General features: G+C 52.0%; 110 protein-coding genes, 2 tRNA genes, 3 other RNA genes and 3 pseudogenes (1 of these 118 cut by a window edge). 55 read left to right on the forward strand and 63 right to left on the reverse strand.

Translation table 11 applies throughout. The features are described 5' to 3' along the window. Positions 1–231 precede the first annotated feature (231 nt). Positions 232–651, forward strand: a complete 420-nt coding sequence (uspC, locus tag PMPD1_RS13085; RefSeq protein WP_173634459.1) for a universal stress protein UspC — start codon at positions 232–234, stop codon at positions 649–651. A gap of 45 nt (positions 652–696) precedes the next feature. Here uspC and otsA read toward each other — a convergent pair whose 3' ends face one another. From otsA to PMPD1_RS13100, 3 genes and pseudogenes are all read right to left on the reverse strand, one after another. After that, the gene (gene otsA / locus PMPD1_RS13090) at positions 697–2,136 is read right to left on the reverse strand and encodes an alpha,alpha-trehalose-phosphate synthase (RefSeq protein ID WP_173634460.1); all 1,440 of its coding nucleotides are present in this window, start codon (positions 2,134–2,136) and stop codon (positions 697–699) included. Further along, positions 2,133–2,926, reverse strand: a pseudogene (gene otsB, locus PMPD1_RS13095) (trehalose-phosphatase). Before otsB ends, otsA begins: the two are co-directional and overlap by 4 nt. Before the next feature lie 458 nt (positions 2,927–3,384). Next, positions 3,385–4,113: a GntR family transcriptional regulator gene (locus PMPD1_RS13100; protein ID WP_173634462.1), complete on the reverse strand. Its 729-nt coding sequence runs from the start codon at positions 4,111–4,113 to the stop codon at positions 3,385–3,387. 220 nt (positions 4,114–4,333) lie between these two features. On the opposite strand from PMPD1_RS13100, the gene PMPD1_RS13105 reads away from it, so the two are divergent. Next, positions 4,334–5,398 (forward strand): glycoside hydrolase family 88 protein, encoded by a 1,065-nt coding sequence (locus tag PMPD1_RS13105; protein WP_173634463.1) that lies wholly within the window; start codon positions 4,334–4,336, stop codon positions 5,396–5,398. Positions 5,399–5,449: 51 nt separating this feature from the next. On the opposite strand, the gene PMPD1_RS13110 is transcribed toward PMPD1_RS13105, so the two are convergent. The 3 genes from PMPD1_RS13110 to PMPD1_RS13120 all read right to left on the reverse strand — a co-directional run bounded on the left by PMPD1_RS13110 (position 5,450) and on the right by PMPD1_RS13120 (position 9,128). After that, positions 5,450–6,730, reverse strand: a complete 1,281-nt coding sequence (locus tag PMPD1_RS13110) for an MFS transporter (RefSeq protein WP_173634464.1) — start codon at positions 6,728–6,730, stop codon at positions 5,450–5,452. An 80-nt stretch (positions 6,731–6,810) separates the two neighbouring features. After that, the gene (locus tag PMPD1_RS13115) at positions 6,811–7,566 is read right to left on the reverse strand and encodes an enoyl-CoA hydratase/isomerase family protein (RefSeq protein WP_173634465.1); all 756 of its coding nucleotides are present in this window, start codon (positions 7,564–7,566) and stop codon (positions 6,811–6,813) included. Further along, entirely contained in the window at positions 7,563–9,128 is a 1,566-nt protein-coding gene (locus PMPD1_RS13120) for an acyl CoA:acetate/3-ketoacid CoA transferase (RefSeq protein ID WP_173634466.1), read from the reverse strand. Before PMPD1_RS13120 ends, PMPD1_RS13115 begins: the two co-directional genes overlap by 4 nt. Before the next feature lie 274 nt (positions 9,129–9,402). Here PMPD1_RS13120 and umuD point away from each other — a divergent pair, with 274 nt between their 5' ends. Together umuD and umuC are read left to right on the forward strand one after the other, a co-directional pair. After that, on the forward strand, positions 9,403–9,756 hold the full coding sequence (gene umuD, locus PMPD1_RS13125) for a translesion error-prone DNA polymerase V autoproteolytic subunit (RefSeq protein ID WP_354292612.1): 354 nt from the start codon (positions 9,403–9,405) through the stop codon (positions 9,754–9,756). A gap of 2 nt (positions 9,757–9,758) precedes the next feature. Continuing rightward, positions 9,759–11,030 carry a translesion error-prone DNA polymerase V subunit UmuC gene (umuC, locus tag PMPD1_RS13130; RefSeq protein ID WP_173636220.1) on the forward strand — a complete coding sequence of 424 codons (1,272 nt, stop codon included), beginning with the start codon at positions 9,759–9,761 and terminating at the stop codon, positions 11,028–11,030. A 24-nt stretch (positions 11,031–11,054) separates the two neighbouring features. On the opposite strand, the gene PMPD1_RS13135 is transcribed toward umuC, so the two are convergent. Continuing rightward, complete coding sequence (locus tag PMPD1_RS13135) at positions 11,055–12,005, reverse strand: LysR family transcriptional regulator (protein WP_173634468.1); 951 nt, start codon at positions 12,003–12,005, stop codon at positions 11,055–11,057. A gap of 93 nt (positions 12,006–12,098) precedes the next feature. Between PMPD1_RS13135 and PMPD1_RS13140 the strand changes: the two genes are divergently transcribed. The 9 genes from PMPD1_RS13140 to PMPD1_RS13180 all read left to right on the forward strand — a co-directional run bounded on the left by PMPD1_RS13140 (position 12,099) and on the right by PMPD1_RS13180 (position 17,176). After that, positions 12,099–13,310: an MFS transporter gene (locus PMPD1_RS13140; protein ID WP_173634469.1), complete on the forward strand. Its 1,212-nt coding sequence runs from the start codon at positions 12,099–12,101 to the stop codon at positions 13,308–13,310. A gap of 117 nt (positions 13,311–13,427) precedes the next feature. After that, positions 13,428–14,369: an extracellular solute-binding protein gene (locus PMPD1_RS13145; protein WP_173634470.1), complete on the forward strand. Its 942-nt coding sequence runs from the start codon at positions 13,428–13,430 to the stop codon at positions 14,367–14,369. Further along, a complete protein-coding gene (locus PMPD1_RS13150) occupies positions 14,370–15,122 on the forward strand; it encodes a molybdate ABC transporter permease subunit (protein ID WP_173634471.1) in 753 nt (250 codons plus the stop codon). A gap of 40 nt (positions 15,123–15,162) precedes the next feature. Continuing rightward, positions 15,163–15,729: a flavin reductase family protein gene (locus PMPD1_RS13155; protein ID WP_173634472.1), complete on the forward strand. Its 567-nt coding sequence runs from the start codon at positions 15,163–15,165 to the stop codon at positions 15,727–15,729. Positions 15,730–15,852: 123 nt separating this feature from the next. Next, positions 15,853–16,386 (forward strand): peptide-methionine (S)-S-oxide reductase MsrA, encoded by a 534-nt coding sequence (msrA, locus tag PMPD1_RS13160; protein ID WP_173634473.1) that lies wholly within the window; start codon positions 15,853–15,855, stop codon positions 16,384–16,386. Between the two features lie 174 nt (positions 16,387–16,560). Next, a tRNA-Ser gene (locus PMPD1_RS13165) sits at positions 16,561–16,648 on the forward strand. A gap of 45 nt (positions 16,649–16,693) precedes the next feature. Further along, positions 16,694–16,824, forward strand: a non-coding RNA gene (locus PMPD1_RS13170) — RtT sRNA. Positions 16,825–16,869: 45 nt separating this feature from the next. Continuing rightward, positions 16,870–17,000, forward strand: a non-coding RNA gene (locus PMPD1_RS13175) — RtT sRNA. A 45-nt stretch (positions 17,001–17,045) separates the two neighbouring features. Further along, positions 17,046–17,176, forward strand: a non-coding RNA gene (locus tag PMPD1_RS13180) — RtT sRNA. Between the two features lie 256 nt (positions 17,177–17,432). On the opposite strand, the gene PMPD1_RS13185 is transcribed toward PMPD1_RS13180, so the two are convergent. From PMPD1_RS13185 to PMPD1_RS13200, 4 genes are all read right to left on the reverse strand, one after another. After that, the gene (locus tag PMPD1_RS13185) at positions 17,433–17,795 is read right to left on the reverse strand and encodes a cupin domain-containing protein (RefSeq protein WP_173634474.1); all 363 of its coding nucleotides are present in this window, start codon (positions 17,793–17,795) and stop codon (positions 17,433–17,435) included. Between the two features lie 145 nt (positions 17,796–17,940). Further along, positions 17,941–18,507, reverse strand: coding sequence for an alanyl-tRNA editing protein (locus PMPD1_RS13190; RefSeq protein WP_354292617.1), 567 nt, complete (start codon positions 18,505–18,507; stop codon positions 17,941–17,943). Positions 18,508–19,036: 529 nt separating this feature from the next. Beyond that, the gene (locus PMPD1_RS13195; RefSeq protein ID WP_173634476.1) at positions 19,037–19,621 is read right to left on the reverse strand and encodes an XRE family transcriptional regulator; all 585 of its coding nucleotides are present in this window, start codon (positions 19,619–19,621) and stop codon (positions 19,037–19,039) included. 392 nt (positions 19,622–20,013) lie between these two features. Then, complete coding sequence (locus PMPD1_RS13200) at positions 20,014–20,298, reverse strand: SDR family NAD(P)-dependent oxidoreductase (protein ID WP_354292619.1); 285 nt, start codon at positions 20,296–20,298, stop codon at positions 20,014–20,016. Here PMPD1_RS13200 and PMPD1_RS22750 point away from each other — a divergent pair. Beyond that, the gene (locus PMPD1_RS22750) at positions 20,210–20,620 is read left to right on the forward strand and encodes a winged helix-turn-helix transcriptional regulator (protein WP_354292910.1); all 411 of its coding nucleotides are present in this window, start codon (positions 20,210–20,212) and stop codon (positions 20,618–20,620) included. The two genes, PMPD1_RS13200 and PMPD1_RS22750, sit on opposite strands and share 89 nt — an antisense overlap. Before the next feature lie 143 nt (positions 20,621–20,763). On the opposite strand, the gene phoH is transcribed toward PMPD1_RS22750, so the two are convergent. The 5 genes from phoH to putP form a co-directional block, all read right to left on the reverse strand. Further along, the gene (phoH, locus tag PMPD1_RS13205) at positions 20,764–21,552 is read right to left on the reverse strand and encodes a phosphate starvation-inducible protein PhoH (RefSeq protein WP_173634478.1); all 789 of its coding nucleotides are present in this window, start codon (positions 21,550–21,552) and stop codon (positions 20,764–20,766) included. A 588-nt stretch (positions 21,553–22,140) separates the two neighbouring features. Next, positions 22,141–23,421, reverse strand: coding sequence for an iron uptake transporter deferrochelatase/peroxidase subunit (gene efeB, locus PMPD1_RS13210; RefSeq protein ID WP_173634479.1), 1,281 nt, complete (start codon positions 23,419–23,421; stop codon positions 22,141–22,143). Positions 23,422–23,426: 5 nt separating this feature from the next. Continuing rightward, complete coding sequence (efeO, locus tag PMPD1_RS13215) at positions 23,427–24,560, reverse strand: iron uptake system protein EfeO (protein ID WP_173634480.1); 1,134 nt, start codon at positions 24,558–24,560, stop codon at positions 23,427–23,429. A gap of 37 nt (positions 24,561–24,597) precedes the next feature. Continuing rightward, positions 24,598–25,452, reverse strand: coding sequence for an iron uptake transporter permease EfeU (gene efeU, locus PMPD1_RS13220; protein ID WP_173634481.1), 855 nt, complete (start codon positions 25,450–25,452; stop codon positions 24,598–24,600). Between the two features lie 195 nt (positions 25,453–25,647). Next, complete coding sequence (putP, locus tag PMPD1_RS13225; RefSeq protein WP_173634482.1) at positions 25,648–27,132, reverse strand: sodium/proline symporter PutP; 1,485 nt, start codon at positions 27,130–27,132, stop codon at positions 25,648–25,650. Between the two features lie 434 nt (positions 27,133–27,566). Here putP and putA point away from each other — a divergent pair, with 434 nt between their 5' ends. Next, positions 27,567–31,511, forward strand: a complete 3,945-nt coding sequence (gene putA / locus PMPD1_RS13230; RefSeq protein ID WP_173634483.1) for a trifunctional transcriptional regulator/proline dehydrogenase/L-glutamate gamma-semialdehyde dehydrogenase — start codon at positions 27,567–27,569, stop codon at positions 31,509–31,511. 45 nt (positions 31,512–31,556) lie between these two features. Here the strand turns inward: putA and tcyN are convergent, their stop codons facing one another. From tcyN to PMPD1_RS13270, 8 genes are all read right to left on the reverse strand, one after another. Next, positions 31,557–32,309, reverse strand: coding sequence for an L-cystine ABC transporter ATP-binding protein TcyN (tcyN, locus tag PMPD1_RS13235; RefSeq protein ID WP_173634484.1), 753 nt, complete (start codon positions 32,307–32,309; stop codon positions 31,557–31,559). Further along, entirely contained in the window at positions 32,306–32,974 is a 669-nt protein-coding gene (tcyL, locus tag PMPD1_RS13240) for a cystine ABC transporter permease (protein ID WP_173634485.1), read from the reverse strand. Before tcyL ends, tcyN begins: the two co-directional genes overlap by 4 nt. Next, positions 32,974–33,774 carry a cystine ABC transporter substrate-binding protein gene (gene tcyJ / locus PMPD1_RS13245; RefSeq protein ID WP_173634486.1) on the reverse strand — a complete coding sequence of 267 codons (801 nt, stop codon included), beginning with the start codon at positions 33,772–33,774 and terminating at the stop codon, positions 32,974–32,976. Before tcyJ ends, tcyL begins: the two co-directional genes overlap by 1 nt. Before the next feature lie 130 nt (positions 33,775–33,904). Continuing rightward, a complete protein-coding gene (locus PMPD1_RS13250; RefSeq protein ID WP_173634487.1) occupies positions 33,905–34,897 on the reverse strand; it encodes a D-cysteine desulfhydrase in 993 nt (330 codons plus the stop codon). A 199-nt stretch (positions 34,898–35,096) separates the two neighbouring features. Further along, positions 35,097–35,600 (reverse strand): flagella biosynthesis regulatory protein FliZ, encoded by a 504-nt coding sequence (gene fliZ, locus PMPD1_RS13255; protein ID WP_173634488.1) that lies wholly within the window; start codon positions 35,598–35,600, stop codon positions 35,097–35,099. Positions 35,601–35,644: 44 nt separating this feature from the next. Further along, positions 35,645–36,367: an RNA polymerase sigma factor FliA gene (locus PMPD1_RS13260; protein ID WP_173634489.1), complete on the reverse strand. Its 723-nt coding sequence runs from the start codon at positions 36,365–36,367 to the stop codon at positions 35,645–35,647. 90 nt (positions 36,368–36,457) lie between these two features. After that, on the reverse strand, positions 36,458–37,438 hold the full coding sequence (locus tag PMPD1_RS13265; protein WP_173634490.1) for an HNH endonuclease signature motif containing protein: 981 nt from the start codon (positions 37,436–37,438) through the stop codon (positions 36,458–36,460). A 181-nt stretch (positions 37,439–37,619) separates the two neighbouring features. Then, positions 37,620–39,398: a FliC/FljB family flagellin gene (locus tag PMPD1_RS13270; RefSeq protein WP_173634491.1), complete on the reverse strand. Its 1,779-nt coding sequence runs from the start codon at positions 39,396–39,398 to the stop codon at positions 37,620–37,622. 259 nt (positions 39,399–39,657) lie between these two features. Here PMPD1_RS13270 and fliD point away from each other — a divergent pair, with 259 nt between their 5' ends. From fliD to amyA, 4 genes are all read left to right on the forward strand, one after another. Continuing rightward, complete coding sequence (gene fliD / locus PMPD1_RS13275) at positions 39,658–41,076, forward strand: flagellar filament capping protein FliD (protein ID WP_173634492.1); 1,419 nt, start codon at positions 39,658–39,660, stop codon at positions 41,074–41,076. Between the two features lie 16 nt (positions 41,077–41,092). After that, entirely contained in the window at positions 41,093–41,494 is a 402-nt protein-coding gene (gene fliS, locus PMPD1_RS13280) for a flagellar export chaperone FliS (protein ID WP_173634493.1), read from the forward strand. Positions 41,495–41,506: 12 nt separating this feature from the next. Further along, positions 41,507–41,866, forward strand: a complete 360-nt coding sequence (gene fliT, locus PMPD1_RS13285) for a flagella biosynthesis regulatory protein FliT (RefSeq protein ID WP_173634494.1) — start codon at positions 41,507–41,509, stop codon at positions 41,864–41,866. A 127-nt stretch (positions 41,867–41,993) separates the two neighbouring features. Further along, on the forward strand, positions 41,994–43,478 hold the full coding sequence (gene amyA, locus PMPD1_RS13290) for an alpha-amylase (protein ID WP_173634495.1): 1,485 nt from the start codon (positions 41,994–41,996) through the stop codon (positions 43,476–43,478). Positions 43,479–43,542: 64 nt separating this feature from the next. Here the strand turns inward: amyA and yedD are convergent, their stop codons facing one another. Beyond that, complete coding sequence (yedD, locus tag PMPD1_RS13295) at positions 43,543–44,067, reverse strand: lipoprotein YedD (protein ID WP_173634496.1); 525 nt, start codon at positions 44,065–44,067, stop codon at positions 43,543–43,545. A gap of 109 nt (positions 44,068–44,176) precedes the next feature. Here yedD and PMPD1_RS13300 point away from each other — a divergent pair, with 109 nt between their 5' ends. Then, positions 44,177–44,500: a DUF6388 family protein gene (locus PMPD1_RS13300; protein ID WP_173634497.1), complete on the forward strand. Its 324-nt coding sequence runs from the start codon at positions 44,177–44,179 to the stop codon at positions 44,498–44,500. 139 nt (positions 44,501–44,639) lie between these two features. Beyond that, on the forward strand, positions 44,640–44,888 hold the full coding sequence (locus PMPD1_RS13305; RefSeq protein WP_173634498.1) for a CsbD family protein: 249 nt from the start codon (positions 44,640–44,642) through the stop codon (positions 44,886–44,888). Between the two features lie 43 nt (positions 44,889–44,931). Here PMPD1_RS13305 and iraP read toward each other — a convergent pair whose 3' ends face one another. Then, positions 44,932–45,222, reverse strand: a complete 291-nt coding sequence (gene iraP, locus PMPD1_RS13310) for an anti-adapter protein IraP (RefSeq protein WP_173634499.1) — start codon at positions 45,220–45,222, stop codon at positions 44,932–44,934. 193 nt (positions 45,223–45,415) lie between these two features. Here iraP and PMPD1_RS13315 point away from each other — a divergent pair, with 193 nt between their 5' ends. After that, positions 45,416–45,655, forward strand: a complete 240-nt coding sequence (locus PMPD1_RS13315) for a DinI-like family protein (protein WP_173634500.1) — start codon at positions 45,416–45,418, stop codon at positions 45,653–45,655. A gap of 53 nt (positions 45,656–45,708) precedes the next feature. On the opposite strand, the gene PMPD1_RS13320 is transcribed toward PMPD1_RS13315, so the two are convergent. The 6 genes and pseudogenes from PMPD1_RS13320 to yrbL form a co-directional block, all read right to left on the reverse strand. After that, positions 45,709–47,103, reverse strand: a complete 1,395-nt coding sequence (locus tag PMPD1_RS13320) for a glycoside hydrolase family 1 protein (protein WP_173636221.1) — start codon at positions 47,101–47,103, stop codon at positions 45,709–45,711. A gap of 83 nt (positions 47,104–47,186) precedes the next feature. Then, positions 47,187–48,548, reverse strand: a pseudogene (locus tag PMPD1_RS13325) (PTS transporter subunit EIIC); the annotation flags it as partial. Positions 48,549–48,690: 142 nt separating this feature from the next. Further along, a complete protein-coding gene (gene surE, locus PMPD1_RS13330) occupies positions 48,691–49,569 on the reverse strand; it encodes a 5'/3'-nucleotidase SurE (protein WP_173634502.1) in 879 nt (292 codons plus the stop codon). A gap of 35 nt (positions 49,570–49,604) precedes the next feature. Further along, entirely contained in the window at positions 49,605–50,942 is a 1,338-nt protein-coding gene (locus PMPD1_RS13335; protein WP_354292621.1) for an OprD family outer membrane porin, read from the reverse strand. Between the two features lie 440 nt (positions 50,943–51,382). Next, complete coding sequence (locus PMPD1_RS13340; protein ID WP_173634503.1) at positions 51,383–52,009, reverse strand: hypothetical protein; 627 nt, start codon at positions 52,007–52,009, stop codon at positions 51,383–51,385. Positions 52,010–52,183: 174 nt separating this feature from the next. Further along, the gene (gene yrbL / locus PMPD1_RS13345) at positions 52,184–52,774 is read right to left on the reverse strand and encodes a PhoP regulatory network protein YrbL (RefSeq protein ID WP_173634504.1); all 591 of its coding nucleotides are present in this window, start codon (positions 52,772–52,774) and stop codon (positions 52,184–52,186) included. A gap of 276 nt (positions 52,775–53,050) precedes the next feature. On the opposite strand from yrbL, the gene PMPD1_RS13350 reads away from it, so the two are divergent. Next, positions 53,051–53,467, forward strand: a complete 417-nt coding sequence (locus PMPD1_RS13350; RefSeq protein ID WP_173634505.1) for a DUF2000 family protein — start codon at positions 53,051–53,053, stop codon at positions 53,465–53,467. A gap of 406 nt (positions 53,468–53,873) precedes the next feature. On the opposite strand, the gene fliE is transcribed toward PMPD1_RS13350, so the two are convergent. Next, positions 53,874–54,185 carry a flagellar hook-basal body complex protein FliE gene (fliE, locus tag PMPD1_RS13355; RefSeq protein ID WP_173634506.1) on the reverse strand — a complete coding sequence of 104 codons (312 nt, stop codon included), beginning with the start codon at positions 54,183–54,185 and terminating at the stop codon, positions 53,874–53,876. 228 nt (positions 54,186–54,413) lie between these two features. Here fliE and fliF point away from each other — a divergent pair, with 228 nt between their 5' ends. The 15 genes from fliF (at position 54,414) to PMPD1_RS13430 (ending at position 68,348) form a co-directional block, all read left to right on the forward strand. Continuing rightward, entirely contained in the window at positions 54,414–56,144 is a 1,731-nt protein-coding gene (gene fliF, locus PMPD1_RS13360; protein ID WP_173634507.1) for a flagellar basal-body MS-ring/collar protein FliF, read from the forward strand. Next, complete coding sequence (gene fliG, locus PMPD1_RS13365; RefSeq protein WP_173634508.1) at positions 56,141–57,133, forward strand: flagellar motor switch protein FliG; 993 nt, start codon at positions 56,141–56,143, stop codon at positions 57,131–57,133. Before fliF ends, fliG begins: the two co-directional genes overlap by 4 nt. Next, positions 57,126–57,818 (forward strand): flagellar assembly protein FliH, encoded by a 693-nt coding sequence (fliH, locus tag PMPD1_RS13370; RefSeq protein ID WP_173634509.1) that lies wholly within the window; start codon positions 57,126–57,128, stop codon positions 57,816–57,818. The genes fliG and fliH overlap by 8 nt, the downstream gene beginning before the upstream one ends. Then, positions 57,818–59,179 carry a flagellar protein export ATPase FliI gene (gene fliI, locus PMPD1_RS13375; RefSeq protein ID WP_173634510.1) on the forward strand — a complete coding sequence of 454 codons (1,362 nt, stop codon included), beginning with the start codon at positions 57,818–57,820 and terminating at the stop codon, positions 59,177–59,179. The genes fliH and fliI overlap by 1 nt, the downstream gene beginning before the upstream one ends. Before the next feature lie 34 nt (positions 59,180–59,213). Beyond that, positions 59,214–59,660 carry a flagellar export protein FliJ gene (gene fliJ / locus PMPD1_RS13380; protein WP_173634511.1) on the forward strand — a complete coding sequence of 149 codons (447 nt, stop codon included), beginning with the start codon at positions 59,214–59,216 and terminating at the stop codon, positions 59,658–59,660. Continuing rightward, positions 59,657–60,907 carry a flagellar hook-length control protein FliK gene (locus PMPD1_RS13385; protein WP_173634512.1) on the forward strand — a complete coding sequence of 417 codons (1,251 nt, stop codon included), beginning with the start codon at positions 59,657–59,659 and terminating at the stop codon, positions 60,905–60,907. The genes fliJ and PMPD1_RS13385 overlap by 4 nt, the downstream gene beginning before the upstream one ends. A gap of 130 nt (positions 60,908–61,037) precedes the next feature. Further along, a complete protein-coding gene (gene fliL / locus PMPD1_RS13390; RefSeq protein ID WP_173634513.1) occupies positions 61,038–61,520 on the forward strand; it encodes a flagellar basal body-associated protein FliL in 483 nt (160 codons plus the stop codon). A 4-nt stretch (positions 61,521–61,524) separates the two neighbouring features. After that, on the forward strand, positions 61,525–62,532 hold the full coding sequence (gene fliM / locus PMPD1_RS13395; RefSeq protein WP_173634514.1) for a flagellar motor switch protein FliM: 1,008 nt from the start codon (positions 61,525–61,527) through the stop codon (positions 62,530–62,532). After that, positions 62,525–62,932, forward strand: a complete 408-nt coding sequence (fliN, locus tag PMPD1_RS13400) for a flagellar motor switch protein FliN (RefSeq protein WP_173634515.1) — start codon at positions 62,525–62,527, stop codon at positions 62,930–62,932. The genes fliM and fliN overlap by 8 nt, the downstream gene beginning before the upstream one ends. A 3-nt stretch (positions 62,933–62,935) precedes the next feature. Further along, entirely contained in the window at positions 62,936–63,334 is a 399-nt protein-coding gene (fliO, locus tag PMPD1_RS13405) for a flagellar biosynthetic protein FliO (RefSeq protein ID WP_173634516.1), read from the forward strand. Then, positions 63,331–64,065, forward strand: a complete 735-nt coding sequence (gene fliP, locus PMPD1_RS13410) for a flagellar type III secretion system pore protein FliP (protein WP_494338252.1) — start codon at positions 63,331–63,333, stop codon at positions 64,063–64,065. Before fliO ends, fliP begins: the two co-directional genes overlap by 4 nt. 56 nt (positions 64,066–64,121) lie before the next feature. Beyond that, the gene (gene fliQ / locus PMPD1_RS13415) at positions 64,122–64,391 is read left to right on the forward strand and encodes a flagellar biosynthesis protein FliQ (RefSeq protein ID WP_173634517.1); all 270 of its coding nucleotides are present in this window, start codon (positions 64,122–64,124) and stop codon (positions 64,389–64,391) included. After that, positions 64,391–65,176 carry a flagellar biosynthetic protein FliR gene (fliR, locus tag PMPD1_RS13420; RefSeq protein ID WP_173634518.1) on the forward strand — a complete coding sequence of 262 codons (786 nt, stop codon included), beginning with the start codon at positions 64,391–64,393 and terminating at the stop codon, positions 65,174–65,176. Before fliQ ends, fliR begins: the two co-directional genes overlap by 1 nt. A 663-nt stretch (positions 65,177–65,839) precedes the next feature. After that, complete coding sequence (gene rcsA / locus PMPD1_RS13425) at positions 65,840–66,475, forward strand: transcriptional regulator RcsA (RefSeq protein ID WP_173634519.1); 636 nt, start codon at positions 65,840–65,842, stop codon at positions 66,473–66,475. Positions 66,476–66,641: 166 nt separating this feature from the next. After that, positions 66,642–68,348: a methyl-accepting chemotaxis protein gene (locus tag PMPD1_RS13430; protein ID WP_173634520.1), complete on the forward strand. Its 1,707-nt coding sequence runs from the start codon at positions 66,642–66,644 to the stop codon at positions 68,346–68,348. A 62-nt stretch (positions 68,349–68,410) separates the two neighbouring features. On the opposite strand, the gene dsrB is transcribed toward PMPD1_RS13430, so the two are convergent. Further along, positions 68,411–68,608 carry a protein DsrB gene (gene dsrB / locus PMPD1_RS13435; protein ID WP_173634521.1) on the reverse strand — a complete coding sequence of 66 codons (198 nt, stop codon included), beginning with the start codon at positions 68,606–68,608 and terminating at the stop codon, positions 68,411–68,413. Beyond that, positions 68,605–68,727 (reverse strand): hypothetical protein, encoded by a 123-nt coding sequence (locus PMPD1_RS22755; protein WP_354292623.1) that lies wholly within the window; start codon positions 68,725–68,727, stop codon positions 68,605–68,607. Before PMPD1_RS22755 ends, dsrB begins: the two co-directional genes overlap by 4 nt. A 23-nt stretch (positions 68,728–68,750) precedes the next feature. Here PMPD1_RS22755 and yodD point away from each other — a divergent pair, with 23 nt between their 5' ends. The 3 genes from yodD to PMPD1_RS13450 all read left to right on the forward strand — a co-directional run bounded on the left by yodD (position 68,751) and on the right by PMPD1_RS13450 (position 71,401). Next, complete coding sequence (gene yodD, locus PMPD1_RS13440; protein ID WP_173634522.1) at positions 68,751–68,984, forward strand: YodD family peroxide/acid resistance protein; 234 nt, start codon at positions 68,751–68,753, stop codon at positions 68,982–68,984. Between the two features lie 349 nt (positions 68,985–69,333). Then, positions 69,334–70,134 (forward strand): mannosyl-3-phosphoglycerate phosphatase-related protein, encoded by an 801-nt coding sequence (locus tag PMPD1_RS13445; RefSeq protein WP_173634523.1) that lies wholly within the window; start codon positions 69,334–69,336, stop codon positions 70,132–70,134. 46 nt (positions 70,135–70,180) lie between these two features. Then, positions 70,181–71,401, forward strand: coding sequence for a glycosyltransferase family protein (locus PMPD1_RS13450; RefSeq protein ID WP_173634524.1), 1,221 nt, complete (start codon positions 70,181–70,183; stop codon positions 71,399–71,401). A 64-nt stretch (positions 71,402–71,465) separates the two neighbouring features. On the opposite strand, the gene PMPD1_RS13455 is transcribed toward PMPD1_RS13450, so the two are convergent. The 4 genes from PMPD1_RS13455 to PMPD1_RS13465 all read right to left on the reverse strand — a co-directional run bounded on the left by PMPD1_RS13455 (position 71,466) and on the right by PMPD1_RS13465 (position 73,280). Next, a complete protein-coding gene (locus PMPD1_RS13455) occupies positions 71,466–71,645 on the reverse strand; it encodes a YodC family protein (protein ID WP_173634525.1) in 180 nt (59 codons plus the stop codon). A gap of 264 nt (positions 71,646–71,909) precedes the next feature. Beyond that, on the reverse strand, positions 71,910–72,041 hold the full coding sequence (locus tag PMPD1_RS22760; RefSeq protein ID WP_354292625.1) for a hypothetical protein: 132 nt from the start codon (positions 72,039–72,041) through the stop codon (positions 71,910–71,912). Positions 72,042–72,074: 33 nt separating this feature from the next. Next, positions 72,075–72,986, reverse strand: coding sequence for a DUF808 family protein (locus PMPD1_RS13460; RefSeq protein ID WP_173634526.1), 912 nt, complete (start codon positions 72,984–72,986; stop codon positions 72,075–72,077). Positions 72,987–73,016: 30 nt separating this feature from the next. Further along, positions 73,017–73,280: a hypothetical protein gene (locus tag PMPD1_RS13465; protein ID WP_173634527.1), complete on the reverse strand. Its 264-nt coding sequence runs from the start codon at positions 73,278–73,280 to the stop codon at positions 73,017–73,019. A gap of 181 nt (positions 73,281–73,461) precedes the next feature. Here PMPD1_RS13465 and yedA point away from each other — a divergent pair, with 181 nt between their 5' ends. After that, positions 73,462–74,367, forward strand: coding sequence for a drug/metabolite exporter YedA (gene yedA / locus PMPD1_RS13470; protein ID WP_173634528.1), 906 nt, complete (start codon positions 73,462–73,464; stop codon positions 74,365–74,367). Between the two features lie 4 nt (positions 74,368–74,371). Here the strand turns inward: yedA and PMPD1_RS13475 are convergent, their stop codons facing one another. Further along, entirely contained in the window at positions 74,372–74,866 is a 495-nt protein-coding gene (locus PMPD1_RS13475) for a very short patch repair endonuclease (RefSeq protein WP_173634529.1), read from the reverse strand. Positions 74,867–74,933: 67 nt separating this feature from the next. Next, entirely contained in the window at positions 74,934–76,355 is a 1,422-nt protein-coding gene (locus PMPD1_RS13480; protein ID WP_173634530.1) for a DNA cytosine methyltransferase, read from the reverse strand. 204 nt (positions 76,356–76,559) lie between these two features. On the opposite strand from PMPD1_RS13480, the gene PMPD1_RS13485 reads away from it, so the two are divergent. Next, entirely contained in the window at positions 76,560–77,231 is a 672-nt protein-coding gene (locus PMPD1_RS13485; protein WP_173634531.1) for an epoxyqueuosine reductase QueH, read from the forward strand. Positions 77,232–77,247: 16 nt separating this feature from the next. Here the strand turns inward: PMPD1_RS13485 and PMPD1_RS13490 are convergent, their stop codons facing one another. Continuing rightward, positions 77,248–77,496 carry a hypothetical protein gene (locus tag PMPD1_RS13490; protein WP_173634532.1) on the reverse strand — a complete coding sequence of 83 codons (249 nt, stop codon included), beginning with the start codon at positions 77,494–77,496 and terminating at the stop codon, positions 77,248–77,250. A gap of 67 nt (positions 77,497–77,563) precedes the next feature. Further along, positions 77,564–78,268, reverse strand: coding sequence for a phosphohydrolase (locus PMPD1_RS13495; RefSeq protein WP_173634533.1), 705 nt, complete (start codon positions 78,266–78,268; stop codon positions 77,564–77,566). A 587-nt stretch (positions 78,269–78,855) separates the two neighbouring features. Between PMPD1_RS13495 and PMPD1_RS13500 the strand changes: the two genes are divergently transcribed. From PMPD1_RS13500 to PMPD1_RS13515, 4 genes and pseudogenes are all read left to right on the forward strand, one after another. Further along, positions 78,856–79,518: an ASCH domain-containing protein gene (locus tag PMPD1_RS13500; RefSeq protein WP_173634534.1), complete on the forward strand. Its 663-nt coding sequence runs from the start codon at positions 78,856–78,858 to the stop codon at positions 79,516–79,518. Between the two features lie 252 nt (positions 79,519–79,770). Continuing rightward, complete coding sequence (mtfA, locus tag PMPD1_RS13505) at positions 79,771–80,565, forward strand: DgsA anti-repressor MtfA (RefSeq protein ID WP_173636224.1); 795 nt, start codon at positions 79,771–79,773, stop codon at positions 80,563–80,565. Positions 80,566–80,665: 100 nt separating this feature from the next. After that, positions 80,666–80,741 (forward strand) — tRNA-Asn (locus PMPD1_RS13510). A 197-nt stretch (positions 80,742–80,938) separates the two neighbouring features. After that, positions 80,939–81,283: pseudogene (locus PMPD1_RS13515) on the forward strand (Arm DNA-binding domain-containing protein); the annotation flags it as partial. A gap of 36 nt (positions 81,284–81,319) precedes the next feature. On the opposite strand, the gene PMPD1_RS13520 reads toward PMPD1_RS13515, so the two are convergent. Both PMPD1_RS13520 and PMPD1_RS13525 read right to left on the reverse strand, forming a co-directional pair. Next, positions 81,320–82,042: a sulfite exporter TauE/SafE family protein gene (locus PMPD1_RS13520; RefSeq protein ID WP_173636225.1), complete on the reverse strand. Its 723-nt coding sequence runs from the start codon at positions 82,040–82,042 to the stop codon at positions 81,320–81,322. 10 nt (positions 82,043–82,052) lie between these two features. Continuing rightward, complete coding sequence (locus PMPD1_RS13525; RefSeq protein WP_173634535.1) at positions 82,053–82,949, reverse strand: oxidoreductase; 897 nt, start codon at positions 82,947–82,949, stop codon at positions 82,053–82,055. Positions 82,950–83,025: 76 nt separating this feature from the next. On the opposite strand from PMPD1_RS13525, the gene PMPD1_RS13530 reads away from it, so the two are divergent. Both PMPD1_RS13530 and PMPD1_RS13535 read left to right on the forward strand, forming a co-directional pair. Then, positions 83,026–83,910: a MurR/RpiR family transcriptional regulator gene (locus PMPD1_RS13530; RefSeq protein WP_173634536.1), complete on the forward strand. Its 885-nt coding sequence runs from the start codon at positions 83,026–83,028 to the stop codon at positions 83,908–83,910. Further along, entirely contained in the window at positions 83,910–84,767 is an 858-nt protein-coding gene (locus tag PMPD1_RS13535; RefSeq protein ID WP_173634537.1) for a DMT family transporter, read from the forward strand. The genes PMPD1_RS13530 and PMPD1_RS13535 overlap by 1 nt, the downstream gene beginning before the upstream one ends. A 355-nt stretch (positions 84,768–85,122) precedes the next feature. Here PMPD1_RS13535 and proR read toward each other — a convergent pair whose 3' ends face one another. From proR to PMPD1_RS13550, 3 genes are all read right to left on the reverse strand, one after another. Next, positions 85,123–85,425: a transcriptional regulator ProR gene (proR, locus tag PMPD1_RS13540; RefSeq protein ID WP_173634538.1), complete on the reverse strand. Its 303-nt coding sequence runs from the start codon at positions 85,423–85,425 to the stop codon at positions 85,123–85,125. A 16-nt stretch (positions 85,426–85,441) separates the two neighbouring features. Beyond that, entirely contained in the window at positions 85,442–85,783 is a 342-nt protein-coding gene (locus PMPD1_RS13545; RefSeq protein ID WP_173634539.1) for a type II toxin-antitoxin system RelE/ParE family toxin, read from the reverse strand. A 283-nt stretch (positions 85,784–86,066) separates the two neighbouring features. Continuing rightward, positions 86,067–87,026, reverse strand: a complete 960-nt coding sequence (locus PMPD1_RS13550) for a LysR family transcriptional regulator (RefSeq protein ID WP_173634540.1) — start codon at positions 87,024–87,026, stop codon at positions 86,067–86,069. A 199-nt stretch (positions 87,027–87,225) separates the two neighbouring features. On the opposite strand from PMPD1_RS13550, the gene PMPD1_RS13555 reads away from it, so the two are divergent. From PMPD1_RS13555 to hisD, 3 genes are all read left to right on the forward strand, one after another. Then, positions 87,226–88,539 carry an MFS transporter gene (locus PMPD1_RS13555; RefSeq protein ID WP_173634541.1) on the forward strand — a complete coding sequence of 438 codons (1,314 nt, stop codon included), beginning with the start codon at positions 87,226–87,228 and terminating at the stop codon, positions 88,537–88,539. A 30-nt stretch (positions 88,540–88,569) separates the two neighbouring features. Beyond that, complete coding sequence (locus PMPD1_RS13560; protein WP_173634542.1) at positions 88,570–90,051, forward strand: M81 family metallopeptidase; 1,482 nt, start codon at positions 88,570–88,572, stop codon at positions 90,049–90,051. Between the two features lie 209 nt (positions 90,052–90,260). Further along, positions 90,261–91,568, forward strand: coding sequence for a histidinol dehydrogenase (gene hisD, locus PMPD1_RS13565; RefSeq protein WP_173634543.1), 1,308 nt, complete (start codon positions 90,261–90,263; stop codon positions 91,566–91,568). A gap of 204 nt (positions 91,569–91,772) precedes the next feature. On the opposite strand, the gene PMPD1_RS13570 is transcribed toward hisD, so the two are convergent. The 7 genes from PMPD1_RS13570 to PMPD1_RS13600 all read right to left on the reverse strand — a co-directional run bounded on the left by PMPD1_RS13570 (position 91,773) and on the right by PMPD1_RS13600 (position 100,248). After that, positions 91,773–92,348, reverse strand: a complete 576-nt coding sequence (locus PMPD1_RS13570; protein ID WP_173634544.1) for a DUF1349 domain-containing protein — start codon at positions 92,346–92,348, stop codon at positions 91,773–91,775. 120 nt (positions 92,349–92,468) lie between these two features. Continuing rightward, positions 92,469–93,653, reverse strand: coding sequence for a type III PLP-dependent enzyme (locus PMPD1_RS13575; protein WP_173634545.1), 1,185 nt, complete (start codon positions 93,651–93,653; stop codon positions 92,469–92,471). After that, entirely contained in the window at positions 93,650–95,422 is a 1,773-nt protein-coding gene (locus tag PMPD1_RS13580) for an IucA/IucC family protein (RefSeq protein ID WP_173634546.1), read from the reverse strand. Before PMPD1_RS13580 ends, PMPD1_RS13575 begins: the two co-directional genes overlap by 4 nt. Further along, positions 95,397–96,554: an MFS transporter gene (locus tag PMPD1_RS13585; protein ID WP_173634547.1), complete on the reverse strand. Its 1,158-nt coding sequence runs from the start codon at positions 96,552–96,554 to the stop codon at positions 95,397–95,399. The genes PMPD1_RS13580 and PMPD1_RS13585 overlap by 26 nt, the downstream gene beginning before the upstream one ends. After that, positions 96,554–98,266: an IucA/IucC family protein gene (locus tag PMPD1_RS13590; RefSeq protein ID WP_173634548.1), complete on the reverse strand. Its 1,713-nt coding sequence runs from the start codon at positions 98,264–98,266 to the stop codon at positions 96,554–96,556. Before PMPD1_RS13590 ends, PMPD1_RS13585 begins: the two co-directional genes overlap by 1 nt. Further along, a complete protein-coding gene (locus PMPD1_RS13595; protein ID WP_173634549.1) occupies positions 98,266–99,432 on the reverse strand; it encodes an ATP-grasp domain-containing protein in 1,167 nt (388 codons plus the stop codon). The genes PMPD1_RS13590 and PMPD1_RS13595 overlap by 1 nt, the downstream gene beginning before the upstream one ends. A 39-nt stretch (positions 99,433–99,471) precedes the next feature. Beyond that, on the reverse strand, positions 99,472–100,248 hold the full coding sequence (locus tag PMPD1_RS13600; RefSeq protein WP_173634550.1) for an HpcH/HpaI aldolase family protein: 777 nt from the start codon (positions 100,246–100,248) through the stop codon (positions 99,472–99,474). Between the two features lie 283 nt (positions 100,249–100,531). Here PMPD1_RS13600 and PMPD1_RS13605 point away from each other — a divergent pair, with 283 nt between their 5' ends. Beyond that, positions 100,532–101,647, forward strand: a complete 1,116-nt coding sequence (locus PMPD1_RS13605; RefSeq protein ID WP_173634551.1) for an ABC transporter substrate-binding protein — start codon at positions 100,532–100,534, stop codon at positions 101,645–101,647. 43 nt (positions 101,648–101,690) lie between these two features. On the opposite strand, the gene PMPD1_RS13610 is transcribed toward PMPD1_RS13605, so the two are convergent. Continuing rightward, entirely contained in the window at positions 101,691–103,757 is a 2,067-nt protein-coding gene (locus PMPD1_RS13610; RefSeq protein ID WP_173634552.1) for a TonB-dependent receptor family protein, read from the reverse strand. 357 nt (positions 103,758–104,114) lie between these two features. Then, a complete protein-coding gene (locus PMPD1_RS13615) occupies positions 104,115–104,561 on the reverse strand; it encodes a MarR family winged helix-turn-helix transcriptional regulator (RefSeq protein ID WP_173634553.1) in 447 nt (148 codons plus the stop codon). Between the two features lie 166 nt (positions 104,562–104,727). On the opposite strand from PMPD1_RS13615, the gene PMPD1_RS13620 reads away from it, so the two are divergent. Continuing rightward, entirely contained in the window at positions 104,728–105,486 is a 759-nt protein-coding gene (locus tag PMPD1_RS13620) for an alpha/beta hydrolase (RefSeq protein ID WP_173634554.1), read from the forward strand. Between the two features lie 542 nt (positions 105,487–106,028). Here the strand turns inward: PMPD1_RS13620 and PMPD1_RS13625 are convergent. After that, a complete protein-coding gene (locus PMPD1_RS13625; RefSeq protein ID WP_173634555.1) occupies positions 106,029–106,619 on the reverse strand; it encodes an FMN-dependent NADH-azoreductase in 591 nt (196 codons plus the stop codon). Positions 106,620–106,631: 12 nt separating this feature from the next. Then, a complete protein-coding gene (locus PMPD1_RS13630; RefSeq protein WP_173634556.1) occupies positions 106,632–107,057 on the reverse strand; it encodes a GNAT family N-acetyltransferase in 426 nt (141 codons plus the stop codon). Between the two features lie 304 nt (positions 107,058–107,361). Here PMPD1_RS13630 and PMPD1_RS13635 point away from each other — a divergent pair, with 304 nt between their 5' ends. Beyond that, a complete protein-coding gene (locus tag PMPD1_RS13635; RefSeq protein WP_173634557.1) occupies positions 107,362–108,684 on the forward strand; it encodes an MFS transporter in 1,323 nt (440 codons plus the stop codon). Between the two features lie 2 nt (positions 108,685–108,686). On the opposite strand, the gene PMPD1_RS13640 is transcribed toward PMPD1_RS13635, so the two are convergent. The 4 genes from PMPD1_RS13640 to PMPD1_RS13655 all read right to left on the reverse strand — a co-directional run. After that, positions 108,687–109,910 carry an MFS transporter gene (locus PMPD1_RS13640; protein WP_173634558.1) on the reverse strand — a complete coding sequence of 408 codons (1,224 nt, stop codon included), beginning with the start codon at positions 109,908–109,910 and terminating at the stop codon, positions 108,687–108,689. A 45-nt stretch (positions 109,911–109,955) separates the two neighbouring features. Then, complete coding sequence (locus PMPD1_RS13645) at positions 109,956–111,365, reverse strand: EmmdR/YeeO family multidrug/toxin efflux MATE transporter (RefSeq protein ID WP_435529738.1); 1,410 nt, start codon at positions 111,363–111,365, stop codon at positions 109,956–109,958. Positions 111,366–111,541: 176 nt separating this feature from the next. After that, complete coding sequence (locus PMPD1_RS13650) at positions 111,542–114,658, reverse strand: efflux RND transporter permease subunit (RefSeq protein ID WP_173634560.1); 3,117 nt, start codon at positions 114,656–114,658, stop codon at positions 111,542–111,544. Next, on the reverse strand, positions 114,655–115,343 hold the 3' portion of the coding sequence (locus PMPD1_RS13655; protein WP_435529693.1) for an efflux RND transporter periplasmic adaptor subunit. The gene runs 619 nt beyond the window's last position; the window shows 689 of its 1,308 coding nt (coding positions 620–1,308); its start codon lies beyond the right edge, outside the window; its stop codon occupies positions 114,655–114,657. The genes PMPD1_RS13650 and PMPD1_RS13655 overlap by 4 nt, the downstream gene beginning before the upstream one ends.

Genomic DNA, 115,343 nt, shown 5'->3' on the forward strand with positions numbered 1-115,343 from the left:
CTTGATTACATTAGAAATGCGAATGTTTTTGTGCAGGTTTTAGATTAGCGACACTGAATATCGGCGCTTTCAATAATAGCTTTAATGTTTTTTCGCTTTTTCTGGTGATTAGGCGATCAAACACGCACTTTTTAACCAACGCGGCGTATAACCGGTCATTACGCTCTTTTCTATACTTAAGCGAGTCGCAGTTTTTTATTCGGTTTCTTTTTCGTCAATCAGGAGGACGTCATGTCTTGGCACCATGTACTCGTTGCCGTCGCAATGACACCAGAAAGTCATCTGCTGGTAGAGAAAGCCGTTTCTGTGGTACGTCCGAACGCCGGTAAAGTGAGTTTGATTACGCTGGCGTCCGACCCGGAGTTGTATAACAGCTTCGCCGCGCCCATGTTGGAGAACATGCGCGAATTAATGCAGGAGGAGATCACACTGTTTCTTGAGGAGTTGAAAGCGCGCGCCAACTACCCGATAGAGAAAACCCATATCGTGTATGGCGAACTCAGTGAACACGTTTGTGCGCATTGTAAACATCAGCATATTGATTTAGTGGTGTGCGGTAACCACAGTCAGGCCTTTTTTAATACCCTGATAGGTTCCGCACGGCGCGTGATCGATCGCAGTGATGTGGATGTGTTGATTGTGCCGTTATAACGCGCTATCGGGCAGGCAACGCGCTGTTGCCTGCCGATTAGCGTTTTATGCTAGCCGCGGAAAGGTCGCAACTTTACTGGCCGTCGCATGATCATCGCCACGCGGTGTAATCGCGCGTAGATCTTTCAGAAAACTTTCACGCCAATGCGAAATATCATTTTTTCGCAACACTGCCATCATATCGTTATAGCGCGAGATACGTTCTGTTCGCGGCATGGTCAGCGCCTTATCCAGCGCGGCAGCCACTTCATCCCGATCGTATGGGTTGACGATTAATGCCGACGTCATTTCGTTGGCCGCACCGGCAAAACGTGACAACACCAGCACGCCCGGATCATCAGGATCCTGTGCCGCAACGTACTCTTTCGCCACTAAATTCATGCCGTCACGTAGCGGTGTGACTAACCCGACGTCAGTGAGACGGAAAATCTTCATCAGTAAGCGCCGGTCAAAATGCTGGTTAAGGTAATAGAGCGGCGTCCAGCCCAGCGTGCCATATTTACCGTTAATGCGCCCGGCTTCGGTTTCCAATTGATGGCGTATATCCTGGTACGCTTGCACGTCGCCACGCGACGTCGGGGCAATCTGTGAATAACGAATATTGCCGCGATGCTGCGGGAAGTTTTCCAATAACGCTTCGTAAGCCAAAAAGCGCTCTGGCAACCCTTTCGAGTAATCCAGCCGTTCACAGGCGATAATGTTTTTCGCATCGCCCAGCTCACGTTTCATTGCCGCCATCTTCGGTGGCAACGGTCCTTCCGCCATCTCTTTAATACTGTCTGGTTCAATCCCTATTGGGTACACTTCGGTCGCAAAACGATTGCCAAAGGCACGATGCTGCTTGGCGCCGGAGTTCTGAACCTGAGTTAATAAAGAGAGGCTCTCCAGAAACGCTACGCGATCGCTCTCGGTCTGGAATCCGAGCAAATCATACTCACACAACATCTCTAACAGTTCTTTATGCGGCGGCAGCGCGTTGAAAATTTCCGGCGTTGGGAACGGAATATGCAGGAAAAAACCGATACGGTTGTTTACGCCTAATTTACGCAGCGCGGCGGCAAAAGGCAGTAAATGATAATCATGGATCCACAGGATATCATCCGGCTTAATCAGCGGCTGCAAACGTTTTGCCAGCAGCTCATTAACGCTGCAATAGCCTTCCCATGCTTCGCGCTGGAACTGCACCAGATCCAGCCGGTAATGAAAGGCGGGCCAAACCACGGTATTGGAGAATTGACAGTAGTAGAGGTCATAATCATTCTGACTCAGCGGAAAAGAGGCATAGGTAATTCCCTCTTTTTCTACGCTCGCGACCTTCTCACTCTCCTCTTCCTCTCCTATAGTGCTGATCTCTCCATTCCAGCCGAACCATAATCCTCCTCCCGTCGTTTTTAGCGCATCTAAAATACCGACAGCCAAACCACCGGCACCGCCGGAACCATCGGGAATAGCGATACGGTTAGATACGACCACTAAGCGACTCATAACCTTGACTCCTTACCGACGTTGTTTTGTCTTGCTCTAATTGTAATTTCATCTGTTCAAGCCATGCGTACACGTCATTCACCCCTTTCAGGCGATAACGCGCATAACTGGAACCTTCACCTACTTTGACCGAAATACCCTGTAGGGCGTTTACCACGAGGAATCCGGCCTCATCGGTCAAATCGTCACCAATAAATACCGGAATTCGTCCGGTAAACGGCGCTTCGTCCATAAAAGCGTTGATTGCCGCACCTTTATCAATCCCTTGCGGCTTGATCTCCACCACGCATTTCCCCGGCTGCAAAGCCAGCTCAGGAAACCGTGCAACGACCGACTCCGCTAATTGCAGAATCTGTTCTTCATATTCCATCGCCTGGCGATAATGCAGCGCGAATGCCATTCCCTTGGTTTCTAATTGCGCGCCCGGCCAGCGCGCCATGCTCTCGGTGAGCATTTCATTTAATGTCGCTTCCATCTCATTCGGTAGCGTAATACGGTGTAGTTCGCCCGCCGCATCGCGCCGTTCAGCGCCGTGTACGCCAGCCGATGGCGCATGCAATGGCGCGCTCAGAGCATCAAGCTCCTGAATCGGGCGGCCCGAGACCAGCGCCAGCGCTCCATTACTCAGTGTGGATAACGCCACCAGCGTATCGCGCACCGTTTGCGGAATCGATACCTCCTCCGGGCGTGGGCAAATAGCCGCCAGCGTGCCATCTACATCAAAGAAAAATGCATATAGGCCGCCGCTCGGCGCCGGTAATGTGTCCTGTGCGCTTGCTACCTTTGTCACTCATTTTCCTCCTGTTTCAATGGGTAGAACACACTATGCGACCGGGCAAATAGCAGCCAGAAGCGTAGGGTTCATGTCGGGCACATATCAGGTTAGCCGCCTGAATCGCCATCGCGTGAGGAAATTGTTGAATGTTGCGAAAGGAAGTCATCATCATACGTGAGCCTGTAGCAGGTTGGCAGCACGCCTGACAGAGATGAATACGGTACTATTTTTATCATTATGACGACGGAAAATCTCCTCAGTTTCTGCTTTTTCCTGACCGGATTTCTCTCCCCGGCTTCATCTCGCGACAACGCTTCTGCGGACACCTACCCAATCAGTATAGACAGGGATTTGTCATTCGCCAGGCACAATGGCGCTTTCTCGCAGGTTAAGCGGCAATATCAGCGTAATGCGTAAACCTCGCGCTGATGAGCACGCGGTTATAAGGCTGACGGATTAGAGCCAGTTACGATTTAATCTTCCGCGTATACGGTCATTGAGAATTGGTAGAACTTAGGGTTCATGGTGGCAATAAAATACTCTGCCGCCTGGCCATTCTCCATGTAAGCAACACGTTTGATTAAAATCACCGCAGAACCGACAGGTAACTCCAGATGTAATGCCTCATCGAGAGTCGCATTCCTTACCAAAAGCTGCTGTTCTCCTCGGTGGATGGGGCTGGGCAACGCCTGGTCAAAAATCGCCATCAACGATTTCGACAAATCATAGGTTTCCAACTGGGGTAGCAAACTGACCGGAATGTAAGATAACTGATGAGCAACAGGTTGTTCAGCCGCATAATGCAACCGTTCGACACAGAAACACTCTGCATCGGCGGGCAAGTGAAGTGAAGCATTGACGCGCTCATTGATGGTTCGGTTAAAAGAGAGCGTTTTCGTCGAGGGTTGGATACCGGCAGCCAGTAGGTCATCGGTAAAAAAACCCCTTAGGCGATTAAGCCGTTGAACCGGCGAAGTGCGCCTTAAACGAAGCCGACCACGTGACTTTGGCCGCATAACAATGTCTTCATTAATCAGCGCATCAAGCGCCCGCCGCACCGTAATCCGGCTGACGCCAAACCTCTCGGTAATCTCTTTTTCAGTGGGAAGATCATCATCAAGAGTAAATGCCTGATGAAACCAAAGATCGAGAAGATCACGTAACTGGTGAAAAAGAGGCACTGGACTATTTGCATCCAGCAAAGAATAATTTCCTTTCCTTTCATTTATTACCGTCACCGTACCACCTCAGATTACCCGTTTGATGCGTTAAAGTTATATGTATAACACATTCTTATTCCCGTTAAATCCTTTTGCACTTCAAGCAGTTCAGATCACAGTTTTACTTCGCCATTTTGACTCAATGTAATAACAATAATACATTTAATGTGAAGTAATTTCTCCATCGTTAAATGAGGCCACAATGACTTGGTTAGAAAACGCGATCGCGAAGTGTGTGAAAAAAACGCAGCAGAATGCGAGGATGTTTAACGATTTCCCGCACGTTACCGAACAGGGCAAATACGGTTTTACGCCCGATGGTGTCTGGACCGGAGGATTCTGGGCTGGCGTACTTTGGTTGAGTTGGCATCACAGTAAGGATCATGCCCTACTGGAACGCGCAACGCATTTTACTGAGCGACTACTGCCCCGCGCCAATGACATCCGTAATCATGATTTGGGGTTTATGTTCTATCCTGCCGCCCTTACCGGCTGGCGTCTCACAGGCAATGAAACCTGGAAAAAGGCGGCAATAACAGCAGCGCACAGTTTGGGTAAACAGTTTAATCCCCAGGGCGGCTTTATTCCGGGCTGGGGATTCTTCGGTGGGCAGGAATGGTCAAACAGCGTACTTATCGACACGTTGATGAACTTACCGTTGTTAGTTTGGGCCGTCAAACAGGGAGCCGATCGGACGTTGTTACATGTAGTGCATACCCATACGGAAAAAGCGCTCGCCCATCACCTGCGTGAGGATGGCTCGGTTTATCACGTTTACCATTTCGATGAACAGGGTAAAGGTCTACGCGGCGATACTTACCAGGGGATGGGAGCCGAGAGCCGTTGGGCTCGAGGGCAAGCCTGGGCCGTAACCGGTCTGGCGATACTGGCGCACCAGCTAAACAATGACACCTATCTTGCCGCGGCAGAAAAAGTTGCGGCGTTCATTATTAACCATTTACCCGCAGATACTCTTCCACAGTGGGACTACGATGCTGATGCCCATTCCCCTAAAGATGCCTCTGCGGGTGCTATCAGCGCATATGGTCTGCTTCGCCTATATAGGCTGACCGGCAAAAAGCAGTACCTCATGGTGGCGGAATCCCTGCTAAAAGCACTGAGCAATCACTGTATTCTTGTCGATAATGAGGGCTTACTGGCTCACGCTACCGCTGATCTTCCGCATGGATTAGGAATTGACCAGGCCACAGGATATGGTGATTATTATTTTCTTAAGGCGTTGACGGAACTGCAAACTATTCGCTAATCGATTGATCCCCAAAAGCCTGCATATGCAGGCTTTTTTGTTGCCATTGTCTCATTGCATCACGGGAGGGCCTGACTCTCTCACATTACCCGTGTGATGAACCTTTATGGATTTACCAAGCAGCGAACATCCCAGTAAACATGCAGCCATCAGAACGTAGGATGAGGTCGTCGATGCCGTCATAGCGTTCAGGAAACCCACCAGATAGGCCCCCAAAAAAGCGCCCAGAGACCCACAGCAATTGATCATCCCGGTAGCCCCTCCAACCATTGAGCCTGGCAGAACATCGGCAATCGAAGCAAAAAACGAACCAAACGGTACGTACATGCCGATACCTGCTAGCGTCAACAAGGTATAAGAAAACCAAAAATGCTCGGTTCCGGCTACCGATAACAGCATAAAGCACAGAGCGGCAAGTGCGATTGGCCAAACAATAAAGAGGGTTCGGTTCTGCAACTTATCGCTAAGCCAACCGGCTATCAGCATAAAAATAACCGCCAGACCATACGGCAACGAAGCAAGCCACCCCGTATGAGACATTGAACTGGAAGAGGCACGGATAATAGAGGGTAACCACATCAAAAAGCCGTAGTAGCCAATACTCTGCAAAAACAGCCAACCCGACAGTTTTAGTACATTGGATGAACGGAAAACCATGCCATAACCGGCCATCTCCGGCTTATCCTCCTGTTCGCGCTGCAGCGTGCTGGCAATGGCTGCCTTTTCGTCCTCACTCAGCCAACTGACCTCTGATGGATGGTCGCGAATAAGTAAGTACCAGGCAATTGCCCACGCAATGGCCGGAACCCCCTGAACAATAAACATATGGCGCCATCCCCAATTATCGATCAGATAACCGGATAAAATTGACATCCACAAAATAGTGATAGGGTTTCCAAGCAGGAAAATAGTATTTGCTTTAGAACGCTCTTTTTTACTGAACCAGCGTGCCGTCAAAATCAGCAGCGAAGGCATAACTACTGCTTCAACTACACCTAATATAAAACGTAGAGCGATCAGAATAGGAACACTGTGTACTAAACCGGTGGCAGTGGCACAAAGCCCCCAGATAATCAGACTTATCGCCAGTAATTTTCTTACGCTGGTGCGCTCTGCCAAAATACCTCCGGGTATTTGAAATGCAAAATACCCCATAAAGAAAAGCGCACCAATCAGGGAGGAAAGCCCTTTTGTTATACCTAAATCATCGTTAATTCCTCCCGCAGCGGCAAAACTGTAATTCGCTTTATCAAGAAATGCCAGGCTGTAAGTAATAAACACAACGGGCATTATATAAAACCAACGACGTGGCGAGAGCGCAACTCTGTCCATATCATTACCTCACAGGATATAAATGTAGGATAGCGGTAAAAACCTTCATCTATAACTTCAACGAAGGTAGATTTTATTTTTCAGGTTTTATTAAAAAAGGCGTACTGAGCTTCTTTTTGCGCGGCAGCGCCCCATAATCGGCTCACACTACTGGCTTCCAACTGCTGACCACGTTCCATATCCGTATGGTTTGCCGCCTCAGTCACTGCCTTTAGCGTTCGGAGCGCTGGCGTATAATGCTGGCAAATAGCCTCCGCAAAGCGGCAAACCCCCGCATCCAGCGTTTCCGGCACGAACAGTTGGTTAACCAGCCCCATTTGTAATGCCCGCTCTGCGGAGACCGGCAAACCGCTGAACATAATTTCGCGAGCAAACGACTGCCCGATTAAACGTGGTAAACGTTGAGTGCCGCCCCAGCCGGGATGATTGCCAAGAGTAATTTCAGGATTACCGAAGCTGGACCGTGTGGTAGCAAAACGCATATCACATGCCAGTGCCAACTCCAGACCGCCGCCCAGCGCAAATCCATCGATTACTGCCAGCGTCGGTAACGGGAAATGTTCGATTTCATCAAAAATCGCTTGCCCCCAACGCATATGGTCATACGCCTGTTGCGGTGTGAACATCGTCTGCTCCTTAATATCCGCGCCTGCGCTGAACGCTTTATCACCGGCGCTACGGATAATCAGAAGTTTGAGATGGCGCTCATGGCGTAAAGTATTTAACGCATCCCGGATGGCCTGTAACAATGCTTTATTAAGTGCGTTACGTTTCTCCGGGCGATTCAGACGTAACGTAACGCACGCACCCGCTGATGTTATCTGTAATACATTCATGAGCACGCTCCCACTGTGGATTGCGCTATGACTGGCGAGCCAAATAACGCCGGGTCCATCATCTTCAGTGTCGACGCAATGCCTGGCCTGAAGTCCATCTGAGCAAGAATATCCTTTTCAAGATCGACACCCGGCGCAATTTCGGTCAAAACCAGCCCCTCAGGACCAAGCTCAAATACGCAACGCTCTGTAATATAGATGACTGGCTGATTACGTTTGCTCGCGTAAAATGCACTAAAAGAGATTTGTTCAAGTTTGTTAACAAACTTTCGCGCATGCCCTTCTGCTTCAATCTTGATGCCATCAGAACTGAAGTGTTGCCTCTGTTTGCCCGCTTTGAAGGTTCCGACAAATACCACGCGATGCGCGCCCTGCGAAATATTGACGAAACCACCGATACCGGCAACGCGTCCGCCAAACTTGCTGACGTTCACGTTACCTTGCTGGTCCACTTCAGCGAATGAAAGAATGGCAATATCCAGGCCGCCTCCGTCATACCAATCGAACTGATAACCAGCATCAAGCATTGCCTGTGGATTGCGCACCATGCCAAAATCTGAACCCGTGGCGGGTATTCCGCCGATATGCCCCTGCTCTAGCGTAAACGTCACCATGTCCCCCTGTCCTTGCTCAGCAAGAACAGATGCCACACCATCTGGCATACCGTACCCCAAGTTAACGATGTCTCCTTCTTGCAACGTCTTGGCTGCGCGTCGCGCAATCACTTTCCGCGCACTCATCGGCAGCAAGGGAAATTGCCCGCCAGGAATGCGTAACGTACCGGTTAGGCTGGGGTCACATTCCGTGGCAAAAGAGAGCCGCTGCTCTTGGCAGACAACCACAGCATCTACCAGTACCCCCGGCACTTTCACTCGCCGTGGGTCAAGACTTCCGCGCGCAGCCAGATGCTTAACTTGGGCAATCACCATACCGCCGGAATTTTTTGCTGCCTGAGCTGCGGAAAGCGTTTCTGCGTTTAGACCTTCTTCATCCATTGTCATGTTGCCATCCTCATCTGCAACACTGCCGCGTATGATGGCAACATCAATGGGGAAGGCGCGGAAAAACAGAAACTCCTCTTCTTCAAGCGTCATCAATCGAACATGCTCACCCGTTGCTCGCTGGTTAATGCGTCCACCATCAATTCGCGGGTCAACAAAAGTGCCCAATCCTACGCGACTAATAAGCCCCGGCCCGTTACTCGCAATGACACGCAGAAGATGGGACATCACGCCTTGCGGAAGGCACCAGGCCTCAATTTGATCGGTTACCGCCAAATCCTGCATCTGCCGACACCAACTCCAGTGGCCGCCAATAACTTTTCTTACCAAGCGTGGATTGGCTAAATAATCGATTCCACCTCCCTGACCATCGCCCATTCCACTCGGATGAACCACCGTTAGTCCGCCCGGCGATCCATAGCGTTCAAAGCGTTTTTTCAGCGCGGCGAGTATATAACCCGGCTCATTCACTCCTCCTCCCGACCCATCCACTAATACAGTGGCACCCGGCGGGATTTTTGATACAGCCTCATCAACTGCGTATACCTTGGATTTAAACATAACCCCTCCTTCTATGTATCAATGTTATACATAGATAACATTATTACTTAAAGATATTGATCGCTAAGTAGTGATACATCTGTGAGAAGCTTCACAGTCCGCGCCGACCTCATACAAAACCAGTGCGAATTTCTTCCCTCTGTCGATGACTAACTAAATTCCCTCACTCTTCAACGCGTTCGGTTTAGCGCCTGATAATCCGCTTGATCGGCTCCCATAACTCATAATACTGTATATAAATACAGTCAAATAAATACAGCGATGGATGGTAACTATGGGTGCTTTCCCCTCACCGGCGCAGGATTATGTTGAACAGCGTATCGACCTGAATACGCTACTGGTTAAACATCCTAGCGCGACTTGGTTCGTACGTGCCTCCGGTCACGCAATGAGTGATGCCAATATTCATGATGGCGATCTCTTGGTGGTCGACAGCGCGCTCAGCGCCAGGGAAGGCAGCATTGTCATCGTCAGCGTTGATGGCGAATTCTCAGTGCGGAAACTCCAGCTTCACCCCACTTTACGGCTCTTGCCGATGAGCCCCAATCGGCCAGCGGTTGAGGTGAACGAGGAGGAGAATCTGGAGATTTTTGGCGTAGTCACGTGGATCATTTATGCGGCGGCCTGACGATGTATGCTTTAGTTGATGTCAATACCTTCTACGCCTCTTGCGAAACCGTCTTTCGTCCCGATCTGAAAGGCCGTCCGGTGGTGGTGTTATCGAACAATGACGGATGTGTCATTTCACTGAATCGCGAAGCGAAAGCGCTTGGCTTCCGGATGGCCAGCCCTTGGTTCAAAATCCGCCCCCAACTACAGCAGCATAATGTGGCGGTGTTCTCGTCCAACTATGCGCTGTATGCCGATCTGTCCCGGCGCGTGATGGAGACACTAGAAGAGATGGCGCCGCGGGTTGAAAATTATTCTATTGATGAGGCTTTTCTGGATCTTAGCGGTGTTGCGAACTGTATGCCGTTGAAGACTTTTGGTCATCAGGTACGTAATCGCCTGCAAAAAGAGGTTCACCTGAGCGTCGGCGTGGGGATTGCGCCAACCAAGACGCTGGCAAAACTGGCGAATTTGGCGGCGAAGCGCTGGCCGCAACAAACCGGCGGCGTGGTTGAGCTTACATCGCCGCGGCATCAGCGCCAGCTCTTACACTATCTGCCGGTAGAAGAGGTCTGGGGAGTGGGCGGGCGGCTGGCGAAAAAATTAAACCTTATGGGCATCACCAACGCGTTACAACTTGCCGAAGCGCCGACGGCGTTAATCCGCAAACATTTTAGTGTCGTGATGGAGCGCACCGCGCGCGAACTGCGTGGTGAGCCGTGCCTGGCTTTTGATGAGTTTCCCCCCACTAAACAACATATTCTCTGTTCCCGCTCCTTCAGTGAACGCGTTACCGACTATATGGCAATGCGCGAAGCGGTTTCTACCTATGCGGCGCGCGCGGCGGAAAAATTACGGCGGGAACACCAGTATTGCCGCGAAATTAACACCTTTATCCGTACCAGCCCCCACGATAGCCGCGGCGCGTGGTATTCGAATGGCGCCAGTTATACATTGCAGATCCCAACGCAGGATACGCGCGACATTACCGCTGCCGCCCTACGCTGCCTGGACGCTATTTGGCGCCCTGACCATCGTTATATGAAAGCTGGCGTGATCTTAGGCGACTTTTTTAGTCAGGGTGTGGCGCAACTTCATCTGTTTGATGCGTTCCAGCCACGACACAATAGCGAAAAGCTAATGAAAGTCTGTGATGACCTGAATAAAAAAGCGCGTAATACGCTGTGGTTTGCCGGTCAGGGTATTCAACAGGAGTGGGCGATGAAACGCGAGATGTTGTCGCCAGCCTGGACCACCCGTATCGCCGATCTGCCACGCGTGCGTATCTCTTAATCAAAGTGGCGCCTGTCAGCGTCTTCACGCCACACCGCTGCCCGCCGCCGGTCGCGTTCCGATGATTTTTGGCATCACTTCACGCATCGTATCAAGAAACTTGCGCAATCTGGCGGGATAGTAACTGGCATACGGATAAAGTAGATAGATGGGTAATGATGCGGCTTGCCACTCCGGTACCAAATGCCGTAACCGGCCGGCCGCCAGATCGTCCTCCACCACCCATGCCGACACCAGCGCCGCGCCCAATCCGGCTAGCGCCGCCCGGCGCGTGGCGTACAGACTGTCGGTACTTAAGCGTGGCGCAATCGGGAAGCGCCTGGCCTCGCCACACGCTTCGTGGGTCAGTGTGACCTCTTGTTGGTAAAAGGTGCTTAATGCCAGCCAAGGTAACTGCCGTAGCTCATCAACCTGTGTGACCGGCGGATGTTGCGCCAATAAGGCGGGCGCAGCCACCACAATCCGTGGCACCTCCGCCAGTAAAACCGCCACCAGCGACGGATCACTTACCGCCCCGACGTGGATCGCACAGTCGACACCATCGGAAATAAAATCGGGAGTGTGATCGTTTAACCTCCATTCAATGGTGGTTTGCGGGTATTGCTGCAGATATTCTGCCAGCGGCGCAATCAATTGTTCCTGCCCAAAGGCGTGAGGCGCACGGACCCGTAACACCCCTACCGGCTCATCTTCCACCCCGCGTAATTCATCCTCCAAAACCTGCCAATGTGTAAGCAACTGGCGGGCATGCTCATAACAACGCTCGCCATCATCGGTCAGTTTCATCGCATGCGTGGTGCGCTGAATGAGCTTCGCTCCCAGCAAATGTTCCAACGCCTGTAACCGTCGACTAATTGTCGGCTGGGTAGTCCCCATCTGCACCGCGGCGGCGGAAAGGCTCCCGCTCTCAACAATCCGCACAAAGGTATGCATTAGCGCTATGCGATCTATACCATTCATTAGGTTCTTTTTCATACGCATTGTGTATAACAGTTTTACCTCTCTGCCGTCTACCCGACGCCGGTAATACCGCCCACAATACAGAGACACTTTGATTCGGGCAGACTAATGAGCACCCATAAACCGTATATCCTAACCAGCCGCACCGTCTTTTTACTGGCGCTTGCCGCCGGTCTTTGCGTGGCGTCGATTTATTACAGCCAGCCGATGCTGGGGATTTTGAGCCAACAATTTCATGCTAGTGTGACCGATACCGGTCTGATTCCCACTCTAACGCAAACTGGCTACGCGTTAGGTATCCTGTTCCTTGCGCCGTTGGGAGATCGTTACGATCGGCGCGTCATTATTTTACTAAAAGGTCTATTGCTGGCCGCCACATTATTGGTGTGTAGCTTTATTAATACACTTCCCATGCTGTTAGTGATTAGTTTGGCGATTGGTCTGACCGCGACCGTCACCCAAGACATTATTCCCGCTTCGGCGGCGCTAGCTTCAGAAACACGCCGGGGCAGAACGGTAGGCACAGTTATGACCGGCTTGCTGGCGGGTATTTTACTTTCACGGGTAGTGAGCGGTTTCGTCGCCGAGTACTTAGGCTGGCGGACGGTTTATGCTGTGGCGGCAGCCGCTGTCTTGGTGATTACGTTGGTATTGTGGCGCATACTGCCGCGCTTTACGCCCGGCACCCGGCTGCGTTATCCGGCGCTACTCTTATCCTTAGGTCAACTATGGCTGACTTGGTCTGCCTTGCGCCGCGCCGCGCTGGCACAGGGTTTGCTCTCGGTGGCATTTAGCGCCTTTTGGTCAACGCTGGCAATGATGCTCAGCGAAACCTGGCATTTGGGCAGCGCGGTTGCCGGTTCTTTTGGCTTGGCGGGCGCGGCGGGCGCATTGGCCGCGCCGATTGCCGGTAGCTTATCCGATCGCCGCGGCCCTAACCACGTTACACGCGTCGGCTCTGCAATTGTGATGATCTCTTTTGCGCTGATGTTTTGCTTACCATTACTGTCGCCACACGGGCAACTGGCCGTTATTGTGATCAGCGCTGTCGGCTTTGATCTGGGGATTCAGGCGACATTAGTCGCCCATCAAACCATTATCTATAGTCTTAATCCTGATGCGCGTAGTCGGCTCAATGCCATCATGTTTACCGTGGTTTTTATTGGTATGTCGGTAGGCGCGGTTTTAGGCAGCAAAGCACTGGCCTTGGCCGGGTGGCCGGGGGTTGTTACGCTGGCGACACTGGCCGGAGCCGGTAGTTTACTGATTCGCCTATTCACCACCGATGATCGCAATCGGTTGGCGGAAGAGGCTTCATAGAGCGGCGTGAACTGGCGATAATACGACCACTTCGGGTGGTCGTTGAACAATGGTATATTGACTGGCGCGTTTTTTTTACTACCGTTATGCAATCTTTTACATAACGAGAATAACCTAATGAACGCTCTCCCCACCCGTTTTGCCCGACGCGCCGCCCTTTTCACCTTAACCAGCGCCTTACTGTTTAGCGCCGTCGTCCAGGCCGCCGACAATATCCGCGTAACGTATGCCGGTTCGATGGGGGTTGTCATGGATAAACACCTTGGCCCCACCTTCGCCCGCGAAAATAAAGTTAATTATCAGGGGCAAGGCCAGGGCGCTTACGGCATGGCGCATCTATTGGCATCGAAAAAAGTTGTGGCAGATGTGTTTATTTCCATTACGCCTGGCCCTATCGCCGTGTTACAGAAAGCCGGGCTGGTCGATCACGCGGTTCCGGTCGCCAGCACCAGTATGGTGATAGCCTGGAACCCGAAAGGAAAATACGCAGCCACATTTGACGCCATTCAGCAACAACATAAAGACGCCCAGCCATGGTGGCAGCTCTTGCAACAACCGGGATTACGCTTTGGTCGTACCGACCCGGCAACCGATCCACAAGGCCAAAACATTATCTTTACCCTGATGCTGGCTGAAAAATATTATCAACAGCCTGGGCTGGCAAAAAAAGTGTTAGGCGAGACGCAGAATCCACAGCAAGTCTTTGCTGAAGGCGGCCTGTTGACGCGTCTGGAAGCGGGCCAAGTGGATGCTGCTTCTGGTTATGAAAGCGCGACACGCTCGGCGGGCTTGCCTTACCTAAAATTGCCCGATGAGATCAACCTCAGCAATCCGCAAATGTCCAAAGCCTGGTATGACAAAGTCAGTTTTACCCTTACCGATGCGCATGGCAAAACCAGCGAACTCCACACTCAGCCATTGGTATTTTATGCGGCGGTGCTGAAGAATGCGCCACAACCGGCACTGGCGCAGAAGTTTGTTAGCTTCCTGCAAAGCGCCGAAGGCCAACACCTATTGCAACAAAATGGGTATGACCAGGCCAAAGGCGGAGACCTGTAATTGTTTGCCTTCCCACTGGGGCTGCCGGCGCTAGGGTTATTACTGGCGCCGTTTATTACGCTGGCATTGTTAACGCCCTGGGGGCATATTCACCTGGCCTATGGCGATAGCCAGGCGGTCGCGGTGTCGTTGGGGCTGGGTTTGGTTGCTTTGCCGCTGGTGATCCTCGCGGGGTTGCCATTGGCTTATTGGCTGGCCAGAACCTCCGCACGCTGGCGTGGCGTGGTGGAAGTGGCGGTATTGGTTCCGTTACTGACGCCCCCCTTAGCATTGGGGATTTTGCTGGTATCGGTCTATGGCCCCTATGGTACGCTGGGCGAACGGCTGGGCCATCTCGGTATCGTGCTCAATAACAACCCCGCCGCGTTCGTACTGGCGCAAATTTATGCCGCGCTGCCGTGGTTTATCCTCTCCGCCCGGGCAGCCTTTGAAACCGTCCCGCGCGATATTGAAGAAGCTGGCGAGACGCTCGGTGCCTCGCGTAAGCAAATTTTCCTGCGCTTAACTTTGCCGTTGGCGAGCCGGGGTTTAGCCACCGGCGTCGCCATGGCATGGGTACGTGCGATGGGAGAATTCGGTATCGTGATGGTCTTTTGCTACTTTCCGCAGGGCATGCCGGTAAAACTCTTCATTAACTTACAAAACGATGGCGTAGATGCGGTTTATTCGCTGTTGTGGCTGTTGCTGATTGTCACGCTACCGCTACCACTCTGGTGCCTGATGCGCCGCGTAAAAGGCGAACCTCCGCGCTAAGGGTCTACACTGAAGGGATCCTTCATTACCGAGAATGCGTATGGTCACTTTCAGCAAAAAAGAGTTTCCGGTGGAAAAGGTTCGCAAATATCTTGAGCCCGGCCCGATTGTGCTGCTCAGCTCTCGCTGGCAAGATCAAACCGATATTATGACCCTCGGCTGGCATAGCGTGCTGGAGTTTTCACCCTCGCTGGTCGGCTGCATGATTTCGGGCATCAATTATAGTCACACCCTGATCCGCGAGAGTGGCGAATGCGTAATTAATTTACCAACCGCCGAGCTGGTTGATCGCGTGGTAGCCATTGGCAATAGCCATGGGCCCGAAGTCGATAAGTTCGGCGCTAATCATCTCACGCCACAGCAAGCCGAGCGGGTGAACGCACCACTGATTGCCGAATGTTATGCCAGTTTTGAGTGCCAGCTGTATGACAATGCGCTGGTCGATAGCTATAACTTTTTTATCTTCGAAGTGGTTAAAGCGCACGTCGCCACGCATCCGGAATACCCACAAACTCTGCACTATACCGGCGATGGTATTTTTACCGCCATGGGTGAGAAAATTATTAACCGGCGCGATGATTTTAAGCCGGAGTTGTTAGCGCCCTAATCCGTGATGAAATTAAACCGCTATCGCACAGGCTGCGATAGCGCTGCCATGATTTTTACGTATGCTGTTGCAACGAATTACGCTTATCTTCAGAAAGACAGAAAGAACTCAGGAGTCGATTTTATGGCAACAGAATATGCGGTAATTGCCGGTGGCTGTTTTTGGTGCACCGAAGCGGTATTTAAAGATGTCATTGGCGTGACCTCAGTCGAGAGCGGGTACACCGGCGGCGCGCGCGCTAACCCCACCTATGAGCAAGTGTGTAGCGGCGCAACCGGGCATGCCGAAGCGATTCGTATTGGTTTCGACCCTGCGCAAGTGAGCTACGGCGATTTATTAGATATTAGTTTCGCCACGCATGACCCTACTCAGCTTAACCGTCAGGGTAATGATATTGGTACACAATATCGTTCGGCTATCTTCCCGGCAACGCCGGAACAGGAGCAGGAAGCCAAGGCAGCGATTGCCCGCGCGCAGCAAGATCACCAGCAAGCGGTGGTGACCACTATCGAGCCGTTGAAGGAGTGGTATCCGGCAGAAAATTATCATCAGGACTACTGGGAAGGCGCCGGTCAGCGTAATGGATATTGTTTGGCGGTGATTCCACCGAAACTGCAAAAGTTGCGGAAAAGTTTTGCCAATCGGGTGAAGTCATAACCGGCGCGTTGGGGTCATTTTGGCGAGTAAACCGGTGCCATGGCGTACCGATTAATTCCTTACTGGTTAAGGCTTAACCGAACATCAGCACCAGGAAAAATAGTGCTTGACCGGATTCTTTCGACTCCCTATAGTAGCGCCCCGTTGCCCCCTGGCGGGTAGCGTGAAAAATATGGTGAGGTGTCCGAGTGGCTGAAGGAGCACGCCTGGAAAGTGTGTATACGGCAACGTATCGGGGGTTCGAATCCCCCCCTCACCGCCATCTTTGAGAAAGAGCTCGTACTTGCGTACGAGCTTTTTTTTCGCATATTGCACCCCACCAGGGGGGATGAGAAGCCCCGACCGGGGTTCGACAACTGGCGACAGCCAGTTGGACAGCGGAGCCTGCGACGCTGCCCGCAGGGCGAGCAAAGCGAGTCAATCCCCCCCTCACCGCCATCTTTGAGAAAGAGCTCGTACTTGCGTACGAGCTTTTTTTTCGCATATTGCACCCCACCAGGGGGGATGAGAAGCCCCGACCGGGGTTCGACAACTGGCGACAGCCAGTTGGACAGCGGAGCCTGCGACGCTGCCCGCAGGGCGAGCAAAGCGAGTCAATCCCCCCCTCACCGCCATCTTTGAGAAAGAGCTCGTACTTGCGTACGAGCTTTTTTTTCGCATATTGCACCCCACCAGGGGGGATGAGAAGCCCCGACCGGGGTTCGACAACTGGCGACAGCCAGTTGGACAGCGGAGCCTGCGACGCTGCCCGCAGGGCGAGCAAAGCGAGTCAATCCCCCCCTCACCGCCATATTTAAAGAGAGAGCCTGAACGAAAGTTCGGGCTTTTTTTTTGCATAGTGCAGTGACAAGTGGGGTGATGAGAACCCCCGCCGGGTTCGACAACTGGCGACAGCCAGTTGGACAGCGGAGCCTGCGACGCTGCCCGCAGGGCGAGCAAAGCGAGTCAATCCCCCCCTCACCGCCATATTTAAAGAGAGAGAGCCTGAACGAAAGTTCAGGCTTTTGTTACAGCTACTGAGAAAACCGCTCTAAACAGACCACGCTTTACAGATCTTTTAGATTCCGGACGGTGCGTTCGCTGATGACATTTCCGGTATTCAGGGTAGACTTCGGTTCCAGCAAAATGACATGGCATTCATCAGTGAGCGCCTCAGGACAATGTTCCGTCCCTCTGGGAACAATAATTAACTCCCCCGGCTCAAGATCTATATCACCGCTGCGTAACCCCATACGCAAACGGCCACTGACCACCAAGAACAATTCATCTTCATGTTCATGATGATGCCAGTCAAACTTACCGGAAAATTTCGCCAGTTTGACATAGGAATCATTAAGTTCGCCGGCAATTCTCGGACTCCAGTAATCACTAAAGGTTTCAAAGGCTTCAGCCAGATTGACTTTATTCATTATATGACCCTCAAAAAATAAATATGAATTTCTTCCAGAGCGGGGGATTAATAGGCTGTCGTAAGATGAAGATAATAAACCCTCACCCATTTATTATTCAGTTTTAAAAAATGAGTAAAAAAACAGACCGCCAGCAGAAAGATGATTACGGGATGGCATATTCAGCATCATAACTGATACGCAAAACGTCTTTTTTAAATTTAACCGCTTTAATTAAAAAACCGCCAATCTGGTTAATATTTTCTACATGAGTACCGCCACAGGCGATCGGAACGGTATTTTCAATTAATGTTAAACGCGTCTCCCCCTCCATCCACGCGCTGACTTTCGCCCCATGACGTAGTTTTTTTATAATATTCTCGCTGATTTTATCGACCGGTAAATCCTCACTCAATACTGCCCCTGCCCCCTGCATGGTAAACTCCACGCGGGCCTCACCGGGAAAATGGTGACCTGAACGCGCGACCCATCCATATTGATGCAACTCACAATTCAGTAAATGCCCGGCAGTATGCAATGCAGCATTTCTTAATCTCTCCGGCGCGGATAACAAAGCAGTTAAGCGCGTGTCATTATCATATTGGATGGCTTCTTGCGGATATACAGCGACTAAACCTGAAATATGCCGACGTATCTTTACCGGAATATCATTAATCCAGCCGGTATCCGCAGGTTGTCCGCCACCCTGCGGATGAAAAATATTTTCTTTCAACGCCAGCCAGGCACCAAATTCATCCTCTCCATGCGTTAGCACCTGACTTTGTGAATTAAAGAGATAGGTATCATCCAAATAAAGTTGAGTTTGCGACACGGACGTACTCCTGTTACAGGTTACTTTTCACGATAGCGGTGAACCGAATAAGGAATAGTGATGCTCTTTCCAGCCAAAGATATTCAGAGGCGCACGGTTATTTCTGTTCGGAATAAGAATACATTTGACTGACAGACGGAACAATGGGTTTCCCAATAATATTTGAATAATTCATCTAAATCCTTATCAATTAGTTGAAATTTATATAATTATTAAAAACCCGCATTCAAGTAGCTCGCAGAAGTGATACTTTTTCGTTTCTTTTAGCGAACAACAAGCGTTGTTAAAACAACCAATGTCCTTCAGCTATCAAGGCAGTAACTAAACTGGTAGCGGCATTGGTTGCCACGCAGTAAACGGAGGACGAAGGGGTAAAAAGAAGAGAGTGGTGATTCAGGTGTGTTCTGGCCGACGAGGTGGAACCCGGCTTTTATGCCTGGTTCATATGCGACATGACAACCGTTGCGCTAACGGCGGATTCTTTGGAGATATAACTATGTGAAACCACACCGGAAAAGCCATAAAAATCACCGGGTTGTAGCTGGACTTTCTCATCAGCGCCCAGCGCTAATAATAACGTTCCGCTGTGCACCATAATATGCTCATGCGTACCGATTGAGTGCCCAAGGCTGTTAATCACCACGCCCGGATTCATTTGCAAATGCCATATTTCGGAAATATTTCCAATCCCAATGCGGAACTTCATTTTTTGTGAATAATCCCCCTGCATTGGAGCGCCACGTTCAAAATAGGGGTATAGCCGGGAATTTCCACCAATTAGATCCCCAAGGGGTAAGCGTAATGCTACGGCAATCGCATCCAACGTATCGACTCTGGGGTTAGAACTCCCGGATTCGAGCTTTGACAACGCGGCTTTCGAAACGCCGGAAAGTTTGGACAAATGGCTTAGAGAAAGGCCTCTCAACTGCCTAAGGTGTTTGATTTTACTTCCAATAGTCAAAGAGGGGCTTGCAGATTGATCTGGCCCGGAGACCGTCCCCGTTGAATAGCGCATACCACTTCACCTTGACGGACTGATGGTCCAAAGAGTAGAACATTTTGCTGGTTATAATAATGAGAGTTTCCTTTCACTTCAATATGCACTAAATAACACCTTAGAATAGTTGCACTTTTGAAAAACGCTATTTCCCGATAAGTAAATATAAAGCTATTGTTATCAAAAAAATGGTTTATCATTTCTCGGTGAATAATTTGGCGTTAATGCCATCAAGAACATAATGCAAAACTTTCAAATAACGGTCAGCGCTAATAGTGGTTTTTCTCAGTGGACGCCATACCGGTGCCAAAAGGCCTGAATTTTTTGTTCAGGCCTTTTGGCATACTGCAGATATCACAGCACAGGGCCTTGACCGGTGCCTACGGCTCAATCAGCGCCATACATTGCATTCAGGCGGCAATAACACCCATTGTATTGATCGCCCACTGGCGATCCATTGCCGCATTATCAATCTCAGGGTCATCGATGGTTTTGCCCTGTAGCGCGATGGCAGCATTATTAACCAGAATATCCAGCTTGCCGAGTTGTTCGATTACTTGCGCAATCAGCGGCTCGGCAGAAGCCGGATTGCCCTGATCGGCTTGAATTGCGACGGCGCGCGCACTGGATGTAATTGGTGACTGGTGGTCACTATTGATCGTGCGAGACGCATTGAACGGTATCCGACGCTTCAACGAGTTCGAGCGTAGCCTGGGCCTTGCCAAAAACATCCTATCATCAAGGCTTAAGCGGCTTGTCGAACATGGCATTTTAGAGACAGTACCCGCCTCCGATGGGAGTGCCTACAGCGAATATGCACCGACCGAGAAAGGGCTAAAATTGTTCCCTGTGGTGATCGCTTTAGCACAATGGGGAACGGAGTTTCTTTTCGAACCGTCAGAACCGATATCTTGTCCGTTAGATGTTGATCATCATCAACCCCTGCGGCGGATTAAGGTTCAGGCCAACGATGGTCGGGAGCTTGGTCCTGCAGATATTGTGTCGATCACCCGCTAAGCCATCAGCCAGCCTGCGTCATACCGTCGGAGGTGAATAAGGTTACGGTTTTCAGATCGAGAACGCAGATTTGAATCATTAGGCCTGTTCGATAAAAAAGGGCGTGACAACTCACGCCCTTGCAACTAACACATTAGCACGCATCAACCATAAGCATGCAGCGCACGTTGGCACAGAGCCGAACGCACGCAATCCTCTTTCTCAAAACGAACAATACCCACCATTTCATCCTCCTCGAAACGCGCGAGCGCATCGCTGAGGCCAGACTGAACGCTGGACGGCAAATCGCACTGGGTGACATCCCCGTTGACAATCACCGTGACATTCTCCCCAAGGCGGGTCAAAAACATCTTCATCTGAGCAGCGGTGACATTCTGTGCCTCATCTAAAATCACCACCGCATTTTCAAAGGTACGCCCACGCATATAAGCAAACGGCGCTATTTCGACCTTCCCAATCTCAGGTCGCAAGCAATACTGCATAAAGGAAGCACCAAGACGTTTAACCAGAACGTCGTAAACCGGCCGGAAATAAGGCGCAAACTTCTCAGAGATATCCCCAGGCAAGAAACCCAAGTCCTCATCCGCCTGCAATACCGGACGCGTAACAATAATCCTGTCAACATCCTTATGTATCAGGGCCTCAGCCGCTTTCGCAGCGCTAATCCAGGTTTTACCGCAGCCTGCTTCACCGGTGGCGAAAATTAGCTGTTTTGTTTCTATGGCATTAAGATAGTGCGCCTGAGCATCATTCCTGGCTTCTATTAAGGAGTGATCGCGCGTATCGCGCGCCATACCGATAGAGTCCAGCCCACCCATCTGCACCAGCGAGGTGACCGATTCTTCTTCACGCTGACGATGACTACGTGAATCATTACGAAGTACGCGTCTAGCTTCACGACGCGCTTTGATCACTGCTTTCTGTCTTCCCATAGTGGCACCTTACAGTTGGTTTCATTTCCCGCATCTCAACTACGGCGATGCGATTACGTGAACGCTTTAGAGGTCGTGGCTTCCTTTTAAGCCTTATCCAGCCGTTGAAAAAAGCACGCGGATACGCCAAAGCGCGTCCACGCACCGATCAGGAGAGAGTGATTTAATGGCACCGTTGAAAATAACAGACGAAGAGAATATCGAAGAGGGAGAAAAGCCCTCGCAACGAGAAGCGATAAAATAAAAGGGATTATCGGTACTGCATGTCCAATAAAGGACTTTTCCATTCGCGATCTCCATGCTGAAACCACAAAACATCAGAAGACTACCGCTAAGCTTTAAAGTGCTACAACTTCACACTGGTTTGCAACATTAATTTTACTCCAGCGCCGAAAAAAAGCGCGATGCGCAATGAAAAAAAAGGGCGCAGCAATGCTTTCTTATTAAAAAACAAGGCTTTTTAATTGGGAAATAAACGGGAAATAATTAGAAAATTCTTAACTAATAATGGTTGTCAATGCGCAGGGATTAATTTGCTCAAAAAATAGCCTCCCTTATCGCCGGATTAGGGAGGCTATCGTACCATTCTCAGGCTTCAAGTAATCCTTGCGCCAGATAATGTTTATCGTCCACTACGCCTGGCAGCACGAAGAAATAGCCGCCGCCGATGGGTTTAATATACTCTTCCAGCGCTTCGCCATTTAATCGCTTCTGTACCGTCAAAAAGCCTTTTTCTAAATCATGCTGATAACAGACAAACAGCAGGCCCATCTCTAACTGCCCGGCATGCGAAACGCCCAACGAATAACTGTATCCGCGCCGTAGCATCAGGCTACTCTGGGTTTCCGGCGTGCGCGGGTTGGCTAAACGAATATGCGCATCTAACGAGATTACATTGCCATCCGGATCGCTACGATAATCAGGCACATCATGTTCATGTTGCATGCCCAATGGCGCGCCGCTGTGTTTAACACGACCAAAGATCGACTGCTGCTCACCCAGTGGGGTTCGATCCCAGAACTCGACGTGGAACTGAATAATTCGCACCGCCTGATAGCTGCCGCCTACTGCCCATGCCGGTTCACCCTGTTGGTCTGAAACCCACAAGATATTTTTCATCAACGCGCTATCTTGCGTATTTGGGTTTGCGGTGCCGTCTTTAAAACCGAGCAGGTTAATCGGCGTCTCTTTTCCTCTACTACGCGCGGCATGGTCGGAAATAAACCCTTCGCGCCGCCAACGCACGCCGAGAAGATCCGGTGAATGCTTAATAATATCGCGCAGCGCATGAATCACCGTGTCGTTAGTGTTGGCGCAGATTTGTAGCAGCAAATCGCCGTGACACAACTCCGCATCCAGTGAATCATTCGGGAAGCGCGTCATGGTTTGCAGCCTGACAGGTTTAAGTTTTTGCAACCCATAACGGTCGTCAAACAACGACGCGCCAAGCGAGACGGTAATCGTCAGATTATCCGGATAAATCTCTGCGCCCAAAATGCCCGAATCTAACGGCGGAAGCTGCGGATTTGTCACCAGCGGCGCTTTGCCGCCATGCGTCAGAAATGCAATGCGATCGGTTAGCAGCTTAAACAGACGAACCAAATCGGCCTTATCACTCGCCAACACATCAAATGAAACCAACATCATTGATGCCTGTTGTGGCGTGACAATCCCCGCCTGGTGCTCGCCATAAAAAGGCTGATTTTCCTGCCGCGCATTAGGCGGCAACGCGCCGGGTGAAAATGACGCATCCGCTGCTGCCCCGCTAACCGGGCAAGTACCGCCAACGGCAAGGGCTCCACTCAGGAGCCCCATCCCTTTCAATAAACGACGACGCGACGGCAACGCCGCGTCAGACACTTTCTTCATGGTGCTTAATCCAAACCAAGGGTGCCACGTAATAATGCGAGATCTTCAGCCAGCGCGGTAACCGGTCCTTTCAGCGCATTACGGTCAGTGGTGGTTAACTTCTCATAAGATTCATAACCCTCTTTGGTGCGATATTTCGCCAGAATGGTATCCACTTTCTTAAAGTTACCGTCGATTTTGGCCAGCAGTTGCGGGTTAGCCTTTTGCAGCAGCGGACGCAGCAGATTAACAATTTTCTGTGCGCCGTCGACGTTGGCCTGGAAATCCCACAGGTCGGTACGGCTGTAACGATCTTCTTCACCGGAGATTTTGCTGGAAGCAACTTCTTCAATTAGATCCGCAGCGCCGCCCACCACTTTCGCTGGCGGGAAGGCCAGTTCATTAATTCGTTTCTGCAGTTCAACCGTATCGTTATAGAGCTGGGTGGCATAGCCTTCCATGCCCTTCGTGGTGTGATCGCTAAACAGCGCTTTTTCGATACGGTGGAAACCGGTAAATTTCGGATCTTCCGCTTTCTTCTCGTAATCATCTTCACGGGCGTCGATACTGCCGTCGAGATCGGAGAACAACTCGGCAATCGGTTCGATACGTTCATAATGCTGGCGGGTCGGCGCATACAGGGCTTTCGCTTTTTCAATGTCCCCGGCTTTTACCGCATCGGTAAACGCTTTGGTACCGCTAACCAGTTGATCGACTTCTTTGGTGACATAAACTTTATATTCTGCAATCGGCCCGACCAATTGCAGCACATCCGGCTTGCCATTATTCGCGGACGACGCCTGACCGGAGGCTTTGACAATCAGCTTCCCTTTCGGGTTACTCAGCAGCCCACAGGTCATATCATACTCACCCGCTTCCAGGTTGGCGGTAAGCTTTTGCGTGAAGCCCGGCGCGATATTCTCACGCTCTTCAACCACCATCACCCCTTTCAGAATTTCCCACTCCAGCCCTTTTTGGCTGTTGTTCTGGATGATGAACTGCGTCTTGCCCGCATTCACGGTCAGCGTCATCGGGTCACACTGCTTGTCATTCACGCTTACTTTTACCTGCGGAATATCTGCAGCGTTGGCAGCGCCAGACGCGGCGGAAAGCGCCAGTAAAGAAGCCAGTAACGTCTTACGGCGGAAGCGAATCGTCATAGGTAAATCCCTGTCAAAGTCATGAACAAACGCGCCATTAACGACGCGCGGAAGAAGCCTCGCGCGCGTCTTTCGTCGCGCTGGCCGCAGGGCGAGCTGGCATCAGAAACAGCAGCAACGCCGGGATCAGATAAATCAGGTACACCGCCACTTCGCTTACTGTTGGCGCCTCCTGATAGCCCAAAATACCCTCGAGCAATGTCCCGAACACGGTTTGGGTAGAGAGGACATTGCTTAAGTCAAAAGCAACCGCCTGGAAACTATTCCATAGCCCCGCCTCATGAAAGGCACGGATCGCACCCGCTGCGAGCCCCGCGGCGACAAATAAAATAAACAGGCTGGTCCACTTAAAGAATTTCGCCAGATTAAGCCGCACGCCGCCCACATACAGTAAGGCGCCAAGCACCACTGCGGTTGCCAGGCCGAGCATTGCCCCAATCGGCGGCGCATAACCGACATCCTGCGTGAAGGCGGCCAGCAGGAAAAAGACCGACTCCAGCCCCTCGCGCGCCACCGCCAGAAATACCATTAACACCAGCGGCCAACCGCTATTCGCGCCCTTTTGCAAAGCCTGGTCGACGGCATCTTCCAGTTCGGCTTTTACATTACGCGCCACTTTCCGCATCCAGAACACCATATAGGTCAGGATCAAGACCGCAATCACCGCCACGATCCCTTCAAACAGTTCTTGCTGCTTCTGCGGAAACTCACCGGTGGTTTGATTAATGAAGATACCGAGCGCAAGGCAGAGCCCGGCGGCGATAAACACCCCGGCCCACATAGCGCCAAACCACTGGGTGCGTTGCGTGCGTTTTAAGTAGCTGGCAATCAAACTTACGATTAACGCCGCCTCTAATCCTTCACGCAGCATAATTAGAAAAGGAACGAACATGCCTGAAACCTCAAAGTAAAAAGTGCGTCTACGGGGATAAAGAAGCGTAAATCAGAACGATATTGATTATCGTTATCGGATTTAAAAAAACAAGCTGCTACCAGGCATTTTTCGTGTTTTGCGTCGAAAATCGCGGGGGGAAATTGTAAGCGTGTTTATTATTATGCGGGCGAACGGTTCGCCCGCAGAGGAAGATTACTTGCTGTGGAACTCCATATCGGCCTGACTAAAACGCGCCTGCGCTTCACGCGATGGCGCCCGCCCCAGCAGGCTGAACAGCACAATCGCCAGGCTGGCAAACAGGAAGCCTGGAATAATTTCATACAACCCTAGCCAGGCATACTGTTTCCAGACCAGCACTGTGACGGCACCGACCACCATACCAGCAAGCGCACCATTACGCGTAGTACGCTTCCAGCACACCGCAAACAGCACCACCGGCCCGAATGCCGCGCCAAATCCGGCCCAGGCATAGCTCACCAGTCCGAGCACTCGATTTTCCGGATTGGCCGCCAGGGCAATCGCAATCACCGCCACCAGCAATACCATTAAGCGCCCTACCCACACCAATTCACGTTGGCTGGCGCCTTTACGTAAAAAGTTTTTATAGAGGTCTTCGGTCAACGCGCTAGAACACACCAGTAATTGGCAACTTAGCGTGGACATCACCGCCGCCAGGATCGCGGACAACAAAATACCGGCAATCCACGGATTAAACAAAATGCGCGCCAACTCGATAAATATGCGCTCGCCATTTTCCGACACGCCTGCCGCCTGCTCCGGATGATTTTGGAAATAAGCAATCCCAAAGAACCCCACCGCGACGGCGCCCGCCAAACACAGAATCATCCATGTCATACCAATGCGACGCGCGGTACGGATTGAACGATGCGAATCCGCCGCCATGAAGCGCGCCAGAATATGCGGTTGTCCGAAATAGCCCAGCCCCCAGCCAAGTAACGAGATAATCGCGACAAAATCCAGTCCTTTTAGCATGTTAATATTTTCAACGCTCTTCGCCTCAATCACCGCCAGTGAATCACTTAGGCCACCCACGGCAAAAATAACGATCACCGGCGTAAGAATCAGCGCGAAAATCATCAGGCTGGCCTGTACCGTATCGGTCCAGCTCACGGCTAAAAAGCCGCCGACAAAAGTATAAATAATGGTTGCCGCCGCCCCTGCCCACAATGCGCTTTCATAGCTCATACCAAAGGTGCTTTCAAACAAACGCGCACCGGCCACAATGCCGGAAGCGCAATAGATGGTGAAGAAGACTAAGATCACCAGCGCGGAGATAACACGTAAGATTTTACTGTTATCTTCAAAACGGCTAGAGAAAAAATCGGGCAACGTCAGGGCATTGTTATGGTGTTCGGTTTGCACCCGCAACCGGCCGGCAACAATTTTCCAGTTCAGCCAGGCACCAATGGTTAAGCCAATTGCAATCCAACTCTCAGAAATGCCTGACAAAAATATCGCGCCAGGTAAGCCCATTAGCAACCAACCGCTCATATCCGAGGCCCCGGCGGACAAGGCCGTCACCAGACTGCCGAGACTGCGTCCACCCAGAATATAGTCGTCAAAATTCTTGGTGGAGCGCCAGGCCATAAAGCCGATTAAAACCATCCCTAAGATATAGATGGTGAATGTCACCATCATTGGCGTGCTTACTGTCATCAGGCTCTCCATTTCTTGTCGGTTATTTTTGCTCGGGGCGTTTTTGCATCCCGCAGGAACGGTGTAGGACGGCAAGCCTCCCCCTCAAAGCGCGCTATCCTGCAGCAATGAAAAGACGCGCACCACGGATTTAACACATCAATTACTGTTATTTCACTATTCATCGACCAAAAAATGCCAGAAGGTTGCACTCAATCACACCCTTGCCCGGTTGCACCTCAATTCAGAATCGCCATATCAATGGGTTACCCGGAGAGGCAGTATGACCGCGTTATTTTCTCTCTGCCTATCGCAAGCAGCGAAAATTTAACAAAAATGAACATTGCAACTCTGGAATGTCGGTCACATTTAACACGGTTGCACAAAGTTGCAACATGGAGGATATTGCTGCCAGTTGGCATTGTTTATCTTCACTTTTATGAGGTGTTAACGGAATGGGAACCACCACAATGGGCGTCAAACTCGATGACGCAACGCGCACAAGGATCAAACTCGCGGCACAAAAAATAGATCGCACATCACATTGGTTGATTAAGCAGGCGATATTTAACTATTTGGATCGGTTAGAAAACGGGACCGAACTGCCCGAGGGCGCCGTTTCCTCCTCTGAGCAGGAGGCCGCCGAGTTGCCGCCCGAAGAGTCCCACCAGCCTTTTCTGGATTTTGCCGAACAGATTTTGCCGCAATCGGTCGCACGCGCGGCGATAACCTCCGCCTGGCGTCGTCCGGAAACCGAAGCGGTGTCGATGTTATTAGAACAGGCCCGCTTACCCGCCGGTCAGGCGGAGAAAACGCGTCAACTGGCCTGGACATTAGCGGATAAACTACGCCATCAAAAAAATGCCGGCGGGCGCGCCGGGATGGTACAGAGTCTGTTACAAGAGTTTTCCCTCTCCTCACAAGAGGGCGTGGCGCTGATGTGCCTTGCGGAGGCGTTGTTACGTATCCCGGACAAACCGACGCGCGATGCGTTAATTCGCGACAAGATCAGCAACGGTAACTGGCAGTCGCATTTAGGCCGCAGCCCCTCGCTGTTTGTTAATGCCGCCACCTGGGGTTTGCTGTTCACCGGTCGCCTGGTGTCGACCCATAACGAAGCCAATCTTTCACGCTCTCTGAACCGTATTATCGGCAAGAGCGGCGAACCGCTGATTCGTAAAGGCGTCGATATGGCGATGCGCCTGATGGGCGAACAGTTTGTCACTGGCGAAACCATTGCCGAAGCGTTGGCTAACGCACGTAAACTGGAAGAGAAAGGGTTTAGCTACTCCTACGATATGCTGGGTGAAGCCGCCCTCACCGCCAGTGATGCCAAAGCCTATCTTCTTTCTTACCAGCAGGCGATCCATGCGATTGGTAAAGCATCAAACGGGCGTGGGATTTACGAAGGGCCAGGCATTTCGATTAAGCTTTCGGCACTACATCCACGCTACTGCCGGGCGCAATATGAGCGCGTGATAGAGGAGCTCTATCCAGTCTTGAAATCGCTAACCTTGCTGGCCCGCACCTATGATATTGGCATTAATATTGATGCCGAAGAGGCCGACCGGCTGGAGCTCTCGCTCGATCTGTTGGAAAAGCTCTGTTTTGAGCCGGAACTGGAGGGCTGGAACGGGATTGGTTTTGTCATCCAGGCCTATCAAAAACGTTGCCCGCTGGTGATTGATGCGCTGGTCGATCTTGCACAGCGTAGCCGCCGCCGCCTGATGATTCGTCTGGTGAAAGGTGCCTATTGGGATAGCGAAATTAAACGCGCCCAAGTGGAAGGCCTGGAAGGCTACCCGGTTTATACCCGTAAGGTGTATACCGACATCTCTTATCTCGCCTGCGCGCGCAAACTGCTGGCGGCGCCTAATCTAATTTATCCGCAGTTCGCCACCCATAATGCCCACACGCTCGCCGCCATTTATCATTTAGCGGGGAATAATTATTATCCGGGGCAGTATGAGTTTCAGTGCCTGCATGGCATGGGCGAGCCGCTCTACGAACAGGTGGTGGGGAAAGTCGCCGAGGGCAAACTGAATCGCCCCTGCCGTATTTATGCGCCGGTTGGCACCCATGAAACGCTGCTGGCCTATCTGGTGCGCCGCCTGTTGGAAAACGGTGCCAATACCTCGTTTGTTAACCGGATTGCCGACGCGTCATTGCCGTTGGACGTGCTGATTGCCGATCCAGTCGAAGCGGTAGAGAAAATGGCCGCCAGCGAAGGCGCGATTGGCTTGCCGCATCCGAAAATCCCGTTACCCCGTGCGCTCTACGGTGAGACGCGCCGAAACTCTGCCGGGCTTGATCTAGCCAACGAGCACCGTCTGGCGTCGCTCTCCAGCGCACTGCTCAATAGCGCCGCGCAGCCCTGGCTGGCCCAGCCGATGATTGAGGGTGAGTTGGATAGCGGCGAAAGTCAGCCAATCCTCAACCCTGCCGAACCGACGGATGTGGTAGGCCAGGTACGAGAGGCGAGTGAAAATGAAGTCCAACGCGCGTTAGATGCCGCCGTGAAGGCCGGTTCCATTTGGTTTGCCACGCCACCACAGGAACGCGCCGCGATCCTGACGCGGGCAGCCACCCTGATGGAAGGCCAGATGCAGCGCCTGATTGGTATTTTAGTACGTGAAGCGGGTAAAACCTTCAGTAATGCCGTTGCTGAAGTGCGTGAAGCGGTCGACTTCTTGCACTATTACGCTGCTCAGGTGCGCAGCGCGTTCGCTAACGAAACGCATCGCCCGCTCGGCCCGGTGGTCTGCATCAGCCCGTGGAATTTCCCGCTGGCGATTTTCACCGGTCAGATTGCCGCTGCGTTAGCAGCAGGTAATAGCGTGCTGGCAAAACCTGCCGAGCAGACGCCGTTAATCGCCGCCCAGGCAGTGCAAATCCTGTTTGATGCTGGCGTGCCTGTCGGTGTGCTGCAATTGTTGCCGGGGCGCGGAGAAACCGTTGGTGCCCGCTTAACCGGCGATGATCGCGTGCGCGGAGTGATGTTTACCGGTTCAACGGCGGTCGCCACCCTGTTACAACGCAATATCGCCGGGCGTCTTGATCCACAGGGTCGCCCCACTCCATTAATCGCCGAAACCGGAGGGATCAACGCCATGATCGTTGATTCCTCTGCGCTTACCGAACAAGTGGTGACCGATATTGTCGCCTCCGCTTTTGATAGCGCCGGGCAACGCTGTTCAGCCTTGCGTCTGCTCTGCATTCAGGAGGATGTCGCTGACCATACACTGAAAATGCTGCGCGGTGCGATGGCGGAATGTCGCATGGGGAACCCGGAGCGCCTTTCAACCGATATTGGTCCGGTGATCGATGCGGAAGCCAAAGCCAACATTGAGCGCCATATTGAGGCCATGCGCACCAGCGGTTTTACCCTTTATCAGGCGGCACAGGAAAATCGCCAGGACCTCGAGGAGTGGCGGAAAGGCACCTTTGTCATGCCAACGTTGATTGAGCTGAATAGCGTCAGTGAGTTGGATAAAGAGGTGTTTGGCCCGGTGCTACATGTGGTGCGTTTTGCGCGTAGCCAACTGCCGCAACTGGTCGAACAAATCAATGCCGCCGGCTATGGCCTGACGCTAGGCGTCCATACCCGCATTGATGAAACCATCGGTCAAGTCACTCAGCATGCCAAAGTCGGTAACCTGTACGTTAACCGCAATATGGTGGGCGCCGTGGTCGGCGTGCAGCCTTTTGGCGGAGAAGGTCTTTCCGGTACCGGGCCAAAAGCCGGTGGCCCGCTCTACCTGCTCCGCCTGCTCTCCAGCCGTCCGGAAGAGGCGCCTGGCACCATGCTGGCGCGGCAGGATAATGCCCAACCGGCAGAGGTTTCATTGCGTGCCGGGCTAACCGAGGCGCATCAGGCGCTCAGCGAATGGGCGCACGATCGGCCTGAACTGGCGGAAATTTGTCAGCGCTTCGCGCGATTAGCGCAAAGCGGTAGCGTACATCTGTTACCCGGCCCGACCGGTGAACGTAACACTTTGACGCTTTTACCACGCGAACGGGTGCTCTGTCTGGCCGATAACCAGAACGATGCCCTGACACAGCTTGCCGCCGCAACCAGTACCGGTTGCCGGGTATTATGGCCGGACGATGAGTTGCATCGTACCCTGTTTGACGCTTTGCCAAACCAAGTACAACAGCGCATTGATTGCTCTGCCGAGCCGCTCTCCGAAACGTTTGACGCGGTGGTCTGGCACGGCGATGCCGACCAGCTACGCACCTTGTGTAAACACGTGGCGGCACGCGAAGGTGCCATTGTGTCAGTGCAAGGTTTCGCCCGTGGAGAAAGTCAGTTACTGCTGGAACGGTTGCTGTTGGAACGGTCATTAAGCGTTAATACCGCCGCCGCTGGCGGGAACGCCAGCCTGATGACCATTGGCTAAACGCACCGTATAAAAAAGCCGCCTGATGAGGCGGCTTGTTAACGCTTACTGATTGAGAAACTTCTCAAGAAACTGGCGGGTACGCGCTTGTTGTGGGTTCGCGAACAGCTCTTTCGCCGACCCCTGTTCCACAATGCGCCCCTGATCCATAAAGATGGCGCGATCGGCGACATCACGCGCAAAGCTCATTTCGTGCGTCACAATCACCATCGTCCGTTTCTCTTCGGCCAGGGCGCGGATGGTGTTTAATACCTCACCCACTAATTCCGGGTCCAGCGCCGAGGTCGGCTCATCAAACAGAATCACCTCCGGCCGCATCGCCAGCGCACGAGCAATCGCCACACGTTGCTGCTGCCCACCGGACAAGCGACGCGGATAGCTCTCTTCTTTGCCGTGCAAACCCACCTTTTCCAGCAAGACGCGCGCACGGGCAATCGCCTCGGCCTTCGGTTCGCCTTTTACGATGACCGGCCCTTCAATAATGTTTTCCAGCACTGAACGATGAGGAAACAAGTTAAAGCTCTGAAACACAAAGCCCACCTGTTGACGCAAGCTACGCACCCTCTCCTTCTGTTTATTCAGCGCCACCGTGGCATCAATGGCGATATCACCGACTTTAATCGTGCCAGACGTCGGCACCTCCAGCAGGTTGATACAACGTAGCAAGGTGGTCTTCCCTGAACCACTCGGCCCGATAATCGCCACCACTTCGCCGGAGGCGACTTCAAGGTCGATGCCATGTAGCACCGTCTGACCATTAAACTGCTTCACCAGTTTACTGACTTCGATGGCGCTCATTTTGACTCCCGATCCTGACGGTTAACATGATCTTCCAGCTTGTTTTGTAGCGCGGAAAGCACCGTTGCCATCACCCAATAAATCAGCGAGGCCGCCAGGTACATGGTGAACACTTCCAGCGTACGCGAGGTGATCAATTGCGCCTGACGGAACAGCTCCGGTACCTGAATCGTCGCGGCCAGCGACGTATCCTTCACCAGGCTGATAAAGCTGTTGCCCAACGGCGGTAATGCGGTGCGTGCCGCCTGTGGCAAGATCACACGACGCAGCGTTTGCCACGACGTCATACCAATACTGGCCGCCGCTTCCCATTGACCACGTTCAATGGAAGCAATGGCGCCGCGCAGCGACTCAGAGGCATACGCCGCGGTGTTAAGCGATAAGCCAATCATGGCGGAAGGAATCGGATCCAGCTCAATGCCAAATTGCGGCAAACCGTAATAAATCATAAACAGTTGCGCAATCAGCGGCGTGCCACGAAAAATGGACACGTAAAAACGCGCCAGTAGCGACACCGGCCAGAATGGCGACAGGCGCATCAACGCAAGGATGAACCCCAGCACTAAGCCAAAGAACATCCCGCCGATACTCAGTTCCAGCGTGAAGATCGCGCCTTTTAATAAAAAAGGTGCTGAATTCAGCACCAGTTGAATACTCTCTTGCATTATTTAGTGACGTCCGCGCCAAACCATTTTTGCGACAATTTGGTTAGCGTACCGTCTTTCTGCATATCCGCAATCGCTTTATTGATCGCGTCCAGCAGATCTTGATTGCCTTTACGCAATGCGACACCGGCTTCCTGGCGCGAGAACGCCGGGCCAGCAACCGCCATGGTATTACCCGTTTTCTTCACCAGGTCCAGCGCCGCCAGGCGGTCAACCAGAATGGCATCCAAACGACCGGAGCGCAGATCCTGATACTTGGTAGGATCATCATCATAGGTACGAATATCAACGCCTTTCACGTTTTCACGTAACCACTGCTCGTAGTTCGAGCCCAGACCCACGCCGACTTTTTTACCGGCTAAATCCGCCGGCTTGTTGATGCTGCCTTCGTGATCTTTGCGCACCAGCGCCTGAATACCCGAAATGGTGTAAGGGGTAGAGAAATCGTATTTTTGTTTACGCTCATCGGAAATGGTGACTTGGTTAATCACCACATCAATACGTTTTGAGTCTAGCGAGGCCAGCATACCGTCCCACTTGGTCGGTTTCAGGCTGGCTTTTACGCCAATTCGTTGCGCCAGCGCGTTGGCGAATTCAACTTCAAACCCGGTCAGTTTGCCGTTTTCATCCTGGAAGCTAAACGGCGGATAGGTGCCTTCTAGCCCAACCAGCAGAGAACCACGCTGTTTGACTTTATTCAGCAGATTTTCCGCCGCGAAACCCGGCGCGCTCATGCCAGCTAACAGCGCTACCGCCATTACGCCCGTCACTAACTGGCGACGTACACGAGAAAAATTCATAGCTACCCCATTTATTATGTTGTGTGTATGTTGGTCTTTATCACAACGGTTGCCCGCCATTAGGTTCTGGTCTGGCAGTATTGGCCGCCAAACAAAACGCAACTGACTAAATATAAATCATTTTCATTATTCAGGATAAGAACGAAGGATAATAAGCAAATAACGCCGGCGCGCCGCCAGTATGAATAAACAGCAATGGCCCTTCACGGCGGAAACGCCGTTGCGCGATACCATCAATCAAACCGGCCATCGCTTTCCCGGTGTAGACCGGATCGAGAAAAATACCTTCAAGCCGCGCCAACAGCTTCACCGCTTCGATACCCTCGTCATTCGGCATGCCATATTGCGGCGCAAAATATTCATCCCACAGCGTAATCGGCGCCTTCGCGCTGATCTGTAGGCTTTCGGCTAATGCCTGGCGAATTTCCGCTACTTTTGGCAACTGATCGGCGGCTTTTCGCGAGACGGTCACGCCAATCAATTCGGTTTCAGGTAAGAGTTGCTCCAGCCCTACCGCTAACCCAGCGTGCGTCCCGGCGCTACCGGAAGCCACCACCACTGCCGCGAAATCAACCACTTCTTCGCTTTGGTGCGCAATTTCTCGTGCGCATTCCACATACCCCAGCGCGCCTAGCGCGTTTGAACCGCCAACCGGCACCACATAGGGACGAAAGCCCTGCGCTTCGAGTCGAACCGCCTGTTCTTCCAATTGTGCATTGGGATTGTGCAGCGCATCGACATTGACTACTTCGCAATCCATTAAATCCAGCAACAGGCGATTACCGTTACCGAGGTAATTTTCCGCCTCGGTTGCAATCGGGTTTTCCAGCAACGCCACACATTTTAGCCCGAGTTTAGCGGCCACCGCCGCCGTTTGGCGCACATGGTTGGATTGAACCGCGCCCGCCGTCACCAGAACATCCGCGCCCTGACGCAGTGCGTCAGCGGCAAGAAACTCTAGTTTTCTTAGCTTGTTACCCCCCAACGCCACTGGCGTGACGTCGTCACGTTTAATAAAAATATCGCGCCCGAGGTAGTCAGACAGCCGGGGAAGATGCTCCAGCGGCGTTGGCGCGCCGATAAATTCAAGACGGGGAAACTGGATAAGGTTATCCAGGGACATGGCGGCCTCCATAACGTTTGCGGGTATACGGCCTACAGTGTTACAGAAGTTACTCAACGGATCTATGCATGTTTCAGTATTGGGGCACAAAGCGAATAGCCACCGTACCTTGGTCGCGAGATAGCGACCGAAAACGCACCTTGTCCCCGTGGGCAGAGCAATCCGACCACGGGAAGCGGTCTTCTATCAGGCAGCCAGATTAATTGCGCTGCCAACCTAAAAACTGGTCGTACTTACGTAACGCAATGCGGTAGTTATTATTACCGGCATCGGGCAGATCCTGTTCCAGGCACTCATGCCAGCTATTACCGCGTAACTTCTCTGCCGGGTAATTTTTCGCCGAGAGCATGTCATCCAAACGACGCAGGCGCACCACGTACTCACGGATAGTACTGTGGCTCATTTCAGTTTGTTCAAACAGATACTGTTTGAATGCCATAATATCGAAGTAATTCGGGTGAGTATTACAGTAAATATCGCTGCAAAAGCGGCACAACGCGGTCAGTTCACCTTGTAACTTCAGCCAGACCTGGTCGTCAATCAACTGATCCATCCGCGCTATCGCTTCTTTATTAATGATCTGCCCACGGAATACCAATGCCATGCGGTCGAGAACTTTTCCGCAGTGGGAACAATTACTTTGGCTGTGTTTATAATCTTTCAAATAGCGGCTTAGCGGCCTTGTTTTAGTTTTGGTTCCCACTTACGAGTCCCCGAGTATTTTTTGGAAATCAAGAGCCGACGCGGTTAACGCGCGCCGGTTAACCGGGCGCGTAGACGCTTAATCGCCTGACTGTGCAGTTGGCTGACGCGAGATTCCCCCACCTCCAGCACCGCACCAATCTCTTTCAGGTTCAGCTCTTCCTGATAGTAAAGCGTGAGTACCATCTTTTCGCGATCGGGTAGTGCTTCAATCGCTTCAATGACGCGCTCACGCAGATTCCCTTCCATTAACTGGTGCAACGGGTTGGCTTCTTCGTGCCCCTCCGTTACCAGCTCCGCGCTATCGCCATGTTCTTCACGATATTCGTCATAGGAGAAAAGCTGACTGTTATTGGTATCGAGCAACATCTGCCGATACTCTTCCAGTGAAACATTTAACTGTCGCGCAACCTCTTGCTCACTGGCGGAACGCCCCAGCGCCTGTTCCACCTGATGCATTGCGCTGGCCACTTCACGCGCGTTACGACGAACGCTACGCGGTGCCCAGTCACGGCTGCGCAGTTCATCCAGCATCGCGCCGCGAATACGCTGCACGGCATAGGTGGTAAAGGCCGTGCCCTGAAGCGCATCAAACCGCTCCACGGCGTTTAATAAGCCAATACCGCCTGCCTGCAGCAAATCATCAAGCTCGACGCTGGCGGGCAGCCGCACCTGCAGGCGTAACGCCTCATGGCGCACCAGCGGTACATATCGCTGCCACAGCGAATGTTTATCCATCACGCCTTCGGCGGTATATAGGAAGCTCACTCTGACTACCCTGCGTTGATTGTATTATCGGCATGATTATCCGTTTCTATAGGGGGGATCGATTGAGCGAATAGGGATAAAAAAGGCGGGTTATTCCGCCCGCTGATGTCGCAAGCGCAGGCGTTGTCGGGTGGCAAACGGGACGCGTTCCCACAAGGCGCAAACCTCGCCGTTAATCTCCTGATAGGACCGGCATAATTCCGCCTCCTCCGGCGTTAAACACCGGAACACCACCTCGCCGCTTTGCGCATCAATATAAAACTTACGGCTCTCAAACAGATGATGGAGATCGCTGCGTAAAAACAGCCCATTATCGACATGATTATCGGCAATAACCCCTTGTTCATTTTCTGTCGTATCGATATAGCTGGCTTCCACCCACGGGCTGACTTTCTCATCGTTCAATACCGTGCCGGTCACCACGCAGGCACCGTAACGCGCGCGCACCGCGTTCGAAAACACCGACTGACTCTCTCGCTGCCAGATGCGCATTTTTACCCGATGCCCTACGCCCTGACCGGCGATCACCGAGGCGGGCGGGTTTACTAGCGGGTGCGCCAGCACCACAATAAACTGGATGCGGCGCGATTGGGCAAAACAGGGTTGTGCCTGTGTATTGAACAGTTGCCAGTACTCCTCTTCCTGCTCCTGACGCATTAGCGACAACTTATATCCCCGGCTGGTTAACAGGTTTTGCGCCGCCGCCGAACCCGGCTCCAGCATGGCGTAGACGCGGCTTTCGCCCATCACCTTCCAGTCATTCTCCTGTTGATGAATGGCTGCTTTACGAAAATAGAGAAAAGGGATTTGTTGAATGAGGTAGTGTTCAAACCGGCGTAAGTAATTTTTCCGTTGATTATCCTCTGAAACAAACAGCAGATCTTCCAGCGGACTGTTGGTGTCTTGATGAGCGAAGACCGCACGGATCACCAAGTGGCGCGGGCTGGTCGACGGGCTTAATAAGCCACGTAATGTGAGCGCCTTTTCGTCGGGATACCTTTGCGCGTAGCGGCGGCTAATCTCCTCAAACGTGAGGAACTCCCCAGGGACTAAATCATAATTGAAGCGCATAAACACTCCACAAAGAGAGCCAAAAAAAGGTATAGAGATAACGCCATTCGTAAACCAGTTATCGGCTATCGGCTCAAAATCTGTAACAAAAAATACGCTTTTTTAACGCTTGTTGGCTTTTGTTTAGCGATAAAAAAACCCTGCCGAAGCAGGGTTGGAAGAAATAACCAGCAGGAGGCGATTAGCCCTGCAGCAGAGACAGAACTTGCTGCGGTACCTGGTTGGCTTTTGCCAGCACGGAGTTACCGGCCTGTTGCAGAATCTGCGCTTTAGACATGTTAGACACTTCTGTCGCGTAGTCGGCGTCTTGAATACGTGATTGCGCGGCTGACAGGTTAGTGGTGGTGTTGTTCAGGTTGGTGATAGCAGAATCCAAACGGTTCTGCACCGCACCGAGGCTTGAACGGAACTGGTCGATGCTGCTGATCGCTTTATCCAGCGCGGCCAACGGATCGGCAGTTACTGTACCAGCGCTAGTGGTATTGGTGGTGACGTTACCATCAGCGGTGACATACGCGGTTGAACCCACGGTTTTAGCAAACGGGTTGCTGCTAGAGTTGTCAACAGTACTACCGTTAGCGGCAACGCCGTCACCGGTCAGGTTCGCGTTAACGGTTACCGCGCCGGTATCGGCATCCACTTTATACTGCGTGGTGTACTGTTTGGTTTTGGTAAAGTTACCAGATGCATCGAGGAAAGTATCGCTGGATTTACCCACATCAGCACCGGTGCTGTCGAAAGAGATAGAACCTTTCAGCACGCCGGAATTGTAGTTAATGGTAGCACCTTTTACTGCGGAATCGGCCGTCGCAGCGGTATCCGTAGAAGCCACTTTCGCCAACACCTCATCTTTAGAGATGGTCGCGGTGTAGGCCATGTTGCCGTCAGCAGTATCGAAATTATAAGTCGTGCCGCCTAAAGAGATAGAAGCAGTGCTGGTACCGGCATTAGTAGAAGAATCACTAAACAGACCGTTCAGTGTAGCCTGATCGCCACCGGCTGCGTTGTTGGTTGACAGGTTACCTGCAGCATCCAAGTACGCTTTCTGGCCGCCAACGGTGATGTTACCGTTAGAGTCAACGTCAAACTTAACGCTCGCACCAGAACCATTAGAGGTAGTGTAAACACCGGATTGAGAGCCTGATGACGGTACCAGTTTAGCCGCGAAGTCACTAACATCATCTGCATCAACCGTTGCATCGTAAGTGAAGTTACCTTTAGCGGCATCATAGGTATAGCTCGTGGTAGTATCGTCGCCCGTGGTAACTTCTACCGTGTCACCGGTGTTCAGTTTGTTAAACGCGTCGGCTGAGCTTACCGCAGAGTTGGTGGTAGTCAGATTGTACAGACCGGTACCCGCGCCCGTTTCAGTAGCGCCCGCAGCAGTCAGATTGCTAACGGTAGCGGCTTTGTTGTTTACCGTACCAGAACCATTGACGTTAAAACCGTTCAGGCCGAGGGTGTCAGACGTGATCGCTTTCAGATCGATGGAGATGCTTTCGCCATCGTTCGCGCCAACCTGAATTTTCAGCGTATTGTCGGCAGACAGTACTTTCACGCCGTTAAACTGCGTCTGGCCGGAAACGCGGTCGATCTCTTGCAGACGAGAGGTAATTTCATCCTGGATGGAATCCAGGTCAGTCTGGGAGTTGGTGCCGTTTTGTGCCTGTACTGTCAGTTCACGGATACGTTGTAAGTTGTTGTTTATTTCGCTCAACGAACCTTCGGTGGTCTGCGCAATGGAGATACCGTCGTTCGCGTTACGCGCAGCCTGAGTCAGGCCGTTAATGTTAGAGGTGAAGCGGTTAGCAATCGCCTGACCCGCGGCGTCATCTTTGGCACTGTTAATACGCAGACCAGAGGAAAGACGCTCAATCGCGGTGCTCAGCGCAGACTGCGATTTATTCATGTTGTTCTGCGTCATCAGCGAGAGGGTGTTTGTATTAATGACTTGTGACATAATCAAGTTTCCTTTAAATCAAGTCTGGTTAGATTGTGGGCTTTAGCCCCCCGGCTTCAGCGCCGTCAAACCATGTATCGGCGTCATTAACCCAACCTTTAGGAATTTTTTTCTCCCGCCTGCTTTTTTTCAAATCGTGGAAATACCCTGCTCAGTGAGTCTTTTTCGCTTTATTACCGCCGCAAAAATAATCGTAAACTTTACCCATCAATTGCCGATAAGCCCCTTATTCACTCCATAATAAAAGTTAAGGATCACCATGGCTTCCATCTCATCACTTGGTATTGGCTCCGGTCTTGATTTAAGTACGTTGCTTGATAACCTGACAACCACAGAAAAAGCCGCGCTGACGCCAATTACTAACCAGCAAAGCGCCTATAGCGCTAAATTAACCGCATATGGGTCGTTAAAAAGCGCGCTGGAAGCATTCCAAACCGCCAATACGACGCTTAGTTCCGCCGACCTGTTCGCGACCACCACCGCTACCAGTAGCGACACATCGGCATTTACCGCGACCACTTCAGCGGGCGCTGCCGCCGGAAAATATAATATTACCCTTAAGCAGTTAGCTCAGGCGCAATCATTAACGTCCGGCGTACAGGCGAGTTCCAGCGCGCAGATCGGTTCTACCACCAACGGCGGCACGCGTACCTTAACCATCCAACAGGCGGGTAGCGACAAGCCGATAGAAATTAAACTGACTGACGATCAGACCTCGCTGACCGGTATGCGTGATGCGATTAATAATGCCAACGCCGGCGTGACTGCCAGCATTATTAAAGTGAGCGACAACAGCTTCCGGCTGGTAGTCGCGGCTGACGATACCGGCACCAATAACGCCATGACGATCAGCGTCACCGGTGATGATAAGCTACAAAGCTTTATTGGTTACGATCCCAAAGCCAGCAACAATGGCATGACCGAGAGTGTCACGGCGCAAAATGCCCAATTGACCGTCAACGGCATCGATATTGAGCGCGATAGCAATACCATTACCGATGCGCCGGAAGGGGTTACCTTAACGCTACTGAACACGACCACCAGCACCCAAACGCTGACGGTCACCAAAGACGATTCAAAATCAACTGCCGCGATTAATAACTGGGTCAACGCCTACAACTCCCTGCAAGATACCTTTAGCAGCCTGACGCATTATACCGTGGTTGACGCCGGGGCCGATCAGGACAGCAGCAATGGCGCACTGGTTGGCGACAGTACATTGCGTAGCATCCAAACGCAGTTAAAAAGCCTGTTAACCAATGCCGCGAGTAGCTCCAGCTTCAAGACACTGGCGCAAATCGGAATTAGCAGCGATCCCGTCACCGGCAAGCTGACGGTGGATAACGATAAACTGGCCGACTCGCTAAAAAGTGACTCCGCTGGCGTAAAAGAGATGATCATCGGTGATGGCAAAACCACCGGCATCACCACCACTATTGGCAGCAATCTGACCAATTACATGAGTGATGATGGGATCCTGACCGCCGCCACCAACGGTGTAAACGATACGTTGAAATCACTGACCGATCAGTACAACACCACTAACGACCGTATCAACGACACCATTGCGCGCTACAAAACACAATTTACGCAGCTCGACGTCATGATGAACCAATTACAACAAACCAGCGATTATCTGACGCAACAGTTCGCCCCCACCACTAACGACAAATCCTAATCAATGAGGGAATAAGATGTACAGTGCAAAAGGCACGCAAGCCTATGCGAAAATTGAGGTGGAAAGCGCCGTCATGAGTGCCAGCCAGTCCCAACTGGTTACCCTGCTTTTTGACGGCGCGCTGAGTGCGCTGATCCGCGCGCGCCTGTTTTTGCAGGAAGGGAATCTTGAGGGGAAAGGGTTATCGCTTTCTAAGGCCATCAATATCATTGATAACGGCCTTAAATTGGGACTGGCTGACAATAGCGACGATGCATTAAGCGAAAACCTGCTGGCGCTGTATGCCTGGATGGTTCGGCGCTTACTGCAGGCTAATCTGCACAATGACGTCACCGCCATTGAAGAAGTTGAAAACCTGTTACGCCCTATTGCCGACGCCTGGAAAGACGTTGCACATTCGCCCTTAACCCAGGTTTAGGAAGCACGACAAATGAATATTGCACCGCATCTGCTGGCTACTTATCAACAATTGCTCGAACTCAGTCAGGGGATGCTGAGAATGGCAGTTGCGGGACAGTGGGATGCTTTGATTGAAATTGAGATGGATTACGTTAAAACCGTTGAAACGCTGGCATTATCAACGCGCGATACCCCTATTTCTCTCCATACCCAAGAACTATTGCGCCCGGTTTTACGGCATATCATTGATAATGAAAAAGAAGTGAAACAACTGCTTCAACAGCGGATGAATGAATTAACCACCTTGATTGGCCAAACATCACGTCAAAAGAACATTAATACCGCCTATGGACGTTTAGCGGGCAATATTCTGTTCCCCGGTGAGGTGTAATACTCCCGCCCTCCTCTTGTGCTTGCGCGCGGGTGAGTAACGAAATATTTTCACTCACCCCCCGCGCTTTCCTCTGCGTTTACACCATACTTCATGGTTTAGGATTGACTAAAAATGGAGCAAGGACATGCAGAACCCCACGCTATTACAATTCTTTCACTGGTATTATCCCGCAGGCGGTCAACTCTGGCCGGAAGCGGCAGCCCGCGCGCCTGAATTGGCAAAACTCGGTATTACCGCTGTCTGGCTCCCGCCCATCTATAAAGGCGAATCCGGAGGATACTCCGTCGGCTACGATGCGTATGACCTGTTCGATTTAGGCGAATTTGAGCAAAAAGGCAGCCGTGCCACCAAGTATGGCGATAAACAGCAACTGTTAGCGGCGGTGGCGGCACTAAAAGAACATCATGTCGGCGTGCTACTTGACGTGGTGCTCAACCATAAAATGGGCGCCGATGAGAAAGAAGCGGTCAAAGTGAATCGCGTTAATCCCGATAATCGCGAGGAAATTGACGACGAAGAGATTGAGGCGCAGGCGTGGACGCGCTTTACCTTTCCGGGACGCGCAGGCCAGTATTCTCAATTTATCTGGGATTACAAATGCTTCAGCGGTGTAGATCATATTGAGGAGCCAACGGAGAACGGCATCTTCAAAATCGTTAACGATTACACCGGCGATGGCTGGAATGACCAAGTCGATGACGAGCTCGGCAATTTCGATTATTTAATGGGCGCCAATATTGATTTCCGTAATCACGCCGTTACCGAAGAGTTGAAGTATTGGGCGCGCTGGGTGATGGAGGAGGTTCACTGTACCGGCTTCCGGCTGGATGCGGTTAAGCATATTCCCGCCTGGTTCTACAAGGAGTGGATCGATCATATTCAGGAGGCGGCTGAACAGCCGATGTTTATCGTCGCGGAATACTGGTCGCATGAAACCGATAAGCTGATGAATTACATTGAGCAAGTCGAAGGCAAAACCATGCTGTTTGATGCGCCATTGCAGATGAATTTCCACCTCGCCTCCAAACAGGGCGCTGATTATGATATGAGCACCCTGTTTAACGATACCTTAGTAGCCCGCGATGCGTTTCACGCGGTAACCATTGTGGCAAATCATGATACGCAGCCGCTGCAATCACTAGAGGCACCGGTTGAGCCCTGGTTTAAACCGCTGGCCTATGCCCTGATCTTATTACGTGAACAAGGCGTGCCAACCCTATTCTATCCCGATCTGTATGGCGCCAGTTACGACGATGAAGGCGACGACGGCAATAATTGGCATATTGATATGCCAGTGGTGCCAGAACTGGAAGCGCTGGTACAGGCACGGCAACATTATGCGCACGGCGTTCAAACCGACTATTTTGACCACGCGAACTGTATCGCCTTCAGCCGAAGCGGTACTGATGAACACCCCGGTTGTGTCGTCATCATGTCGAATGGCGCGGAAGGTGAGAAAAATGTCGCGCTGGGCGAGGGTTTTGCCGGAAAACAGTGGCGCGATTATCTTGGGCATCGCCAGGAAACAATCAGTTGCGACGAACAGGGTAACGGCATATTTCGTTGCCAGGCTGGCAGCGTTAGCGTCTGGGTTTTAGCCGAACAGTAAAGAGGCGCAGTCGAGCGCATTCAGCGGGGCCAGAGTTCGCTGGCCCTCCATGACATCTAAACGGTTACTTTGCGCCCGCCTGAGCAGGCTCTGGTGATGTTTCAGGTTGCGGCGCCGGGGTGGTCTGCGTTGACGGCGCGAACGTCGCCTGCAAAATCTGCGGCTCAATATTCTGAATCACTTTCGCATCCGGTTGGCTCGCGACCGCATCCAACGCCTGTTGGCATTCAACGGTTAACCGGTCCACTCTCTTTAACGTCAACCCATCATAATGCAGTACGCCGCCTTCGACATTGAGCGGCATCACCCGCAGTTGGCGATTGACGTTCACGTACTGGTCATGGAACAGGGTCAGTTTCCCGGGTTTTGCGATCACGCGCTGCCACTGGCGGCAATCAAGCGTATCGCCTTCCGGGCTAATCACCAGACTTGCCAGTGCATCATTACTCACTAATCCGTGCTGTGGCCCATTGGTTTGCCAGTTACCCTGCAATGTAGCCGGGGCCGGCGTTTTTACCGCCTGCTCATAATCGGTGATTTGCGCGCAACCGCTCAGCGCCAGCGCACAAAGAACCATCAACTTCTTCATATAACATCCCTAACGTTTATCCGTTGGCAGTAAGTTATAATTTTTATCGTGGCTTACGCAAGGCGCATCCCGTTAAACTGTCGGGATTAATCATCTATGGATCGAAATAATGAAAACGCCCGCAGAATATTACGCTATTGCTCGCACCCTGTTTCTCTCCGCGCATCCTGATTTCCGTCAGGCGTTGGGCAAACTTACCGCCGAAGATGCCGCACAGATGGGAATGAGCCTTGAGCAATTACAAGAGGTGCAGGCTGACAGGATCTACGCAGCTTTTCTGCGCGAAAAGAAACAAGATGCGATGCTGTTTTCAATTCAACTTGCCGAGCCGGATAAAGCCGTAGCGGCACAGGCGATTGAAAACTACCTTAAAGAGCACGCTGCCGCGCTGGGCATGACGTGGGAAGAGTTCTGCCGTAAAAACCAGCTATAAATTCTCCCGCCCAAAAACCGGCAAAACCGCAGGCGGATAACATCTGGCTACAAGTTTGACGCCGATGTTTCAGTCAGTAGTCTATCCTTAAAAGTGCCTCATCGTGAGGAACCGACACATTTCTGGTTAAGGAGAGAGCATGTTAGATAAGGCAAAAGACAAAGTTGATGAAGCCCTCGGTGCCGGTCAGGAGCAATTTGGCAAAGCCAGCGGCTCGGCAGAACACGAAGCGAAAGGTAAAGTGCGTAAGCAGCTTGCACGCGGCAGCTATGCCGTAGATGATTTTTTCGAAGCAGTGAAAGATCAGACCAAAAGCTCGCCACTGGCTACGCTGGCAATCGCGGCAGGCATTGGGTTTGTACTCGGTAAAGTTATTGGCCGCAAATAATTAGCGACAATGAGCCCGCGCTGCGGGCTCACATAAGATTAAATTAATCACTGGCTTCTGACATTTCATCCACATAGCGCGTTACCGCCAATAAACGATTAACGTGCGTAAGCAGTAAATCGACATCGGTTTGCAGAAACCCTCCCTGCGAACGTGATGCGGTAACAATAGCGTTCTGTACATTTTCGCCAATACTCTGGGAGTTATCTTTCCCCGCGGTCAGCATCAATGCCGCAATCAATAATGATTGCGCTTCAACCTGCGCGGTTAACTCCTTGGCATCGACATCCATCTTTGCCAGCTTCATTAAAATATCGATAACCAGTTGCTTCATGTTTGTTCCCCGAAATTGCCACGGCTTAAATTAGCACTACTCGTTAACGGTCGAAAGCCCCTGCCTCTTACTCTGCGCACCATCGCGTGAAACCGATAAATTTTTCGCTGACAGCACATTTTATGGTTGCCACTGGGTTTATATCCAGTATGATTACCGTCCCTTGGTACGCCCCTTAGAAGGATAACGCGGCATGTTCGTCGAGCTGATTTATGATAAGCGTAATGTCGCAGGTTTGCCTGGCGCTAATGACATCATTCACCAAGAGTTGGAAAAACGTATTCAACGCGCGTTTCCGAATGCAGAGGTCAAAGTCAAACCCATGCAACGGAATGCTATTGAAACCGATGCCAGTAAAAACGACAAGGCGATTATGGCGAGAATTATTGAAGAGATGTTTGAAGAAGCAGATATGTGGCTGGTGGCCGAATAAGTTAATAGGCCCGCCAGGCAGCGGGCATTTTCGACTTTCCGTCACCGTGCCGATCAGCGCGTTAAACTTCCTCCCTGGCTACCAATGACTTCCTGATACCAGTAGAAGCTTTGTTTGCGCAGACGCGCCAGGTTTCCTTCTCCCCGGTCGTCACGGTCAACATAAATAAAACCATAACGCTTGGACATTTCCGCCTTCGATGCACTCACCAGGTCGATCGGCCCCCAACTGGTGTAACCCAGGATCATGACGCCGTCTTCAAGCGCCTCCGCAACCTGCACTAAATGATCGTTGAGATAGCGAATACGGTAATCATCATGAATACTGCCGTCGGCCTCCACTTTATCCACCGCCCCCAATCCGTTTTCAACGATAAATAGGGGCTTTTGATAACGGTCCCACAACCTATTCAGGAGAATGCGCAGGCCGACAGGATCAATCTGCCAGCCCCATTCCGAACGCGGTAAGTGCGGGTTAGGCACCATATCCAGAATATTGCCGCGTTGACGTTGGTTTAATTCCGCTTCGGCGGTTGCACAACCACTCATGTAATAGCTAAATGAGACAAAATCAACGGTGTGTTTTAAATCTTCGCTATCTTCATCAGCAAAGGTGAGCGCAATGTGGTTTTCGCGAAAATAACGCAGCATATAGCCGGGATAATATCCGCGACACTGTACATCGCCAAAGAACAGCCAGCGGTGGTTTTGCTGTTGAGCTGCCAACACATCCTGCGGCTTACAGCTTAGCGGGTAGGTTAAGCCGCCCAGCAACATATTGCCGATTTTCGCGTCGGGAATAATCTCATGGCAGGCTTTCACTACTCTGGCGCTGGCCACCAGTTGGTGATGGATCGCCTGATAAATCGCCGTCTTACTGCTGTTATCCGCGATACCTACGCCAGTAAGAGGCGCATGCAGCGACATATTGATCTCGTTAAAGGTTAGCCATAGCTTTACTTTATGCTGATAGCGCGTGAATACCGTTCGTGCATAGCGTTCAAAAAAAGCAATCAGCTTACGATTACCCCAACCGCCATAACGCTGCACCAGCGCCCACGGCATTTCATAGTGGGATAAGGTCACTAGCGGTTGAATGCCATATTTCGCTAACTCATCAAACAGCGCATCGTAAAACGCCAGCCCGGCTTCATTGGGCTGTGCTTCATCGCCTTCAGGAAAAATGCGGCTCCACGCAATTGAGATGCGCAGGCAGGTAAACCCCATTTCGGCGAACAACGCAATATCCTGCGGATAACGATGATAGAAATCGATAGCGATGTCTTTGATCGCCCGATCGTTGGCTTGCCGTTCCTTTAACTCACCAAAAATACCGTTAGGTAAAACGTCCGCGGTCGAAATGCCCTTACCATCGCTAAGATAAGCGCCTTCTACCTGATTCGCGGCGATCGCGCCGCCCCATAAAAAATCCTGAGGAAATACTTTCATCATTCACTCCTTGTTGTCATAACTCCGCACGGACGCATCCCGCCGTGCGGTAAAAGGCCTGGCACTTAATCAGACACTGGCTCCTTTTCCATACCGCTAAACCACCAACTGGCGCAGCAAGCCAGCACAAATGAAACCGAGGTGCCCAAAATGGCGCCCCAAACGGTGAGATTAATACCGTCGGGCGGAATCAATTGCGCGAAAGTGAGGATGCTGACCAGACCGGCGGAATAAACGCTGCTGTGGAAATAGCCGACGATGGCGCCGCCAATCGCCCCACTGAGGCAACCGAAAATAAACGGCCGGCGTAGCGGTAACGTTAAACCGTAAACGGCAGGTTCAGTGATGCCAAACACTCCGGCAGCTAATGCGGAACTGGCCAGCGCCCTACGTTTTGCATCGCGGGTTCGCAGCAACACGCCCGCTACCGCCCCCACCTGACCCATTACCGCAGGCAATAACAAGGGCGACAGCGTGTCATAACCCAGCACACTAAGGTTATTGAACATTAGCGGTACCAATCCCCAATGCAGACCGAAAATGACACAGACCTGCCAAATGCCGCCCATCATCGCGCCGGCCAACGGCGGCATAAAACCGTACATGGCCTGGTATCCATTAGCCAGCAATTGGCTAAGCCAAGTAGCAAGCGGCCCCAGCAACAGAATGGTGAGCGGGAACGTGATCATTAGACACAACAACGGCGTAAAGAGGTTTTTCACCACCGCCGGTATAAAGCGATTTAGAAAATGCTCCAGTTTCGCGTTTACCCAGGCGGCAAAAATGATCGGCAACACCGAGGTGCTGTAATTGATAAAGGTGATCGGGAGAGATAAAAACGTCAGCGAAACAGTCTCAGCGGTTAGCGCCTGTTCAAACGCTTGCATCATCAGTGGGTGAGTCAGCGCACCGCCAATCGCCATTGATAAAAACGGGTTACCACCAAACTTCTTACCAGCGGTATAGCCCAGGAACAGAGGGAAAAAATAGAACAATGCATCACTGGCGACAAACCACAGCCGGTAAGTCCCACTCTCCTCTGTCAGCCATTTGCAACTGACCAGCAGCGCCAGCATCCCCTTAAGAATGCCCGAGGCAGCCATGACGCCAAGAAAAGGGGTAAAAATGCCGGAAACCACATCAATAAAGCTGTTTAACAGGTTTTGACGGGGAGTATCGACCACTGTCGGCGTATCATCAGGTTCCGTCTCCGCACGCAGCGCCTGATACACATCATGAACATGATTACCAATTACGACCTGGAATTGACCGCCGCTTTCCACCACCGCCATTACGCCTGGGTCGCTTTTCAACGCACTGGCATCCGCTTTCTGGTGATCGTGAAGCTTGAAGCGTAAACGCGTTGCGCAGTGCACCAGGCTGATAATATTTTGCTGGCCGCCCACATGCTTAAGGATGGTGCGCGCCAAAGTTTGATAATGCATCTCGTCCTTGTCCCTTTGCCTTTGCTGATACGCCCGCCCTGGTTCCAATACCAATTACTCGCCCGGACGTATCATTCATATCGTTGCAAAAGATATCTTCACCCACGCAAAAATGCCGGGTGAAGATAAGCCAGCAGGTCTACTACCGCTTCAGTAAACGCTGATACTGCTCAACCTTCTGCGCCGGCGCGTTCCAGTCGCCATCAATAACGGTATAGATAATATAACCACGCTGTAACCACCCGCTGTCAGTATCCGCATCGGCCGGTTTCAGTATCTCATCGCTTAATATTTGCTGCGCGCGGCCATCGTCCAGCAGTTTGTAATAGTGCTGAGGCACCGGATAAAACTCGTTGGCGACCCATTTAATCCCGTTAATTTTATTTTTTGGCAACGCCGGATAGTTAATACTGAGGCCGGACCCGGCGGGTAATATCGGCTGCCCCGGCTGCCAGTGCTTATTCAGATTGGCGACCAACTCAACGACATGATCCACCGACTCGGGCCAATATTTTTTCGTGCTTGGCCAGCCGTTTTTGGCTTCCTCGTCCGTCAACTTGTAGCCAATGCTGGCGGCGATGGCCGGGTACCCGTAGCGAACCGCGCGCGCAGCGGCGGAAATGGTTCCTGAATTCAATTGCGCGACGCCGGTATTTGGCCCGTCATTCACTCCGGAAATAATCAAATCAGGCGGCGCATCGCGCATCACGCCGAGTAAACCATAATCCACCGCATCGGCGGGGGTTCCCGGGAAGCAGTACTGTTTCTCAGCCACTTTCCGCACATCAAACACTTTATTGGGTTTAAACGTAATCGCCGAACCAATGCCGCTCTGGTTGGTGGCCGGCGCCACCAGCCACACCTCGAACCCGTTTGCCTTTAGCTTACTTTGTAACGCGGTGGTGCCATAAGATTCACAGCCATCATCATTAACCAGCAGGATGCGCATTGGGCGTTCCGCTGCTTGTACCGTGAAACTCAGCGCCCCAATAAGCGCGGTAATAATAAATGTTGCTTTCATCCATGCTCTCCTTGATTAAACATTAGCGTTCGGGATTACAACAATCCCAACTTATATTCGAACCAGAGCGATCCTCCGACGCCTTTTGCCCGGTTAAAACTTCCGTCATGATTAATAGAGGGTGTTTTTTGTCGGGTTAATTTCCAGCTATAGCTCGGACCAAAACCGGCAAAAATATTCAGCCCCTTAATCGCTTGCGGCGCCCACGCAAAAAAGCCGCCATATTCCCATTCATGTAAGGAAACACCCTGATAGCTAACATGGTTGCCGTAATTACCATATACGCCAGCCCGAAGCTGCGGAGAAATTTGATATTGGCTATAAAGATGCACCATTTGTTCACCATCATTAACGTAATCATTTCCTTCGCTGTCCGCCGGGCTATTAAATGTTCCACGCGTATTGCTACCGAAATGCCAGTAAAAATGGCCCAGGCCTTTTTTTATCGATGCAATGGTTTTTGACCAGCCTATTCCCGATTCGCCTTTGCCATATTGATACCCAACCAACCCAAAATAATGACTGGCGTTATGACTAAAACCCCGACTCCCTTCCCATTCACTGAGCCCACGGTTGTAATAGCCAGCGCCACGGAGCAAAATACGGAACTCATCGGCTACAGGAAAAAACCAAGCGGCCTCGATGCCCTGACGCAAAATATAATCTTTACTCTCTCCGATAACCCAGCTCAGAAATTTCCCTTTTTCCGGTTGCCACCGCACATCGCCCGTGGCGATATAATCAATGCGTTTGCGGCTTTGTAACGTATAAAAGTGGCGTTTTTCAGTTTCATCACGCGCTGAAAAACGTGTGACTAACGCCGCTCTGGCTCGTAGTGGGCCAACGCCCGCTTCGCCGCTCACCCCTTCCCAGCTATCCGGCGCTGCCCGACTGGTGGTCACATTCACCATTCCGAACTTCGACAATTGCTTCCATCCGGCATAAAGCCTGAGATAGTTTGCTTCCTGACCAAAGCTCGCTTTAGCGTAAAGCTGCCCAACTTTATTAAAGCCTTCCGCGTGGCCTTTGTTATCACGAACTAAATCCCTACCGGCAAAATACCGATTAGCATAAAGCTTGCTGACGCCATACCAGGAGGCATCAATACCAAACCGCTCCTGTACCCACCCACTACGGAAATCAAGCTGCAGACCTTGCGCCCAGGCAATTTGATCGCCAAACCCTTCATCCGCTAATTGATCGGTCGTATTCACCATCCATACATTTCGTAGTTTTAAATCCAACTGGCTATCACTAAAAAAACCGCCATCCCCAAAACTCATCGCCGATGTTATCGGGCTAAATACGCTCCCTGATAATAAAAAGATAAGTGCATTGATTCGGAATTGTTTATTTTTACGTTTTACCAACATCTTCTTTCACTCCCTGGCTATTACCCTTAACGGCATTTCCTGGTAAAGAAACACCCTACCCCCAATAATGAGTTACTCCGTTAACATTGAGAATATAAAAAGGCAACATCAACCATCCGGCTGCAGAAACTATTCTGCCAAGGACATATCATTATGATTGTGTTATTTACAAAGCTCAATGTGGTGTCAATGCGCGCACCTTATCACTCCGCCGCAAAAGAAAATATCTATTTCACTCACAAAAATCAATTCTGTGATCTTACTCGCGAGTTAATTTTAATTAATGACACAGGTTGCAGAAATCAACTAATAGGTATTCCCGTTAAGAAAATGCGTTATTAAAAATAGCAAAAAGCCTGAATAATAATATTCAGGCTTGAAGGTTTATAGTAAGCAATCTCTGATTCGTTAACGTATTATCGTCTGCGTCAACGATTAGGTTATTTTTCTAAAGCTGCCTCTAATTCATGCCCACGGTTGTCGTTACGCATTAAATATAACGCCACACAAAATAGCGAAATCATAAAGGGCGTTTCATACAGTTCCTCCATTAAGTCCTGGTAACTACGGTCGTAAAGGAACAGGAAAGAAAAATAGCGGTGGTGTTCAACCGTATCCGCGATAAAAAAGCAGATAACGACAATGGCGGCATCCCATAGCGGAAACGCGTCATATTTGAACTTTTGAACAATCTCCCGGCGAATAGAAGGGAAAATCAGCGAAACCACAAGCGCGCCGATTAAAATAACCGAGATAGCGCGGAATAGCAGTTTCGGGCCATCGTGGAAATAATCACGTCCCCAGCTTATCCCCCGGCCAAACAGCGTTAACCACCAGACCAGCGACCATACCCAGAACGCGGTCTGCTGCTGGCTAAATGAGGCGTGCCGCAAATAGTACCAAGTGAAAAACAGCCCAAATAGCAACCAAAGCGATTGAAACGTCTCAATAACTTCAACGGTTTTTCCATGATAGAGCGGAAAATGGAACAGCTCCAGCAGCGGAAACAACACCATCATCACCAGCGATAAGGTGGCGTGCGGATAGTACCTGGTATCAAAATTCATAAAAAAAGGGTTACGTTAAGGTTAAATTAAGGTTCAGCGTATCACCCCTGCGCGCGATAGCGTTTTGCATAATGAGCTTACGCCAAAAACCTTTAGTAACCATCTGTAATTTCGAGAGTTACGCCTTCTCGTTTTACCTTGCTGCGGCCGGTGCTGGCATGGGCGGTAGAAAATTTAAAATGTACCCGCCGGTGCAAAGTAGCCGTAGTTCTCCAGCAACGTCAGAAAACGTTGCCAAAGCCGCGTATGTTTGCGGTGATAAAAAAAGCGGTTCCATGAAGCTGCGGGAATGATTGCCGCTTCGCCGATATTATCGACAACGACCAGTTTCCTGCTGCCATCATGTGCTTGTTTAACCAAGATATTTTTCGGCTTTAGCGACATGGTGACTATTTGGTTCGTTTCGAGGTTTTGTTTGAATGCCACCAGCAATGGTGTCAGCCAGGCAAAATCCGCGTTTTGCTGCGCCTGACGTAAATAAAAATCTAACTCTTTTGAAGGGTTACCATCAAAATCAGTAATTAAATCGTAGGCGTAACCGATACCGAGGTTGGTTTCAACTTCACCATGGTAGCGCGGTAAGTTATCCCAATTTATACAGCGCGCGCCCAGATGACGGTAATAGTTAAGCTCGCGTTTTAGCTCTTTATCGCCGCCGCTCTCCGTTGAATAGACGATTTTAACGCACAGGGCATTATTTTCCGGATGAATATAGCACTCCCTGTGTCGGCCTTTTCCAATAGGCGAGCCTAAGGTAAGTTGCACATTAGCCTCCTTAATCAAGAATACGTAAAGATAAGCAGGTTAATTGTAACTATCGAAACTAAATAAAAGCTCAACGAAAATAATACGTACGCTGCCAACGCGCGCTAGCTCTGGCTTTGCCGCACTTATGGTTAAAAAATAGCGTGAATTGCCGATAAAAAAGGTTACTAATAAAGCTGAAAGCGGTTTGAACGCCAGGCTATGACCCCTGTCAAAACCGCCCGTCCGGCCCGGCGGTAGACTGTGCGTTTTCGATGGCTTTACTCAGGAGAAAAGATGTTTCAGGACAACGATCGCAAGTTGTACGTCATTGTTAACCGTAATGCAGAAGTCGCCACGCAGATGAATGCGATCGGCCACCTTAGCGCGGGTATTATGCTGAAGGCGGAAGAGCCCTATTTTCATGATTATTTAAATCGTGATAGCGGTTTTTCTGCCTGGCTGAACCACTATCCGGTAGTGATTTTGCAATCAAAAAATAGCAATCAGTTGGCTTCCGCGTTACAGAAGTGCAGTGAAGCTGGCTTGTTATATAACTTTTTTACCACCACTATGCTGTCTCACTCCTCGGAACAACAGATCGCCGATACGCTTGCCGCCCCTTTTGAGCAGTTAGAGTTTATCGCTTTAGCGATTTACGGGGATGCTTCAGTCGCGGGGCCGATTACCAAGAAGTTTTCGGTGTATAAGTAAGCCTCGTTTCGGCGGGCCAGTTTTTTGCGTCAGCAATAGTGCGTGATGGTGGCAAAGCCAAAAAAGGCTGCATCAATGCAGCCTTTATGGTATCCAGCCCCACCCGGCGCTTATCTCCGGCACTCATACTGGCTTAGCTCTTGAAGGGGCAATTCAGTATCGCGCAAAATCCGCCTGCGGCTTTAACAAAATTTGCTAAGGTTACTGTTAGCGAGCTAATTATATATTGGGGGGTAAAAAAACGCGCTCAATGTTCAATCCGCAGGTAAATACCACAAATAGACGTGCTGGCGTCAGTCCAACAACGCTCATCCGCTAAATTGATGAGCACCACATTGAACAAATTTGTGCTACATACGTGCTACGACAAAACTGCACGTTAGATTACTGTATACTTTTCAGAAACCTACACCTGCATATTCATAATATCTTGATAAGCAGAAACCAGCTTGTTACGCACCTGCACACCCATCTGCATCGAAATAGATGATTTTTGCAGATTGACCATCACATCGTTGAGTGCGACGCCGGGCTTACCTAACTCAAAATCTTGCGCCTGGGCTTGCGCGTTATTTTGCGTTTCACTGATCTTGTCTAAGGCTGCTTTCATCTGGGCGGCGAAATCGGCATGAGCCACGCTATCGTTGCCTTTATTACTTGCCTGCGATGATGTCAGTTGCAGTTGTTGGATCACACTTTCGATCCCTTGAATCGCCATCTCGTACCCCATTTCCACACGGTTGATTTTTTAATGGAACAAAACTTAACACAATGTCAATGAGACAAAGCCGCTAAATAACAGCAAAAACCTCGGCTTTTTCGCCCATCGAATTTCCCGATAAAGAAAATAATGGCACTCCATTAAGGTGGAACTTTTTCTACGCCGCATCAGGGAGTCAGTCTTGTCACCACTTAAAACCCAGTCCGGTCAACTGTCAGGCAGGAAATGGTCATGAATGCTACTGCAACACAGGATTCAGCCGCTAAGAAAGGCTTCGGTGACCTTCTGGCTCGCCTGCGCGCGAACCCGCGCATCCCGCTGATTGTTGCCGCCGCTGCCGCGGTCGCCATTATTATCGCCTTGGTACTCTGGGCGCGGGCGCCCGATTATCGTGTGCTGTATAACAATCTCTCTGATGAAGACGGCGGTGATATTGTTACGCAACTCACCCAAATGAATATCCCCTTCCGTTTTGCCGAGAATGGCGGCGCGCTGATGGTTCCTGCCGATAAAGTGCAGGAGCTGCGCCTACGGCTGGCGCAGCAAGGCTTACCGAAAGGCGGAGCGGTAGGTTTTGAGTTGCTGGATAAAGAGAAGTTCGGCATCAGCCAGTTTAGCGAACAGGTTAACTACCAGCGCGCCCTTGAGGGTGAGCTGGCGCGTACCATTGAGACGCTCGGACCGGTGAAATCGGCACGCGTTCATTTAGCGATGCCTAAACCCACCCTGTTCGTGCGCGAGCAAAAATCCCCTTCCGCCTCGGTCGCGCTGAATCTTCAGCCGGGCCGCGCGCTGGATGAAGGCCAGATCAGCGCCGTCGTACATATGGTGTCCAGCAGCGTTGCCGGTCTGCCGCCGGGCAACGTCACGGTAGTGGACCAAGCCGGCCACTTGCTGACGCATTCAGATGCTGCCGGACGTGACCTGAACGATGCGCAGCTTAAGTACACTAATGAAGTTGAAGCACGTTACCAGCAGCGGATCGAAGCCATTCTGGCGCCGATTGTTGGCATGGGTAACGTACATGCTCAGGTTACCGCTCAGGTCGACTTCGATGCCAGCGAACAAACCGACGAGCAATATAAGCCCAACGCCAATCCGGATAACGCCGCCATCCGCTCACGCCAGACCAGCAGCAGCGAACAAATCGGCGGCCAATATCCTGGCGGCGTCCCCGGCGCACTGTCGAACCAACCGGCGCCAGCCAATAGCGCGCCGATTGAAACCCCCAATAATGCCAACAATACCGGCGCTAATGCTAATAATGCGAATGCGGCGAACCGGGCGGCAAATAATAGCGTTAATACCAGTACTGGACGCAGCACCGTGCCGTCGAATACCCGACGCGATGACACCACTAACTACGAGTTAGACCGCACCATCCGCCATACCAAAATGAACGTCGGCAACGTGAAACGCCTTTCAGTCGCGGTGGTGGTGAATTATCGCCAAGATGATAAAGGCAAAGCCACGGCCTTAAACGAGCAACAAATTAAGCAGATTGAAGACTTAACCCGTGAAGCAATGGGGTACTCAACCGATCGCGGCGACAGCGTTAATGTCGTCAACTCACCGTTCACACCTGATGATATGAGTGGCGATACGCTGCCGTTCTGGCAACAGCCCTCTTTCTTCGATGTGCTGATGAGTGCCGGACGCTGGTTGATTGTCGCGCTGGTTGCCTGGGTGTTGTACCGCAAACTGGTTCGCCCGCAACTACTACGTAAACAGCAGCAAGAACAGGCCGCTGCCGAAGAGACGGTTCTGCGTGCGCAACAACGAGAAGAAGAAGAGGCTTTCTCGGTCAAACTCACTAAAGACGAGCTTGAATTGCAGCGTAAGTCAAAACATCGCATGAGCGCGGAAATGCTGAGCCAACGCATCCGCGATATATCAGAGAACGATCCGCGCGTCGTCGCGCTGGTTATCCGCCAATGGATGAGTAACGAACTATGAGTCTGTCCGGTACGGAAAAAAGCGCCTTACTGTTAATGACCATCGGTGAAGATCGCGCCGCCGAGGTGTTTAAACATCTTAGTACGCGTGAAGTGCAGCATGTCAGTTCTGCGATGGCGAATATGCGTCAGGTATCACACCAGCAACTGACTGAAGTTTTACGCGAGTTTGAGATGGATGCCGAAGAGTTCGCGGCGCTCAGCATTAACTCGAACGATTATCTGCGTTCGGTGCTGACCAAAGCGCTGGGTGAAGAGCGTGCTGCCAGCCTGCTGGAGGATATTCTTGAAACCCGCGAAACCACCACCGGCATGGAAACGCTCAACTTTATGGAGCCGCAGGCTGCAGCCGACCTGATCCGCGACGAGCATCCGCAGATTATCGCTACCATTTTGGTGCACCTGAAACGTGGTCAGGCGGCAGATATTCTGGCTCTGTTCGACGACCGTCTCCGCCACGATGTAATGCTACGTATCGCCACCTTTGGCGGGGTTCAACCGGCGGCGCTGGCCGAACTTACCGAAGTGCTCAATACCCTGCTGGATGGGCAAAACCTTAAACGGGCGAAGATGGGCGGCGTAAGAACCGCAGCCGAAATTATCAACCTAATGAAAACGCAACAGGAAGAAGCGGTTATCGATGCAGTACGCGAATTTGATGGCGAACTGGCGCAAAAAATCATCGACGAAATGTTCCTGTTCGAAAACCTGGTGGATGTCGACGATCGCAGTATCCAGCGTCTGTTGCAGGAAGTGGAATCAGAGCAGCTGCTAATTGCGTTGAAAGGCGCCGAGCAACCGCTGCGCGAAAAATTCCTCAAAAATATGTCACAACGCGCCGCCGATATTCTGCGCGACGACCTGGCCAACCGCGGCCCGGTACGTATGTCGATGGTAGAGAACGAACAGAAAGCCATTCTGTTGATTGTCCGTCGTCTGGCGGAAAGTGGCGAAATGGTCATTGGCGGCAGCGAGGAAACCTATGTCTGATGCTTTTTCCGCGCGCCACTGGCAGCGTTGGCAGCCTGAAGATTTAGCGCCGCCGTCGGTCGTCGAGTTTGACGAACCCGGTGAGCCGGAAGGCGCTATTGATGAGGCGGAATCGCAACACAATCACCTGGAGCAATTACAGGCTCAGGTGCGTTTTGAAGCGCAAAATTTAGGGTTTAAGGAAGGCCATCAGCAAGGATTTAACGAGGGACAAAAAGCGGGCTACGATGCTGGTTTCCAACAAGGACTGGCTGAAGCGCAGCAACAGCAGGCGCCGTTACAGGCACGTATGCAGCAGATGGTCACTGAATTCCATCATACGCTCGAAGCGCTGGATAGCGTCATCGCCGCACGTCTGATGCAGTTAGCGCTGGAAGCGGCACGCCAGGTTATTGGTCAGGCGACAGCGGTCGATGGCTCGGCGCTGTTGCGCCAAATCCAACAGATGATCCACCAGGAACCGATGTTCAGCGGTAAGCCACAGTTACGCGTCCATCCGGATGATTTGCAGCGCGTTGAGCAAACGCTGGGCGCGACGCTGGATCTGCACGGTTGGCGTCTACTCGGCGATAGCTCGCTCCACCCCGGTGGCTGTAAAGTTAGCGCCGAAGATGGCGACCTGGATGCCAGTGTCGCGACCCGTTGGCATGAACTCTGCCGCCTTGCCGCACCGGGAGAATTGTAATGACCTCGCGCCTCTCTCGCTGGCTCGGCGCGCTCGATGACTTTGAGCAACGCTTAGCGCAAGTGCCCACGATACGTCGCTACGGGCGATTAACACGCGCAACCGGTCTGGTGCTGGAAGCCATCGGCCTGCAACTGCCGCTTGGCGCAACCTGTGTGATTGAACGGCACGACGGTCAGCAGATAAGCGAAGTAGAAAGCGAAGTGGTCGGTTTTAACGGCCAGAAACTGTTTCTAATGCCGTTGGAAGAAGTGGAAGGTATTTTGCCGGGCGCCCGCGTCTTTGCGCGTGCCGTTGGCGAAAACCGCACCAGCGGTAAGCAACTGATGCTCGGGCCACAATTACTTGGACGCGTATTAGATGGGAGCGGACGTCCGCTTGATGGCTTGCCAGCCCCAGAAACCGGTTACCGGGCACCCTTGATCACGCCGCCGTTTAACCCGCTGCAACGCACGCCGATCACCGACGTACTGGATACCGGCGTGCGCGCCATTAATGCCTTGCTCACTGTCGGGCGCGGTCAACGGATGGGGCTGTTTGCCGGTTCAGGCGTCGGCAAAAGCGTGTTGCTCGGCATGATGGCGCGTTATACCCGTGCCGATGTAATTGTCGTTGGCCTAATTGGTGAACGCGGACGTGAAGTTAAAGACTTCATCGAAAATATTCTTGGCGTCGAAGGCCGGGCGCGCTCAGTGGTGATTGCCGCACCGGCGGATGTTTCTCCTCTGTTGCGTATGCAGGGCGCGGCATACGCAACCCGTATCGCTGAAGATTTCCGCGACCGTGGTCAACACGTGTTATTGATTATGGATTCACTGACCCGCTATGCGATGGCGCAACGTGAAATCGCGCTGGCGATTGGCGAGCCCCCCGCCACCAAAGGTTATCCGCCTTCGGTCTTTGCGAAACTTCCGGCGCTGGTCGAACGCGCCGGTAATGGCATTGATGGCGGCGGTTCGATTACCGCCTTTTATACCGTATTAACCGAAGGCGACGATCAACAAGATCCGATTGCCGATTCCGCACGCGCCATTCTTGACGGCCATATTGTCCTGTCACGCCGCTTAGCGGAAGCCGGGCACTATCCGGCGATTGATATTGAAGCCTCCATCAGTCGTGCCATGACTTCGCTAATAGATGAAACGCATTACGCGCGCGTCCGCCAGTTTAAGCAACTGCTTGCCAGTTACCAGCGAAACCGCGATTTAGTCAGCGTCGGCGCCTATGCCGCCGGTAGCGATCCGCTACTGGATAAAGCCATTAAGCTGTGGCCTGAGCTGGAAGCGTTCCTGCAACAGGGCATTTTTGAGCGCAGCAACTACCACGACGCCTGCCTGGGCCTTCAGGCGATTTTCGGTTAGCCGCGTTCGGGCGGCGTATTGAGGTAATGGCATTATGGCAAAACAGCCTTCGGCAATGGAAACCTTACGCGTTCTGGCGCAAAAAGAGGTGGAAGATGCGGCGATCAAACTGGGTGATGTCCGCCGTGGCTGCCAGCAAGCCGACGCGCAACTCACTATGCTGCTGAATTATCAGGACGAGTATCGCATCAAGCTAAACGACAATATGTCGAGCGGTATCGCCAGCACGCGTTGGACCAATTATCACCAGTTTATTCAAACGCTGGAGAAGGCGATTGAACAACACCGTCAGCAGTTGGCGCAGTGGAATGTAAAACTGGAACATGCGCTACGACTGTGGCGTGACAAGCAGCAGCGCTTGCATGCTTATGAAACACTACAGGCCCGTGCCGTTGCGAATGAATTACAACAGGAAAACCGTCTCGACCAGAAACGGATGGATGAATTTGCCCAACGGGCATCATTGAGGAAAGGCGAATGATTAACTTGCCACCGCTTGCCACTCTCGCCGGTACTGATACCGGTACTGACCTTTCCACCGGCGTCGAAAGTTTATCGGGCGCAGACAGCACACCGCAAAACTTTTTGACGTTGCTCGGCAACCGCCTGTTATCGCTGGCGCAAACCACAAATTCGCCAGGACAAACGGCGGATGTCACGCCAGGTTCGGCAGAAAAAGCCGCACCGGAACCGACACTCGGCACCTTACTTGCCGCGCTGAGCAAACCAGAAACATTAAGTGCGCTGCTGACGCCGGAAAAGGCTAAAGACACGACGAAATCCGCCGATGATAAAGAGAAGCCTCGCACTGCAGCGCTAAGCGACAGTGATAAGCAAGCATTGCAAGCCTTGTTCGCCATGCTACCGCAGGCGCCGTTGCAACCTGTAGCGCACAGTACGGTGATAAAAACCGGCGATACGCAAGGTGATGCTAATAAGCCCCGCAATGGCGGTAATGCGCTGTTAACCTCGGCGTTGGCGCAACTGGGTGGTGGCGAGGGGCAGAGTTCGCCGACACCGGGGCTCGCTTCTGAAGGAAAAACGCGTATTGACAGCGCCAGCCCGATAATGCCCGCGGCGATCGCCCAAAATACGGCGTCAAATAGCGCGTTAAACGGGACGGAGGATTTCCATTCGGCGTTGAACGCATTACGACATGACGATCCGAAAACCGCCGAGCCGCCCACGCCGCCGACGGTAAGCCCAACGCTAAGCGCCAGCGCACCGCTGATCGCGCCCAGCGCCTCGGCGACCGCGATGACGCAACCGGTGGCGCAATTAAATGCCCATTTGGGAAGCCCGGAATGGCAACAGGCGTTAAGCCAGCAAGTATTAATGTTTAGCCGCAACGGGCAACAAAACGCCGAGTTGCGCCTGCATCCGCAGGATCTGGGCTCAATTCAAATTAGCCTGAAACTGGATAACGACCAGGCTCAGCTAAGTATGGTTTCCGGTCACAGCCAGGTTCGCGCCGCGCTGGAAGCCGCTCTGCCGCATTTGCGTACTGCGCTGGCGGAAAATGGTATTAACCTGGGACAAAGCAGTGTCAGCAGCGATGCGTTTCCCCAACACCAAGGTTTTAATGGTCAACAGGAACCACACCGTGGTCATCAAGGCGGCACATTCAGCCTAACCCCGGAGAGTGACAACGAGATAACGCCGATTGCCGTCCCCACAACCCTCCAGGCGCGTGCGGCGGACGATGGCGCCGTCGACATTTTCGCCTGATCGCGACAAACGCAGAAGGTGATAGCAAAACTCGCGTCTTTTCCTGCTATTGAACGGCGAGAGACGCGGGATAATCTGACCTGGCTCGCCGGCAGGCGACCAACATAATTCACAGGAAGTTACTGCAAATATGTCTGATAACGCGAAAGCCAAAGGCCGCAAACGTTCAATCCTGGTCCCAGTGTTACTGGTTGTAACGCTGGTCGCTTGCAGCGTGGCAGGCTATGCAGTCTGGCGAATGATGAATAAAACCGACGAGACGCCAGAAGCGGAGAAAGTGACGCCTCCCGCCGCGCCGGTATTTTTTGCACTTGATACATTTACGGTTAACCTGGTCAATGCCGACAACGACTTTGATCGTGTGCTTTACGTAGGTTTTACCCTACGTCTGCCCGATGAAGAAACCCGTCGTCGGATGAACGACTATTTGCCTGAGGTCCGCAGCCGACTGTTGCTCCTTCTCTCTCGCCAGGACGCGACTACGCTGGCCAAAGAGCAAGGTAAACAAGCATTGGTGGCACAGATCAAACAGGTGCTGGCGCCTCCGCTGGTGAAAGGTCAACCTCCGCAGGGGGTGAATGATGTTCTGTTTACCGCCTTCATTTTGAGGTAAGTCGATGGGCGATAGCATTCTTTCACAGGCTGAAATTGACGCGCTGCTCAATGGCGACAGTGACAGCCCGGAAGACGAGACAGCCAAGGTCATAGGCGAGAACGATATTCGCCCCTATGACCCAAATACCCAGCGACGTGTGGTGCGCGAACGCCTACAAGCGCTGGAAATTATTAATGAACGTTTTGCGCGCCAGTTTCGTATGGCGTTGTTTAATCTGCTGCGTCGCAGCCCCGATATTAGCGTTGGCGCGATTAAGATTCAGCCGTATCACGAGTTTGCCCGTAATTTACCGGTGCCAACCAACCTGAATTTGATCCACCTAAAACCGCTGCGTGGTACCGCGTTGTTTGTGTTTTCACCGGCATTGGTCTTTATCGCGGTGGATAACCTGTTTGGCGGCGATGGGCGCTTCCCGACCAAAGTAGAAGGCCGTGAATTTACCCATACCGAACAACGCGTGATCCGTCGAATGCTGAAACTGGCGCTGGATGGCTATAGCGATGCGTGGAAAGCCATCTATCCGCTGGAAGTAGAGTACGTGCGTTCGGAGATGCAGGTGAAATTTACCAATATCACCACCTCGCCAAACGATATTGTGGTGAATACGCCCTTCCAGATCGAAATTGGTAATTTAGTGGGGGAATTCAATATTTGTATTCCCTTCAGCATGATAGAGCCGTTGCGTGAGCTATTAGTCAATCCACCGCTGGAGAACTCGCGCCAAGAGGACCAGCACTGGCGCGATACCCTGGTGAAACAGGTCCAGCATTCCGAACTGGAGTTGATTGCCAACTTCGCGGAAACCTCGCTGCGTTTGTCGCGTATTTTGCAATTGAAGCCTGGCGATGTGCTACCCATTGAAAAGCCTGAACGCATTATCGCGCATGTCGATGGCGTACCGGTACTCACTAGTCAGTACGGTACTTTAAACGGCCAGTATGCGCTGCGCGTTGAACATTTGATCAACCCGATTTTGAATTCGCTGAACGAGGAACAGCCCAATGAGTGACAGCAAGAAACCGTCCGATGACAATATCTCTGCGGACGATCTGTGGGCTGACGCAATGAATGAACAAGCGGCGAGCTCGCTCTCCTCATCTGAGGGCGTGTTTAAGTCGCTGGAAGGCAATGACGTCGCCGGATCGCTGCAAGATATCGATTTGATTATGGATATCCCGGTAAAACTGACCGTAGAGCTCGGTCGAACCAAAATGACCATCAAAGAGCTATTACGGCTGACCCAAGGTTCAGTGGTGGCATTAGACGGGCTGGCGGGCGAACCGTTGGATATCCTGATTAATGGGTACCTGATAGCCCAGGGCGAAGTGGTGGTGGTGGCCGATAAATATGGCGTGCGCATTACTGATATCATTACCCCTTCCGAACGTATGCGTCGCCTGAGCCGTTAATTTATGAAAAGTAGTACACAATCGCTTCAAACCCCGCCCGCCCAGCCGGTCGTTTCGGCGGGATCGGCCCTGACCGAAGTCAGTAGTGTCTTAGCGGTAATTATTTTACTGATCCTGGCCTGCGCGTGGCTGGCGCGGCGCATGGGGTTCGCCCCGAAACGGGTCGGCTCCCATGCGCTAAACGTGAGCGCGAGCGTGCAAATTGGTCAACGTGAGCGGGTGGTGATTGTTGATGTTGAAGATGCCCGGCTAGTATTAGGCGTTACCGCTCAGCAGATAACCCATCTGCATACCTTGCCGCCAAAAGATCCTGGCGCGGAACCGCCGCCATCACCGGCTGAGCCAGCCGATTTCCGTCAAATTCTACAGACGTTAATCAAACGTCCCGGAAAACCCCAATGATCCGCCGTCTGTTGCCGTTGTTGGCATTAATGCTGCTGGCCCCGGCGGCACATGCAGATCTGCCCGGTTTGATCAGCCATCCGCTGCCAAACGGCGGTCAAAGCTGGTCGTTACCGGTGCAAACGCTGGTTTTTATCACTGCGCTGACGTTCCTACCGGCGATTTTACTGATGATGACCAGTTTCACGCGCATCATCATTGTCTTTGGGCTGCTACGTAATGCGCTGGGTACGCCATCCGCCCCGCCGAACCAAGTCTTACTCGGCCTGGCGTTGTTTTTGACGTTTTTCATTATGGCACCCGTGTTCGACAAGATTTATCAGGATGCCTATCTGCCATTTAGTCAGGACAAAATTAGCATGGATGTTGCGCTTGATAAGGGCGCGCAACCGCTACGTGAGTTTATGTTGCGGCAAACTCGTGAGGCGGATTTGGCCCTGTTTGCCCGGCTGGCGAATACGCCGCCATTAGCCGGCCCTGAAGCGGTGCCGATGCGTATTCTGCTACCGGCCTATGTGACCAGTGAGTTGAAAACCGCGTTTCAAATTGGTTTCACAGTATTTATTCCGTTTTTGATTATTGATTTAGTGGTCGCCAGCGTGCTGATGGCATTAGGGATGATGATGGTCCCGCCCGCCACCATTTCGTTGCCGTTTAAACTGATGCTGTTTGTTCTGGTGGATGGCTGGCAGTTGTTGGTCGGTTCGCTCGCGCAAAGTTTCTACTCCTGACACTCGGTGTTTACTGCCGGGGCGCACTCGCCCCGTATTGATACCCGGAGCTTTATATGACACCTGAATCGGTGATGGTCCTCGGTCACGAGGCAATGAAAGTGGCGCTGGCGCTGGCGGCGCCATTGCTACTGGCTGCACTGCTTAGCGGCTTAGTGATTAGCCTGTTACAGGCGGCAACCCAAGTGAACGAACAAACCCTTTCGTTTATCCCTAAAATTTTAGCCGTCGCGGCCACCATCGTCGTCGCGGGCCCGTGGATGTTAAACCTGGTGTTGGATTATATGCGCACGCTGTTTAATAACCTGCCCTATATCATCGGCTAATGATCACCTTCGATAGTAATCAACTGATGATCTGGATTGGTCAGTTTTTCTGGCCGCTAGTGCGCATTCTGGCGCTGATTGCTACCGCGCCAATCCTCAGTGAACAATCGATCAGCCGCAATGTGAAGATTGGTCTGGCGGTGATGATAACCTGGACGTTGATTCCCTCATTGCCGCCCACCAGCGTTACGCTGTTTTCTATTGGCGGTTTGTGGTTGCTGATCCAGCAAATGCTGATTGGCATTGCCTTAGGGTTTACCATGCAGTTCGCCTTTGCCGCGGTACGTACCGCAGGTGAAGTCATCGGGCTACAAATGGGGTTATCGTTTGCCACGTTCTTCGATCCCAGCAGCCACCTGAATATGCCGGTTTTGGCACGCTTCCTTGATATGCTGGCGATGCTGCTGTTTTTGACCTTTAACGGCCACTTATGGTTAATTTCTCTGCTGGCGGACAGTTTTCATACCTTACCGATTGGCGGCGATCCGTTGAATGCCAATGCTTTTTTAGCGTTGACGCGCGCTGCAGGCATGATTTTCCTGAATGGAATGATGTTAGCGCTGCCATTAATCATCTTATTGCTCACTCTCAACCTGGCGCTCGGTTTGTTAAACCGTGTTTCACCTCAACTCTCGGTTTTCGCCATCGGCTTCCCGGTAACCTTAACTATCGGCATCTTTACCCTCGGCATTATCATGCCCCTGCTGGCCCCGTTTTGTGAACATTTGTTCAGTGAAGTGTTTGATTTACTCTCTGAGATTATTTCTGAATTGCCTAAAAATTAAACATCAGTCAATCCACTGCAATCCGACCTTGATACTTAAGTGTCTGACGTGACACTTAAGCCAGTGAAATATATCCGTGCATTTTTTGAACCATATTTAAGCTATTTGGGCTAAGGAAATTCTGATAAATGCACTTTATCGATGAAAATTATTCTTATTAAACAGCGCTTCGCGTATTTTAATTCAGCAAGGTTAAGCGCAATATGTGGAAGAATTTGGGGGAATGGGCAAGCAATTGTCTGTAATTTCAGCAGAAATTATCCCCCCGCCTTTCCTTGTTCAGACGGATTTTTTACGGCATTGTCAAGAGTAAAGAAAAGCGTATCAATTCGGGAAAGTAATTTTTTTAAGAATCGTCCTATCAGAAAATTCTGTGTTGTGCGCGATAGTGACGAGGCTCGCAAAAAGAACATCTCTGTTCGTGCTAACTGCGGCTGGCAACCTAATGCCTTGCCGGTAATGTTAGCCGAGCGATGAGTAGAGTACCGATATCGAAAACCAACTGCGCCGTATTCACCAAGGATGAGAAGGTAACTCTGCCGGGAGCAATACTCTCTATGGCTGAGTTATATAAAAAAGAAGTCATCTGAAAATCTTTCTCGTACCGCAAACGCGTATTCATCGTTGATTTAAACGGATAACAAATTGGTGAGGGTCGCTAACATGCCGACGATTATTATGGATTCATGCAGTTATACACGACTGGGTCTAATGGATTACATGGCGTTGAAGGGAGTCAAAAAGAAAAATATAGCCTCCGTCACTGATATCGATCAGCTCCAGGCAAGATGCCAACAGCTTAAACCCGGCGTAGTATTTATTAATGAAGAATGTTTCATTCATGAAGCAGATGCCAGCGAACGTATTCGTAGTATTATTCTTCAACATCCTGATACCTTATTCTTTATTTTTATGGCTATTTCCAATATCCATTTTGAGGAATACCTCTACGTTCGCAAGAACCTGATTATTACGTCAAAATCGATAAAATCCTCGACGCTGGATATGCTGCTTTCGGCTTATTTTCAAAAGAAAGCCAGCGCCTCTCCTCGCTTTTCTGGGGAGAGGGAGATACATCCATTAACGCTCAGCCAGACTGAATCCAACATGCTAAAAATGTGGATGTCCGGTCATGATACCATTCAAATTTCCGATAAAATGCAAATTAAGGCTAAGACAGTTTCGTCACATAAAGGAAATATTAAGCGGAAAATAAAAACCCATAATAAGCAGGTGATTTATCATGTTGTTCGTTTAACGGATAATGTCACCTCGGGTATTTATGTTAATGTCAGATAAGCGCCAAGTGGTATAAGGCCGACGCTGTCGGCCCCTGCTCTCTATAGTTTGTCATTTTTGCGACAGATGTCTCACTTCTGGCGCTAATCCTTTTTGCCCCCGTGCCGATGTTTAAAGCGTACCGAAGCTGTGCTTCGCTCCTTAGTCACACAGAGAGCAAAAGGATATGAAAAAAACGTCTTCATCCGGCGAAAGCGCCAGCATTAGCTTCTGGCAGCATCTGCGACTGGTGCCGCTTTTTGCGGTCATCTTTAGCGGAATTTTGCTGTTATTCGCCTTATGCATCGGCCTTTCCAGCTATTTTCTCATTCAGAGTAATCACTCTTTAGACGACGCCACCCAGGAAATCAAAGTTCGGATGGGGCTTTCTAACAGCTCCGACTTTTTACGCACCGCGCGCTTAACCATCATCCACGCCGCCGCCGCCTCGCGGATTGGTGAAATGGATGAGTTCCATGCCAACCTGCTCACCACCGAAAACCGCATTAAATCGGCACAAGAAAACTTCCAGTTGTATTTACAACGCCCGAATAAAATGGCACAAGATCGCGCGCTGGACGCCCCGTTAAAAGCGCGCTTCGACCAGTATGTCAACAAAGGTCTGATGCCAATGATCAATGCCGCGCGTCAGGGCAGTTTCGAGGGCGTTATTTCTCAGGAAACCGATGCCACTCGTAAACTTGATGACAGCTATAGCCTGGTATTGCAGAAAGCGCTGACGCTGCGTAATCAGCGCGCCGATGCGATCAATCATCAGGCCGCCGCACAATCACGCCTGGGCTTTATGGTAATGGCGGGCGCGTTCGTATTAGCGCTGGTTTTGACCGGCTTAACCTTTATTTTCCTGCGCCATGTGGTTATTTCACCGCTGCGCCGGGCGGTCGGACGGATTGAGCATATTGCGCACGGCGATCTCACTGCTCCGCCACAGAGTTGGGGACGGAGTGAGATCGGCCTGTTAGGCAGTAACTTGCAAACCATGCAGCAAGCCCTGATCGCCACCGTGGGCACGGTACGCGAAGGCGCGATTGCAATTTATCAGGGCTCGGGCGAAATTTCAGCGGGGAATACCGACCTTTCCTCACGCACCGAGCAGCAGGCGGCGGCGCTGGAACAAACCGCCGCCAGCATGGAGCAGCTTACCGCAACGGTCAAACAGAATGCCGAAAACGCGCATCACGCCAGCCAACTCGCCGCTGACGCCTCCGGCAAGGCGCGCGAAGGGGGAGATATTGTTAATGGCGTGGTCAATACCATGAATAGCATTTCCGGCAGCTCGAAAAAGATCGCTGAAATCACGACGGTAATTAATAGTATCGCTTTCCAGACCAATATCCTGGCGCTTAACGCCGCGGTAGAAGCAGCACGCGCTGGAGAGCAAGGGCGCGGTTTCGCGGTGGTCGCCAGTGAAGTCCGCAACCTGGCGCAGCGCAGCGCCCAGGCGGCGAAAGAGATCGAGGCGTTGATTGCCGAATCGGTAAACTTAATCGATAAAGGTTCGTCCCAAGTCGGCCATGCAGGCAGTACCATGACGGAAATTGTCGATGCGGTGCGCCGCGTTACCGATATTATGGCAGAAATAGCCGCCGCGTCTGACGAGCAAAGCCGCGGTATTCAACAAGTTAGCCAGGCGGTTACCGAGATGGATAATGTAACTCAGCAAAACGCCTCATTAGTGGAAGAAGCCACTGCGGCAGCCTCATCGCTGGAGGAGCAAGCCGCGCGCCTGACACAGGCCGTCGCCGCATTTCATCTCAGTGTGGAAGCCCCATCGACCGAACCCACCACACTCGCCGCCGCGCCGTTGAAAACTCAGCCCTCTGCTGCGCCACGCCCGGCCCTCGCCGACGGGGATAACTGGGAAACCTTCTAACGCCAGCGCAGGAACCTAGCCTAGCGGGTCGCGCTTAACCGACCCGCTGTTCTGACCGTCGATCACAGCTCACTATTGTGCGGCTCAACAAAAATTCCATCCGCATGGCCGACCTCGTTAAAAAACCAAATGCCTAACGGATACTCTTCCAGCGCCACCAAATACATGGTGCCTTCGCTAAAATCTTCGACGGCCAGTACCTTTCCCGGACGCCGCGGCCCGCCATCTGTCTTTACCGTTACCCGATCATTCACTTTCATGCCAGTTCTCCCGTACTCTTCGCCGCCGCCAGTGTAAACCAAGTCGTAAAATCCTGCAGCGTAATCAACCGACTCGCGATGCGCCGTCCGTTTAACCGCGCATCGTCTATACTGATCACAATAGATGCCTCGGGAGGCCATCATGGGAACAGCAAAAGAGTATAGCGATATTGCTAAACGCGAAGTCAATATTGATGTGGAAGCCTTGTTGCAAGCCATTCACGAGCGCGCATCAGGCGAGGTGAAGGAGTTTATGGAAAGTGAACACGCCCATCGGGTGCGGGTAGATGGTAAAGAGTATGACTCTTACACGGAACTGGCGGAAGCCTTTGAGCTGGATATTCACGATTACACGATTACCGAAGTTAACCGTTAATCGCGGCGCAAAAAAAATCCCGACCAACCGGTCGGGATGAAAGATAAACCAAGAAATTCGTTACACCAGGAAATTCTCTAACAACTGAAGATTACGCCATCACGCCATTAAGACAAGTCTTAACCAAGTTAAAAAAAGGCTTAATTTTGGTCAATTTACGTCCCCCTAACGGCACTAACCCCTACTCGGTGCGGCCTGAAGAGACGCCACTATCAAGCCATCCACCCTCTTCTCAGAGTCTTTTTTTAGGATTATTCCTGGCTAACGGGGGCTCTGAGTTGCGTGCTGATGCAGATACCCGAGCGGTCTGGCGCGACGGCGTTTAACGATCAATCAAGAGGTTATCGGTATGCCTGATTTGTACGATCCGTTAATGATAGTGACTGATTTAGACGGTTCCCTACTCGATCATCACACCTATTGCTGGTCACCTGCCCAACCTTGGCTCACACGCCTGCAACAGCATGCTATTCCACTGGTTATATGTTCCAGTAAAACCGCAGCGGAGATCATTCCACTACAACAGCAATTAGGGCTCTCAAACGCGCCGTTTATCGCCGAAAATGGTGCACTGGTGCAATATCAGGACGCACATGATGCCCCGTTACGGCACTATTTTGGTAAACGATACAGCGAAATTTGCCGCCTATTGCACCCTCTCCATCATCAATTTCGTTTCACCGGTTTTGCTGATTTCAGTGAACAAGAGGTGGCGGAGATGACCGGCCTTTCGCTGCATGACGCCATGCTATCGCGCAGACGCGAGGCCTCAGAAACCCTAATCTGGCGCGATTCGGAAGCGCAGCGAATCCGTTTTCAGCAACATCTGGCTCAGGAAGGGCTAACGCTGATACAAGGCGGTCGCTTTTGGCATGTGATGAGCAGTAACGGCGGCAAAGGCGCCGCGCTGGCATGGCTCTTGCAAAACATTCAGACGCCGAAAGCTAAAAGCTGGCTCACCCTTGGCCTCGGCGACGGTCCGAATGATGCGCCGATGCTGGATAGTGTCGATTATGCGGTAATCATTAAAGGCTACAGTAAATTTCCGGTCGAACTGACCCGTACCGATGAGGAAAATGTGTATCGCACCAACGCTTACGGCCCCGAAGGCTGGAGCGAAGGGCTTGATTACTTTATCTCGCAAACGTGACGCAGATTATCGCGCAATGGCACGATAATCCATCGAGGGGGAAACGATGAGTGATTTTTTCCAGAACGGCATTATCACTAATTTTCACAACCTAACCGCACGTTCCACCGAGGATTTAGAACAAGAGATGATGCGCTTTGCCGAAAAGTGCAAAATGGGGCTAATCCTGCCGGCGCTATTTTCTGAACTGGAGGGACCGGCGCTCGATAATATCGTGAATGAATTGGCAAAAGTGACCTGGCTTGAGGAGATCGTTATCGGGCTTGACCGCGCTGACCGTGAACAATTTCTCCACGCCAAAGCCTTCTTTTCTCGTCTGCCGCAGCGCCACCGTATTTTATGGAATGACGGGCCGCGTCTGAAAGCGTTGGATGCAGAACTGGAGAAAGAGGGATTGTCTCCCGGACAGGCCGGTAAAGGGCGCAATGTTTGGTTTTGTAGCGGCTACATATTGGCTTCCGGTCGCACTGCCTGCGTAGCGCTGCACGATTGCGATATTGTCACTTATCAGCGCGATATGCTGGCCCGTTTGCTTTATCCGTTAGCGCATCCCTCTTTTCAATATGCGTTTTGCAAAGGATTTTATGCGCGCGTCGCTGACGGCAAACTCAATGGGCGCGTTGGGCGGTTGTTGGTTGGGCCCTTGTTACGCGCGCTACAAAAAGTGTACGGACAGTCTGACTATTTGGAGTATCTCAGCAGTTTCCGTTATCCGCTTTCCGGCGAATTCGCCATGCGTACCCATGTGTTGAACGGGATCAAGTTACCGAGCGACTGGGGCCTGGAGATAGGCGTGTTATCAGAGATTTATCGTGATTACAACACTCGCCAGAGTTGCCAGGTTGAAATCGCCGATAATTACGATCATAAGCACCAGCCGCTTTCCGGGCAGGATGGTACCGGCGGTTTAAAGCGGATGAGTAATGATATTGTGCAATCATTATTGCGCAAAATGGCCACTATGGGCGTTAACCTGACCAGTGACTCATTTCGCGTATTGAAAGCCACCTACTATCGTAACGCGCTGGATACCATGGAGATTTATCGTCATGAAGCGGCGATGAACGGCCTAACATTTGATCAGCATAACGAAGAGGCGGCGGTTGAAATGTTTACGCAATCGATCCTCGACGCAGGCCAGGCGTTTATTGAGCGGCCAAATGAAAAGCCCTTTATCCCCGGCTGGAACCGCGTGCAATCCGCCTTTCCACAGATTCTGCAACGCATTTATCAAGCGGTTGAAGAGGATAACCAAGGCCACGTTTAAATCGCGCCCATTAAAAAGGCTCACCGGTTAGGGTGAGCCTTGCGAAAGGAAACGGCTACCCTGCTTAGCTGGCAAACTGATGTTCAGCCGATAATGCGCGAAGTTCATCTTCGCGAAATGCTTCGCATTTGACGCTGTGCCCATCATACCAACGGCACTCGACCATCCCGCTGGCATAACCGGTAACCACCATCACCGAGCCACCTTCTTTGTGCTGAACCTCTTCGCTGACAGAAAATGCCATACGCGCTCCTCTCAATTAAAAGTGAAAAAAGTATGCTTAATGTATAGCAGAGCGCGCTAATTTTTACCCGTCGTACTGCGGATAAAATCCTGTTATGCAAAATAATCAGTTAATTATATTAAAAATAAACAAAGCGGATAAAGCGTATGAGAAACGTTTAGCCGCCAAAAGTAGCGGGAAACGTACAGGGTGCCAGGTAACATAGCGATAAAAAAACGGATGGCATTACGCCATCCGTTCGCACACCCATCCAGTCAGCCAAAATCAGATTTTGCAGCCTTCGCAATCGGCTTCGTCACTCAGATCGGTTGGTACTTCATTGGCTTTTTTCGCCGCGTTGGCTTCTGCCTCTTCCAACTGCGCATCAATATCAAATTCAAAAATATCGTCGTTCATTGTCTTACTCCCCTTGCTCTTCATAACTTGTCTTTATACTGACTTCGCACGTCGTTTCGCAATCAGATTTACCACTAACAGCACAATGGAACCAATGATGAAACCAATCACCAAATTGGCCGCATTCTCCAACAGCGTGGCAATAATGCCCTGAAAACCGGCGCTAACATGCGCAATGGCCTGATGCAATCGCGGAACGCCATGTACCACAATCCCGCCGCCCACCAAGAACATGGCTAACGTCCCGACCACCGTCAGTATTTTCATCAGCCATGGCGCAGCCACCAACAACCCGCCGCCGACCGCCTTTGCGAAAGCAGAGGATTTCTCGCGTAACCAGAACCCCAGATCGTCCAGTTTAACGATGGCGGCAACAATGCCATATACCCCAATGGTGACCAGGATAGCGATACCCGCCAAGATAATCACCTGGTTCAGTAACGGCGCCTCAGAAACAATACCCAGCGTAATCGCCACTATCTCTGCTGACAAAATAAAATCGGTACGAATCGCTCCCTTAACCTTTTTTTTCTCATAGGCCATCGGGTCTTGGCGGGCGGCCTGCGCTAACCGTTGTTGACGAGCTTCCTGCGTCTCCTGCGCTTTATCACGATGCAAGCTATGCATCACTTTTTCCACGCCTTCATAACAGAGGTAAGCCCCACCGACCATCAGCAACGGCGTAATCGCCCATGGCGCAAAGGCGCTGATCACCAACGCCAGCGGCACCAAAATCAATTTATTCAGAAACGACCCTTTCGCCACGCCCCACACCACCGGTAACTCCCGGTTGGCTTTAACCCCGGCGACTTGCTGGGCATTCAACGATAAATCATCGCCCAATACACCGACGGTTTTTCTGGCGGCCACTTTCCCCATCACCGAAATATCATCCAGTAGGGTGGCAATATCATCAAGAAGCGTCAGTAAACTACTACCGGCCACATTGTGTTCCTTTTTGGTTATCCATATTGGTTAAGATCGGCTGTCGTGCACATCGTGCCACTCCACCACCGCCATATCCGCGATACCTTCGCAATCCCACTCTACCCGCACCGGTTGGCCTTCTGCCTGGTCATGGTCCAGATATTTACTTACCGGGCTTTCGGTTAAGCCGGTAATATCTTCAGTGGCAATCAGCGTTTCACCCACAAAAACCCGCGCCGTCGCCCGGGTGCTTACCATCCGCTCACCGCGTAGTGCGTAGAGCCGCCTTACCGTTAACTTTACACGGGCCATGTTTTCACCGTAGCCAACTGAGAGGAAACCGCTGATCTAAACAATTATGCGCCAAAATGGCAATCTTTGAGCGTCAGAAGCGCAGAATATGCCGGATAAGTTTGTCGGTGAAAAACAGCAAGTAATTCTGTTACTTTAACGGTAGGGTAATTACCTTATTAACCCGATGTGAGATTAAGGAATGACTCGCCGCACCACCCTCCTACCACTAATAACATCGCTATTTATTCTGTATGTTGTTTGGGGCTCGACCTATTTTGCTATTCGAATCGGCGTAGAGAGCTGGCCGCCGATGATGATGGCTGGCTTACGTTTTCTGACAGCCGGCGTGATTCTGTTTATTCTGGTGCGTGTGCAAGGACAACCGTTGCCGGATTGGCGCTCGACGGTTAATGCCGCCATTGTCGGTATTTTATTGTTGGTTATCGGTAATGGGCTAGTCACCATTGCCGAGCAGCAAAATGTCCCTTCCGGTCTCGCCGCGGTGATGGTTGCCACCGTACCGCTGTTCGCCATGTGCTTTAGTCGGCTATTTGGCATTAGTACGCGTTGGATTGAATGGGTCGGTATCGCGGTTGGCTTGGTCGGCATTGTGCTACTGAATAGCGGCGGGCACTTGGCGGGAAATCCGTGGGGAGCATTAATGATTTTGCTGGCCGCAATTAGCTGGGCCTTCGGTTCGGTCTGGGGGTCGCGCATTGCGTTGCCAAAGGGCGCTATGGCTGGCGCGATTGAGATGATTACCGCCGGAGTGGTTCTGCTGTTACTCAGCAGCGTAAGCGGAGAGCATTTGGTGGCCATGCCGGATTTGCGCGGCTTTCTGGCGCTCGGTTATCTGACACTCTTTGGCTCAATCATCGCCATTAATGCCTATATGTACCTGATCCGCAATGTTACACCCGCCGTTGCTACCAGCTACGCCTACGTTAACCCGGTCGTCGCAGTGCTGCTTGGCACATCTTTTGGCGATGAGATGCTTTCGCAGCGCGAATGGCTGGCGCTGGCGATTATTATTGCCGCAGTGGTTTTAGTGACGTTAGGTAAGACGCTGTTTCCGGCAAAAACCGCCATTAAGCAAGTCTCCTAAGGCCTCAATTCGCATCTGGCGTTTCGCCAGACGCCAGATGCTGAATGCCCTGGTAATCGATCGCAGCGTTGCCATCGCTGGCCAGCACCCACTCTTCAAGGCGCGTAATCAGCGCTTCATCATCCAGTTTGAGCTTACCGCGCAACGCGCATTCCCAGACAATTAACACTTTCCAGCCTTCCGCGCTAAGTTGTGCCACATGGCGACGATCACGCACCACATTACTCTCAATTTTTCCGGCCCAGAACGCCGTTCGCGTGGCGGGGAGTTTAAACAGGTAACAGTGATGATGGTGCCAAAAGCAGCCGTGCACAAAAATAATTGCGCGGTAATCATCCAGCACAAAATCCGGCCTACCCGCCAGCGCTTTGTCCTGAACGCGATACGCCAACCCGCGCCCGGTTAACAACGCCGCAAGGCGTTGCTCAATCGACGTGTCTCGGGTACGTACCGCCCTCATATTTTTACTGCGAATAGCGGGGGAATGTACATCAGCCATCGGACCTCCTCACTCTGTCACCCATTGTTAGTGTACGCGCAATCCCTGCATTGAGCGAGGCGCCGGGCTAATCCGCACGCCGTTTGCTGACCGCTTCTTTGATCCACGGTTGTAACAATTTCGCCACCGCCGCGAAGGCCGGAACAATCACCGAATTGCCAAACTGACGATACGCCTGAGTGTCCGACACCGGAATACGAAACGCTTTCCCGTGCGGCGTTTCAAAGCCCATTAGCCGCGCGCATTCGCGTGGCGTCAGGCGTCGTGGGCGGCGCTGTTGGTTTTCGGCTCGATCAAAATCCGCTTCGCCCAGCGCGTGATCCCATCCACGATCGATCAGAATCTCTGAGCCGTCTTTGTAATAACGCGCCGACAAGGTACGTACCACGCCATCATGCCGGGTGGGATCAACCAACCCGTAACCAAACCCATTCCCTTTCGCTTGATGCTTACGCGCATAGTTATACAGATACTTCCAGAGTGTCGGCGTCAGGATATATTTACTGTCTACCGTCGGTTCCAGTAATTCGCCCAGCGAAGGGCGCGCTTTAGGGTACAGGGTGTGAATTTGGCTAAGGCTAAAGCCGGGGCTCAGTTGTAGATCGCGACGAAACCCGACTAAGACAATGCGCTCGCGGTGTTGCGGTAAAAAGTATTGGCCATCAATAATCTTCGGATCGCGCGCGCCGCTGGCCTGCGCATCGGCAACGTCATATCCCAGTTCATCCAGCGTTTCCATAATAATGCGGAAAGTTTTGCCCTTATCGTGGCTCTTCAGGTTTTTCACATTTTCCAATACAAAAATAGCCGGTTTTTTCGCAGTAATAATACGAGCCACATCGAAAAATAGCGTACCTTGCGCCTCGCACTCGAAGCCATGAGCGCGACCAAGCGCATTTTTTTTTGACACCCCCGCCAACGAAAACGGCTGGCAGGGAAAACCGGCAAGTAATACATCATGGTCAGGGATGAGGCGATTAATCTGCTGATACGCTTCCTGTTCACTCACCGATGGGTCTGCGCTGAGCGTCACATCGCGGATATCCTGGTTAAAACGGTGTGTTTGCTCATCACAATACCAGTTAGCCTTATAAGTCCGTACCGCGTGTTTATTCCACTCACTGGTGAAAACACACTGCCCGCCAATCGCTTCAAAGCCACTACGGATGCCGCCGATACCGGCGAAAAGGTCGATAAAACGGAAGCCATAATCAGGGTGATGGGCGGGCGGAGAAGGTAACATTTGCTGCAGCATTAACACTTCCGCTTCGCTCAACGCTTTAGGTTTACTTTTCCCATTTAGCCAACGGTTCAACGCCTCACGCGTCCATTCGTGCTGGCTAACATTGCGTAAACAACTGGCAACCGTTTTTTGATCGTAGATTTCTAATACCCGGTGTAGCAACTGCGCATCTTCTGCCAGTTGATGCTGCTCGCGTTGACGAAACTGTGCCGCGAGCTGCTGCGCTACGCTGTCAAACTCACTCATAATCTGCTCTAAATAGGGAAAATTTTGTGTCAGTCTATCACTTGTTTAACCCAGAGAAAGACGATTATTTCCCTTTTACGCCACCACAGAGCGTGTGCAGCATTTTCATCTGACTCTTTTTGTCTGCCTGAGTCGTTAGTAGGCGTGACATTGCCAGACGCGCCACCTACACTTGCGAAGATTTTGTTTTTTGGAGCCATGCTTATGAGCCAAACATCGCGTCCCTTATTAACGCTACCCAATGGGGCAGATAAATTGCTGCTGCATTCATGCTGTGCGCCCTGCTCTGGTGAAGTCATGGAAGCGATTCAGGCTTCAGGCATCGAATACACTATTTTTTTCTACAACCCGAATATTCACCCGCAAAAAGAGTACTTATTGCGTAAAGAGGAGAATATTCGTTTTGCGGAAAAACATGGCGTGCCTTTTGTTGACGCCGATTATGATACCGACAACTGGTTTGAGCGCGCCAAAGGGATGGAGTGGGAGCCGGAGCGTGGCGTCCGCTGCACCATGTGCTTTGATATGCGTTTTGAACGCACCGCACTGTATGCACATGAGCATGGCTTTCCGGTTATCTCCAGTTCGCTGGGTATTTCTCGTTGGAAAAATATGCAGCAAATTAACGATTGTGGTCACCGGGCCGCAGCGCCCTATTCCGGCATTGAATACTGGGATTATAACTGGCGTAAACAAGGCGGTTCGGCACGCATGATTGAGATCAGTAAACGGGAGCGGTTTTATCAGCAAGAGTATTGCGGCTGCGTTTATTCGTTGCGCGACACTAATCTACATCGGAAATCACAAGGGCGTAATTTAATTAAGCTCGGCGTGTTGTATTACGGTGATGAGGATTTGGGTTCGCCAGCGGAATAACCCGCTGGCGTTGCCACTATTTCTTTTTACGGGTTTTCTTTAACAACGCACGCAACTGTTTTAATTCGGCATGTGTCAACGGCGGCACCGTATCATCCTCCGGATTCTGGCTATCAACCACCGGTTGCGGAGCCGCCTCAATACTGGCGCGTAAACGTTGACTTACTTCCTGGCTAACCGAAACCTGATTTTCCAACGCGAGGGATTTCATCATCTCTTTCAGGGCGGGATCAATCTTTAGGGTTAAACTTACCGTGTCGGCCATACGTTTCTCCTCATTGTTTCCGACATCATAGCCGAACTTTTCACAGAATCCTGGCCGTCAAAAAAATTTAATATTTCTCCGGCCATGGGCTGTAATCCCGCAGTACTGAACTATCTATCCCTTCCAGATCGCCTTGTAGCTCGGCACACAGTTTCGCCATAAACGTGACCAGGAAATCAACATTGTGCCGCGCTAACCGTTTTCCCTCTTCGGTTTGCATGGTGCCTGGTAGAGTAAACAGTTTCTTTTGGAAGTGATCCAACGTCCACTTTGTATCATCCAACTCACGCGCTTTTCCTAACGGATCATTACTGTCGAATAGCGGTCTTTGCAACGCGCCTGATGTATAAAACACGCGCGCCAATCCAATCGCACCGAGTGACTCCAGCCGGTCGGCATCCTGAACAATCTTCGCCTCCAGCGTTTCCGGCGTAATACCGGCGCTGAAACTATGGGCCTGCACCGCGTGCATCACTGCGGCAGTTAACTCCGCCGGAAAATCAGGAAACGTAGTTTGCAGAATACGGCGCGTTTCAATCGCCGCCTGGCTGGAAGCGAGATGCCGCTCTGGATGGTTTTTCGGCAGGTTGACCACATCATGGAAATAACAAGCGGCCAGTACTACCAGCGGGTTAGCCTCTGTCCCCTGCATAATGCGCTGGGCGGTTAACCAAACGCGATGTAGATGCGCGATGTCGTGTGCTTTATCGTCCTGCGACCAGTTTTCAGTAAGCCAATGTTCAAACCGGGACTGCCAAGCGGTCAACAACATAAACTTCTCCGTGGTGTAAGGAATTACCGCTGAAATGCGGACTGCAAACAATGTAAACACTAGTAGAAAAATGCGACATGCATCAACATACAGCGGTTATCACTTTTTTTCCTGCTACTTTTGTTGGTCTTTTCGCCAATGAATGCACACCGTTACCGCTGATAGCAGCATTTATTCGCCAAAACATAAGTAAACATAATGATGAACAAGGATTCATCCGAAAAATGGCTAGATGTTCAAACGGAGTGTAAGCGATAACAATAACCTGGAGAATTACGCAAAGTAATTACTCAAAATCGTGACATCATCGCTTCTCTGTCCCTTTAACACCCTGTAAGAATGCTAAATAGTGGAAGCATATTAATTGGCGCTGAAGGAAGCTTTGCAGCAAAAATTACCGCCGGTTCTTACTGCAAGGGAGGGCGAAATCAGCGACTTCTGATTTATTGCTTTTGATAAGCTGTTCTCAACATTTTTTTTGCAAATTGAATGAAACATTTTGTTTAAAGTGGTGTTAGGATTTTTCCTGGTGCAGCCCGGCATTATCAGGACCGGGTAAATAACAGTAAGAAGAAAAGAGGTATGCAATGAAAGAACGGCCGATTCTTTTTTCCGATCAACGCGTGCGTGCTTTGTTAATTGGTCAGCAAACCCAAACTCGACGCATTATGAAATCGCAGGCGTTTGGGCCCGGTCAAGATAACCATGAAGGCTGCTATGTGGTGGACGTGTTGAGTAATCACCAACAAGGCCGCAACATGATGAGCATGGCCGATCTTAGCTACCAATGCCCTTTCGGGCAGCCAGGAGACCAGTTATGGGTACGCGAAACCTGGCGTGGGCCAATTATCCCGCCAGAACACGTTAACGAGTATCAGCATTCGCCAGCGGCATTCCGTCAGGCGCAGTATTGCCAGTATCGTGCCGATAATAATGAATTTAGTCGCTCTCAGGATGGGGATTATGACAGTTTTGGCTGGCAGACCGGTATTCATATGCCGCGCTGGGCCAGCCGCATCAATTTACTGATTACCGATGTGCGCGCCGAGCGGATTCAGGATATTAGCGATGATGACGTGCTTGCCGAAGGCGTACAGACTGACTCGCATTTTTTGAACAATTTTTTTACGCTGAACAGTGAATCCATCGCCCCCAAAGAGGCGTATAAAAAAGCTTGGGAGAAACAGTACGGTGGCACCAGTTGGGAGGTTAACCCGTGGGTATGGGTCATTGAATTTCGCCGTGTTTGATCGTAAACCGGCGCGAAAAGGCCGTCGTACTCGCGTTTTTTTTCGGCATTGCGGCCTTAATCACAGACATTATTAAAACTAAGTGATTGAATTCTGGCCGTGATTACGGGTTTCCCTCTTTTTATGGTGTCTTGCCCGCCCAACCCTCTCAGTTTACTGCTACTTACCGCAAGCGTATCCGTATTGTGGTGACCAAAACTGCGGTATATCGGCGAAACGGAGTGCCGCAGAATGACAAAGGTGAGTAACGCGATGATCAAATGGCCGTGGAAAGGACATGCAGCAGAGCCCTCCTCACCGCTTCCCTGGCGGCAGGCGCTTAGTGTCCCTATTTTTTCCGGGTTAAGCGAAAGTGATGAACGATCGCTGGTTCGTTTAGCGGAAAAATTTTTGCGTCAAAAAAGAGTGGTGCCGTTACACGGTTTTGAACTAGATGAGTTGCGCGGTACCCGGCTAGCGCTGCTATTTTGTCTACCAATATTAAAGTTGGGGCTGGAATGGCTGGACGGCTTTCACGAAGTGATGATTTATCCTGCGCCTTTTGTGGTTGATGATGAATGGCAGGATGATTTTGGTCTGGTACACAGTGAACGAATGGTTCAATCGGGCCAGAGTTGGCAGCAAGGTCCGATTGTTCTCAACTGGCTGGATATTCAGGATTCGTTTGACCTTTCTGGTTTTAACCTGATTGTTCATGAGGTTGCTCATAAACTGGACGCCCGCGGCAGCGGACATACCAATGGTATACCGGCCATTCCTTTGCGTGATGTCGCCAGTTGGGAACACGATCTGCACGCCGCCATGGAAAATATTCAGGAGGAGATTGATTTGGTGGGTGAGAACGCGGCCACCATTGACGCCTATGCCGCGACCGATCCCGCGGAGTGTTTTGCCGTGCTTTCTGAATATTTTTTCAGCGCGCCGGAGTTACTGACGGAGCGTTTTCCCGCGCTGTATCACCGTTTGGTGCAGTTTTATGGTCAAGACACTTTCCAACGGTTAATGCGTGAAGGGAAAAAGCCGGAAAACGGTGAAAGTGTTCATTAAGCGATCGCTTTGATGCAAAGCTAGCCAGTTGAAAGCTAATGTATTTTTAGCTATTGACACTGACCTGGGCACTCGTTACTATTCGCCCCGTTCACACGATTCCTCTGTAGTTCAGTCGGTAGAACGGCGGACTGTTAATCCGTATGTCACTGGTTCGAGTCCAGTCAGAGGAGCCATATTTAGAGAAGCCCCCTTAAGGAAACTTAAGCGGGCTTTTTGCTTTTCATGCATCCTTACGAATACTTATATGATGTTGATCCAACAGGTTAGCGTGAAAACTCTTCCTGATGCATTTTGATTTTACCCTCCGCATCGGGAAAAATTGGTGGTCAAATCTGGGGTTATTTCAGTTCGATTATGGAGTGACCCCCATATGTCTCTGAACGACACTAAAATCCGCAGCTTAAAACCATCCGCTAAACCTTTCAAAGTTTCTGATTCTCATGGCCTGTACCTTTTAGTCAATCCCAGCGGTTCACGTCTCTGGTATCTCAAATATCGCTTCAACCGAAAAGAATCCCGCATTGCACTGGGTGCCTATCCTGCCCTGCCGCTGGATCATCTGACTGAGCTGCTCGAGCGCGTTGAGGGCTATCACCAGGGCTGTGAACTGGCCCGGTTTGCCGTCCTGCTGATACTGCATCTGTTCATCCGTTCCAGTGAACTGCGTTTTGCCCGCTGGTCAGAGATTGATTTCCGAAACAGAGTCTGGACGATATGGCTTTATTCATTTCTGATAGTTTGTCTGCCCATTTTATTTAAGCGCGAGGAGCATTCCTGCTGCCCCAGCGACAAGAACAGCATCAATGAGAAGCTCGAACGTGTGCATCTGGAGCCGCTGGACGAGACGTTTCGCAATCATCGAACCTGCGAACAATGCGATGCCGATGGCAAGTCCACGTGTGATGACGGACGGCGTAAGTACGCCCGATATACCGAAAGTACCGAGCTTGCCTGCATAGAGCAGGATAGCGCTTGCCGCCTCCGATCCGAGAAATGCACCGCCACTCATTCCGTACCCAGTGAATACCGGCACGCTGAGCGGCCCGGTGGATAGGACGAATCCGGTCAGGAACCCGACAATGGCTCCAGCAAATCCCATGTGCCAGATGTTCAGGTGGAGATTCGATCGTCTGATGAGACGGCGCAGCGGGATCATCGCAAGGAAGAAAGCTGCCAGGAACACATCCACAATGGCAGGAGAGATCGTCAGCAGCGTGTGCGCCCCGAGCACAGCCGCAGGGACTCCCGCCAACGAGTAGGCAAACACTGGCCGCCAACAGATCTCGTGCCACCAGGCAATCACCCGTCCGATGTTGCCGAACAGGGACGCAATTGCCATAACAGGTACCGCGATCCGTGGCCCGTACAGAGTGACGAGGACAGGCAGCATGATTAGCGACGAACCAGTGCCGACAACGCCGCTGAGCACGCCGGCACCGAAGGCGAGGAAGAAGAGAAGTAATAGCGCGATCATCTGCCTGGGGTCAACCTGGGCCATCGCTCGCAGCAGCAAGAAGCGGCACCAGGATGTCGCTGATCGGCGTCGAAATGCTATGAACCCGGCCGCGACGCGCAATAACGCCGTTGCGGATATCCCATTCGAGCGGTCGGCCAGCTTCTCGATCCGTGAGGATGGAGGTGCTCATGTCTGCGGGAGCCGCCCGGAACTTATCGAGGATATCCTGCGGCACTTCATCGCCGAGTTCAGCACCTTCTGCACGTGCCACTGCCAGGCATTCCTGCAAATAAGCCAGCGTCAGCCTGGCGATGTCAGCACGCCCGAACATGCCCGAGCGGCGGTGCGTGAGTGCCATGAGTCCAGCCACAGCGTTCTGCATCAGCTTGCGCCAGGCCAGCGAGCTGAAGTTCGCAGCCAGGTCTACGGAGCACCGCGTGCCTTGCAGCGCTGTGGCCACTACGCGGGAAGCTGACGTGTCTGGCAGGCTGAGGCGCGCGTCGCCACGCAAGCGTACTGAGCCATCTGACTGCGCCTGCGCAGGGAACCACACAACAGCGGGAACGATCTGTCCGGGCAGAGAGTACGTAGCGAGCCTGTCCAACTGTTCGACCCCATTTTGGAGCACGCATACAACCGTCTCCGGGCCGGTCAACGCTTTGAGCCATTCTGCTGCCGCGTCGATTTGTGTGGACTTGACTGCCAGAAAGACAAGATCAGCGGTGCGAGCGATTTGTTTGGGATTCGTCTGAACCGGACCGGGTACGGTGATAAAGCGGTCGCCATCTTGCAGTGTCAGGTGATCGCGGGGAGTTCGTCCACATAGCAACGGTTTGCGGCCGACTTCATGTAACGCCGCCGCGACTGTGGTGCCGATGGCACCGGGACCCACAACAGCGACAACCGTATTGATTTCAGTGTTCATGAATGCGGACTCCTTGCAACAGAATCTACTTACGTGGTGGTTGTGCCCTTCACAAAGGACACGTAATATATTACACATGAACAAAGATATTGGTAATAGAATTTCAGAAGGCGAGCAGCGGTTACAGCAATGGCTTGGCAGCATTCACGCCCGAAGCGGCGACCTCGCTGCAAGTGAGGCTAAAGTTGTCGATCTCCTGCTTGTCGATCCTTTGTTTGTCGGTACCAGCACTACAGCACAGGTTGCCACCCGTGCTGGTGTATCACCGCCGACAGTAATACGCGCTGCACGAGCGATCGGGTTCACCGGGTTCACTGAACTTAAGATAGAGATTGCCCGGGCTCGTGGTACTGCCCGGTTCTTTGCACCGCCTGACGTTCTCACAGCGGATGCGACGTTGGCATCGGTGTTGGAAACATCAGTTCGTGCTGGTGTAGACGCCCTGACTGCGCTCAGCGGTGCTATCGAAATCTCAGCCCTTGAAGAGGCGGTCGATTTAATCCAGAGCGCACGTCAGGTATTTGCATTTGGTGCTGGCCCCTCTGCGACGGTTGCCGCTGATGCTGTCTTTCGTCTGCGGACGGCTGGTGTGATAACCATCAGTATCCAGGATTATTTATCAGCGATGATTGCTGCTCGCCTCCTCGGTCCAGGCGACGTGATGATCGTCGTCAGTTCAACAGGCCGCACATCATCCACACTCGCCATTGCTGATGCAGCATCCTCGGCCGGAGCATCGCTTATCGCAATAACTAACCAGTACGATACCCCACTAGCGACACTCGCCAACGTTTCGCTCGTTGTTGGCGGAGCGCCACTACCGGCACAGATGGCCGCTGCCGGGAGCCGACTGGCCCAGCTCGTCGTTATTGATACGCTGGTCGCTGCTCTCACTCTGCGGGATAAAGAACAAAGTCGCCGGGCTGAACGGGCGGGTATTGATTTGCCCGATATGTCCTGATGCAGTTCAGCACGGTTGCGATGATTCTTACTGCTGCAGTAGCTCATGCAGTATGGAATATAGCCTCAAAATACAAGAGGGAAGACACACTTGTATTCGTCTGGGCGTACAGCTGTGCCTCAGCATTGCTGTGGGTCCCGTTCAGCCTCATTCTGATAGTTGAGGGACAACAGGAGCTCGACTGGCGACTCGCAGTCGGCGCAGTTATCTCGTCTGCACTTCATATCACTTATTCTCTAATCTTGCAGGCTGGCTACGAGCGCGCCGAACTGGGTGTTGTTTATCCGATTGCCCGGGGAAGTGGACCGGTTCTGACGATGCTGTTTGCAACCCTTCTCATGGGGGAACGGCTTTCACAAAGCGCTTTACTCGGCGCGCTTATCGTTATCGCTGGTATTTTCGTTGTCACCGGCAATCCGTTCAGGAGCGGAAGCCGACCACTACAGGGGATGCTTTGGGGGGCAGCGACAGGGACCGCCATCGCTGGTTATACCCTCTGGGACGGTTATTCGGTCATCTCTCTGCATTTGGATCCAGTGAGCTACTACGCCAGCACACTCCTGCTTCAGAGTCTGATTCTGACCCCTGGTGCGATGCGACGACGGTATAGAATTCCAACTGCTGTACGCGTGGATATCGTTCCAATCCTTATCATCGCTGTATGTTCTCCACTTGCCTACATCCTTGTACTGACAGCCATGCAGAGCATGCCCTTAGCACTCGTCGCTCCTCTCAGGGAATCTTCCATCATTATCGGCTCTCTTCTCTCGTACTGGCTGTTTCGTGAAAATCATCTGGCACGCCGCATTGCCGGTGCAGTAGTGGTGCTTGCCGGAATCGCAGTGATTAGCCTTTGAACGCTTTGTTGGATGCCAATACTATGAGTGGATTGTTATCGTCGTTAAAGGTAATAACGCAGGAGAATATGCCCTCGTAGGAAATTGCCTCCCTGGTATCCTGCCTGCTGGCGGCGACTCAGGATATATGACCAGTTCAAGCCTGGCCATTGACGGCGGATTAACCGCCTGAGCGGCTATCAGCCGGGCAGAACGTAAGGATAGTGTTCTGCATCCCCTATCTGGTGAAATTAATCAGTAATCTAACTAAAATCACCAGCATTTTTTATATACTGGTGATTGCCAGTATCGCAGTGTTAACGCAGCATATTTTTCACTGAACCACGTTGGCTCAGCATCGGCTCAGATGGTCAGTTTACAGTGCAAATCCGTAGTGAGAACCATCAGGCAGTTCAATATCAAGGCGAAGTGTGCCGCCAGCCGCCTCAACGTAACGTTTAAGCGTGGAAAGCTTCAGGTCGCGGCCCGGTTTTTCCATCCCTGCGACGGTGGGTTGCCTGATGCCCAGCGCCTGCGCCATTTCGACCTGCGTTTTTTGCACTTTCTCACGTAGCTCGGCAAGATGAATGTTGAGCAGGATGTCCGTAGCCATCGCCCGGGCTTCAGCTACGATTTCCGGTTTTTCATCCGCAAGGAGCTGTTCCAACGTTCTACCCATAGCGTTACTCCTTTTTTTACAGTTTATTCAGATAATTCGCGAACTCCCGCTCGGCTAGCGGCAGCATCTCATCGTAAAAGCGTTTTTCGTTACCCGCCTTGCTCCCTGCGCAAAGCAAAATCCCGCAACGGTGAGGATCGAAGGCGAAAAATGCCCGTATCGGATTGCCCCTGCTTTGTATGCGCAACTCTTTCATATTGTTATAACGGGAACGTTTGATTGTATCGGCATAGGGCCTGGGCAATCCCGGCCCCTTTTCCCGCAAAACCATCAGCGCAGCAAGTACACAGGCACGATCGGTATCATTAAGTGAGGCAAACCAGTTATCAAACGTGTCGGTTGTTTTAATCGACCACATAGATCCTCCCGATCAATATAGTCCAAAAGCTATATAGGTGCAATGCTATACCATCATCATAATGGCGTGCTGTAGAAGAAATGCACTGACCAAAACCATAAGGTGGAAGGGGGCTTCCCGTTTCTCGCTGAAGGTGAACAGGCGTTACCGGCATGCAGCGAAACGCGTCGCAAAACAGACCGCATTACCCTGAAAATCAAGCCGTAATCGCAATGCGATCCGGCAGTTTTCAACGGTTTTGACGTATTAAGGCCTACCGGTTTGGACGTATCAGACGCCGCTTTCAGAAAAAAAAGGATGCCGTCTGTGCTGCCGTGGCTAATATCTCTGTGGTTCCTTTTTCCGATTGCTGATAGCGGATTAATGATTCATGGGCGAGTCTGGCTAATTCCCGAGTGGCAGGAGAAAGAAGCTGGCCTTTTCTCTTGATCAGCGCCAGCGTGTCATACAGGGGTTCTGCGAAGGGAACCGTATATAATTTTTTATCCCATCCTTCATAAGCGGTTGCCGCATTGCAGACGATGGTGTCCCCTATTCCCTCCTGCACCAGCGCCAACGCGGAATTAAGGTATTCGACCTCAATAATTGGATTCAGTCTGATACCCGCCAAGCGGGTTCTTTCATTGAGTTGGCGTCGGGCAGGATCGGTTTCGGCGTAATGCACATCATAGAGAACCAGAGGGGCTTTCAGTAAATCATGGATAGTCGGTTTATTACTGGCCCGCTTTTTATCTGCCGTCACATATAACACCTCATCTCTGGCAAGCGGTACAACATCCAGCCCTTCATCATTAACCGGTAACGTCACTAAGCCTGCTTCCAGGTGACCGGATGCAACATCAAAAGCGGTTTCCGCACTGTTCAATCCGGTAAGACGTATCTGCACATTAGGATAAAGCCGATGAAAATTTCGGGCGAGGTTGGTTCCTAAGTAAAAATCCGCATTTCTCAATACACCAAATGATGCAATACCACCGCCTAACGACATCATCGATTTTACCGCCAGGGTACCCTGCTGAACGGAAGCCAGTGACTGTTCGGCAAAAGGTAACAGCAATTCTCCTGCGGCGGTGATCACAAGATTACGTTTCGCGCGGTTAAAAAGTTTCGTATTCAGTTCCGACTCCAGGCGGGCAATCAGCTCAGAAACGCCCGGCTGGCTGATCCCCATTTCCCCAGCCGCAGCGCTGAATGAGCGGGTTCTGGCCGCCAGCGTAAATGCCTGCAATTGCGTCAGTGTCATAACCTAACCCTATAGAAATCATAAGACGATAGATATTGTCTTATAGACTGCATGATTTTATAGTCAAAGTATATTTTTTGTTAATCATGTTTAAATTTAGCTGCAAATAAGTAAATCAAATATATAAGCATTTCATGATAAGCGTTCTTTATAGATAACAAATTCACCAGAACCTAAACCTGCAACATTAGGGAAAAATATGAATATCAGCACGCAAGCAGTAACCCGCCAGATAACTGCGACATCAGGGGATAAACGGGTATTAATGGCCGGTGCTATTGGCCAATTTATTGAGTTTTATGATTTTGCAATATATGGCTTCTCGGTGGTGATAATCGCTAAACTTTTTTTCCCGCAAACCGATCCGGTTGCCGGCATACTCGCTGCGTTTGCCGTGTATGGTCTGGCGTTCATTGCCAGACCATTGGGCGGCATTTTTTTTGGTGTATTAGGCGATAAAGTAGGAAGGCGCAAAGTTCTCTCGGTAACACTGCTGGGGATTGGCGGCGCGACAGCAATTATTGGATTATTGCCTTCTTATGGAAAAATAGGGCTATGGGCGCCTGCCGCTTTACTTATTTGTCGATTGATTCAAGGTTTTTCAGCGGGCGGCGAAGCTATTGGCGCACCTTCCTTTGTACTGGAACATGCGCCCGCCAATAAACGGGGATTATGGATAGGGATTACCATTGCCATGTCGGCACTGCCTTCAATTTTCGCCGGAGTGTTGATTCTCGGCATTGCGAGTGTGATACCAGCTGAGTCCTACAATAGTTGGGGCTGGCGAATTCCTTTTCTTATTGCTGCGCCTCTCTCAGTGATTGGATTATATATAAGAAACAGAACCGAAGAGAGCGAGGCGTTTAAACAGGTTATCGCCAGTAAAAAAAATGCGCCCACCTCCACGCTGTTAGGAAAAGTAAGTCATAACAAAATAAAAATGCTACAGGTTTTCCTAATCGTTTCCCTGAATGCCCTGACCTTTTATTTCATGGTGGGTTATTTCGTTACTTATTTACAGACCGTAGTTAAGCTCAGTCAAACCCAGGCGTTATTTTCAAATGCCGTCGCTTTGCTGGTGTTCTCCATCTTGCTACCGTGTGGCGGTTTTCTCTCTGACAAAATTGGCCGCAAACCGATGATGATTACCGGCTCATTATTGATTGTATTACTGAGTTTTCCGGCCTTCTGGCTTTTGACCAGTCAGACGTTATTAGGCGCAATGGCGGCGCAAGTTTTGCTGGCAATATTACTCTCGATATTTGGCGGCGGTAGCTACACATTCTTCGTCGAATTGTTCCCAACCCATTCCCGCTTCACCGGCGCGGCGATCAGCTATAACCTTTCCTACACTATTTTTGGCGGCGCGGCGCCGTTTGTCGCGACCTGGCTCATCAAGTTAACTAACCTCCCGATAGCACCTGCATTTTGTCTGGGAGGCGTGGCGTTTATTGTCTTTTTAACCGCGCTATGGGTTCCTGAAACTTTCCGCCATGATTTAAACAGAAATTAATTTAAAGATTCAGAGGTTCAGGAGATAAAGATGAAAATTGCTATTGGCGCATTGCTTTATGAAGGTAATTCTTTTTCATTAGGCGAGTCAGGGATTGACCAGTTTGAAAATAATTATTTTTATCAGGGTGACGAAATCATTGAAAAACTCTCCGGCGGTGATGTGGAGCTTTCAGGCGCCCTGGCGGTATTAAAAGAAGCCGCCTGTGAAATTCAGCCACTGTTCGCTACGCACGGCGGATGTGGCGGTTCAATACGCGAGGAGGCTTTTCAGACACTAAAATCTAACTTACTCGCCGGGTTAGCCGGAGAAAAGGTAGACGGCGTCTATCTTGCTCTTCACGGCGCCATGCTGTGTAAAAATATCGCCCACCCGGAAGTGGAAATTCTACAGGAGGTTAGAAAGCGGGTCGGTCCTAACGTGCCAGTGGTGATTAGCCTGGACCTCCACGCGCACATTACCCCGGAGTTGCTGGCGCTGTGTACCGCTGTAGTGGGTTATCAACACTACCCTCATGATGACACTTTTGAAACCGGCGTCAGAGGAATGCGGTTGCTGATCCATGCCATGCAACCTACATCAACCGTCCGGGTTGAAATGAAAAAACTGGCGATGCTGATCTCCCCCACCGCCGCCAGTACTCATTCTCCCACCACCATGCGTGATCTTTATAAACGCTGCCGCGCTCTGGAAGCCTTACCCGGCATCCTGGCGGTAAGCTATTTTCCACTGACGCCTTGGGCAGAATATCCTGACGGCGGCACCGCATTTGTCTTGGTCGCTGACGAGAAAGCCCCTCCTACTCGCCCTCTGTTAGATGACCTTTGCCGACATCTATGGGACATTCGCGATCGCTTTATTCCGCGCCTGTTTACCCTTGAAGAAGCGCTTAACGATAGTCTGTCTCACCCCGGCAACCCGATCATCTTAAGTGAAATGTCGGATGCGGTGGGCGCAGGCTCAACCGGTGATAGCGTCAGCGTACTGAAAGCGTATATCCAACAAGGGCGCACCGAAACATTACTGGTTCAGGTGGTTGATCCGCAGGTGGTTGAACAAGCCACCCAATACGGAATAGGGTCGAACAATGAATACCAAATCGGGCATAAGGTCGAGGTCAGAAACGGCGGGCCGGCCCTCCTACGGGCAGAGGTCGTTGGTTTTCATAGCGGTGAATTTACCTATACCGGCGGAATTATGGCCGGCATCACATCGTCAGTTGGACGCTCAGTTGTGCTAAAAGCAGGCCATATCACTCTGTTTGTCACCAGCAAACCCGCTTACGAATATGGTGCAGAACAGTACAGCGCAGCAGGGCTGGAGTTACACAACTACCGCTATGTTGTGGTTAAAAATCCGATGAACTACCGCAAAACGCTCGCATGGGCCAAGCAGCTCTACGCGCTCGACTCACCCGGTTCGGCACGCGCCGATCTGACAAAGCTTGAATGGATGCGGGCAGCGCGGCCTTTTTATCCGATCGATGACAGCGAAACGCCACTATACCGTTGAGAACCGGCTGGCCCAATCTCATCGCAACCCGATGCCTCCTTTTTATTGAGGAATCGCGCATCACCCGCGGAAAGGGAAATTTATCGACTAAGACTGTCATTTTTATAGGCATTTCTCCGGGAAGACTCCGTGGAGAAAAATAAAATTAACCAGCCGCAGGATGATAAAAATGACATCCGGCGGTATACAGAATCGCAGGTAACTGAATTATGGCTGAGTGGATCAAGAAAGCTAAACCGACAGAGCAGCAGTTGGCAGATAATAATGCGTTAAAAAATAATGTCTCGCAGATCCTGCTGGATATTGAAAGAAGAGGTGATGCGGCGGTACGCGAATTATCAGCACGCTTTGATGGCTGGGATCGCAGTGACTTCCGACTGAGTCAAAATGAAATTGAACAGTGCCTTTCTCAACTCACCGAACGAGAAAAAGAGGATATTCTGTTTGCGCAGGCTCAGGTACGCAAATTTGCCGATGCTCAGCGTAAGACGCTGCTGGACTGCGAAATTGAAACGGTTCCCGGCGTATTGCTCGGCCATAAACACATCCCGGTAAACGCCGCGGGCTGCTATGTTCCGGGCGGAAAATATCCGCTGCTGGCTTCGGCACATATGTCTATCGTCACGGCCAAATCTGCCGGCGTTCAACACATCATTACTGCTGCCCCACCGTTCAAGGGGAAACCGGCGCCTTTTATCGTTGCGGCTCAGTACCTGGCTGGCGCCGACAGCATTTTCTGTCTCGGTGGCGTTCAGGCGGTCGGAGCGATGGCAATTGGTACTGAATCCATTGATCCAGTGGACATCCTTGTCGGCCCTGGCAATGCCTTTGTGGCGGAAGCCAAACGCCAGCTTTTTGGACGCGTGGGTATCGATTTATTTGCCGGCCCCACGGAAACGCTGTTAATCGTTGATGAAACAGTCGACGGAGAACTCTGTGCGACCGACCTGTTAGGGCAAGCGGAGCACGGCAAAGACTCACCCGCAGTGATGATCACCAATTCCAGAAAACTCGCTGAAGAGACACTGGTTGAGATCTCTCGCCAGCTTACGCACTTGCCGACGGCAGAAATTGCGGCGGCAGCCTGGGAAAATCACGGCGAGATCATACTGTGCGACTCTTTGGATGAAATGGTTAAAGTGGCGGATGAGTACGCCTCAGAGCATGTGCAAATTATGACCAGTGATGATAATTACGTTGCTAGTGCGATGAAAAATTACGGCTCACTGTTTATTGGGCCACGAACTAACGTGGCTTATGGCGACAAAGTTATTGGCACCAACCACACGCTTCCGACCAATAAGGCAGCGCGATATACCGGTGGGCTTTGGGTTGGCAAATTTATTAAAACTTGCACCTACCAGCGCGTGTTAACCGATGAAGCTTCAGCGTTGATTGGCGAATACTGTTCACGCTTATGTCTGATGGAAGGTTTTGTCGGGCATGCCGAGCAGGCCAACCAACGGGTACGCCGCTATGGTAAAAAAGAGGTCGCATACGGTCAGGCTGCCGGATAAAAGGCCTGTTCTGGTCAACAACGCAGCGCCCACTCACCGGCGCTGCGTGATATTGCAACAATATGCGGCAACCTAAAAGTCGCACTGATTTATCGCTTCTCCTGCTCTTCCAGGATGAAAACCACCGCAATCGCCTAAAATTATCAGCGATGTTCAGCCCTACGCCGCCCAGGGACTCGCTTTAAATCAAATGCGACATCACGCTTATGACAAATCATGGAGTTCCTTATCCAAGGCGCCCGTGAGAAGAAAATCCTCGAACTTAACCACTAAGCCCGCCCGTTCCGGCGTGCAGCACATCACGCCAACCCTACATTTTTCAGACGCTGGAAAATAAGCCAGTCGTAGGAGAGGCCAGCTTTTACCATCGGTAGAATATTGCAGACGCAGGCTGTCAGCCTTACGGGTAATGCGCATCCAAAAGACATCAGCGCTAGCGGGAAAATGGCCGGTCGCCCAGTCGGAATGTTCAAGCGTCAGCACACTACCGATTGCCGGGCTACCGTCATTAAATTCGATCCCCGCTTTTAGCCAGTGGTCTTCATCGGTCATTAGCATTATCCCGGCCTGATCGTAGAGGGCACTGAAATCGGCCTTTACCTTCACCTGGAAGGTAAAATCGCCGATGACCTCGCAACCATAAAAGTGGCCGGAAAAGCGCTTAAAACCGTACCAGGTTTGGCTCCAAAAATCGGTCTTTGCATCCGTCGTTACTGACAAAGCTGTCCCGCTTTGCTGCCAGTGTTGCGGTTCATTAATCCAGTAGAAATCACTCTTCATGACGGTTTCCTTTCGGCTGTTCAAGGGTTTTCTGCGGGATTACCGCATTGAGGGTTCGCCTGGCATAAAACTAGCGAGCGAGGAATACAATGCCCCACTCGGTAGTTTTATCAATGCTTTTTACGCTTCACCCAGCCAAAACACTTCCGGCGGGCTGTGCATCAGAAAGTTTTGATGTGAAATATTCCAGGCATAAGCGCCCGCCAGGCTGAACACCAACCAATCGCCCGGCGCGAGCGCGGCAATCGGTTGCTGACGGGCCAATACATCCTTTGGCGTGCAAAGCTGCCCCACCAACGTGACTAACTCCCCTTCAATCCACGGCTGCTGTTGCTCGCGACGTAATACACTAAATGGATGATTATGGTTTTGCGCCGCAGGCGTACGAAAATGGTGCGTTCCGCCACGACCAATGGCAAACCACTCGCCGAGGTTCTTCTTCACATCCAACACTTCCATGACGTAATAACCACAACCGGCGGCGATATAACGGCCACACTCAAAACGTAACGTCCAGCCCCGCGCCTGGCTACGTTGCGTAATATCAGGCAGGCGTTGACAAAAGGATGACCAATCGAAATGCTGTTCCGGTTCAAGGTAGTTAATCCCAATGCCGCCGCCCACATTGATAAGATCAATCTCCAGCGCCCAATCACTACACCACTGACTCACCTTCTCAAGGTAAACCCGCATTAGCGCCAAATGATTCTCCACCGCTAACTGATGCGACATAAGATGAAAATGGAAGCCGCGCAGCTTCAATAACGGTGAAGCGGCAATCTCACGCAGCGCCTCTGGTAACTCCTGCTCATCCAGACCAAATGGCGTAGGCTTGCCTCCCATCATCAATCGCGTACCGCCAATTCCCTCCAGCGCAATATTCATGCGCAGTAGCACCGCCACCGTCTGATTATTGGTTAACGCAATGGCTTGCAGACGGCGTAACTCGGTCAGGCTTTCGACGTGAATAGCATCGACGCCATGCCGGACTGCCTCATCCAGTTCACTTTCCAGTTTCCCTGGCCCGCCGAAGATTAACCGCTTACCCGGTACCTGTTCGCGCAGCCAGTTAAGCTCACCGCCGGAGGCGGCTTCGTAGCCATCAACATAGTCACACAGGGTTTGCAACACCGGGCCTTCCGGGTTGGCTTTCGCCGCATAGAACAGCTCACACCCATCAGGAAGTGCCGCCCGCATTGCCTCAATGTGTTCACGCAAGGCCTGGAGATCGTAGAGATAGGCGCAAAAAGGCGACTGGCGCGCCTGTTGCAACTGCTGAAGCGTCTGCTTCACTAACGGCGTCATGACTGGCTCCTCATTGGGTGTTCCATCAAGGTATAGTCCGCATGTTTATCGGCTTTCTGTAATAGTCGCGTCTTCAGATTATTTTTCGACGGGATCGCGCCGCCTGCCAACAACGTGGCAATTTCCGGCTCCGCCTGCCAGGGCGCCAATTGTTGGGCCAGACAATCCCACAGGCGTTGCTCGAGTTGACGATTGCCATCCGCCAGGCGGAACAGCACTTCGGAGAGATGATTGATCAATAAGCAGTAAGCAACACGACGCCATCCCTGCTCGCGGCTATACCACACTGACTGACGCGCCCGCGACGACATTCCCGCTAATGCGCGGGCTGACCAGCGCTCGGTGGTGAGTTTAGTTCCTTCAAGATCGCGAACCCAGATTTGGGCCGGTAAATGGTCCTTGATACTTAACAACACATTTTGCAGATGTGGCTCAAATACCACGCCTTCACGGAAGAAAGCATCCAGTACGCCAGGCAACAACACCGCCAGATAGTGACGCAGCCACAACTGGCTGGCCTGTTGATGTGAGATCCCTTGTGCCGCGCTCAGTTGCTGCAAACACCTTTGCACCGGGCTGTGGCCGGTGCGATCTACGGCAAACAGCGCCGCCGCCAGCCACGGCGCTTGCGGCCCATGCTGCTCAACGGCGAGGTTTTCACGGTAGAGAATGCCAAAGCACTCTTGCAAATGGCGTACCTCATCGGCCTGCTGTGGCTCTGCTATGGCGCTGAAATCCAGGCTGCTGGCGGCCGGTTCGCGCATAATATGGAAGCCGGGCGCAGCGGCCTCAAGGCGAGTAAAGGTGGTTTCCAAAAGCGCGCTGAGTACCACGGCGCTCTCCAACTCGTACCACGCATTTTTACGTACACAGTTAGTCAACCGCACATGAATTGAAAGTTTCAGATAGTAAGGTAAATCCTCGCGATACAAAGTACGTACCGATGAGGTAGCGGCAAATGTCGGCCCACGTAAACCCAGCGGGGTGATAAGCCCGGCGCTGAATGCGCGCGCATACAGTGGCGAACGCGTAATGTGTTGCACTTCCCACGGATGGCAAGGATAACAGTGCTCGTCGACCAGCGTATTCAGCATCGATGTGACCGGCGCCGCGCCGCGCACCTGCAGTAGTGAAGGATCAATACGAAACCAGAACAGCGGGAAACGCGCTGAGACCTCGGGTGAACAAGCCAGCAGTTCTGATGGCGTCACGCCTTGACGACTTTTTGGGCTCGGATGCAGCGGATGTCCCCACAACAAGCTCTCTTCGCTAGCGATGTAATGATGCTCACCCTGATGCGGCGGCGCTTTGGTCAGAAAAGAGGTCGTCACCTGAATGCTGTTTTCAATTTGCTCCATCAACTCCAGATCGGGTAATTGACCGGTTTGTTTGACCATATCATTGACCAGCAACGCAATGGCTTCACGGCAACGCACCGCACGCCACGGACGACCAAACTGTTTCACAAACGGCGTCCCGCTAAAATCGCCACGCTCTAACAGACTCCAGCGCGTAGCCCGGATGGCAAATAACACGCCTTCTGAGCCCGCTAACTCCAGCAAAACAACCTCACCCGCAACCATGCGGCTGGCCAGCGACAATGGAATATTTCCCTGGCGCGCAATGCTCACCCGTCCCGCCGGACGCGCAAACTCGCGAATGTAACAGTTGAGGAGTGCCGTCAGGCTGGCGAACTCCGCCTGTTCGGTCTCGGGAGCGACCTTGTTGGTCAGCAAAGGATTATCACGAACGGCGAGAGATACTGACATAGGTTGAGCCTCGTACTGTTGAAGTAATAAAGATGAAAACGGCGCCTATCGCCGCCACCGCCGACGCCAAATAAGGCGCTTGCAGCGAGAAATGCGCAGCCAGCCAACCGGCGCAAACGCCAGCTGCCACCCCAGCCCATTTACCGGCGGCGTCCATTTGACCAAACTGCTTACCGGCGTTGTCCCGGCTCAGGCTTTCACTCAGCATTTGATTTGCGCCGCTGTACGCCAGCAGAATGCCGACACCCAGCAACGTGCGTGCCGCCAGCAACGACGCAGGGCTGTCAAGTACGGTATGCCAGAGTGCGGCAACGGCAATAAGCAGCGTGCCCGGAACAAAGAACCAGCCCGCGCCTTTCAGTCGATGCCAAACCGGCAATAGCAGGAGGTAGATCAGATGCGGCCAGCTATACAGCACGCCGATAACCACCTCCTGATGTAGCCAATGACCGGCATAGGGCAGGAAGTAAGGAAAGGTCACCACCATGGCAAAGTTAAACAGCCACTGCATCGCCCACAGGGAGTAAAGCGTGGTTTTGCCGCTCGTAGATGCTCGCTTCCGCGTATTCACCGCGGGTATCGTATCCGCCGGTAGCAATAAGCTGAGCACCAAACCAATCAGGGGTAACAACGCCAAACCGAGCCACAAACGCTGCCCGACCTGCGAAAAGACCATCAGAATGATACCGATCAGCGGCGGCGCGCTGACTAATGCCAGCCGGGCGGAAAACTGCGTCCAATTCAACGCCTTCGCCAGCGCCTCCCCACGCATATGCAGTGAAAGATAGCCGTTGGCCGCCGCCAGCGTACCGCCTGCTACGCCCTGTAATGCCAGCGCGATAATCAACATCGGCAACGAGGACGACAATCCGGCCAGAATAAACGCCAGGGTTAGTCCCACCAACGCCCGCTGTAACGAGAGACGGCGGCCATAGCGATCGGCAAAGCGCCCCCACCAGGCAGCGGAGAGCGCCGTCATCACGGCGGGAAGGCTGAACAATACGCCCGCCCACAGACTGTTTTCCGCAATGCCAAACGAGGTTAGCAAGCGTGGCAGATAGAGCGGAACACCCAGAACGGTAAACGCGGCCAGAAAATGGCAGGCTAATACCACCATCAGGGTGGTACGCATTATTCCGCGCCCCGCAGAAGGAAGTTTGGCCCAGTCTGACCATAGAACTTGTTAATATCCGCCGCGCCCGACGCTTGCTTACTCAATAGACTGCCGCTGAGTAACAGATATTTGACCGGTTGGGTTGGCGAGGCGAACAGTTGCTGGCGGGCAAATGCGGTATCCACACCGTCGGCATCCAGACGCGAGAGCGTGTTCTCAAGCGCCGCGCATAATGTTTGGTATCCGGCATGACGATCAATCACCTGCGCCGCCGCCAGATTTTCCAGCACCGCAGCCAGACAGAGCTGTAAGGTAATGGTGATGAACATTTGTGATAGCGCCAGATCATCCGATACGCAGATACGTGGGTCGCGCAATGCGGCGATCCGCTCAGCCAAGTGAGGGCAAGCCGCCTTGAAGCGCTCAGGCAAGATCCGTGCCGCATCGTTATCCTTCATCACCAGCGTTAATGCCTGGTCTGGCGCCATACTCAACACTGCGTTCTGCTGGTTAGACTCCAGCGCAATGCCATACCGGAGCCACAGTGTCAGATGCACATCGGCCATCAGTTGGCAGTACTCGCGCCACCACTGCTCCGGCGTTGGCATACCTGTCTGGTCGAGTTGCCAACTGAGATACAAACGCCCATCCGGCATCCGGCTACCTAGCGCAGCCACCGGTAGCAGCGTTTCCCCGACGCGCGGCTGTGGATAACGACGTACCAGAAATGCCAGTTGCTTATCTTCTTCGACATGGCCGCAGAAGCGTTCGTCAACATGACGGTATTGCCCACGCAGCAAGGTATCGTTATCGCTCAATGCACAGAGCACCTCGGCAAACCATTGTCCGTCGTACAGAGTTGAGGGTTTGATCAGACGAATATTTTTCTGACCGAGGGTGCGCATAGTCAGCGGCACTTTGATGTGGAAGTCTGGATAATCAGCCAGTTGAACAGTGCGCACTGACAGAGTGGGATAAACCTCCAGCCAGCCTTCCGGCGCAATAACCGCGCCATCCGGAAGAGAAGTGAGATGCGGTAGCGTCAGCGGGTGGACCGGCATCAAATCGTAATCGGCATAGCGTGGGTTAGCTAATCCCACCTGCTGTGGTTGCGGCCACCAGCCCGGTCTGGCTGGTGCGACGGTTAGCGTCAATTGATGACGCGGCAAAGCCAGCCAGCGCAGGCGGAATGGCTGGCAAAATTCGGGCGCGTAGTGGCGTAAATCCGCCTCGCTAAAGCCAAATTTGGCGCGGGCGGTCGGATAATAAGGATGATCCAAATAGCTTGCCATTTGATCCGCATGGCGTAGACGCTCTCCCCAATTTAACGCGGCAATCGGCTGAGCGAGGTGCGCGGCTTGTTGCGCAAAAGCGGCGGCACATAACTCGCCCTGAACCACCGCAGCATCCGCTTCCTCTTTATAGGTCGCAAACAGTTGGCGCGTTTCATCATGCTGGTCTGGCATCAACGCCGCCAGCCAGTTGGCATAACCGCTGGTAACCACCCAGTCGCCATTAATCTGCGTTTGCCAATGTGGGTGTGCGGCAACCCAGGGTTGCATATAATCGCTGACGAGTACCGCAAGGCGCAGTGTCTGCTGAGATCCGTGATAAACCAGCCAGTGCTGGCCGGCTTCTGCCGTGAAAGTCCCTTTGCTGATTAAACCGCCCACATCCTCACGAAGGCAGGCATTGATAATACGCAGGCTAATATAGTCATGCTGATTCATTAGACGATCTCCCAGTGCAAGACGTTGAGCGTACGCGTCGTTAGGTGCGCCAGGCGTTGCGCGTCGCTGGCCTCAAGATAAAGTACGCCGAGGTAATCTTTATTGGAGTGAGTGAGCGTGATCGCCTCGCCTGCTGTTTTGAGCGCGCGGTAAGATAAGCCGGGTAACTCTGGCGGCTGAGGCGCCAGCGTAAGTTGCCCTTCCTGTTCCGCGACCAGATAGTGAATCAGCGCCTCACCGGTCGCAGGCTTAATCGGTGGTAAGGGTTCACCGAGATGGAGCCGCAGAATTGGCGTGAACCACCCTTCCGGCAACAGGCGATCGAGTAAAAACTCGCGCCCATCGCCAATGCTGCGATAGTTAATTTCAACCAGTACTGGCCCATCGGCAGTGACAATAAACTCGCTATGGCAAACGCCCAAACCGACGCCAAACTCGCGCAATTGTTGTAGTGCTTGCTGCTGCCAACGTCGACTGTGCTCCCCGGCCCAACGGGCAGAGGTCTCGACAAAATGCGGCGGCGCTGAGAGCGCAACATCAAACCCGCCAAGCGCTACCAGTTCGTGCCCATCGCCAAAGGTTTCCAGCGTAAATAATGGCCCGGCCATAAACGCCTCGGCCAGCAGCGTCTGGCGAACCGGCAGCGTATCCAGATAGTGTTGACAACTGGCGTAATCTTCCGCCAGGCGGACATCCATTGAGGCCACGCCCTGCGCTGGCTTAATCACCACCGGCCAGGGCCACTCTGGCGAAGGCGATGTTTGTGGCAACACTTGCGTTGACCACACGGATGGCAGACCGAGCGCGGTTAACCGCTGACGCATGCGCCATTTCTCTTTCGCGGCGTAACAAATCTGCCACGGCTTGGCGGGCAGCCCTAACGCACTGGCGGCAATGGCGGTCGCGGTTTGCAAATGATCGCTGTTAGAAAACAGTGCCGCCGGTGTGATCCCCCACTCGGTTAGCGTGTCGAGGATCGACAGTGGATTGAACACCTCACATTCAATAACGCGAACGCTGCCATCCAACAGCGCGTTGTGCGCCATCGCGTGGTCGGTCAGCAGCACAACCGGATAACCCAACCGCTGTGCCGCAGGAATAAAGCCTTCGGTTACCGCTGCGTTGACGACGTGACTGACGATCACATAAGGTTTGTGGTTAAGCATTTGAATACCCATATGGTTTTTCAGTGGGAATGGTATAAATCAGAGAGGAGGCTCGGGCTGTAGCACGCTGAGCCGTTGTTTCAACGCCTGGAACAGGAAACCGCGATCTTCACCGCACAGCCAGCAGTCAATGCCCTGACGCTGCCAGTACTGTTGTTGCTCCGGGGTGCGCGGGTTGGCGCAAAAAGGTTTACCGGCCCGTGCGCAACATTCGGCCAGGTGACGGATCTGTGCTTCAACATTCGGGTGTGATGGCTGCGGGCCAAGCCGCATGTTTAATGCCAGATCCAGCGCGCCCTCCATCACCATCGTCACTTGGTCAACACGTAAAATGTCATCAATCGCCTCAATGCCTTGCAAAGACTCGATCATCGGCACCAGCCAGAGCTTCTCGTTGGCCTGCCGGATATACTCTGCCAGCGGCAAGGTGCCAAAACCGGTGACGCTGCCGCCGGTAATACCACGTGAACCTTGCGGTGGAAAAAACATCGCCTCGCGCAGGGCAATCACCTCGGCGGCACTCTCGGTGCGCGACAACACAATGCCATGCGCGCCCATATCCAGAATGCGCCCGGCACGCGGAATATCGGCTTGGGTGAGTCTGACTAATGGAATACAACCATTGAGCTGCGCCAGTTGAATACATTGGCTCAGTAAGGTCTCATTATTGGGAACATGTTCAAGATCCAGCAGAATAAAGTCGTAACCTGCAACGGCGATCATTTCAACCAGGGTAGGATGGGGAACCGAATTAAGGATGCCGAAAATACCACGGCGTGACTGGCGACGTTCATCCGGTAACGTGAGCGAGATCATGTTAGACACCATTCTTAATAATAATTATCATTTACATTATCATTAAGATTACGATTAAGTTTATCAAATAGTTTAACAATGATTGTTAAATAAATTCAATGAGTGCGGGTGTGCTCTTTGCGGAAGGTGCCAACGTAATGTGATAGCGTTTGAGGGTATACCGTTGATATGATAGGTGATTACATAAAAAAGATTCAGAACGCCTGTTTTTTCCACAGGTGAGTAATAAAAGCACACTTAAAACTAATTTGACAAGTACGTGACACCGACAGGGTAACCAGACATGAAATATACGTGGTTTATGGTTTTTGCCGCATTACTATCGCCACTCAGCGGGCTTGCTACACCGGTTGAGGTAACCGATTTAGCCGGACGTCACGTCACGGTAAATGCGCCCGCCTCACGCGTTATTTTAGCCGATAGCCGCATGCTATTGCCGATGAGTCTGTTACACCCCGGCGACCCGCTCAAAGGCATTATCGCGTGGGATGATTCGCTACAAACCCGTGCGCCGGATATGGGGCGCTATTTTGCCAAACAATTTCCGCAATTAAATACCATTCCGCTGTTTATCAACCCTTATCGCAGCACATTCAGCGTTGAAAAAGCCAGCGTGCTCAAGCCAGATCTGGTGGTTTTTGATATTGGCATTCTCGCAAAGTTGCGCAGTGAAGGAACGCTGGCGCTGCTGGAAAAGAGCGGTATTCCGGTCATTTTTATCGATTTCCGCCAACAGCCACTGACCCATACTCCGTTAAGCATACGGTTACTTGGGGAAGTGACCGGCGAACAGCAGAATGCCGAACGCTTTATCCACCGCTGGAACGCTCTGCGGCAACGCATTGCCAGCCGCGTAGCCGCTATCCCTAAAGCGCAGTGGCCGGGCGTGGTCTTTGAAAACCATGCCGGGATGACGGGTAACCAGTGTTGCGCGGTATTTGGTCGTGACAGCTTCGGTCAGTTTATTCCTGCCGCTGGCGGGCGTAACCTGATGGAGGACAAAGTGCCAGCGCAAGGGGCGGATATTAGCGCCGAGTTGTTGATTGTGGCGCGCCCGGATGTCTACCTGATGAGCGGTGCCGACTGGAGCCAACGCGGCGGCCCTTCGCAGGCCGTGCCGCTCGGTTATGAAGCAACACGCGCCACTACCCTTCCCCGCCTGCAGGCGTTGTTACAACGCGAAGGGGTAAGCGTACTGGATGTCACCCATACCCACCGGGTAATGGCGGTCTATCACCAATTCTACGATAGTCCGTTTAATGTGGTGGCGCTGGAAGCAATGGCGAAACTGTTCCATCCACAGTCATTTGCCGATGTCGATCCACAGGCCGACCTTGAAGCCCTTTATCGCGATTATGTCGGTATCCCTTATGGTGGTCTGTTCTTTATCCAACCCTAAACAAAAAGCCAGTTCGCGATGAACTGGCTTTTTACTTGCCCTATCAGAACTTCAGGCTGACACCGGCGGTCACCGAACGCCCTGGCGCCGGTTGACGCCCCCACGGGCTGGTATCAATACCGCGGAACCAGTAGTCACGGTTAAACAGGTTGTTAATGCCGAGATAACCATTCAAGACCGTGCTGCCGGATTTGTACAGATCGCGGCTGACTTGCGCGTTCCATACCCAGTACGCTGGCATCGGCCCAACCGCTCCGGTGCTATCTTCATGTTCGGTGTTGGCCGCATCAGACCAGGATTTACTGAAGTAATAACCCGATAATGCAAAGGTGGTGCCGCGCCAGTCGTAGCTGCCATCCATAGTAATCTGGTTACGCGAAGCGTAAGGCACATTTTTACCGGCGTTCGGACCATTGCGTTGTTCCGCTTGCAAATACGCGTAACCGGCGTGCAGTTTCAGCCCTTCAACCGCTTCCGGGCTCCAGAAGCCTTCCAGTTCGACACCCTGATGGCGCGTGCGGCCAATATTGAGGTAGCTATCGGTGACGCTGTCATAGGAGATTTGGTCTTTATAATCGATACGATAAAGGCCGGCATGCAAGCTAACATTTTTGGTCGGTGTATAACGCACGCCGCTCTCGTAGTTCCACGCCAGCTCGGAGCTAACGTCGCCGCCCTTCACAATCTGTGTCACCTGCGCCGGACGCAGACTTTTTTGCATATCGGCGTACAGGAACCATTCTGGCGTAAGCTGATAACCTACCGTCAGGCCCGGCAGCCACTGGTCGTCTGGCGCAGAGGTGCTCTGCCCGGTTTTTCTGTCAGTGTAGTCTTCGCCAACATGTTCAAAACGCATACCCGGCGTGATGGTCAGCGTATCATCAAGCAGTTTCACGGCGTTACTGACGTAACCCGCCCACGCTTTATCATCAAAACGCCAATCACGCGTCACCGCCGTCGCGCTGGTCGCCAGCGTTTGCTGACGGACCTGGTAATCGATTTTTTCACTCACAAAGCGGCCACCGATGATCCACTGTTGGTTCACCTTATCGCCGTTAATATCCATACTCAGACGTGGCTCTGTGCCCCACACTTTAAAATTACGCGGTGAGTTTTGCACAATATCGGCCGGAAGCGCCGGATTCCAGGTTTGGCCCGGAACACTGCTCATTCCAACATGGAAATCGCGATCGGACTGGTGACCGAAGAACATCCAGTTGAACTCTGCCGAGTCAATAAAGCCGAGCGAACCCAACTGCTGGTTATAGACCGCGCTATAGCGTTTAGTATGGCCGTCATAATCATCGAATGGGCGGGTACTTTGACGGCGATCGTGGCGATAATCCGCCGCCGATAACGCGCCAGCCAGATCAGCATGCGCATCATAATATTGGTAAGAGAGATTTAATGTGGTGTCTTCGTTGATGTTCCACAGGCCACGAATGCGGAAGTTTTGCACTTTGCTGGCGCTGTTTTCACGGAATGAGTTTCCTTTAACCTGGTTGGCTTCCACCTGCAAACCAAAATCGTCATTCAGCATGCCGCCGGTGCGTAAATAGGTATCCCACAGATTGCGTCCCTTGCCATAAAAGGTCGCGCGTTCGGAAATTTCACTTTCCCATTTTAATGGGATCGGTTTACTAATTAGATTGATCACACCGCCGACGTTATTCGGGCCATATTGCACCGCCGCGCCGCCACGAACCACATCAATACGGTCGATAGTGGCGAAGGTAACCGGAAACAGCGACATCCCTTCCTGACCATACGGCGCCAATACTAATGGAATGCCATCTTCGAGGATTTGCGCACGCCCACTACGGCTGTCATACAAACCACGCACGGCGATCTGCGGCAGCACGCCGGTACCGGTTTCATCCTGAATTTTGACGCCGGGGACCCGTTGTAGCGCATCATCAAGAGTGCGGTTGCCCCCTTTTTCCAATTGGTCATTACTAATAACGGTACGGCTCCCGGCCCAGGTTTTAACCTCTTCGGCACGCGAATCACCAAGGATATTTCCCGAAACGACCATGGTTTGGTCTGCTGCATAGGTAAACTTTCCGGCCAGGACCATGGCCAGTGCGGTGGCTATTTTTGTGTGTTTCATCTTCAACCCTGAATGGCAATGTTAGTAATTAGTAATGATTTTGATAAATGTTATCATTATCATATGGCGATTAATATTCACTTACCAGAGGTAAAGCTTTGTCAAGGCTGTTAAATAGCCCAATTGCTGTAGATTGAACGAGTTGAGACCGGAAGTGTAAATAACCGCAGGGCATAGCGGGTGCGGCTTACGGGGCTGTTAGCGCGACGGGCAGTTGCTTAAGAAAGTGGTTATTCAAATAAAGTGAACATCATGTTAAATTTTTTTGTTTGATTGATCGACTAGCTTAAAAAATAAGCAGGATCTGGCAGCGAATATCGCTGCCGAGTTTTACCGGTAGGTTATTACATGCGTGAGTTATTCTTTTTCTTCCGCGCGCTGCACAATATTGTCTCGCAACGCAATAATCTCTTGATTAAGACGTTGTAGTGTCTCCAGCGCCATACCAGAACTGCAAAAGAGAGTTTGCGACAAACACAGCGATTGCTGTTCTAACGCTCTGCCCTTTTCCGCCAAGGTAATCATAACTTTACGCTCATCATCCGGGCGGCGTTCTCGCCGGATGAAGTCCTCATTTTCCAGACGTTTCAGCAACGGCGTCAAGGTACTGGTTTCCAGCGCCAGCATTTCGCCGATTTGGCCGATGGTCTGTTCGCCTTGCTCCCACAAAACATTGAGCACCAGGTATTGCGGGTAAGTCACCCCCATTTCATCCAGCAACGGCTTATACAGACGTTTGATGGCCAGCGAGGCGGAATAGATGGAATAACAGAGTTGCTCACCCAAAGGGAGTCGTTCTGACACGCGGTTATCTCCTGCGCTAATCGAGTTGGTCTGATAGTAACATTTCGTCAGCAAAATATATATCGCGATAATAAATCGCTTGACTCTCTACACAGCCTGGCTATTATCTATCGCAACAATATTTATCGCGATAAATATAATCCCACACACAGAGAGAACGCTATCTATGCTAAACAAAACGCTCGCTACGTTTGCCGTCGGTATCGCCTTATCCTTTGCAGCGCAAAGCAGCGCGCTGGCGCAACCGGTAAAAAATATCGTACTGGTCCATGGCGCTTTTGCCGATGGTTCCGGCTGGGAGCCGGTAACCCGTATCCTCGATAAAGCCGGTTACCATGTTTCCATTGTGCAAGAGCCACAAACCTCGCTTGCCGATGATGTCGCCGCTACGCAGCGCATCTTGAATCAACAACATGGAAAATCACTGTTGGTCGGCCACAGTTATGGCGGCTTTATTATTAGCGAAGCCGGGGCCGATCCCTCGGTAGCCGGTTTGGTGTATGTCGCGGCTTTCCAGCCGGAAAAAGGCGATACGCTGGTTAGCTTGTCGAGTAAAATTCCCCAAGCCAGTAAAGGGATTACCGAAACGCCCGACCATTTTCTCTATTTGAAGCCGGAGGTATTCCACGCGGATTTCGCGGCAGATTTACCGAAAAAACAGGCTGATTTTATGGCACGCGCTCAAGTAATGCCGGCAGCGGCAATTTTCAGCACTCCGCTGAGCGAACCGGCATGGAAAACTAAACCCAGTTGGGCAGTAGTGGCAACGCAAGACCGCGCGATTAACCCGGATCTGGAGCGCTTTATGGCGAAACGCGCCAACAGCACGACGGTTGAAATTAAAGGTAGCCATGCGGTTTACGCTTCACAGCCAGAGAAAGTCGCCGCATTCATTGAGAAGGCCGCGCAAAGCTTGTCTAAATAACCTCATCGACGCAGGGATGGGTCCGTCTCATCCCTTTCATCGCGCTAAAAAGCGTGCCAATATTAAAAATATAAATTCCGCGTTATTGTTACTTAACCCTATAACGTCGAAGAAAATAACGCTTACTGTTTTTTATTAATATAGCGACTAGATTTCCATAAAAGACGTAATGGCGTGACGGAATACATTACCGTCATGCTAACCACCATGACCAGAAAAGGCCCGAGCCATCCATTCCCTGCACTAAATCTAACAAAACCCAAAATAAAGAAAGGTAACAACGTTATTAAAACTATTATGATGCCTAAAAAACCTCTACTTAATTTTTTAAGCAATGTTCCGTAGGTTTCACCCGCGTTCTCGGCGCGAGAAAGCGCCTCATCCAGTCTGGCAAGATCATTTGTCGTAAAACCATGATCAAGCAACTCTTACCGGGTAATGACTTTATCCATTATTCACATTCTATTCCCTATAGATTGAAGTTAAGTTAACAGATAATTCAAGCCGGGCAATAGTGGAACCACTACTGAATACATAGACGGTTAAGTTATTAAAAGCTGGCTTAAGCGCTCTGCAGCAGCGCTTAGCGCTTCCGGCTGCGGTGCCAGCCCTTCAAGATAAATAAACTCGACGGATTTTAGTCCAATGCTCTCTAAGGCGTAACGTAAATAAGGCGTCAAAAAATCCTGCTGCCTCGCCCGTTCGCCGGTGATCAACCCCCCAGAGCGCACCACCACCCGTAGCGGTTTATCTTTCAGCAAACCCACTTTGCCTTCCGGCAAATTGTCAAATGTCCTTCCCGCACGCACAATATAATCAATCCATAATTTGAGCGCCGCCGGAACGGTAAAATTATGCATCGGCGTACTCAGCAATACCCAGTCGGCCCGCTCAAGCTCAGCAATCAATCTCTCTGAATGTTCAAAAGCCGGGTCGCTGGCCGGGCACCCATCAGTGATGGCTCTGACATACGCCTGCTCAATCGGCGATAAAATTGCCTGACCAAAGCTATGCCTCACGACTTCAATCTGCGGATAGCGGGCGACCAGGCGGTTAATCGCCTCATTACCCAGTTTCATCCCTAAAGAATTCTCGCCATAGGGGCTAAAATCCAATGCCAATATGCTATTCACCTCGTCTCCCCTTTATAATGACTGACTAAAATGTAAGCCGCGCGACAAAAAACCGTGGCGGAAATAGAATTTTTGCGCACAACAGTTCGCCAACCCGGTATCCAGCACCAGATACGCGCAATGTAGCCGCTTTGCTTCATGCCGCACGGCCTCAATCAGCTTTTGCCCAACGCCCAAATTGCGGGCCGACTCTGCAACCACCAAATCGTCAAGGTAAATAAAACGACCATAGAGGAAGTTTTCCAGCTCGCGATAACCCGCCACGCCAATCACCTGCCCCGCGTGGTGGGCTGCGAAAAGACGGTAACCTTGCGCACTCTGCCGTTCAAGCTGAGCAATAAACGAGGCTTTATCTTGCAGATGCGGTCTTAACGCCTGCATAACGGCAAAACACGCCGCTATCGTCGGCTCATCGGATGCTATCTGTATACTGACCATATGCCTTCTCCGGTTGAAGAGGCGATAGTAAGTCAGTTATGTCATCGTCAACAGGGACAAATTCGGTGAATTTAAATGGTCCATGCGGGCGAATAAACCGGCGCGTGGCTAGTCACCCGCTTGCAAAGAACACAAGCAACGGGCTGCTGTGAATGCTCTTCTGCGCGCAAACTGTGTTCTCCATCACTGAACGCTAATCTTCCCCGCCGCAAATATTGACGCCGCTGTGCCGCTGGCTTAATTTTCAACACTGAATGCATTCGAATGCAAAAATAAAACAGACCAAAAAAGAGGCATTACTGGTATGCAAAAAAACGCTGAAATCGCTGAGATCGATCCCACGGCGCTGTTCCATAAAATCGCCTGGCGGCTAGTACCCTTGTTTGTCTTGTGTTTTGTTGTCGCCTACTTTGACCGGGTTAATATCAGTTTTGCCAAGCTGCAAATGCAATCGCAGTTAGACCTGAGTAACAGTGCCTACGGTTTGGGCGCTGCGCTGTTTTTCGTCGGTTATCTACTGTTTGAAATTCCCAGCAACTTGATCCTGGTCCGCGTGGGTGCCCGGCGCTGGATTGCGCGCATTATGATCAGTTGGGGGCTCGCCTCAATGGCGATGATGCTGGTCCATAACGAAACGCTCTTTTACGCGCTGAGGTTTATACTCGGCGCCTGCGAGGCGGGCTTTGTACCCGGCGTGGTCTACTACTTTACCCAATGGTTTACCGCCGAGCAGCGCGGGCGCGTTAACGCGTTCTTTTTCTCCTCCAGCGCGCTCTCCGGCATTATCGGCGGACCGCTTTCCGGCGGGGTACTGAAATATATGGATGGGTTGGCATCGCTGGCCGGTTGGCAGTGGTTATTCTTAGTCGAAGGTATCCCTTCGCTGATCCTTGGGCTGGTAGTGTGGCGCTTTCTCGACGATAAAGTCGCCGATGCGCGTTGGTTGCGGCCCGCAGAGAAGCAACGCCTAACCGAGATTATTGCCGCGGAGCAACAACACGCCAGCCATCACCTCTTTCGCCATGCGTTAGCATCACCCGCCACTTGGCTGCTATCACTGGCCTACATTGGTATGTGCGCTGGCGTGTATGGGATCTTCTTCTGGATGCCGCAACTGGTTCACTCCGCCGGTACCGTCGATCCGTTTATTATTGGTCTATTGACCATCTTGCCCAACCTCGCCGCCCTGATTGGTTCGGTCTTGATTGGTCGTCATTCCGATAAGCGAAATGAGCGCCGCTGGCACCTGTTCGCTTGCCTGGCTGCGGGTACGCTTGGCTATATTGGCTGCGGCGTGTTCGCCAATGCCACGCTGCCATTAGTCGGGAGTTTAATGATCGCCATGACCGGTCTGGTCAGCGCGTTTGGTCTGTTTTGGACTCTGCCGCCGCGCATCATGAGCGATCAAGCGGCGGCAGGCGGCGTAGCATTAATCAATTCACTTGGGCAGTTGGGCGGCGTGTTTGCGCCCTGGCTGGTGGGTTGGGTACGCGATCAGACCGGCAGCGCGACTGTCGGTTTGTATACCATCGCGGTGATTTGTGCCCTCACCGCGCTGCTACTGACTTGGGGGATTCGTTTCGGCCACGCGCGAAAACTGCCGCTCAGCGAGGCCGAACGCCGCTAAGGTCAAACGTGTGAGAGCGGATGTTTTTTAGTGTCTTTCACCGCGATGGCGTGAATAATTAACCCGCCAATCGCTAACAGCCCGCCGACCCAACCGGTGGACTGCCAACCGTAACCGGCGGAAATGGTCAGTCCGCCTAGCCAGGCTCCCATGGCATTGGCGATGTTAAATGCCGAATGGTTCATCGCCGCCGCCATGGTTTGCGCATCTCCTGCCACATCCATCAGGCGGATTTGCAACACCACCGACAGCGCAACCCCGGTTCCGACCAACATCACATTCAGCGGCCCCAACCACGGGCTGTGTGCCGTATAAACAAATGCCCCCATAATTAGCGCCGACCAAATTAACAGGCCGCGAATGGTTTTTTCCAGCCCGCGATCGGCAAGACGCGCGCCCAGCAGATTGCCGACGATCATCCCAAAACCAAACATTGCCAGCACCACAGGTATCATACCGAGAGGAAGATGCGCCAATTGCAGCATGGTCGGCTTAACGTAGCTAAACACCGAAAACATTCCGCCGCTACCAATCGCGCCGATGGCGAGCGTAAGCAGTACCTGCTTACGCGTCAGCGCCGACAATTCCCGCAGCGGGCTGGCGTGTTTATCGCCCGGTACCCACGGCACCCAGCAGCGCACCATGATTAATGTCAGTACCGCTAACCCACCGACAATGGCAAATGCCGAGCGCCAGCCAAACCACTGACCAATCGCCGTCACCGCCGGTACGCCAATTAAGTTAGCGACGGTCAGCCCCAATAGCACCATTGAGACCGCCTGCGCTCGCCGCTCGCGCTCCACCAGGCTGGCGGCGACCAACGCCGCAACCCCGAAAAAGGTACCATGGGGGAAACCCGCCAGAAAACGCGCCGCCGCCATTGACCACACGCCAGGCGCGATGCTGCTCAGAATGTTGCCGACGGCAAACAGCGCCATTAGCGCCATCAGAAAAGTACGGCGCGGAAGACGTGCGCCAATAATCGCCAGTAACGGCGCGCCGATGACGACGCCCAACGCATAGATACTGATCAGATTGCCCGCGGCGGGGATCGAAATTTTTAATCCGGCCGCCGCATCGGGCAGCAGCCCCATAATAACAAATTCGCCGGTACCAATGGCGAACCCGCCAACCCCGAGGGCAAAAAGCGCCTTACGTACGTCGGCGCGCGGCAACGCGCTATCGGCTAACGTTCCGGCAGTGAGTTCATGTTGTGTTGATGACATAGTATTTATCGCGATGTAAATGCAGAGTGAAATAACGACCCGCGTTTATTGCGGGGGTAAACTTTTATAGTATTTATTTAGCCAGCGTCCGCTGACCAGGCGCCACCAGAAGAAAGCGCCACGTACCATCCAATCAAGAAACATGCCTAACCACACGCCGACCACGCCAAACCCCAGTACGATACCAAGGAAATAACCGGCGACAATCCGCGCGCCCCACATTCCTAACATTGAGACATACATGGTAAAACGAGCATCGCGCGCACCTTTAATTCCGGCAGGCAAGACCCACGATGCCGCCCAAAACGGCATAAATGCCGCATTGAGCCACACCAGGTGTTTTACCACGCTGATGACATCCTCTTCACGGGTATAAAACCGCGCCAGCAGGCCAGCGAAGGGAACCGAAAGCAGCGCCAGCGCGCACAACCCGACGGTTGAAAGCCAAAAAATATGCTTTAGCTGCCGTGTGGCCTGCCCGACCTGATTTTTCCCCAACCGCGTACCGACAATAATGGTCGAGGCCGATCCCAACGCATTGCCCGGCAGGTTAATTAACGAAGCGATAGAAAAAGCGATAAAGTTACCGGCGATTTCACTGGTGCCCATGCCAGCGACAAAGACTTGCGTTAACAATTTACCGCCATTAAACAGCACCGACTCAATGCTGGCGGGTACGCCAATGCCCAGCACTTCCATCAGGATATTGCGGTTCCAGCGCTTAAAATAGCTGCGCAACGGAATGCGTAAAGCCGGATTAAAGCCCACCATTAATACCGCCACCACGCCAATGGCGCCGATATAACGTGAGAGAGTCAATCCCAGCCCTGCGCCGACAAACCCTAAACCATGCCAGGAAAAGCAGCCATAAATTAACACGCTACTAATTACAATGTTAAGAATGTTCATGCCGCCGTTAATCAACATGGGAATTTTGGTATTACCGGCACCGCGCAATGCGCCGCAGCCAATCAGGGCAATTGCCGCCGCCGGATAACTCCAGGCCGAAACTTGTAAATAGCTCAGCGCCAGCGCTTTTACCTGTGGCGCGGCGCTACCGGCAATCGCATCAATAATCACATGGCCGAAAAACTCAATAACCACCACCAGCAACAGTGACAGAATCGTCATCAATCCCAGCGACTGACGTGTGGCGGCGCGGGCGCGTTTGCGGTTACGTTTGCCAAGGCTAAACGCCACCACCACGGTGGTGCCGAGATCAACCGCCGCGAAAAAGGAGATCACCACCATATTGAAGCTGTCAGCCAACCCGACGCCCGCCATTGCCTCTTTTCCTAACCAACTGACCAGGAAGGTGCTCAGCACACCCATTAACAGGACGCAGAGGTTCTCAATAAAAATCGGCACCGCCAGCGGCGTGATCTCGCGCCAAAACAGCACCCGATAAGCGTGACGTTTGGGATACCACGCCGTGCGCATAATTGCGCGGCGCAGCGTAAGGCTGATGTTTTGCAAGATGGGTCCAGCTTAAGAAGTCGCGGAGAAGAGTTATGATGATGGTCAATGGAGGGCTATTATGCAAAGGCTTTCCGGCACTGTTTAACGCTTTTTTACATATCGGACACAATAAGAGCGAACGCAGACTCTCTGCGCCCGCTCAATCGTAACTATTACGCCCTCTTCCGACCGTGTAACAACAGATAAAGCGCCGGGATCACCAGCATAGAGAGCAGTGGCGCGGTGATCATACCGCCGATCATCGGAGCGGCAATACGCCGCATCACTTCCGAGCCTGCGCCATCGCCCCACATAATTGGCAACAGCCCCGCCATAATAATCGCCACCGTCATAATTTTTGGCCGGACACGCAGCACCGCTCCTTCATGAATCGCCAGACGCAGTTCGCTATCAGAATTGATGGTTCCACGCCGCCGTAATGCCTGATTAAGGTACAACACCATAATCACGCCAAACTCCGCCGCTACGCCGGATAAGGCAATAAACCCTACCGCCCCGGCAACCGAGAGGTTATAGCCCAACGCATACAGCAGCCAGATCCCGCCGATTAATGAAAAGGGTAAGGTGCCCATAATCAGTAATGCATCACGCACCCGATGGAAAGTGAGATACAACAACACGAAAATGATGGTTAGCGTCACCGGCAGAACCACGGCCAGCTTCGCGCTGGCGCGTTGCAGGTATTCAAACTGCCCGGACCAGGTGAGCGAGACGCCTGCCGGCAACGTCACCTGCTGCGCCACCGCGCGTTGCATGTCATCCACCGCCGATTTTAAATCACGATCGCGCAGGTCAACGTAAATCCAGGCGGATAAACGCCCGTTCTCACTTTTTAACATCGGCGGCCCCTCGGTAACCGTCACCTCCGCCAACTGCGCTAAGGTTAGCTGTGCGCCAGAGGCGGTCACCACCGGCAATGCAGCGATCTTTTGCAGTGAATCACGTATCTCACGCGGATAGCGCAGATTGATCGGGAAACGCTGACGACCATCAATGATCTCCCCGACGTTATCGCCGCCCACCAACGTCGACACCAGCGTCTGCAACTCCTCAACGTTCACGCCATAACGCGCCGCGCGCCGCCGGTCGATAGCAATATCGATATAGCGCCCGCCGGACAGGCGCTCCGCCAGCGCCGACGTAACACCGGGGACTTTGCGCACCACCTGCTCAATTTGCTCTGCTACCCGTTCGATTTGCTGAATATCATTACCGTTCACCTTAATCCCAACCGGGCTTTTAATCCCGGTAGAGAGCATATCCAGCCGGTTACGAATCGGCGGTACCCATACATTGGCAATCCCAGGTACCGACACGACGCTATCCAGTTCGCGAATCAGTTTTTCCCGCGTCATACCAGGCCGCCACATGGCACGAGGTTTAAAATGGATAGTGGTTTCCAGCATCGTCAGCGGCGCAGTATCGGTCGCGCTCTCGGCACGTCCGGCTTTGCCAAATACCGATGCGACTTCAGGGACGCTTTTAATCAACCGGTTGGTTTGCTGCAATAACCGTGCGGCTTCACGCGCCGAAATCCCCGGCAAGGTGGACGGCATATACAACAAATCGCCTTCATCAAGCGGCGGCATAAATTCACTGCCCAGTTGGCTCAGCGGATAAAGGGTTGCCACCAACAGCGCGAATGCCACCGCCAACGTGGTTTTCGGCCAGTTCAGCACCTTTTCCAGCAACGGTTGATAGAGCGCGATCGCCCAGCGATTGAGTGGATTACGCCGTTCATCGGGGATCTTGCCGCGAATGAAATAGCCCATTAACACCGGCACCAGCGTAATCCCCAACCCGGCCGAAACCGCCATCGCCCACGTTTTGGTAAATGCCAGCGGCGAAAATAGCCGCCCTTCCTGCGCCTCCAGTGAAAACACCGGAATAAAGGAGAGTGTGATGATCAGCAAGCTACAAAACAGCGCCGGGCCAACCTCAATGGCTGATTGTTGCGTCACCTGCCAGTAATCCGTCGCGTTCGGTTGACGGTCAGGATGCTGGTGCCGCCACTGCTCCAGCGCTTTGTGCATATTTTCAATCATCACAATCGCCGCATCGACCATCGCGCCGATCGCAATGGCAATGCCGCCGAGCGACATCAGGTTGGCGCTGATACCTTGATAGTGCATCACCACAAAGGCGCCGAGGATACCAAGCGGCAGTGTCACTATCGCCACCAGCGCTGAACGGAGGTGGAAGAGAAACAGCGCGCAGATAATCGCCACCACCACCAACTCTTCCGCCAGCTTATGGGTCAGATTATCAATCGCATGGTTAATCAGTTGCGAGCGGTCATAGACCGGCACAATCTTCACGCCAGGCGGTAACGTCTGCGCCAATTGGTGTAATTTAGTCTTCACACCATTGATGGTGTCGAGCGCGTTGCTGCCGGAACGCATAATCACCACGCCGCCGGCAACCTCACCTTCCCCATTCAGTTCCGCCACGCCACGGCGGATCTCCGGCCCAAGCCGCACCGTAGCCACATCCGAAAGCAGCACCGGGATCCCTTGCCGGTTGGCGACCACGACGTTGTCGAAATCCTGTAAACGGTGCAAATAGCCGCGCGTGCGTACCATATACTCGGCTTCACCCATTTCGAGTACGCTGCCGCCGCCTTCCTGATTGGCGGCCTGCAACGCGCCGACAATTTGCTGATGCGTGATGTTAAGCGCCCGCATCCGGTCGGGATCGACCACCACCTGATATTGCCGAACCATCCCGCCAATACTGGCAACTTCAGCCACCCCAGGCACCGTTTTTAATTCATATTTCAGCGTCCAATCCTGCAGCGCGCGCAAATCCGCGAGGCTGTAGTGCCCGCTGTTATCTACCAGCGCATATTCATACACCCATCCCACTCCGGTGGCGTCCGGCCCGAGTGAAGCTTTAGCGCCGGTAGGCAGACTGGCTTGAATCTGGCTTAAATACTCCAGTACGCGCGAACGCGCCCAATAGAGATCGACGCCGTCGTCAAACAGTACATAGACGTAGGCATCGCCAAACATTGAATAGCCGCGTACCGTTTTAGCGCCAGGCACCGAGAGCATGGTGCTGGTCAGCGGCCAGGTAATTTGATCTTCCACCAGTTGCGGCGCTTTACCCGGATAACTCACCCGAATAATAACCTGCACATCAGAGAGATCTGGCAACGCATCCAGCGGCGCTTTTTGTAATGCCCACACGCCCCATATCGCCATAAACGCAGCGGCCAGCAGAACCAGCAAGCGGTTGTGTAATGCACTCCGAATAATGTTGGCTATCACTGGTGGCCTCCATGCGCATGTTCCATGGCGGCAGGCGCAGGTTCTTCAGGCGATACCGGTGCTCCGGCCTCGACATCAGCCTCATCCTCGGTAAAAGAGGGTAACGCGCTGCGTAAACTGGCTTCGGAATCAATCAGGAATTGCCCGGAGGTCACCACCCGGTCACCCGGCGCCAGCCCGGCCTTAATCGCAACCCAGCCCTGCTGCGCGGCGCCGGTCACCACTTTCACCGGTCGGAAATAGCCACTGCCCTCCGCAACCAATACGCGGTTGTCGCGCCCGGAAACGATCAACGCTTCCTGCGGGATACTCAATACCGGTTGCGCGTGCGCCGTCGACGTTTGGCTCAGTGTGAGATACATACCCGGCCGCAATTTTCCGGCGGGGTTATCCAGCACTACCCGTGCTTTTAAGGTGCGGGTGGTGGGATCAACGGTTGGTAACAACTCGCTGACGCTCCCGCTAAATATCTCGCCAGGCCAACTGGCGGAGGTGGCGCGGATATGGCTGCCAACCTGCAAAGCACTTGCCTGGCTTTGTGGATAGTCCATTACCATCCACAGCGGATTGAGACTTGCCAGAGTCAACAACGGTTGCGCCGCGTTGAAGCGGGCGCCTTCCCGCACCTCCAGTTTATTCAGGTAGCCGTCATGTTCGGCACGTAGCGTGATACGCGTTTGCGGTC

Origin of the sequence: Paramixta manurensis (assembly GCF_013285385.1) — a bacterium.
GTDB lineage: Bacteria > Pseudomonadota > Gammaproteobacteria > Enterobacterales > Enterobacteriaceae > Paramixta > Paramixta manurensis.

What these genes read in the sequence shown, in the direction of transcription:
- uspC (WP_173634459.1), top strand. Translation starts at nt 232, where the DNA reads ATGTCTTGGCACCATGTACTCGTTGCCGTCGCAATGACACCAGAAAGT.
- otsA (WP_173634460.1), bottom strand. Translation starts at nt 2,136, where the DNA reads ATGAGTCGCTTAGTGGTCGTATCTAACCGTATCGCTATTCCCGATGGT.
- PMPD1_RS13105 (WP_173634463.1), top strand. Translation starts at nt 4,334, where the DNA reads ATGACTTGGTTAGAAAACGCGATCGCGAAGTGTGTGAAAAAAACGCAG.
- PMPD1_RS13110 (WP_173634464.1), bottom strand. Translation starts at nt 6,730, where the DNA reads ATGGACAGAGTTGCGCTCTCGCCACGTCGTTGGTTTTATATAATGCCC.
- PMPD1_RS13115 (WP_173634465.1), bottom strand. Translation starts at nt 7,566, where the DNA reads ATGAATGTATTACAGATAACATCAGCGGGTGCGTGCGTTACGTTACGT.
- PMPD1_RS13120 (WP_173634466.1), bottom strand. Translation starts at nt 9,128, where the DNA reads ATGTTTAAATCCAAGGTATACGCAGTTGATGAGGCTGTATCAAAAATC.
- umuD (WP_354292612.1), top strand. Translation starts at nt 9,403, where the DNA reads ATGGGTGCTTTCCCCTCACCGGCGCAGGATTATGTTGAACAGCGTATC.
- umuC (WP_173636220.1), top strand. Translation starts at nt 9,759, where the DNA reads ATGTATGCTTTAGTTGATGTCAATACCTTCTACGCCTCTTGCGAAACC.
- PMPD1_RS13135 (WP_173634468.1), bottom strand. Translation starts at nt 12,005, where the DNA reads ATGAAAAAGAACCTAATGAATGGTATAGATCGCATAGCGCTAATGCAT.
- PMPD1_RS13140 (WP_173634469.1), top strand. Translation starts at nt 12,099, where the DNA reads ATGAGCACCCATAAACCGTATATCCTAACCAGCCGCACCGTCTTTTTA.
- PMPD1_RS13145 (WP_173634470.1), top strand. Translation starts at nt 13,428, where the DNA reads ATGAACGCTCTCCCCACCCGTTTTGCCCGACGCGCCGCCCTTTTCACC.
- PMPD1_RS13155 (WP_173634472.1), top strand. Translation starts at nt 15,163, where the DNA reads ATGGTCACTTTCAGCAAAAAAGAGTTTCCGGTGGAAAAGGTTCGCAAA.
- msrA (WP_173634473.1), top strand. Translation starts at nt 15,853, where the DNA reads ATGGCAACAGAATATGCGGTAATTGCCGGTGGCTGTTTTTGGTGCACC.
- PMPD1_RS13185 (WP_173634474.1), bottom strand. Translation starts at nt 17,795, where the DNA reads ATGAATAAAGTCAATCTGGCTGAAGCCTTTGAAACCTTTAGTGATTAC.
- PMPD1_RS13195 (WP_173634476.1), bottom strand. Translation starts at nt 19,621, where the DNA reads ATGCGCTATTCAACGGGGACGGTCTCCGGGCCAGATCAATCTGCAAGC.
- phoH (WP_173634478.1), bottom strand. Translation starts at nt 21,552, where the DNA reads ATGGGAAGACAGAAAGCAGTGATCAAAGCGCGTCGTGAAGCTAGACGC.
- efeB (WP_173634479.1), bottom strand. Translation starts at nt 23,421, where the DNA reads ATGAAGAAAGTGTCTGACGCGGCGTTGCCGTCGCGTCGTCGTTTATTG.
- efeO (WP_173634480.1), bottom strand. Translation starts at nt 24,560, where the DNA reads ATGACGATTCGCTTCCGCCGTAAGACGTTACTGGCTTCTTTACTGGCG.
- efeU (WP_173634481.1), bottom strand. Translation starts at nt 25,452, where the DNA reads ATGTTCGTTCCTTTTCTAATTATGCTGCGTGAAGGATTAGAGGCGGCG.
- putP (WP_173634482.1), bottom strand. Translation starts at nt 27,132, where the DNA reads ATGACAGTAAGCACGCCAATGATGGTGACATTCACCATCTATATCTTA.
- putA (WP_173634483.1), top strand. Translation starts at nt 27,567, where the DNA reads ATGGGAACCACCACAATGGGCGTCAAACTCGATGACGCAACGCGCACA.
- tcyN (WP_173634484.1), bottom strand. Translation starts at nt 32,309, where the DNA reads ATGAGCGCCATCGAAGTCAGTAAACTGGTGAAGCAGTTTAATGGTCAG.
- tcyL (WP_173634485.1), bottom strand. Translation starts at nt 32,974, where the DNA reads ATGCAAGAGAGTATTCAACTGGTGCTGAATTCAGCACCTTTTTTATTA.
- tcyJ (WP_173634486.1), bottom strand. Translation starts at nt 33,774, where the DNA reads ATGAATTTTTCTCGTGTACGTCGCCAGTTAGTGACGGGCGTAATGGCG.
- PMPD1_RS13250 (WP_173634487.1), bottom strand. Translation starts at nt 34,897, where the DNA reads ATGTCCCTGGATAACCTTATCCAGTTTCCCCGTCTTGAATTTATCGGC.
- PMPD1_RS13265 (WP_173634490.1), bottom strand. Translation starts at nt 37,438, where the DNA reads ATGCGCTTCAATTATGATTTAGTCCCTGGGGAGTTCCTCACGTTTGAG.
- PMPD1_RS13270 (WP_173634491.1), bottom strand. Translation starts at nt 39,398, where the DNA reads ATGTCACAAGTCATTAATACAAACACCCTCTCGCTGATGACGCAGAAC.
- fliD (WP_173634492.1), top strand. Translation starts at nt 39,658, where the DNA reads ATGGCTTCCATCTCATCACTTGGTATTGGCTCCGGTCTTGATTTAAGT.
- fliS (WP_173634493.1), top strand. Translation starts at nt 41,093, where the DNA reads ATGTACAGTGCAAAAGGCACGCAAGCCTATGCGAAAATTGAGGTGGAA.
- fliT (WP_173634494.1), top strand. Translation starts at nt 41,507, where the DNA reads ATGAATATTGCACCGCATCTGCTGGCTACTTATCAACAATTGCTCGAA.
- amyA (WP_173634495.1), top strand. Translation starts at nt 41,994, where the DNA reads ATGCAGAACCCCACGCTATTACAATTCTTTCACTGGTATTATCCCGCA.
- yedD (WP_173634496.1), bottom strand. Translation starts at nt 44,067, where the DNA reads ATGAAGAAGTTGATGGTTCTTTGTGCGCTGGCGCTGAGCGGTTGCGCG.
- PMPD1_RS13300 (WP_173634497.1), top strand. Translation starts at nt 44,177, where the DNA reads ATGAAAACGCCCGCAGAATATTACGCTATTGCTCGCACCCTGTTTCTC.
- PMPD1_RS13305 (WP_173634498.1), top strand. Translation starts at nt 44,640, where the DNA reads ATGTTAGATAAGGCAAAAGACAAAGTTGATGAAGCCCTCGGTGCCGGT.
- iraP (WP_173634499.1), bottom strand. Translation starts at nt 45,222, where the DNA reads ATGAAGCAACTGGTTATCGATATTTTAATGAAGCTGGCAAAGATGGAT.
- PMPD1_RS13315 (WP_173634500.1), top strand. Translation starts at nt 45,416, where the DNA reads ATGTTCGTCGAGCTGATTTATGATAAGCGTAATGTCGCAGGTTTGCCT.
- PMPD1_RS13320 (WP_173636221.1), bottom strand. Translation starts at nt 47,103, where the DNA reads ATGAAAGTATTTCCTCAGGATTTTTTATGGGGCGGCGCGATCGCCGCG.
- surE (WP_173634502.1), bottom strand. Translation starts at nt 49,569, where the DNA reads ATGAAAGCAACATTTATTATTACCGCGCTTATTGGGGCGCTGAGTTTC.
- PMPD1_RS13335 (WP_354292621.1), bottom strand. Translation starts at nt 50,942, where the DNA reads ATGTTGGTAAAACGTAAAAATAAACAATTCCGAATCAATGCACTTATC.
- PMPD1_RS13340 (WP_173634503.1), bottom strand. Translation starts at nt 52,009, where the DNA reads ATGAATTTTGATACCAGGTACTATCCGCACGCCACCTTATCGCTGGTG.
- PMPD1_RS13350 (WP_173634505.1), top strand. Translation starts at nt 53,051, where the DNA reads ATGTTTCAGGACAACGATCGCAAGTTGTACGTCATTGTTAACCGTAAT.
- fliE (WP_173634506.1), bottom strand. Translation starts at nt 54,185, where the DNA reads ATGGCGATTCAAGGGATCGAAAGTGTGATCCAACAACTGCAACTGACA.
- fliF (WP_173634507.1), top strand. Translation starts at nt 54,414, where the DNA reads ATGGTCATGAATGCTACTGCAACACAGGATTCAGCCGCTAAGAAAGGC.
- fliG (WP_173634508.1), top strand. Translation starts at nt 56,141, where the DNA reads ATGAGTCTGTCCGGTACGGAAAAAAGCGCCTTACTGTTAATGACCATC.
- fliH (WP_173634509.1), top strand. Translation starts at nt 57,126, where the DNA reads ATGTCTGATGCTTTTTCCGCGCGCCACTGGCAGCGTTGGCAGCCTGAA.
- fliI (WP_173634510.1), top strand. Translation starts at nt 57,818, where the DNA reads ATGACCTCGCGCCTCTCTCGCTGGCTCGGCGCGCTCGATGACTTTGAG.
- fliJ (WP_173634511.1), top strand. Translation starts at nt 59,214, where the DNA reads ATGGCAAAACAGCCTTCGGCAATGGAAACCTTACGCGTTCTGGCGCAA.
- PMPD1_RS13385 (WP_173634512.1), top strand. Translation starts at nt 59,657, where the DNA reads ATGATTAACTTGCCACCGCTTGCCACTCTCGCCGGTACTGATACCGGT.
- fliL (WP_173634513.1), top strand. Translation starts at nt 61,038, where the DNA reads ATGTCTGATAACGCGAAAGCCAAAGGCCGCAAACGTTCAATCCTGGTC.
- fliM (WP_173634514.1), top strand. Translation starts at nt 61,525, where the DNA reads ATGGGCGATAGCATTCTTTCACAGGCTGAAATTGACGCGCTGCTCAAT.
- fliN (WP_173634515.1), top strand. Translation starts at nt 62,525, where the DNA reads ATGAGTGACAGCAAGAAACCGTCCGATGACAATATCTCTGCGGACGAT.
- fliO (WP_173634516.1), top strand. Translation starts at nt 62,936, where the DNA reads ATGAAAAGTAGTACACAATCGCTTCAAACCCCGCCCGCCCAGCCGGTC.
- fliP (WP_494338252.1), top strand. Translation starts at nt 63,331, where the DNA reads ATGATCCGCCGTCTGTTGCCGTTGTTGGCATTAATGCTGCTGGCCCCG.
- fliQ (WP_173634517.1), top strand. Translation starts at nt 64,122, where the DNA reads ATGACACCTGAATCGGTGATGGTCCTCGGTCACGAGGCAATGAAAGTG.
- fliR (WP_173634518.1), top strand. Translation starts at nt 64,391, where the DNA reads ATGATCACCTTCGATAGTAATCAACTGATGATCTGGATTGGTCAGTTT.
- rcsA (WP_173634519.1), top strand. Translation starts at nt 65,840, where the DNA reads ATGCCGACGATTATTATGGATTCATGCAGTTATACACGACTGGGTCTA.
- PMPD1_RS13430 (WP_173634520.1), top strand. Translation starts at nt 66,642, where the DNA reads ATGAAAAAAACGTCTTCATCCGGCGAAAGCGCCAGCATTAGCTTCTGG.
- dsrB (WP_173634521.1), bottom strand. Translation starts at nt 68,608, where the DNA reads ATGAAAGTGAATGATCGGGTAACGGTAAAGACAGATGGCGGGCCGCGG.
- yodD (WP_173634522.1), top strand. Translation starts at nt 68,751, where the DNA reads ATGGGAACAGCAAAAGAGTATAGCGATATTGCTAAACGCGAAGTCAAT.
- PMPD1_RS13445 (WP_173634523.1), top strand. Translation starts at nt 69,334, where the DNA reads ATGCCTGATTTGTACGATCCGTTAATGATAGTGACTGATTTAGACGGT.
- PMPD1_RS13450 (WP_173634524.1), top strand. Translation starts at nt 70,181, where the DNA reads ATGAGTGATTTTTTCCAGAACGGCATTATCACTAATTTTCACAACCTA.
- PMPD1_RS13455 (WP_173634525.1), bottom strand. Translation starts at nt 71,645, where the DNA reads ATGGCATTTTCTGTCAGCGAAGAGGTTCAGCACAAAGAAGGTGGCTCG.
- PMPD1_RS22760 (WP_354292625.1), bottom strand. Translation starts at nt 72,041, where the DNA reads ATGAACGACGATATTTTTGAATTTGATATTGATGCGCAGTTGGAAGAG.
- PMPD1_RS13465 (WP_173634527.1), bottom strand. Translation starts at nt 73,280, where the DNA reads ATGGCCCGTGTAAAGTTAACGGTAAGGCGGCTCTACGCACTACGCGGT.
- yedA (WP_173634528.1), top strand. Translation starts at nt 73,462, where the DNA reads ATGACTCGCCGCACCACCCTCCTACCACTAATAACATCGCTATTTATT.
- PMPD1_RS13475 (WP_173634529.1), bottom strand. Translation starts at nt 74,866, where the DNA reads ATGGCTGATGTACATTCCCCCGCTATTCGCAGTAAAAATATGAGGGCG.
- PMPD1_RS13480 (WP_173634530.1), bottom strand. Translation starts at nt 76,355, where the DNA reads ATGAGTGAGTTTGACAGCGTAGCGCAGCAGCTCGCGGCACAGTTTCGT.
- PMPD1_RS13485 (WP_173634531.1), top strand. Translation starts at nt 76,560, where the DNA reads ATGAGCCAAACATCGCGTCCCTTATTAACGCTACCCAATGGGGCAGAT.
- PMPD1_RS13490 (WP_173634532.1), bottom strand. Translation starts at nt 77,496, where the DNA reads ATGGCCGACACGGTAAGTTTAACCCTAAAGATTGATCCCGCCCTGAAA.
- PMPD1_RS13495 (WP_173634533.1), bottom strand. Translation starts at nt 78,268, where the DNA reads ATGTTGTTGACCGCTTGGCAGTCCCGGTTTGAACATTGGCTTACTGAA.
- PMPD1_RS13500 (WP_173634534.1), top strand. Translation starts at nt 78,856, where the DNA reads ATGAAAGAACGGCCGATTCTTTTTTCCGATCAACGCGTGCGTGCTTTG.
- mtfA (WP_173636224.1), top strand. Translation starts at nt 79,771, where the DNA reads ATGATCAAATGGCCGTGGAAAGGACATGCAGCAGAGCCCTCCTCACCG.
- PMPD1_RS13520 (WP_173636225.1), bottom strand. Translation starts at nt 82,042, where the DNA reads ATGATCGCGCTATTACTTCTCTTCTTCCTCGCCTTCGGTGCCGGCGTG.
- PMPD1_RS13525 (WP_173634535.1), bottom strand. Translation starts at nt 82,949, where the DNA reads ATGAACACTGAAATCAATACGGTTGTCGCTGTTGTGGGTCCCGGTGCC.
- PMPD1_RS13530 (WP_173634536.1), top strand. Translation starts at nt 83,026, where the DNA reads ATGAACAAAGATATTGGTAATAGAATTTCAGAAGGCGAGCAGCGGTTA.
- PMPD1_RS13535 (WP_173634537.1), top strand. Translation starts at nt 83,910, where the DNA reads ATGCAGTTCAGCACGGTTGCGATGATTCTTACTGCTGCAGTAGCTCAT.
- proR (WP_173634538.1), bottom strand. Translation starts at nt 85,425, where the DNA reads ATGGGTAGAACGTTGGAACAGCTCCTTGCGGATGAAAAACCGGAAATC.
- PMPD1_RS13545 (WP_173634539.1), bottom strand. Translation starts at nt 85,783, where the DNA reads ATGTGGTCGATTAAAACAACCGACACGTTTGATAACTGGTTTGCCTCA.
- PMPD1_RS13550 (WP_173634540.1), bottom strand. Translation starts at nt 87,026, where the DNA reads ATGACACTGACGCAATTGCAGGCATTTACGCTGGCGGCCAGAACCCGC.
- PMPD1_RS13555 (WP_173634541.1), top strand. Translation starts at nt 87,226, where the DNA reads ATGAATATCAGCACGCAAGCAGTAACCCGCCAGATAACTGCGACATCA.
- PMPD1_RS13560 (WP_173634542.1), top strand. Translation starts at nt 88,570, where the DNA reads ATGAAAATTGCTATTGGCGCATTGCTTTATGAAGGTAATTCTTTTTCA.
- hisD (WP_173634543.1), top strand. Translation starts at nt 90,261, where the DNA reads ATGGCTGAGTGGATCAAGAAAGCTAAACCGACAGAGCAGCAGTTGGCA.
- PMPD1_RS13570 (WP_173634544.1), bottom strand. Translation starts at nt 92,348, where the DNA reads ATGAAGAGTGATTTCTACTGGATTAATGAACCGCAACACTGGCAGCAA.
- PMPD1_RS13575 (WP_173634545.1), bottom strand. Translation starts at nt 93,653, where the DNA reads ATGACGCCGTTAGTGAAGCAGACGCTTCAGCAGTTGCAACAGGCGCGC.
- PMPD1_RS13580 (WP_173634546.1), bottom strand. Translation starts at nt 95,422, where the DNA reads ATGTCAGTATCTCTCGCCGTTCGTGATAATCCTTTGCTGACCAACAAG.
- PMPD1_RS13585 (WP_173634547.1), bottom strand. Translation starts at nt 96,554, where the DNA reads ATGCGTACCACCCTGATGGTGGTATTAGCCTGCCATTTTCTGGCCGCG.
- PMPD1_RS13590 (WP_173634548.1), bottom strand. Translation starts at nt 98,266, where the DNA reads ATGAATCAGCATGACTATATTAGCCTGCGTATTATCAATGCCTGCCTT.
- PMPD1_RS13595 (WP_173634549.1), bottom strand. Translation starts at nt 99,432, where the DNA reads ATGCTTAACCACAAACCTTATGTGATCGTCAGTCACGTCGTCAACGCA.
- PMPD1_RS13600 (WP_173634550.1), bottom strand. Translation starts at nt 100,248, where the DNA reads ATGATCTCGCTCACGTTACCGGATGAACGTCGCCAGTCACGCCGTGGT.
- PMPD1_RS13605 (WP_173634551.1), top strand. Translation starts at nt 100,532, where the DNA reads ATGAAATATACGTGGTTTATGGTTTTTGCCGCATTACTATCGCCACTC.
- PMPD1_RS13610 (WP_173634552.1), bottom strand. Translation starts at nt 103,757, where the DNA reads ATGAAACACACAAAAATAGCCACCGCACTGGCCATGGTCCTGGCCGGA.
- PMPD1_RS13620 (WP_173634554.1), top strand. Translation starts at nt 104,728, where the DNA reads ATGCTAAACAAAACGCTCGCTACGTTTGCCGTCGGTATCGCCTTATCC.
- PMPD1_RS13630 (WP_173634556.1), bottom strand. Translation starts at nt 107,057, where the DNA reads ATGGTCAGTATACAGATAGCATCCGATGAGCCGACGATAGCGGCGTGT.
- PMPD1_RS13635 (WP_173634557.1), top strand. Translation starts at nt 107,362, where the DNA reads ATGCAAAAAAACGCTGAAATCGCTGAGATCGATCCCACGGCGCTGTTC.
- PMPD1_RS13640 (WP_173634558.1), bottom strand. Translation starts at nt 109,910, where the DNA reads ATGTCATCAACACAACATGAACTCACTGCCGGAACGTTAGCCGATAGC.